Origin of the sequence: Acinetobacter sp. YH12156 (genome assembly GCF_013418235.1) — a bacterium.
GTDB lineage: Bacteria > Pseudomonadota > Gammaproteobacteria > Pseudomonadales > Moraxellaceae > Acinetobacter > Acinetobacter pseudolwoffii.
Map to the genome: position 1 here is coordinate 1 of NZ_VPCL01000009.1, position 94,922 is coordinate 94,922.

The window sequence follows — 94,922 nt, forward strand, 5'->3', positions numbered from 1 at the left end:
AAGCTCTGTTTGTTTTGCTGATTCAGAGGCTGGCAATGCATCAACTAAGCCTTGGGCTATGCCTTTCGCTGTATCAACGGCTGCTTTAAGTGCATCCAATTCTGCTTTGTCGTCAGGATTGATGATGCCGCCTTTGTCTGCAATCGCATCGATAAGATCTTGCTCTGCTTCTTCAGCCGCTTCTACCGCCGCTGTCGCTGCTGCAACGCTGCTGTCGATGGTGCCATCGCTGTCGGTATCGTTCACTTCAGGTACAGTGATGCCAGGGGTTTTAAGATTATTGAGATCGTTTGTGAGTTGATCTTTTTTGTCTTGCACTGACGCTGGTTGATCAGGTAGCGCATTGACTAAATCTTCTGCGTCTTTGATCGCAGCATCGAGCTCTTCTTTAGACTTATCTAAAGCAGCTTTGTCTTCAGGATTGATGATCCCGCCTTTGCCTTCGATCTCTTTTTCTAAAGCATCATATTTGTCTTGGGCATCTTTAACCGCTTGTTCTGCATCGTCGATCGCAGCTTCAACGCTGTCATCAATACCATTACCATCTTGGTCATTCACTTCAGGTACAGTGATGCCAGGGGTTTTAAGATTATTGAGATCTTCTGTGAGTTGATCTTTTTTGTCTTGCACTGACGCTGGTTGATCAGGTAACGCATTGACTAAGTCTTCTGCTTCTTTGATCGCTGCATCGAGCTCTTCTTTAGACTTATCTAAAGCAGCTTTGTCTTCAGGGTTGATGATCCCGCCTTTGCCTTCGATCTCTTTTTCTAAAGCATCATATTTGTCTTGGGCATCTTTAACCGCTTGTTCTGCATCGTCGAGCGCAGCATCAATGTCGTCAGCGATTCCATTTTCATTTTTGTCATTTATAGGGGGTACTTTTAACTCAGGTAGTGCATTTAACTGCTGTTCCAAATCGTTTTTTTGCTCACCATCTGCCAAAGCATTTAACTTGTCATTTGCTTCTTGTTTGGCTTTTTCTGCTTCTGCAATCGCATTTTCAATTTCTGCTTTTTCTGTAGGTGTGATTAAACCATCTTTAAGTGCGGCATCTAATTTATCTTTTGCTTTTTGATATGCATCTACAGCATCTTTAACTGCTTTTTCTGCACTTTCTAGCGTAGTATCGTGTTTATCATTCGAGCTTTTAATAGATTTATCAAAGTTAAGCGCACCTAAAGCAGCTAATGGAGGAATCCAAGCCCAAGCCGGCACTCCATCTTTATAAAGTAATGGTTTTATTTCAGACAGTGGATTATATACAACCTCATTTAAAAATGCACCTGTGTCGTCAGTAAATTGCACCCACAATAATTTATCGCCATCCCCCAATACCAAAGTATTATCTGCAGCAAAAAAATCTTTTATAGTTATCGTTTGACCATCATTTAATTGTACTACAGCATCCAAACCGTCTGCTTTAATACTCGCGATACTCTCTTTTGAAACATTTAAAATAACAACCGATGGCTCAACTAAAGACAACGTGTCTTGAGTTGTCGTTTCGGATAAAACATTATGACTGTCTTTTGAAACAACTTTTATATTAATCATAATAGGCTCTTCTTAAATAAAATGTTTAAAATTAGATATAGATGCACATTTAGGATGTAAAAATGATACTTGGTTTGCAATTTTTTGCAAACATAAATATTAAATGTGTATAATTCGTTCGGCTGTGTATAATTCGTTCGGCACAATAATTTAAACGCGTTAGCAATCTTCTTTTATAATTCGAAAAGGCTTTGTTGCACAAAGTGAACCGTACCGGGTTTGTCGGAGAGTCAATATTCTGAGAGACTATCCCGATGACAAAATTAAAATATACCCCTGAAATCAGAGAAAGAGCGGTTCAATTATTGATTGAATCCGAGAAAGATTATCCATCGAATTGGGCTGCGATCACCGCTATTGCTCCTAAAATTGGCTGTACTCCTGAAACACTACGTGTTTGGTATCAAAAATACTTAGATCAACAAAATCCAGTTAAAGCACAGCAGCTTTCAGACCAAGAACGTATCAAACAACTGGAACGCGAAAATAAAGAACTGCAACGTGCCAATGAAATTCTACGTAAAGCAGCCGCTTTTTTCGCCCAGGCGGAGCTCGACCGCCCACACAAATAATGGTGGATTTTATCCTTAACAATAAAGATCGATATGGTGTTGAGGCGATTTGTAGGATTTTACCGATCGCTGCTTCAACCTATTACCAGACTTTAGATCTCGCGGACAATCCAGAACATCGAGCAAAGCGAGATTTACATGACCTTCATCATGCTGAACAAATTAAACGAATTTGGAAGGAAAGTTCAGGTCGGTATGGTGTGCGTAAGGTCTGGCAACAACTGAAACGTGAAGGCTATGTGATTGCACGTTGTACAGTTGCTCGATTGATGCAAAAGCTAGGTATACAAGGTGTTTGGCGTGGTAAGAATAAACAAACCGCCCGTAACCGAGATGACCAAAAACGGGCAGATGATTTAGTGAAACGTAATTTTAATGCTGATCATCCAAACCAACTATGGGTGGGTGACTTTACGTATATTCAAACTCATTCAGGCTGGGTATATACCGCATTTGTTATTGACGTGTTCTCACGAGCAATTGTTGGATGGAAAGTATCAATACGTATGAATACAGACATGGTCCTGGATGCATTGGAGCAAGCATTGCATGACCGAGGCATGCCAAAGAATGTGATTCATCATTCCGACAGGGGTGTGCAATATCTTTCGATTCGCTATACCAATCGTTTAGAAGCAGCAAATTTACGAGCTTCAGTCGGTACAACGGGTGACTCATACGATAATGCTTTGGCTGAAACGGTGAATGGCTTATACAAAACAGAGGTGATTGAATATTTAAAAGCAGATTGGCAAGGTTTAGCGGATGTACAACTTGCGACACTAAACTGGGTAGATTGGTTCAACAAAAAGCGTGTACACAGTGCACTGGGTTATGTATCGCCTTTTGATTTTGAAGCAATGTACTATGATAAGATTAACCCGTTAGGTCAGGTGGCCTAACTTAAATAAAAAGTCTCCGACAAACCCGGTACGGTTCAGATTCCAACTCAGGAATACTGCTTACCTGATAGTTTCGTGGATGATTAATGATAGTAGAGCGATTCACATATACTCTAATTTCCATATCCACCTCTAACCTGTGACAAATTGTTGTATCTACCACTGCCTGAAGGATTACCCGTTTTACTCGGCCAACCTCCTCCAAAGCGAAACTCCTCAAAGAAAGCTACGGCGTCTTCATAATCAATCTTTGACCATAAAGGATAATCAACGTGTGATTTTCTAATTTGGCGCCAAGCATTGTCCTCAAAAGCACGCCCCATGCTAGGGTTAAAGTTATGCTCAGGACGAATAATAAAACTCCAATCATCCTTTTCTGTACCAATCTCAAGCCCAATGTTTAAAGCTTGAACTGTTCTAAACACATTAACCACACATCCAAGCCCCAATGCATAGATCGGCTGTTTTAAAAGCACAACGGGAGTACCTAAAATATGCTCAAGTTCAGCAACAGTTTTAGGTTCATAAAAATATTTGCCATTTGCCTCAGAGACCAATAATTTAATCTTCATACGATCTCTCATTTAAGTGAAGAATTATTATCACGACCGGTACCTGACGGATTCCCTGTAGTACTTGGCCAGCCAGCGACTTGTGAAATCTCATTAAAGAACTCCACAGCATCTTCATAATCCATTTGTGACCATCTTGGGAAAGTTTCATGACTACGTCTGATTTTCCAAAGTGCCTCATTCTTATAAATTTTCAAAACTGATTTATCAAAAGGCTTATAAGGCAATAACAGAAAATCCCATGAATCATCTTTATCACCAATGTCTAAATGCATATTCAAAGACTGTGCAGTCTTAAAGACATTCACAACACTACCGAGTCCAAATTCTGAACGTGGTTCTTTTAATAGAACAACTTTATGTCCTAACATTGTTTCCAATTCATCAGTTGTTTCAGGTGAAAAAAGTCCAACTCCTTTTGGGCCTGATACTTGCAATCTTAAATGCATTCGTAGCGCTCCCTATTTACGTGGTGGATTATTATCACGACCACCGCCTGAAGGACTCCCTGTTGTACTTGGCCAGCCTGCTTTACTCATCTTTATCTCCTTACATATACGAATGTCACGGCGTTTCTAGACCGATGTAAGAATTATGAAGAAAGAAATTTCTCAATTTTGCCGAAAACCCAACAAATTAGGTTAAAAATTAAACAACCACCATTTTATTTATTTTTCCTATGCCAGCCGATACCAATCACACTCTGCTGCCTGATTAGAATTACAGGCCTTCTTCTTCGCTTTGCAATAGATAGGTAGACCTTCTGTATAGTTATAATTATCACCACTATATTTACACAAAAAACAACTCTTCACAGGTACTTTCTTTTCAACCGCAAGTTTTAACTGTGAAATAAACATATCCCCATGCGCATAACCCATCAGTACATTTGAGTTCTCAAATTCCAAATCAGTTTCAATAATATTGCTATATTCAATTTTATCTTGATACTTCGATAACTTAGCTTTTATATCTGCTAAATATTCCAAACCTAGCCAAGCCTTACCTGAATCCCAAACAAGAAATAAAAAATACCGTTTGTGCATACATTTACAATCAGCATCAACTATGGGAGCACTTTCTTGATTGAATCCCAAAAAGAGAGCATCGCTTGGCTTCAAATCTGCCCTATATATTTTTTCGACATCCTCTTCGCAATCTAATGGTATTTCAATAATTCGTTTGCCTGAGCTTTCTTTTTTCTCACTCAAAAAATGAGTCACAGCAATTTCAATATAAATACAATCTTCGGCATTATTTTGACGGGTTAACAATAGGTCTGGAATAAACTGATCGTGCCTTTTTTCAACTTGTATTTGTGAAAAATAATTTGTGAGATCAAAGCATTTCTCTGTATAACCAAGATCACAATGTTTTCGTATGGTTCTTTTAAATTTTTCACACTTCTTGGGCACGTGAAAGCTAATGTAAAACGGTTCATTTTCAGCTAAACATTTCTGATAAGTGTCAAAAAAAGCCCGTTTACCCAATCGGTGTAAATAGGTTTCACCATTACACTCAAGTACAGTCTTATGAGCGAAATGGGGCTTCTTTATTTTTCCATTTACCTTTGCAATTAAAGGATTGCCACAGCCAAGGCAAATGTATTCAGATTTTTCTTCTTGTCCGACTAAATCAACTGCTTTGACAATTTCACCATATTCATTTTTTGCATATTGATAACGTGCCATGTCTTCCCCTATAAACTTAACCCATCCACATTAAATAATTATTTTCTTTTCCCTGTGCATAAGCCCACTCAGCCACCTTATGCAACCGCTCTTTATCTGTCAAAAAACCAAGTACAGATATCTGATCTACAATAATCAAATCCTGCTCTTCATTCCGCTCGTACCACTTATGCAAAAATTCATAAGATGCCAGTAAATTACTTTTCTTAGAATTACAGCTTGAATCTGCCAATACGAAGTTATGCCCTGTATCTGATGGATACATAGACCATGGAATGAAATGATCAACGGCGTAATTGCCATTGCGCATCGGTTTATTGCAGTAGAAGCATTTACAGTCCTGTAGCTCGACCAACACATTAGCCACAGCATTTAATTGGTTTCGACTCGGCTCAAACATGAATTGTTCAAGATTCGGTAATTTATTCAGAATTGGTGCATTACTGCTGTTCTTCCGGATGTAGTCTATCCAACGTTTCTGACAAAGTTCTTCAATAATTTCACTGAATTGACGTAGGCAGTACATCACTTGGGGTAAAAGAATGAGTTGCTTTCCACACTGATCGAGCTGATATAAAAACTCAAAATTTTGACCGTTGATGTTTTGCAAGTAGCGGACTGGCATGTCTTTTACAGTGCGAGCGACATCTTTAACGAGCTTCAACCACACCAATGAATCTCGTCTTAATAACCCCAAAGAAGAGTAGCTTTGCCGAAGCTGTATAATGCGATTCACAATGGCAGCTTGCTTACCATTGTTCTGATTTAAAATCAGCTGCCCTTCATCATTAAAGGTATAGGGTACTGCTTGCTTCCAATATAGCTCGATAAACTTCTCAGCGATATCCGTATATTCGAGTGATAGACTCTCACCTGAATCTTGCCCTTTTTCAATAGCTAATCGGCTTAGGCTAATCAGCAATGCAAATTTATAGGTGCTACTAAAACTACCCGACTGTAAAATCAGCTGAATATTTTTTAGAAATTTAAGTTGTTCTTGTGCAGTAGGAATAAAGTCAGGCATGTTTTTTCCAAAGTACATTCAGCCATTTTTCTTGTCGATCAGGTCGCTGATCTACTGTAATCCACTGTTTTAATACCCTAACCCCATTCAACTGGTCTAACAATTCCTGAGCCTGCTCTTCATTTAAGTCAGTAAACGCCCTACCGCCTTTTACTCTATCTGCTGTTCCATATTTAAAAGACATATAGCACACACCGCCACGGCGTAATGCAGCATGAATACGTTTTAAAACATCAGGGATGTCTATTACGAGCACAATGTAGTAAAGAGGCACATGCCCATACCCCATCATAAACATCGTGCATATCAAGCTCATAAAAACTTAGCTGCTGAACAGCGATACCAGTCAGTTGGCTCGCTCGTTCGACCAATACTTCAGAATAGTCCGTCGCATCCACTTGATAGCCTTTATTTTTAAAAGCCAAAGTGTCACGCCCTGAGCCACAGCCTAAATCCAGGATGCGTGCAGAATCTGGCAACTCAGCTAAAAATGGTTGGTATAGGCTTTCCATATCCACATACAACGTGGCTTGTAAAAATTGATCTGCGTATTGGTTGTAATAGTCTATTGTTTTCATATTGGTTGCTTAGGCTAAACACTGACCCCAGTCTACTAAAAAACAAAAAGATAAGGGAGCATTTGCTCCCTTATCTTTTTAGTCAAATAAATCTGCTCTTACTTCTTCCAAAGCACGATCTGACTTAAAACGATTACATATCGGGTGAATAATTGCTCCATTTTCTAAAACACCGTAACCACCTTCTGCTTTTGATTCACGATGATCTACTTCAGTCGATTCAAGGTATAGAGCGCTATCACATACTTCGCAATAGCTCCATGTTTTCCTTTCCTCACGTTGATAAAGATTTCTTTTGGTCGCGAGTGAAAAATTTAAAGGTTTTTTCTTCTTTGTTAGTCTTACTGATTTCACAAAGCTCACAACATCATCCACAATGCTCTCATCATAATCACCACCAAAACGGTCAAGGTAAAAATCATTAAAATTAATATAATCAAATGATTGACTCATCGAAAGAATGACGGTGTTCAAACAAACTTCATCTTCAAAATCTAAATCCATATTGAGTCCAATACAGATAAAGGCTTGATACACGTTCTTCAATCGCTCATGTGATCTGATGCCGCTACCAAACTTACCGACAGTTTCTTTGATCGCCACAGGAATTTTTTCAATTAAACTTTCAACACCACGGCGTGCTCGAGTAAATCCAATAAAATCTATCTTTTTATTCTGTATTTCAAAACAGTCTTGTTCAATTTCACAGACGATAGAGAACCAGGCCAAAAAGGATGTCACTTGAAAACGATTATCTTTATAAAAATATAGTTTTGGGTGTAAGCCCAAACTTGGAATCCGAATACTAATTGGTGGTGTAGCGATACGACACAGCACAACTCTAAGTTTTAGCATTAAATTTTCTACACGCTGACCTTGGTCTATATTCACAGTATTCTGACTAGTATCACCAAACATGATATTCAGGAGTTCATTGACCAAGCCGATTTTTTTACCGTGTGTTAAATCCGGCTCTAAAAGTATTATCTTAAAAAGATGATCATGAATCTGCTCACCCAAAGTGATCACTTCATTTATCCGCTCGTAATTCAGTTCAGCCAAGTTAGATTTATTATCGTTTATATAACAACACGCATAAATCACATAAAAAGCATCACTCCCCCTATTTTGTAAATGATATTCTTCATCTGGATCTAATCGTTTCGTATCCGAATTGATTGAACAAAAGGCTTTTCGAGCTTCCTCAGGTGTCCCAATCACTTCAATAAAATTAATTTTGGTTGATTTTAATTTTTGCTGAAACTCAGAATCGCTACATAACTCTTGAAAATCAGCTAATCCACCTAATCGATTACGAATCTGACGAATATCTCGTTTTTGTGGTGCCGTGAATTTTGGGGCTCCTATTACTTGCTCATCAATAAAGTATCTTTTGATCCAAGCATAGATAATTGAAATCCTGTGCCCACCATCAATAATATAAATATTACCAGCAGCATCTTTCCAATAGCGAACGCATAAATTGACATTACGATCATTCAAACAGTTTAGAATAAACTCCTGAATTTCAGCAGGGCTCCAACACTCTGTGGAGCGTTGATTGTCTGCTTTATATAGTTTTTCTAGAATCTCATGGTTGGCGAAGCCATAAAGTGATATTTCAAAGTTATGGTGCAGATTTGAGTGCGACATTTCGTCAGGCACCATCATTTTTCTTTGAATAATATTGGTTAAAAGCTTAGTACGGGCCATTTTATTTTCTCTAGGCAATACTTCTCTATATCTCGTAAGATTACGAAATTAAAAGTAATTAAAATTAAAGTTAGTGATTAATGAATTAAATATTCATTAATTCAGAAGTATCTTTTTGCTAGAGAAAAAACAGATAGAAATAGTATAAAGACGCATTTTAAACCTCGTTGATAGATTGTCGTTTGCCAACATCCTTTCCACGAGATGGAGGCAAACCAAATAGGGTGTGGAAATACCGCTCAACGAAACGGCCAGTCAAAGACTGCCCTACCTGGCTTACCATAAAAGCGCCATGTAGACACAAAAGAGCCACTAAAAGCGACTCTTTAGTTCGTTGAGTAACAGGTTTCCACGCCTGGTCACAGATTTTGCTGTAACATCTTTATCTTATGTGCATAAATTCAATTGGTCAAATTTTATGATCAATATTTGATCAATTGATTCAAAAATAATTACCTATATTTTTAGAGGCTTAAGAATACAGATAAGTATCTTGTAATTTCTACAATATTTAGTTGCTGTAAACTGATCGCAATGAAACTCTATATATTTAAGCAGCGTGATTTAATAAAGGAAGTAGATTGAAACTGCAAATTTTATCGGATACTCACAATTCTAAATATTCAATATCAGAGCAAGCTGATGTCATTATTCACGCTGGCGATTTTTCTAATCGCTTAAGCGGTGCAATTGAGTTTGCCGAAAAATGTAAATCTCTCAATAAAAAATTTATCTTTGTTCTAGGTAATCATGATTACTACAGCTCTAACTACAGTTCAGTCGTGAATTTCTTGAAAGAAAACTACCCAAAAAATGCACTACTTGATGACAACCATATCAAAATTCAAGATAAAATATTTGTAGGTGGCACGCTGTTTACGAACTTTCGCTCCAATTCACCACTTACATCTCCTGAGGTACTTTTACAGTCCCAAAAAGATGCTGAACAATCGATTTATGATTTTGATCAAATCATGATTGACAGTGATCATCGAACGATAACTGCTAATGACTACATAGAATTATTTAAAAAATATCATGAAAATATTATGAAATTTAAGGATCAAGATAATGTGATTGTCATTACTCACTTCCCGCCTCATTTAGCTTGTCTTGATCCATATTGGGGTACGCATCCTGTTGCATCAGCCCTTAACCCCTATTTTATTAATGATTTAGATGTCAAAGGCTTTAAGTTATGGGTTTCAGGACATACGCATACATCAGTGGATACTGTAGTCGATGGATGTAGATTAGTGATCAATCCATTGGGTTATCCGCCAGAGCAAGGTAAAAATGGGTTTAGAGAAAATTTGATCATCGAAGTTTAAGTAGGCATACTCGTGTTGAAGCAATTTAAACCAACTCTAATATCATACATCCTATAGTACTGTTGATTTAGCTTCTAGACCATGAACCATGGCGAAACTCATCTCGAATCCTTTAGACCCAGAAAATGATTGGAAAAATAAAATTGCAGATCAAACACTTGACGATTTAATCGAAATTACCAAGCTTAAAAGCTTAACCAAATTGTATCACCTGTAGATGCGTACATAGCTTCAGCAGTTTCTTTCAACACATCACTATCATCCGTTTCCATTGATAGTTCATCACATGCAGGATACCTACTATCGCTTGTGGAAAATAAGCTAGATTGAGCCGTAGTACTATGCTGTATAAATCTAGTTCTATCTTGCTTTAAAAGCTGCACACCATGGTAGCTAGCACGCATTTGATTTAATACTTGAAGACGTCTTTCATTTGTAGTCATTATTACTTTTCTCGACATCGATTGTCTCCTTGATTTTTATCTGAAATTAAGATTAATAAATTATGACATAAATTAAAATTGAGTAATGATCTAACTATCTCGCAATACCTCATTAAAATCACAGCGATAAAATAAAAACTTAAGTAATGCCTTAAAAATCAATCATCTAGAAACTCCATCTTTTCTTAATCAGTTCTGACGATTTTCGTAGGAAGTTGATCAACTCCGTTTAGTATAGCCTGGATATAATCCTCCTTTATTATTTCATCTTTTTGATTTTTTACTGAGGATTCATCGGCTTTTTTCGCATTATCTTTAGAAACAACCCGATCTACCACAATATCTATCTCACTTTACAAGTTTTTCAAGATCTTGCTCTTTAGCACTCTGATACGAAGACGAACTATTAATTAAAAAATGTGCTCTTCTGAATGCCAGTTCTTGCTTAATTTCTTGATCAGCCATACTGGTCTCACCGTGATTTTTTATGTATTCAGCTCGTTTTTGCATAAATGCTTGCTCTCGCTCTTGAACGCTAGAATTCACCACCGTATGTTCTATTTGACGAGTAGCCACATAATTATAGGCAATTACTCCGCAAAGTACGATTAAAAAGAAACTGAGTTGCCTCTTTACACTTCGACTCACAAATAATCCTTTAATATTCAGTCAATACTGAAGTTATCATGTACTCATGAAGATGAATTTAAAAACTATAAGGGCTGACACTATAAAGTTTCATTACTCGCCCCTAGGGTTAAACTCTTTAAATTCATCAGCATTGCTAGCAAATTCTGTAAAAAAGTTATGCCATGTAAATAATGACTCTAATTCCTGTTGGTTTTGAATCGGCTTAGGCAACTCATATCCAATGATCCAGTATGGTGCTGTACAGCAAACATGCTCAGGTATAAGGACTTGCTGTAAGGCTGTTTCAGCACTTTGAAAATATAAATTATCGTTTAAGTGGACAATACTCCCTTGCAAAGCTTCTTGAATACAATGATCTGCCTCTATATACGTATCCTTCATTTAGTTCGCCTCCATTTTTCAATTAATGGGATTTCTAAATCTGTTAAATTATTTAACGCTGAGATTACTATTTCAATTGCATCACACCATTTGACAACTCTTGTATACTACCTAAAAAATTCAAAAAATTGATTGATTCAAAATTTCAAAATACGTAAGTTGAGTGGAAACGTTATAAACATCAACCTGAATATCAATATCCATGGCGCAAGCTCCACATTAGAATATTGCTACAACCTTCCTAAAAGACACTGCTCACAACAAATAATATCAGGTACTCCCCCCTGGTGATTTACTAAATCACATTTCATCTGAGGAGCACGTTGAATCCTTATATACCGATGGGGAGTCTATGATACGAAATGCTACAGACAAGTCATTTTAGATCGACTGGCACATACTTGTACTCTGCTAAAAAAATATAGAATCACGGAAAGATAAAAAATAGAGATCTTTATAAGTAAATGAATTCTTAAAAACATTCAAACTTCTAGGAAGAACATTCTTAAAAAGTAGTCAGGTGATCATCGCAAAAGTCTGATGGAAACCAAGTTGGGTTGCATCAAATTATTGAAAGAGTTATATCTCTAATTTATATTTTTTAGAGTAATTCCATCTTTCTATTCTTTATGTAACCACAGCACTTAGGTTTTAAACAGCATCCTACTAAATAAATTAAAAGCAAGAATCATCCTTTTAAAAATACCAAAAATTTTCAATCAATTAAAATCAACTCCTAAAATAGATTTTCACAACCATAAAAACTCCATTTACTATAAATTAACACTTAATCCAATTGATCACATTAAAACCAATAAAATACTTTTTTAAAGGAACAATAATTTCGAGATAACTCTATTAACTTTAACAAAGATTAAATATTAAAAAATTTCTCAAAAAGATTTGCATTTCTGTCTAAAACCACTCAAAAAAGCTAATAATAGGGGTGAAATCCCCCCCCTAAACATCCCTATTTTTGAACACCAAAAACAGATTATCTGCTAAGAAATACTAACAAAAACAAATTTGCAAAGTTAAAAAACAATATCCATATGTTTTCAATGTATTTTTTTTGATAAATTTCCGTTCATATGCTCAACCTCAGATAGAACCCTTGAGCACTCTTTTTTGATACTCTCGGCACTCTTTCATCTTGTAAAAGACGCTTTGCAACAGCATCTTTTGAATAAAATTATTATCTTTTTTATTCCATATTTTATATTTTTTTATTTTCACCTCGCCCTTTTTTACATTATTAAATTCACTCGGATTATATTCATCCCATTCAAAATTATCTGAATCTTTTGAATAAAGTTTATTGATAAAATCTAAGAATCTTTGATAGTCAATCAAGTCATTTTCAGATGATGCCTTAAAATTCAAAATAGGACGATCTTTTTCAAGTGAAATTTTATTTTCTAAACAATAAAAAAAATGTTTAAGATCTTTCTGGGTTACATTTTTATTTAAGTTAAAAGGTTTCTCAATCTCATAGTGATTAGACCATGTCACCATTTTCTTCCAAGTAAAACCGATAAGATCCTCATGATTAGCATCATTTTTGACGTGACTTGTATAGAGAGAAAACGGCTGGCTGATCGATTGAATGAATTTCAATACTTCAGGATCGATCGTTGCTTTTTCTTTTTTTTCCCGCCACTTCCGGTATTCGTCTAGAAACGTTTCACGGTATAAAAATACGTCCTGTTGTTGAGGCTGCTTCTGCTTTTTCTTGCTCTTTAATGCAGCAGTTTGAGAATTATTTTCTGTGTGTGAATGAATCTTCTTCATCAATTTTAAAATATCTCTTTCATTCGACTGAAATTTAACCTTGAAATCGCGATGCATCAACTGACTATCGCCTAATAATGCCTTGATCAATTGAGGTGAATATTGACGGTTTGCTTGATAAAACATGTCAGCAATCAGGATATTCAGATGATGCAGATAATGTCTTGCAGTGATCCGAATGTCTTCATGCCCCATCAGATGCGCAAGTCGAGACCAGGCTTGGGCACTACGCGATGAAGCATCCTTCATATTGGGTAAAATGTGCTTTTTAAGCTTACGCCCAAACTCGGAATCATAGTCAGTAAAACAACGTACCAGTGCTATGCTGCCTTTTAAAAGGATAGCCAAATGTGAAGCGGTACTATGCCTGAAAGCGTGAAAGGTATATTGATGATCGTTTGTCCCTAATACAGTATTAAACAGCAACTGGGTAATTTTTGATAAATTTGTACTGGATAAAGGTTGTTCACCCAGCATAAAGAGCTGTTTGATTTTTCTATTGCAGACTGCTGCAGTCGCTTTAGAGCCAGGTAACTGGTTTTGATAAAAGCGACAAAATCCTGTGAACTCGTCCGGTGCTAAAAAATAAGCTAAATCAAACTGACGCGTGGCATTATCACTTTTCAGATCACGCTCAGAATTTAGACGAATCCTAAGGGTGAGATCATCAATATCACCCATTGTTTTTCTCATTTTATGGTGAGATCGATCGTCTTTCTGCTGATCTAAAGCGGATTCAAACACATAATAGAGCTGTCGATTGTCAGGATGTTTTCGTAACTGCGGAGATACAAAATCATCGATACAGATCCCGGCAGCTTCATCAATACGCAAGCCCAGTCTAAATGCCAATGTATAGACCCATTCTAGACAGGTTGCATCCTGCTCAGTCAGACCCAAAGCTTCTGGGTATTCTCTAAGAATCCGTATCATCAATTGAAACATCTGCGGACTAATGAGTCTGGTTTTTAAAAATAAACCGTCACTTTGACGTTCATATAAATATTGCACAATCGGTGCACGATGATTCTTGACTAAGTATTGGTGAAAGGCTTTCAGCCGATCAAAGGCATAACCCGAGGTATTGTATTTTTTATTGTTGTTGGTTTGTGCGGTCGTTTTATGATTTTTCTGATCATTCAGCAGTTTTTCTTCAACAATCGTGCGATACATTTCCTCAAACTGCTCTTCAGTGGCTGTATCTAGATTGATCTGCTGTTCTAGAACATAACAAAGTAGGTCAAGCACAAAACTACTATAGTAACGCTTGATTGTTGAGACTTTAATCGCTGCTTTCCCATGATAAGCAAATTCGTTTTCTAACCACTGACACACGCGTAAATGTGCAATAGCCACTACATAATCTAGGTACTCGCCATTTCCAGCCTCATACGCAGATTTATAGTCCTCAGATTTTTGGATGCTTTCTTGGAGTTGATCCGCAAGCTGTTTGGGTTTGATATCCTGATGAAAAGATAAAAGCCAGGATTTCAGCTCATGACGTTGACCGGTTCGTCGATCATGAAATGTTTTGACTGTAACTGTAGGCATCTCCAAGTCTAAGACTTGAGGCTTTTTTTCAAGATTTTTGATTCTAGCTTGAATAGTTTTCCAGCAATCGGGTTGATCATAGAGCTGTGTATACTGCTCATAGATTAAAGGCGAAGTGATGATCTGATTGTTCAGTACACTGGTACTTAACACATCCAGATTAGGAATCTCTTGCCACAAGACATAATCCATATGCTTAAAAATGGCAAAACCGGTCTTTTCCAAGCCTTTTAAAAATAGCTTCACGTGATTAAGCTGTGTAAATGGCTGCTGATCCTCACGTGCTTTTCTAGAGTCCCCCTCCTCCGCCATATTCAGTACAATGTTTAAATGGATTTTAAGTTTTTCTAGCAGTAAGGCTTCAGGCTGATTCCCCGTTTCAATTTCACTCTGTTCTTTTTCCCAGCACAGCAATGGCGAAGTGCTTTGTAATTGATGCCCTTGCGATCTATTGATTAGCTCCTGAATCCGTCGATAACATAGCATCGCAAAGGCATTGAAATAAATATTTTGGGTTTGCCATAACTCCGCCTCTTCTTCGCCATCCTGACGATAGATGTTGCCATACTTTGTCGAGGGCAACGTGTATGAAAAGACATAAGCTTTTTGAACCTTTTCGTCACCTGAATAGATCGGAAGCAAGCCACTATCCAGGTTCATATGAAAAATCGCATCATGAATGGCTATCAGTCGTTCAGGTTGCATGCATCCCTGATCAAAAATTAATGAAATACACAGACATTCAAACAAGGTATTCACTAATTTTTGTTGCTCTTTAGCCGTAGAGTATAAGAAGATACCTTGAGTTTGTTGTTTGAGATAATCCGCCCAATTCACATACAGTTTTTCTTTTACCTCGACGAGCATAGTACCCTGCTGTAACTTTCGTCCTGAAAAAACGTTGTCTAGACGTTTAGGTGTGTAGACGATCCAATCAGGCAACTTAATCTCATAGCTCTCGGCATAGGAAGGGTAATCCTTTTGCCACTGCTGGTTTTTCTCCTTACAAATCTGTTTCACTTGTTTAAAACAGAATTGAAGGTAATCTGCAGCATTGTCCTTAAATTTGGATATTTGGCAGAGCTGCTCTAAAACTGCTCTATGGATATTGAACTTGTCCAGAATTTGCTGATCAAGCCACTTAAAATCAATTTGAGCAAGGTCAGAATTTACATCTGTGTATGTAGCAGTGATCAGCTGAGAAATTTCCTTAAAAATGTCGGCGATTTCTCTTTTAATGGCATTTTCTAATTGCGTAACGAGTGATGTATCAAGCACAAGATGGTCCTTTAAAGCACTTCAAGCTTTGCGATTTCTAGTTTGTTGAGCAAGCTTTTAACTTGCTGCTGAATGTCGTGTTTGTAGAGATAAGGGCTTAATCCAGAAATGTGACTGAATCCCATGCTCTGCTTATCATGGGTATATAGCGTATTGTGAATGTCACCACTCAAGGCGAGATGATTTTTAGTGAAATGCCTTGGCCAGTTTTTATAAATCTGCACGGTCTCTTTAAGGTAATTCGTGACAAAATCAGCAGACATGGGCTGTAACTCCAAATGCTCCACGACTTCCGCAAGATTCACCTGACCTTTTTGGGACTTGATCCGAGGATGTGAGATGACATAGAGCATAAAACCATCATTTTCCAATTTCACTTTAAAACTAGTTATCCCGAGTGTCTCGATGGTTTGCGTCAGATATTTTCGATATGCATTGAAATGATCCTGCCAGTAGCCTGTAACAGGAACAGGACGTCCTACTTTTCGTGAATCAGTTTTTTTATCATGCACATAAAGCAGTTGTGCCTTAGGATCGTAATGTTTGAGTAACCCCGGCATGCCGACTATTGGACGTACCGTCAGGCAGATTAAGGAAAGATGCCACATCCAAATGCTGTAAGCATTCAGCTTCTCGATCAGATTCGCTTGAGTATTGGCTAATGTGTTTTTGACAAAATGATAAAGCTGATTAAAAAATTCACTCGCGGCCTCTACAGTCCAGCATCGCTGACTACCAATACGTTCCTCACGATGAAAAATATGGCCAGGGTGTTCATTCTCAATCCATGGATCACCTTTTCTACGGTCTAATAGAACATTAATATAGCCTTGAAAATGCTGGTCGATTTGATCGATCTGACGCCCTTCATAGTTCCATTGCACGATATGATGAGTATCTCGATTAGCCAACAAGTGTGCGACTAGGTTATCACCAGTCTCCATCTCCAAATGGAAATAGATTTGTCGCTCTAACATCCCGCAGGTGATTTCACCAATCTGATGCTCTTTAAAGACTTCCCGCAAAAAATTATTGTACTCAATCACACAAAATTCAGGTTCCTCTAAAGCCTCTAAACTGGTGATCCAGGGTGCTGGTATGCGCCATTCTAGGGTTAAGGCCCGATTATAACGCTGTGCTTTATCTTGCATGGCACCGGAATGATTGGCATTCAGCTTGGGATCGATCACCCAATAATAATGGATGACTTTTTTGACTGATTTTTTTTTAATTCTACCAATACCAATCAAATACTTGATCTTTTGAAAGACCGTTGGACTCAGACCGGTCAAGAGACACATCAGACCACACACAGCTAGAGCCGATTGATATGCATCATTTCTCGTATTTTCTTGATAACACTCGTGCAATCGCTGATATACCTCAGTTAATAAACTGGGTTTCAGATAAAGCGGATTAGTTTTACAGGCTAAGTCACGTCGCTGAATTCGCTTAGCTTGCTTTTCAAGCTGTTTCTGTTTGTCATCAGCGAAACTCCCCTTCACCCGCTTGGCGATTTCATCCTGTTCAGGATCAGAAATATTGACGTCTGTATCTTGTCCAGTATCCTCATTCTCTACATCCAACGATGATGTGCCTGAATCAGATTTATAGGTCATACCCTTTTTAATATCGTTAATTAAAGCCTGAACATTAATTACTGTTGAATTTAATCTACTATTGGCAATCTCGTTGAAAACAATAATAAATTGTTGAATATAGCGGCCAAGATTAAGCTGTTCAAAATCATTTTTTATTGTTTTACGCTCTAAAAGAATTTTTAACTCGTTGGCATCAAATTCATCCATAGCTTGGAGTTTTCGTGTAACTTTTTTATACAACAGTTTATTTTTCTCAGTATTCGATAACTGCTTTTGCAAAAGAAGTTTTAAATTATAAGATACTGTATTGATTTTATTGTTGTTTTTACAATTATTTAGAATAACCTTTTTTTCATCCTTTTCATCCCTTGTAATCTGAGGCTCTAACAAGATGATTCCCTTCAGCATTTCGCACAAGACTGCAGTCAAAAGATAGGAATAGATGAATGCTGCTTTTTGTTGGTCGCTTAGTTGTCCTATAGATGCACTTTTAGTCCATTGCGTTAAGCCTGCTAATAATTTCTGTTGTGTCACTATCCGATTATTTTTAATCACCACATGTATTTTGTGAGCAGCAGCATACAGTTCCTGTGCCTGCTGATCTTGCGCAAGGAGCTGATTCAAAATTTGTTTTTTTTCGCTCAGGGACTGATTGACCCATTCTTCCAATAATTTGGTTTCTTCGTCTAACACTGAAGATTTATCATTTTGACTCATAAAATCACCATAATTTTTTAGGGTAAAAATTGAAAATTTGGTTTTGCTCTAACTTGAGGTTCAAGTCTTTATGCAACTTGAAGTATTTTTTATAGGTGCTGGCACTCAATTGAACATGACGCTGCAGATTTGGATCCGATCGCATATGCTGTGATAACCGCAGACCTAAGGCTTCGGACAATTGAGTAAAAAAACAGGTAAACAGCACAGCATGCACATGTTTCTGTTTGTGCTTTGGAATCTGTTCCAAATCTAAAGAAGTTTTATCGACTAACCATTTTAGGACCTCAAATTCATCAACGGCTTTATTCGATTTCGCCCCCGTGTTAAGAATTCTTTTGATGTAAGCATCCAACTTGTTTTTAAGATTCAAGATAAAACCTCGAATAAAGTCTGGTAAATCTAATATCAAAACTGCTCTGAGTTTGATCAGAACTTCAAATGATTTTTTTTGCATGTTGAAACCTAGTAAATAGGTATGAGCAATTAGTCCATACCATCTTCAAAATTAGTCTTCTTTCACCCGGGCAAATTTATAGACTTCTGCCTTACTCCAGCGAAGAGTACGTCCATATCTAATAGGATTAATTGGGCCATTTTCATATAAAGCCCACTTACGTAAAGTTTGTTCTGCATACCCTAAGAGCCTAGCTGTCTCTTTAGTAGTTAGTACAAGTCGATCATCTGTAATCGGCCTATGTTTATGCTTAAATGACATTTTTTTGTGTCCTTGTTGATTTAGAGTCATAACACCACAAATCAATTTGGAATAATACTTTGCAAAATAATGTTTTTCTTTCTAAATTTTCAGTTAAGATAAGTTGTACTTTAGTCAGTCAGAGTGATACATGGGCCGCCCGCGAAGAACTAGGTTAGATTTTGCAAAAACAATAAGTTGGTATGACTTTTTTTATAATCAGTTAGTAAGCTTTGGGAAATATAAAAATGATTATGATATGGAGAAATTTTTTTATGGATACCACAAAGATTACAAGGTACAGAACTTATTTACAAAGTATAAATGTGGGTTATCCACACCACAAAAATACCAGATAAATAATGTTGAATCTAAATGTACTGGCTCATCTAATATTATTAACCATCCTCTATGGAAAATCTTGAAATATCAAACATTTGATGAAGATCTTATATTATCAGTATTAGCTACTTTACCTCGCCATATCGTAGAGTTCATTTCATCCAATGGACGTATTAAAGACTTTGATAAGAGTTGCTTAAAACATATAGCAAGCTATGGCTCACTCGACAGCCTATGTGCATTGTATTTATTGCATCACTGGGGAGTAACCATTAATAGTACCGCTCTTTCTAATGATTGCTGTTCACTCCTCATCAATTCATTAGAGTTATTACTAAAAAGAAATCCTCACTTCCATCGTTCACATGTCTTTTTATTTGATGAATTATGTGATCAGATCTTCCTTATAGAATTAAAAGGATACAGTCGACCACTCAAAATTAAATTAAATTGGCGAGAATACAGAAGGAAAAACTGGTCTAGTGAAGTTAAAGAGATATCTACAAAAGCCGAAGCAGATTTCCGCATTCACCCGAAACTTCAAGACTTCATTCCAAGCACAGATCCAAACCTAGAAGAACTATACAAAAAACTGTTTGTTTAAGTTGATTTCATCTGCTTACCATTTGCTTACTAGCTTGCAAAAACAAAAAAACCACTTACGATTAGTACACGTAAGTGGTTGTTTTATATGGTGGGCCCAGACAGACTTGAACTGTCGACCAACGGATTATGAGTCCGCTGCTCTAACCAACTGAGCTATAGGCCCTACATGCTGAAAACTTTATTTATCAATAAGTTCAAGCGTCATGAATACTAGCTAAGATTTTTTTGAAAGACAAGTACTTTTATAACCACTTGAACACTTAGGCAGCAATCATCATGACTTGATTCGAAAGAAATTCTAGTTCTTTAATACTTCAGTCTAAAGACATGCAGAAAAATGGGTATATACAGATCAATTTAAGGCAGCCTAGCCTGAAATATTGACGTCAACCTCATAGAATAAAGCATACATTTGATAGATTTGACGTCTCAGTATATTTATAAAGTATCAAAAAATATTTGATAAAATATTAAAAATGATGGAAAAGTATATGAGCTGCAGAATAAAGAAAAATTAGAATTGAGACTTCATTTCTTTTTCTTTACGCAAATCCTGCTTAATTTCGATGAAAGACCATACAATTATAAGCACTAAAATCAATAAAGAGACTACAAAGGCTGTCATGTATGTCATAGTTTTCAATCTCAGAGTAGAAAGAACAACAAAATAGAAAGGATTAATACCCCTTCTCTTCTTCGACAAAAGTCTAATAACTAAATCTTGCTCTGGATAGTCATTTTTTCACCATTTTAAGACTTTTTTTATATCTAATAATACTTTTTTAATATCAAAATTTTTTATTTATACATTTTAGCTCTTAATATTTCAGTTTAAAAAGATCAAGAAATTATAGATTTCTACATTATTTACACGTTTTATTTGCCAGCCTATTGACTGAATGGTCGAACAAGAAGAAATTATGCAATTCTCCACATATGGCTTTTACTTAATCTGTGCTTATGCTAAATAAATTCATTGGCGAATCTGCATTTAAACTTGCGGGTTGGCAATATCATGTCGAACCAGATGTACTCGAAGACAAACAGGTCATTATTGGCTTTGAACATACTTCAATGATGGATGCAGTGCTGTCGATTGCCCTCTTCCAGATTTATGATCTTAAAGTTCATACCTTGATCAAAAAAGAACTATTTAAAGGACCTTTCAAACCGCTATTAAAAGCTGTCGGCGGTATTCCTGTTGACCGCAAGGCCAATAAAGATATCGTGACCCAGATGGTGGAGCATTTTCAGAATAATGAAAAGTTTAATCTGGTGATTGCACCAGAAGCGACACGTGCCAAGCAAGGTGAAGCACGTAAACCGATCCGTACCGGCTTCTGGCATATTGCCAAAGCTGCCAATGTGCCGATTGTGTTGCTATATGCCAATTCCAGAACCAAACAAGGTGGCATTTTAGGCAAAATCTATCCAACAGATCTGGCTCAAGATCTGGCCTTAATCAAACAGCTCTATAAAGATAAAGTGGATCTGGATATTGTCATTCCGGAATAAGCTCAGTAACAGTGCTCGACATGAACAGATCCTTTGCTGTTCATGTCCTCCTAAAGCATTTGTATAAATTTGAAAAATAAAATCAAAAACTGCACTATAGCATTCCCCTTTTCTATCAATTTAATACAATTTTTTTGTTTTATCCTGAAATCTCAAATCCAGACACTTTTTTTTAAAAAAAAGCTTATGGTAGAATTTCGGCATTCTGATAGGCATACAGCCAATCTACAAGGAGCAAAGTTCGCATGGCGGGTCATTCCAAGTGGGCCAATATTAAGCATCGTAAAGCAAAACAAGATGCGAGTCGTGGTAAGCTTTTTACCAAATATATTCGTGAATTAACCACTGCGGCAAAACTCGGTGGTCCAGATGCAGGTAGCAACCCTCGTCTGCGTGCGGTGGTTGAAAAAGCATTATCTGTAAATATGACACGTGATGTGATCAACCGTGCCATTCAACGTGGTGCGGGTGGCGAAGATAACGACGACCTGAAAGAAGTGACCTATGAAGGTTATGGTGTAGGGGGTGTTGCTGTTCTGGTAGAGACCATGACAGACAACCTGAATCGTACTGTTCCTGATGTTCGCCATTGCTTCTCAAAAACCAATGGTAACTTAGGTACTGCCGGTTCAGTGGCTTATCTGTTTACCAAACGTGGCGAGATCACTTTTGAAGATGTTTCTTTAGAAGATCAAATCATGGAAGTAGCTTTGGAAGCAGGCGCGGAAGATATTGAAATTGCTGAAGATGAAATTCTGGTAATTACCACGCCTGAAAGCTTTGGTGATGTACAGGATGCGCTCACTGCAGCAGGTCTGAAGTCTGACAATGCTGAAGTGGTGATGAGCCCTTCAACCAAAGCTGAAATTACAGATGTTGATCAAGCCAAAATGATTTTGAAAATGATCGATATGTTTGAAGATTTAGATGATGTTCAAAACGTATATACCAACGTAGAGTTTACTGATGAAGTGATGGCGCAATTAGACGCTTAAGCTTGATCAAAACTAAAAACGCACCCTTGGGTGCGTTTTTTATAGTTGTCTACTACTCTCGCCTAGGATCAAACTTTATTGAGTAGTCCGCTACAGTTAAAGACATTATATTCTTTAATGACAAAGCTCGAATGCAGTGCAACCACATGCTCAATTTTCCCAATACGCTTGAGTAAAATTTCACTATAATTTTCCATATCTCGCGCCACTACTTCGACAATAAAATCCGCAGACTGGCCGGTGACCAAAAAGGCATTAATCACTTCGGGAATACTTTCCAGTTCTTCCAGAAATTTAGCAAAAGTATCACTATCATGTTTACTTAGCGACACCTGTAACAGTACATGCAGCGTGAAACCTAATTTCTGATAATTAATTTCACGCTTTAAGCCACTGATAATATTGTGATCGATCAAGTGTTTGATCCGGCGATGGACTGAACTCACAGATAAATTTACCCGCTCTGACAGTTCATTCAGATTGACATCCTCATGGGTCAATATTTCTAGAATATGTTTATCGAAACGATCCAGTTCCATTTTTATACTCTTTCTTAATAATCAATAAAAATAGCAAAATATTGCACTCTCCCTGTTATACAATATTTATTTATTTTTCACAAAGTTTTCATATTCTGAAAATATTTTCCAAATCTTCTGCCATTTTATAAAGTAACTTTCAATCCTGAACCAGATAACCGTTAATCATATAATTCTAAAAAATGACCAATGTTAATTTCTATTAATTATTTATTTTTTAATAGTTTAAGTTTAATTAGTCCAGTAAAATATAAGCCAGACCTTCAAGTACCCGCACAGTTCAGCCACTTATCTTTTACAAGTGTATAGAAATAGATTAAAACAAAGCCGCACTAAAAATAAAAATAGCATTTTTCAAAAAATATTAAATAAGGAATGCTCATGGCTTCTAAAATTTTAAGTTTGATTAAAACCAAGGTGAGTCCTGTCTTAACGGCTGAAACACAAACTAAAAGCCTGTTAGGTGGCTTATTCGCTGGAACAGCCTCAGGTACGCTTAGCAATCTCATTGGCAGTCTAAACAGCTCTAATTCACAACCTTCCGTGAGCTCATTATTAAACAGCCTTCTCTCTGGACATAGTCTGAACAGCGCAAATCTGAGCAATTTATTAACTCAGTTGTCTGGTTCAAATGCTTCGAAGTTAGATATTCAGAGTCTGATCAGCAGCTTAACCCAATCCAATGGGGGCAGTTTTAATATTGGCCAGATCACCAATTTGTTGAATGGCCTAATGGCGAACAATAGCAGCAATCTGGATATTGGTGCTATTTCCAAACTCGTCGGCGGTCTCATCAGTGGTAATGGCGAGATTGATATTGCACAAATCGTTCAGTTGGTTGGTGGCATAATCGGCGGTTCTGGTGGTTTAGGTAATATCGACATTGCTGCGATTGCAAATCTGGTCAGTAACCTGATCAGTGGTAATGGCGAGATTGATATTGCACAAATCGTTCAGCTGGTTGGTGGTCTGATTGGTGGGTCTGGTGCACTGGGTGATATCGACATCGGCGCGATTGCAGATCTGATCGGCGGTTTAATCGGCGGCAATACAGGCAATGATTTTGATATCGGTGCTATCACAGATTTAATTAGCGGTTTTGTCGGTGAGAATGCAGCGGGGGGTTTTGATCTCGATGGCTTTACCGATTTACTCAGCGGCCTGATCGCGAATGGCTCAAATGGCATAGATTTAGGAGGATTATTGGGTCATCTCAATCTAGATAGTGATCTGGATCTGGGCACTCTGATCGAAGGAATTTCCTCTGCTTCAAACGGGTTTGATCTAGGTAGCATTGCCGGAGGCATTGGGCAATTGATTGATAATAGCTCTTCGATTGAATTACCTGATCTAGGTGATCTGGTCCAAGATGTGGGTGCCACAGATTCCAATATTGACTTGTCTGCTATTCTGCCTGACACTCAAGATACGATTCAGAATATTGGCAGTGGTGGTGGTTCATCCAGCTTTGATTTTGGTTCACTGTTCAATCACTTTAGTAAAAATATTGATATCGACCCAAATAATCCTTGGGGTTAATCATCATCTCATTAAAAACGCGCAAATGCGCGTTTTTAATTTTAGGATTTGCCTTGAAGCTTATACACCACGCCAGTCTACTCGCGCATTGCGTTCGGTTCGGTAAATACGACAAATATATTCACCCAGAGGCAACGCATTTAAATGCTGCTGATAATCACGATATTCTTCGGACAAGGTTTCAAAATTTTCTTTTTCCCATGGCGTCCCCGGAATCGCCAATAATGGAGCAAGCATAGAACAGACAGCAATATCCGCCAGACCTAAACGATTTCCGACAAAATAATGTCCACCTTGACTAACCAGCATCTGATTGAGTTGCTGTACAGTGACATCAATATGCTGTTTGGATTCCGCCACGGTTTCCTCATTCAATGCATAACCCTTGGCGACCATCGCTTTTAATAAAGGTTTAGAAAATTTTTCAAACTGGCGCAAATAGCCCTGCTCACCAATTAAAATATCGAGAGATTCATGATCGGAAGTCAGCGCTTGAGAGAGCATCCAGCGGCGGACATGACGACCCAGCTCCAGAGTAATTTCATTAATTTCTAAGGCTTTATTTCGAAAATGTCCTTCAGCATACAATAAACGATGTTCTGGATAAGTATCATCCAGATAAAGCGAAATCTGGGTTGAATCTGCAATCCATTTGTCCTGATCGCGCAAAATAGGCAGACGATTCTGTCCTGTTTTCAGTCGGGCAAAAGCCCGATGTACGCCGGGAATCAGGTTGTGAGCAACATAGTACAGCTCTTTATGGTCCAGCATCCAACGTGCTTTTTCGCAAAAGTGAGATAAAGGAAACTGGTATAAAGTTCGCATGCATGCTCCATGTTTATCGTTATTGGATCAGGGCGTATAGGCCGCTGTTTTATTCAGATACTTTAGTCACTCACTTTTAGAAAAACAATGTGATTTTTATCCAAAAGTACAATACTGGCTGATTATTCCTCTATATTCGGCGGACTCATAATAAATCCGGGAAAGCTCAGCGGAGCTTTTAAGTTATAAGAAGCATTTGATTGCAATAAACCACAAGTGCATGACCTGACTTTAGCCGTGCTTTCATGTAAAATCGGGGGCAATTTTTATATAACGCTTTTGTGAGTTATTTCATGGGTTTTAATTGCGGTATTGTCGGCTTGCCGAACGTTGGCAAATCTACACTTTTCAATGCTTTAACCAAAGCTGCTATTGCTGCAGAAAACTTCCCGTTCTGTACCATTGAACCAAATACCGGCATCGTGCCTGTTCCTGACCCACGTTTAGACAAATTGACAGCAATTGTTAAACCGCAGCGCGTGATTCCAACGTCTATGGAATTTGTGGACATCGCAGGTCTGGTCGCTGGTGCTTCTAAAGGTGAAGGCTTAGGTAACCAGTTCCTGGCCAACATCCGCGAAACTGATGCAATCGCTCACGTGGTACGTTGTTTTGAAGATGAAAACGTCATTCATGTGAATGGTCGTATTGATCCACTGGATGATATCGCCACGATTAATACAGAACTCGCGCTTGCAGATCTCGACGCGGTGGCGAAAGCGATTACCCGTTTGACTAAATCTGCCAAAGGTGGTGACAAAGAAGCAATTGCTACTAAAGCAGTATTAGAAAAAATCCAGCCTTTACTCGATGAAGGCAAACCGGCTCGCGCAGCGGATCTGGATGATGACGAACGTAAACTGGTACGTGGCTTTGGCTTAATGACGCTTAAACCAACCATGTATATTGCCAACGTTGCTGAAGACGGTTTTGAAAATAACCCGCATTTGGATGCAGTGAGAAAATTGGCTGCTGAAGAAAATGCAATTGTCGTACCTCTTTGCAACCAGATTGAAGCGGAAATTTCATTGCTTGAAGATGAAGACCGTGCTGAATTCCTGGAAGCGATGGGCATGGAAGAACCTGGTTTAAACGTGGTGATTCGTGCAGGTTATTCACTACTTGGCTTACAAACTTACTTCACCGCAGGTGTACAGGAAGTTCGTGCCTGGACTGTGAAAATTGGTGCAACTGCACCGCAAGCCGCTGGTGTAATTCATACCGACTTTGAAAAAGGCTTTATCCGTGCAGAATGTATTGCTTATGATGATTTCGTGCAGTACAACGGCGAAGCGGGTGCAAAAGAAGCCGGTAAATGGCGTCTAGAAGGTAAAACCTATATCGTTCAGGATGGCGACGTTTTACATTTCCGTTTTAACGTCTAAGTATTTACTGTATGAAAAAGCTCCATCTGGGGCTTTTTTATGGCCTAGGAAATAAGATGACCGAGCGTAGAAAACTTACAGGCAACGCATAATTCACACATATTAACAATAATGATAATTATTCTCATATAAAAATATTAAATTCAGGCGTATGTTAAATCTAATGAAAAATAACATGACTTCATTCTAGTAAAGGAATCCTGACCATGAGCTATACCCTGCCTGTACTGCCATATCCCTATGATGCCCTAGAGCCTCATATCGATAGCAAGACCATGGAAATTCATCATAGCAAGCATCATCAAACCTATATTAATAATATCAATGCAGGGATCGCAGGAACCGAATGGGAAGATTTATCGGTCGAAGCCTTAATTAGCAAATTCAATGAAGTACCGCAGCAATTAAAACAGAACGTGATCAATAATGCCGGTGGACATGCCAATCACTCCCTGTTCTGGACAGTCATGAGTCCAGACGGTGGCGGCCATCCAGAAGCTGAAATTGCAAAGGCCATTGAACATGAATTAGGCGGATTCGAGGCATTTAAAGACACCTTTACCCAGGCAGCACTGAGCCATTTTGGTAGCGGTTGGGCCTGGCTGAGTGTTGCGCCAGATAAAACACTTATTGTAGAAAGCAGCGTCAATCAGGACTCTCCACTGATGCATGGCAATATTCCCATTTTAGGTCTGGATGTCTGGGAACATGCCTATTATTTGCACTATCAAAACCGTCGTCCGGAATATATCTCGGCTTTTTTCAATGCCGTGAACTGGCAAGAAGTAAATCGTCGTTATCTGGAAGCATTGAACACGCTTTAGCTTTAAATATTTAAGGAGATCGACCATGTCTACACCTATTCTGATTAAGCGCATAATTGGCAGCACACTCCTGATCTGTGGTGTATTTGTGATTTTATTAGAACATGTGTGGATACCCTCTTTTTAGAGTCTTGCTGTTGTCTCATCCTAAAAAAGCCAGTCTGAATGACTGGCTTTTATGCTTATAACTAAATGGCTAAAGGTTTATTGCATATTAGCAATCGCGGTGCCTTTTTGTTTGGGATCAGTATTTCCCAATTCAGGATTATCAATCGCATTCTGACATTGCAGTTTATCCCGCTCATAATCCGCCTGCTTTTGTTCCAGACTGCTGCCATTGTCGATCACGGTACGCGCCCAGATTTCCAGACTGGTTAAGGCTTTACGACACAGAGCATATTTACCTTCAGTCACCGAATCGGTCATTTTGACATTAATACGCCAGTCTGTGCTCAGCTTACGTGCCGGTTGACGCACCTGGGTTTCCAGCTGATCCACTTCTTTATGATAAACCAGTGGATCGACTTTATTGATCAGTTGCCATGCCGCATTGGCATAGGTGGTCGCATCATTCGTCAGTTTAGGTGCCGGTTTAATTTCTGGCTTATCAGTCGATTGACTGTCATTCCCACACGCTTGTAACAACAATGCAGTGCTCATTAAAGCAGCTGTCAGCATCGTACGTGTCTTGAACATCCACATATCAGGCTCGCCAATTTAAACATTTCGGCACTATGCTATTAAATTCACGTAGAATACACAATCTTCATTTGACCCATCGTTCAACTCTCCTTCAAGGTGTGTCGTGTCTGAACAGAATCAACTCGCTACGCAACCTGCTGGCTTCTGGCAAGGTGCAAAAGATAGCCAAGCGATCATCTTCACTTATTTACCAGTGTCGTTTGCTTTTGGCGTTTCAGCCACTCAGTTTGGCTTTACGGCTTGGGAAGCGCTGTTTCTTTCCTGCTCGATGTATGCAGGTGCCAGCCAGTTCCTTGTGGTCGCACTTTTAGGCAGTGGCACATCTATCTGGATGACGGCATTAACGGTGATTGCCCTAGACATTCGGCATTTGCTCTATGGCCCTGCGCTGCAAAACCTGATTCAAGACCGGCTGAATTTAAAGAAAACCGCGATCTGGTCTTGGGGTCTGACCGATGAGGTTTTTGCTTCCGGCATGATCAAGCTCTCGCAACGGCGTCAGGAATGGTCTGAATCCTGGATGCTGGGTTTAAGCCTGTTTAGCTGGATGTCCTGGGCATTGGGATCTTTTCTCGGTGGTTTATTTGCCGATCAGGTCAGCAATCTGCCGCAATTCTTGCAAGCGGCTCTAGACTTCCTGTTACCTGCGCTGTTCCTGAGTTTCCTATTGGCTGCTTTTGAGAAGAAACATACTTTTGTTGTGGCTGTCACCATTCTGGTTTCTGCTGTGGCCTGTTACTTTATTGATCTGTCTGCCGCGATTTTCATTGGCATCAGTTCTGGTATTTTTGCCGGCCTGTTCAAGCACTATATCTTAAAACAGCCAGATCCTGAACATGCAGGAGATCAAGCATGAATCTAGAGATTATTCTGGTCGGCATTGTCGTCGGGATCGCCAATTTCGTCTCACGCTTCGGGCCTTTTTTTGTGATTCAGAAATTTCAGCAAGGCTCACAAAAACGCGGAGCATTGTGGCTAAAAATTGCCTTGGGTTCAATCGGCATTGCGGCAATCAGCTCCATGCTGGTAGTTGCTACCTTACCGCCATTATTAGCAACACCGAATAAAAGTATTGCGATGCTGGTCGGATTTATCGTACTCACTGCGCTTTACTTTAAATTCAAACGCATCGTGATGGCGACCCTGACCGCAGCACTGACCTATGGTCTGGTTTATACTTATGTGCCGATGACGTTTTAAGCTTGAACTGACTGATCAATCAAGATAAAGACTTATGCTTATGGAATAGTATAGGTCTTTATTATATAAAAATAATTAGCTGATCCCTATTATTTTTCCTGAAAGAAAAAGCTCAAATAAAATCATTTCCGTATTCTTTTATACTTTTTTAATACTCGACCAGTTGTAGATAGAAAAAAGCTATTGCCAAAACAGGATATACCGTCTTCAAATCAGTCTGACAGATCAGTGACATGACAATTACGCCTTACTTACCTCCAGAAAAACTTTATAAATAAAACTGTTGGACAATATCACAATTTTGTATGAATCTTGGCTTAACTGCCGGCTCAGTTCTGCTATGCTAAAAGTCCATAAAATCAAGCATGGATGACACACATGAGCGTGACTATTGGTACTCCCCTGCAAGCTTCTGCCTATAAAGTTCTATTATTGGGTTCTGGTGAACTGGGCAAGGAAGTGGTGATTTCACTACAACGTCTTGGGGTCGAAGTTCATGCTGCTGACCGTTATGAGCATGCACCTGCCATGCAAGTCGCGCATTATTCCTATACCTTGAATATGGCCGATGCTGAAGAATTAAAACAATTGATCCATCAAATCCAGCCGCATTTAATCGTTCCTGAAATTGAAGCCATTGCCACACAAGTACTGATTGACGTTGAAGAACAAAATATTGCGACCGTCATTCCTTCGGCTAAAGCAGTCAATCTGACCATGAACCGCGAAGGCATTCGCCGTCTGGCCGCAGAAGAACTGGGGCTGCCAACTTCAGCGTACCGATTTGCTGACAGTTTAGAGTCCTTCCGTGCTGCCTGTGATGATGTCGGCTATCCAAATTTTGTCAAGCCGGTCATGTCCTCTTCTGGCAAAGGCCAGTCTCGGGTAAAAAGCTTTGCAGAGGTAGACGCGGCTTGGGAATATGCGCAAACTGGTGGACGTGTCAATCAGGGTACAGTGATTGTCGAATCGCAAATTGACTTTGATTTTGAAATTACCTTATTGACTGTTCGTGCAAAAAATCCGGCAACCGGCGAGATCGAAACCTCTTATTGCGATCCGATCGGACATCGTCAGGACTCGGGCGATTATGTCGAAAGCTGGCAACCTCAGCCGATGACTCCGGCAGCGCTAGAGGAATCTAAACGCATTGCCCACAAAGTCACCACAGCACTGGGGGGTTGCGGAATCTTTGGTGTAGAACTCTTTATCAAAGGCGACCAAGTATGGTTTAGTGAGGTTTCTCCTCGTCCACACGATACCGGACTGGTAACACTTGCCTCTCAATTCCAAAGCGAATTTGAATTGCATGCACGTGCGATTTTAGGCCTGCCGGTCAATACCACACGGCATAGTGTGGCTGCCAGCGCGGTGATTTATGCCGGGGTAGATGATCGTAATCTTTCATTTTCTGGCCTGAATCTTGCTTTAGCAGACGGCAATACTGATTTGCGCCTGTTTGGCAAACCTGAAGGCTTCGAACGGCGTCGCATGGGCGTTGCGACTGCACGTGCTGAAAGCATTGAACTGGCACGCGAACTGGCACTTCAGGTCGCAAATCAAGTTAGCATTAATCAAAACTAAGCTGAAATACCAACGGACCACTGTTCATGATCAATACCTTACCTCTGCTGAATTACATTAAAAGTAACCATGACATTAAAGCCATCAATCAATGGCGTAGTGATGTCGAAAATCAGCTACAGGAGAGTTTTGAAAATGGACAGTCGATTCGGGATATTATTCTGGCACGTTCCAATCTGATTGATGAAGCACTGCAATTTCTCTGGAAATATGCCGAACTGGATCAAACCGATTTGGCCCTGTTTGCTGTCGGAGGTTATGGTCGCCGTGAAATGCTGCCTTATTCTGATGTCGACCTCATGATCCTGTCAGAAGACGAGATTAGTCCAGAGCAGGAACAGCTGATTTCTACCTTCATTTCATTACTCTGGGATGTCGGTAATTTCAAACCGGGGATCAGCGTGCGTACCATCAATGATTGTGTCAGTCAGGCCAGTAGTGATCTCACCGTTGCCACTACGCTAATCGAAGCACGCCTGATTATTGGCAATGAGAACCTGTGCAAATGGCCACGGCGCATCGTGTCACGCACCTGGACCGATAAAACCTTCTTTGATGCCAAAATGGATGAGCAGCATAAACGCTATGCTCAGCACAACAATACCGAAAGCAATCTGGAACCGGATATTAAAAATGCACCGGGCGGTATCCGCGACATCAACCAAATCGGCTGGATTGCCAAACGACATTTCCGCGTCAACCGGATTTATGATCTGGTACATCTGGGTTTTATTTCAGAATTTGAACTGGGTGTGCTCGAAGAAGCTGAAAGTTTTCTCTGGGAGATTCGCCATCACCTGCACCGCCTGACCAAGCGTGACGAAAACCGCTTATTGTTCGATTATCAGCGTGATATTGCAGCTAAATTCGGCTATGTGCGTGATGAGGCGCATCATCCGAACTATCCGATCGAACAGTTCATGAAGCGCTATTATCGCAGCGCACAGCAAGTCTCTACACTCAATGAAATGCTGCTGGCCTACTTCAATGAATCTGTGATTACCCCACGTTTACCGCAATATGAACGCCAGATTGAGGAAATTAATGAAAATTTCAAACTGGTCGATGGCAAGTTAGCAGTTCAGCATCACAAGATTTTCTCGGAAAATCCAAGCGCGATTCTGGAAATTTTCTATCTGCTGGCCAATCGTCCTGAAATTCAGGGCATTCGTGCGCGTACCTTACGCCTGCTGACCTTGGCAGGAAAACGCATTGATCAGGATTTTCGTGATAATCCGGTGCATCAGGCGCTGTTTATGGCGATTATCCGCTCACCGCATCGGCTCTACGATACCCTAGTGACGATGAAGCGTTATGGCGTACTGGGTAATTACATCCCGGCCTTTGGGCAGATTCTGGGCCTGATGCAATATGACCTGTTCCATATCTATACGGTCGATGCACATACCTTATTGTTGCTACGCAATTTAAATCGCTTTAAAGCACCTGAATTTGCCAAGGAATTTCCTGTGGTCAGTTCAGTGTTCCAGCGCCTGACCCGTCGTGACATTGTATATCTGGCAGCTCTTTTTCATGATATTGCCAAAGGTCGTGGCGGTGATCATAGTGAGCTTGGAGCAGCCGATGCCATTAAATTCTGCCGTAGCCATGGCTTTACCGAACGCGAAAGTAATCTGGTGGCCTGGCTGATCCAGAATCATCTGGTGATGTCTGTGACTGCGCAGAAAAAAGATATTTCCGACCCGGATGTGGTCAAAGAATTCGCAGAAAAAATGGGCGATATGGAGCATCTGGATTATCTGTATACCCTGACAGTTGCTGATATCAATGCCACCAATCCCAAGCTCTGGAATACCTGGCGCGCATCCTTGATGCGTCAGCTCTATACTCAGGCGCGTGATGTGATCCGTTCTGGTCTCGGCCGTCCGGTCGATTATCAGATGCTGATTGAAGACACCAAGTTTGAAGCCAGTGAACGTCTGGTCGAGCATTTCTCGCTCTATGATGTTGAAAAAGTCTGGCAGGAACTGGGTGATGATTATTTCCTGAAAGAAACCGCGGATGAAATTGCCTGGCATACCCGCGCCATTTTACAACATGGCGATAATCCTGCGCCTTTGGTGCTGATGCGGGCGCATCGAAAATATGCTCAGGATGCGGTACAGATCTTTATTTATACTCAGGATAAACCGAACCTGTTTGCGACCACAGTTGCCATTCTGGATCGTATGAATCTGGATGTTCAAGATGCGCGGATTATTACCGCGACCAAAGCTTTTAGTCTGGATACCTATGTGGTGCTGGATCGCTTTGGTACCTTACTCACCGACCCTGAACGGGAAGCCACCGTCATTGAAGCCCTGAAAGACGCTTTGAGCCATTCAGATGAATATCCGGGTCTGATGCAACGCCGCATTCCGCGTCAACTCCGTCATTTCGATATTGAAAATACAGTCGATATTACGATGAATGCGGCTCTGGATCAGAATATGGTCGAAATTGCGACTCTGGATCATCCTGGTTTACTTGCCAAAATTGGCGGTTTATTTATGATGCAAGGGCTGGATATCCACTCTGCCAAAATTGCCACACTTGGCGAACGTGCTGAAGATATTTTCTTTGTCACCAAAAAAAATGGCATCCCGATGAGCCCGACTGAGTCTCAAGAATTTGCAGCTGCACTCAAAGCTGCCCTGGATGAGGCTTCACATCAGGTCAGCGGTCAACACTAACACTCTGCTCGGTAACACATTTCATGAACTCTAGCTTGTCTTTATTGCACCCTTATCCCTTTGAAAAGTTAAATCGGCTTTTTGCGGATATCCAGCCTGCAAATATGCCATTAATTCCCCTGTCGATTGGCGAACCAAAGCATCCTGCACCGGAGTTTGTGAAACAGGCGATTATTGATAACTTCAAACATTTATCGACTTATCCCAACAGTAAAGGTCTTCCCGAACTACGTGAAAGTATTGCCAACTGGTTAAGCCGCCGCTTTAAGCTGAATAGCATCAGTGCAGACAGCAATATCCTGCCCGTTTCCGGTACACGTGAAGCAATTTTCTCTTTTGTACAAGCCTTGGTGAACCGAGAAGAGGCACCTTATGTGGTGATGCCGAACCCGTTCTACCAGATTTATGAAGGTGCGACGCTGCTCGCAGGTGCCAAACCTTACTTCATCAACTGTACTGAGGAAAATAATTACCTCGGTGACTTTGATGCCGTTCCAGCAGAAGTCTGGGAAAAAACCGCATTATTATTTGTCTGCACGCCGGGCAATCCAACGGGTGCAGTGCTGTCTAAAGAACAGTTTAAAAAGCTGATTGCGCTGTCAGATCAATACAACTTTGTCATTGCTTCAGATGAATGCTATTCGGAATTGTGGTTTGATCAGGCACCCGCGGGTTTACTGGAAGTCTGTGCTGAAATCGGTCGTGATGACTATAAAAACTGTGTGGTATTCCACTCGCTGTCTAAACGTTCCAACCTGCCGGGCATGCGTTCAGGTTTTGTTGCCGGTGATGCCAGCCTGTTAAAACCTTATTTGCAATATCGTACTTACCACGGCGCAGCGATGCCGGTACAACATCAACTGGCTTCAATCGCTGCCTGGGATGATGAAGCGCATGTGGAAGAAAACCGGGTGCAATACCGTGCCAAGTTTGATTTATTTCAACAGGAACTCGGACATTTATTGCCACTCAAAAAACCGGATGCAGGTTTCTATTACTGGTTAAAAGTTGACAATGATGAAGCCTTTGCTAAACGCCTGATGGAAGAAGCACATATTAAAGTACTTCCGGGTCGTTATTTATCCCGCGATACTGAACAGGGTAATCCGGGTGAAAATCATGTACGTCTAGCACTTGTGGCCGATCTGGCGCAATGTGAAGAAGTCATTCAACGCCTGAAAGCCATTCTCTAAGTTTTAATCAAAACTAAAAAACCCACTGGTTTAAAGTGGGTTTTTTACTTGAAATCAGATGAGTTCTATTTTTATCTCATACTGAGAAAATAACACAGAGTCTTACAACACTTTTGCAATTTCATCTTCAAGCTCTTCAGGCTTGGTGGTCGGAGCAAAACGGTTCAATACCTTGCCATCACGGCCGATCAGGAATTTGGTAAAATTCCATTTAATTCCATTGCCTAAAATACCTTTGGAATTATTGGTTAAATAGCGAAAAATGGCGTGCGCTTCAGGGCCTTTGACATCCACCTTGGAAAACATCGGGAAAGATACCCCGTAATTCTTCTGGCAAAATTCACCAATCTGTTCATTGGAACCCGGATCTTGACCACCAAACTGATTGCATGGAAATCCCAAAATTTCCAGACCTTGATCTTTATATTTTTCGTAAAGTTTTTCTAATCCTGAAAACTGTGGGGTAAAACCACACTTACTCGCTGTATTGACGATCAAAAGTACCTTGCCTTCGTAATCTGCAAGTGGCTTGCTTTTGCCATCTAACAATTCAGCTTCAAACTGATAAATGCTGGTCATGGATAGGTTTCCTCATCATTTTTTTCTTGTGTTTCTAAGTCCAAAGAAGCCGAGTTGACACAATAACGTAAGCCCGTCGGCTCTGGACCATCCGGGAAAACATGCCCTAAATGTGCGTCACAATGATGACAAACAATCTCAGTTCTGACCATTCCGTGTGAAGTATCAGGTAATTCTTCTACCACCGAACTGCTGACGGGACGGTAGAAACTTGGCCAGCCACAGCCGCTGTCATACTTGGTCTCAGACGAGAACAGTGGCGTGCCGCAGCAACGGCATACATAGGTGCCATCTTGCTTGGTATTCCAGTATTTTCCAGTAAATGCCGGCTCGGTTCCCTTCTCGCGCGTAATGCGAAACTCCTCAGGTGATAACTCTCTTTGCCATTCCCGGTCTGATTTATTGAGTTTTCCCATGATCACATACCTTTTTATCTTGCTATTTAAAATAGGATAATCCTATATTTACGTGATTCATTTTAAAAATTCTAGTCTTTATTCAACATTTTACAAAAGACATATAATGCCTAAAAAAGCAAAAAGAAAGCAAATATAAAAATAAAAGTAAGCAATTTTTACATTAAATGTTTTTTAGTGAGCAAATTTAATGGTATTCTTAGCTCTAAATTTGCTCAGGATTAAAAAATGTCGCAAAAAAAGAGCGTAATTTTTAAAAATCTGCTGCCTGTGATCAAACAATATCAGCAGCTTGGATTTACGCATGAAAAAATTGTTGCACTACTTCGAGATGAACATGATCTCGATCTAGTCACAACTGAGACATTTAAAAGTTATTTATACCGTTATGCAAAAGTGACCTCCACTCTTTCCGAGAACATCAAAATGCCGAACACTCTCCAAACCCCTCGCGAAATTAAGAAATCGTCTAAGCTCGAGCATGTTTGCTACGACATTCGCGGGCCTGTGTTACGAGCGGCCATCGAGATGGAAGAAGCGGGTCATAAGATTATCAAACTGAACATCGGTAACCCCGCCCCATTCGGTTTTGAAGCGCCGCAAGAAATTATCAACGATGTGGCTTTAAACCTGCCGAATGCGATTGGCTACACGGATTCCAAAGGGATTTTCCCGGCGCGTAAGGCGATCTGTCAGTATTATCAGCAAAAAGGCATTCTGGATATGCACGTCAATGACGTTTATATCGGTAATGGTGTCTCTGAACTGATTGTCATGGCCATGCAGGGCCTATTGGATGATGGCGATGAAATGCTGATTCCAATGCCGGATTATCCGCTTTGGACTGCGGCAGTCAATCTGTCTGGCGGTACGGCGATTCATTATAAATGTGATGAAGAAAATCACTGGTATCCCGACATTGTCGATATGGAAAGTAAAATCACGCCAAATACCCGTGGTATTGTGATTATTAATCCAAACAACCCGACCGGTTCGGTTTATCCGCGTCATGTCTTGCAACAGATCGTGGACTTGGCCAAGAAGTATGACCTGATTTTATTTGCTGACGAAATCTATGACAAAATCATCTATGACGGTATCGAGCATGTCGCTGTAGCTGCCTTGGCAGGTGATCAGATTTGTGTATCATTTAACGGTTTATCAAAGGCTTATCGTATTGCTGGCTTCCGTTCTGGCTGGATGGCCATTACCGGCAATAAAACACGTGCAGCAGACTATATCGAAGGTCTGGACATGCTGGCATCTATGCGCCTGTGTGCCAACCATCAGGCGCAATATGCAATTCAGACTGCACTGGGCGGCTATCAGTCCATTAATGACCTGATTCGTCCGGGTGGCCGTTTGTATGAACAGCGTAATATTGCCTGGGAAATGCTGAACGAGATTCCTGGGGTGTCCTGTGTCAAGCCTGAGGGTGCGATGTACTGCTTCCCGAAACTGGATCCGAACGTTTATCCAATTCAGGACGATGAAAAGCTGATGCTGGACTTGTTACGTGCCGAGAAAGTACTTCTGGTTCAAGGTACAGGCTTTAACTGGCCGACACCGGATCATTTTCGTGTGGTGTTCCTGCCGGCTGAAAATGAACTGCGTGAAGCCCTTACCCGTGTTGGCCGTTTCCTGGCCAAGATGCGTTAACTCCTGAAATAGACAACATAAAAAAAACCGCATTTCTGAATGCGGTTTTTTTATTTCTCTCCATATTCAAAGTTTCGACTTATAACATTTTAAAAAGTACAAAGACTTCCTGAAGCACAAATTCCTGCACTCAACGGTTTCTTATCAAGTGATTTCTCCTTAATCACGAAGATTCATGTTATTTTTTAACCAAATATAAAACTTTATGAGCACACGGATGTCCTCACACACAATTAAACTCAGCCTGTTTCTCTGCCTTAGTATGTGCTTGGGGATTGGCATTCTTCGTTTCTCTTATACTGCGCTGTTACCCGGCACACGAGAAGCCTTTGGCTGGAGTACAGATTTTGCCGGGCTTTTGGGCAGTGCCAATTTACTGGGCTATTTAATTGGTGCCTATACCGCCATGCGTCTGCCTCAAGACCGCAGTATGAGCAGGTATATTCAAATTTCAGCTTTTGCCGGTATGTTCAGTCTGATGTGCTGTGCATTTTCTGGTTTCTCTGAAGTTTGGTATATCGTCTGGCGCGTGATTTCAGGAATCAGCGGCGGGCTGATGATGATCTTATCGCCAAGTGTAGTTGCGCAGTGCTGTGAACTTCAGGATCGTCTTAAAATCAACTTTATCGGTTTTAGCGGAATCGGATTAGGTGTATTAATTGTAACCCTGTTTCTGCCTTATCTGGATCAGATTTCCATACAGACTGCCTGGCTGATCTTATGTGGCTTTGCCCTGCTCATTTGTCTATGTTTAAGTGGACTTATCCAAAAATTTAAGCCTTATTTGTCCGTACAAGCACCTTCGACTACCTCCAAGATATCTTTGAATAGCGTCTTTTATAGCTTACTGGCTGTCTACGCGTGTAGCGCCTTTGCTTATATACCGCATTCGCTCTTCTGGATTGATTATTTAAGCCAGCAGTTGGAATTGAGCTTGTTCTGGATTAACTTCAATTGGATTCTTTATGGATTTGGTAGTGCTTTAGGTGCCTTCAGTGCTTATGCACTGGCCAGAAAATTCGGTAATTTTGCTGCCCTAAAAATTCTTTATAGTCTTTATATTGTGGCTATTTTTATTGCGACTCTAGAGGGCCAAGCATTGCTCACGTTGAGCTCTTCCTTTTTGACCGGCATGCTAAACCCTGCTGTGGTCTTCCTGACCTCTTATACCATTTTGCAACTGTATGGGCTGGTGTATAAAAAACTCTGGAGCATTGCCACCTTGTGTTTCGCCTCTGTTCAGCTGATTGGCGGACTCAGTTTTAGTGCGCTGCAATATTTTGGTTTGAGCTATCATCAACAGTTCATATTAGCTGCATTTGTTCTTTTATTAGGAACATTGCAATTATTCTGGTGTACCCGTCCTGCCAGATTCACTCCTGAAACACAACCCCATCCAGTTTCTGCTCAAGGAGAAGGCACGAAATAAGGATATGGATTGGTCGCCCCTTGCCCGCTCAGATAAATCCCGTAATGTAGATGTGGCGGAGTATTTTTGGCATTTCCAGTATTGCCGACATAGGCAATCACTTCGCCCGCTTCCACCCAGTCGCCTTCCTGAATATGCTCAGCATAATCATTCAGATGCGCATAGTAATGCTGACTCATATCAGGCCCTGTCACCCAGATAACTTTCCCACCCAGATTATTGGTGCCAATTTTACGTACAATCCCTTGGGTGGCACTTAAGACAGGTGTGCCACGTCGAGCAAAAATATCTGTCCCTTCATGTTTACGGCCTGCACTGCGCGCGGCTCCCCACGTATCATTAATTTGACGGACTGTAATACCTTCGACCGGAATCTGTAACGGTGCTTCTAATTGAGTCTTTTTCAGTTGCCAATAAAGATAAGGACTTTTCCATCCTGCTGCTTCACCTGAAGGTGGTGGCTGACAGGCGGTCAAGACAAAGCATACAGATAAAATTAAGCTTAAAATCCGAAAAAATTTCACCAATATTATTCGCATTTATTTTAGAAAGATGGTTTTTATCTTAAGCAGAACAGCACAATTTAAAGTCGTAATCTTGTAATTTTTTGAATGATATTTTTATAAAATCAATGATATAACAACGCCCTTATTTAAGGGCGTTGTTATGGAAGGTAGCTAGGAATTACTTACGTTTTTTTGCACGGGAGGGTTTCGCTGGTTGTTGCTGTTGCTGTTGTTGCTCTTCAGTCTGAGCGCTGTCCTGCTTGTCCTTTTGTTGGACCTGCTTATGTTTCGCTTTAGATTTGGCCATATTATGTACTCCTTCGGAGAAACGTCTCTATCACTGGAAGTTCCATTGATCACTCTAACGTTTTTGGAAAATATGCCAATCATCGAGCTGTATCCAAATACGTCAATGTAATAATAGGTTGGCTAAGTGATTCAACTCAGAACAAATCCTGTTCTGGCTCACTACAATCTTTACGCAAAGTTGCAGCTTGATACTCATTTTAACTTTTGGGCGTTTATCAATCAGAATTTAAGAAAATTTAATCCCCCCTGAGAAACCTGCGATTAATATAGGTTTTAATTAGGAGAATCAGGCTTTAATGAGTTAAGTATATCTGCAATAGTAGGATGATCAAATTCAAAAAAAGCTCGCAGTCTTGCGCTTGACCTCCAGCGCAAGACTGCGTGAATGTTCGCTCTTTGGCTATTTTTATAGCTAAAATCTTCTTTATGATCAGGTCAGGACTTCTTTCTAGTAGTTCATGTTTAACGCACAACTTAGTTCAAGGTGATTCTAGTCATGTCCATTTTTTCTCTTTGATTAACTTGATAACCTTTTTTACTTCTGACAGATTCGATATCTATCTGATCCAAGCATTTGAGGGCTTACTACTCTATGCTTTTAAACTGCAACATCTACCACAGCCTGCATCGTTGGTGTAATATCAGCACCAATTTCATTCCCTTTGATACATGGGACAATTGGATTATTTGCTAGGTTGAGGGACAGGTTTGCATTAACGGTAATTTGGCACCATCCGCAGGTACTACGATCTTTTGATATTCTATTCTTCATATTTTTCCGAATGCTACTGACAAACCTAAAAATAATTGCCAATTAGGCAATACTTTCAACTGTTCTTAACGCATAATATTCTAATCCAGATTCGTTGTTTTTGAGATTTATACGGGAAATAACCAAATTTCCCTTTAAAATAAGCCTCTACATTTTTTAAGTTTATGTAATTATAGAAGTTATTTCCTATGAAAATCGTCATTTTAAACAAACCCTATGACGTCCTCTCCCAATTCCGCCCAGATGAAAAACACCAAACCATGGCTGATTTCATCGACGACAAAGATTTACGTCTTGCTGGTCGTCTGGACATGGACTCAGAAGGTCTGGTTTTTTTAACAGATCACGGTGGTCTGAACCAGTACATCACCAATCCTGCCAATAAAAAGTTTAAAACCTATATGGTGCAGGTTGATGGTGATGTCACCGAAGAAGCACTTGAGCAGCTTCGTAAAGGTGTGGAACTTAAAGATGGCATGACCCTTCCAGCCAAAGCTGAAAAAGTATCTGAACCGGAATGGTTGTGGGAGCGTAATCCTCCTGTACGTTTCCGTGCATCTGTCCCAACGTCTTGGGTTGAGATTTCAATTTGTGAAGGCCGTAACCGTCAGGTTCGTCGTATGACCTCTGCAGTGGGCTTCCCTACACTGCGTTTAATCCGTACTAAAATTGGTGATATTGACCTTGTACGTATGGATATTAAACCGGGTGAAACCAAAGAAATTGAACCTTTACTTTATCCAGATTTCCAGAATGTTCCTGCTGAAGAGCCATACCGTTCACGTTCTTATGTGAAAAAACCGGGTGGTACGGGTGGTAAGCCAATGGTTCGCAAGAACAAAGATGGTTCAGTGAAAAAGTCAGGTACCAAACGTATCTGGCAAATGGACGAAAGCGAAAAGCCGAAACGTCGTACCAATGGTACAACTCGTCCAAATACCAAAGCACCTCGTGGTCGCGGACGCGGTCGTGGTTAAAACCCAGTCTGCTCATCAGGTAGGGACAGGCTAAAGATCACGCCAGACGGTGTATTTTCTACAGTTGTCTGCCCCTGATGGAGCTGCATGATCGACTGTACAATGGCAAGGCCCAGACCACCCGTCTGGGCTTTTTCGTGCCGGCTGTCATCGATCTGATAAAAACGCTCAAATAAATGCGGATGGTGCTGCTCTGCAATCCAGACTTCTGGCGTCAACACTGATATTTTAATCCTGTGGTTGAGTCGCTGTGCAGACACAATAATCTCACTCCCAGGCTGACCATAAGTAATGGCATTGCTGATCAGATTGGCGACTGCGCGCTGTAACAATACGGTGCTGGCTGTCAGACTTAAATCTGGCGGAACATCCACTTTTAAATGCATCTGCTTCTCTTCGGCCAGAAAGCTGAAGTACTCAAGCAATTCTTGCAGCATGTCATTTAGATTGAAATGCTGTTTTTCAATCGCATATCCGCCATGTTCTACCCGGGCGATAAACAGCATACTTTCAATCATCTGGCTCAGGCGTTCGTATTCTTCCAAGTTGGAATAGAGCAGATTTTCCAGTTCAGCAGGTTCGCGCGACCGCGATAACAGAATCTGTGTCTGCCCGATTAAATTGTTTAATGGGGTGCGAAGTTCGTGTGAAATATCCTCAGAAAAACGTGCCAGCTGCTGATACGCAGCCTGAATATTAGCGAGCATATCGTTCATGGCCTGACGCAGCTCTTGAACCTCAAGCGTATTACTCTGAACATCGATGTGCTGATTGGGCTGCTGAATATTGACCTGTGCTGTAGCCAGCATCAACTGGCGCATGGACTTGAGAATATAGCGTCCTGCCAGCCAGGCCATCAAGGTCGAGAGCAGTATGCCAAGCAGACTATAGAGCACCAGTTTTGATAAATAGCTTGCCAGTATCCTTTGTCCCTCTGCCAGCTGCTTACCAGCCACCAGTTGATAACTGCGACCATCAAACTGCACCTGTTTAAAAGCCAGTCGTGTCGAAGGCTGTTCAGCCTGATTATTCTGAAACTGTAAGGCAGAGGTATAGTGCAATGCCGGAATATGAATCTGCAAAGGATTGATTTCAATCAAGCGATTATTCTGATGTTGCAGCAGCAGTAGATTATCTTCTTGCCCCAGCATGTTTTCATATAATTTGGGATGCTGAACCAAAAGCTCGAAACTCTGGGCATCTTCAAGAAATATTTCAATTCGGGAAATACGTGCAGCCAGTGCCTGATCCTGCTGAGCCTGAATCATCTGTTGCATATTTTGATAAGACAGTAACGCCACACTCAAAAAAACCACGCAGGACACCAGTGCAAACGCAATACTCAAGCGTGTTGCCAGCGGTAATAAGATAGGATTGTTCATGGGCATTCATCAAGTTTATAACCCATGCCACGTACGGTATGAATCAGTTTTGGCGTGTAATGATCATCAATTTTGCTCCGCAGCCTGCGAATGGCCACATCCACCACATTGGTATCGGTATTAAAATTGATATTCCAGACCATGGAGGCAATCTGGCTCCGGGTCATCACCTGCCCCTGATGCTCCATCAACAGTTGCAACAGCGCAAATTCTTTCTGGCTTAATTCGATCTTTTGTTCATTACGATATACTTCATGCTTTAGGCGGTTCAATACCAGACCTGCAACCTGATAGGCCTCCTGCTCCAGTCGCGGCACACGGCGCAACAGACTTTTGATCCGGGCCAGTAACTCAATATAGGAAAAAGGTTTGGTCAGATAATCATCGGCGCCAAGCTCCAGGCCTTTCACCCGATCCAGCACATGATCGCGTGCAGTGAGCATCAATACCGGAATCTGGCTAAAAGTTCGCAAGGTTTTCAGCACCTGCCAGCCGTCCAGATCTGGCAGCATTACATCCAGCAGTACCAGATCAAATGACTGTTGCTGCAAACAGGCCAATGCCAACACGCCATTTTCAGCAATGGCCGTGCTATAACCTGACTCACTCAGTCCTTTTGCCAGATATTCAGCAATCTTGACTTCATCTTCTACAATTAAAATATGCATGTCAGTAGTTTAGCTGTTTTTAGCTATGCCTAGATTACAAATTGGTAATCTGATTGTCATGCTGCACTGGCGTATTTCTTTCTACAATAGCAACAGTATTCAATTGCATGAATGACAAGTATGAAAAATTCAATCGCCAAAACAACCCTAGCCTTGTTCAGCAGCTCATTACTACTCAGCTCACTGGCACATGCAGAATTAAAAACAGCACCTGTCATGTCGCTAGAAGCAGCAAAGCTTATGGCCAGCAATGTCATGTTGGCCTGCCAGAAACAGGCCAAGCCCGCAGCAGTCGTGGTTCTGGATCAGGGTGGTAATCTGCTGGCTAGTCAACGCCATGAATCTGTCGGCATTCACAACCTGATCGCAGCAGAACGCAAGGCCTTTACCGCGTATTCAACGAAAACCAGTACGCTGGATTTTATGCGCAATGCCCAGAACAATCCGGACGCACAGAACCTGAATAGTTTGCCTGAACTGCTGTTACTGGGCGGCGGTGTACCTGTTATGTACCAGAATCATATTTTAGGTGCTGTAGGTGTTGCGGGTGCAGGCGGTTCGGAACAGGATCATCAATGTGCCAATAGCGGCATTCAAAGCACTTTAAAACAGCTTTAATCTATTTAAATAAGTCTTATTGGTTTCTTTTATTCAATATTACTTCATCCATCTACTGAGGAATACAACATGAAAAAAATCCTGCTAGCAACCCTTGCGAGCACCGCAGCCACGCTTTCCTTTGCACAGAATCCACTTAGTGTGCATGTTCTGAATCAGGAAACAGGTTTACCTTCCGCAAATATTGCAGTTACTTTGGAAGCACAGCAAGGTGAGAAATGGGTCAAGCTCAATGAAGCTGAAACAGATCAAAATGGCCGTATTAAAGAGCTATATCCAAAAGATACCAATCTGCAAAAGGGTATTTATAAAGTGACCTTTAAAACGGGTGACTGGTTTAAGGCCAATAATCAGCGGACATTCTTCCCTGAAGTACCGGTGGTCTTTATGATTGATGGTGCTTTAGAGCATTATCATATTCCACTGTTATTGAGCTCTTATGGTTATTCGACTTATCGCGGTAACTAAGCTCTTTCACTTAAGGCCCATCTTATTGGGCCTTATTCTTTTACTTGTTATTCTTGTGCTGGAATGCTATTTATGATTCATATAATTTATATTTTAAAATAAAACGTATCTAAAAAGGAGTTTTGCAATGGATCAGCAAGTCAGCCAGATGTTTAATCAGGACCGGTTAATTCAGCATCTTGGTGCTCATCTGGTTTCTTATAACCACAATTATGCAAAGATCGAATTAAAGGTGACTGAACAGCATTTACAGGGTCATCAGACCTGTAACGGCGCAGTGATTTTCGCGCTTGCAGATGCGGCATTTGCCATTGCCTGTAATACAGGTGAACATCCGGCTGTTGGTCAGCATTGTGGAATTCATTACTTAAAACCGGCAGTTCTTGGCGATACATTGACTGCTGTAGCAGAACATAGGGCCAGCAGTGGCCGTAGCGGAATTTACGATATTCAGGTGATAAATCAGCATGATCAAATTGTGGCAGAGTTCCGCGGTACATCTCGACTGATCATCAGATAATTTTCAAAACTTGATGCAATAAAAAACCGATGCCTAAGCATCGGTTTTTAAAGTTTGAAATTTAATTAAGCTTTCAACCACTTTTCAGCTTTAGTCTGATCTTCAATTTTCAGTTCAACTTCGGTCAGTTCAGAACCGCCTGCCTGAACGTCAAAACTCATTAGCTCGTCACGACGAAAAGCATGCATGGTATAAACACCTTCCTGTTTTGCATAACTTTCTATTAACTTCATCGTTGCTTTTAAACCATCAACGGCAATAATCACATCATTGGCAGAAAGGCCAGCTACTACAGCAGTACTATCACGACGCGCCGACTGAACCAGTACACCTTCCGGCTTATCTACCAGTTTTAAACCGAAAGGCAATGACTTGTCATTTTTCAGGTTATAACCGATACCAAACTCAGGCAATAACTGATCCAGTGGCAATTCATCTGTGGTATTAATCAAGTGATTAATCTGCTCTGACCAATCATCACCGGTCAGCTCTTTGCATAATTCAAAGATGGTACGTTCATGCACCTGAACACCCTTTTGTGCATTTTCATACAAACGGCGCATCAAGGCATCCAGACTTGAACCGCGTAAACGCAAACCTAAGTCTAGGCACAATGCAACCAAACAACCTTTGTTGTAATAGCTGGTGCCGGCATTATTCGAATTTTCATCCTGACGGTAGAATTTCACCCAGGCATCAAAACTGGATTCAGACACCGACTGAATCGCACGACCTGGATTCTGCAAGTAACGATCAATCTGCGCTTTTAACAAGCTGATATATGATTCCTGATTAATCACGCCACTGCGTAGCAAAATCAAATCATCATAATAAGAAGTGAAGCCTTCAAAGATCCACAGCAAAGACGTATAGCCTTCACGGTTCAAATCATAATTGACAAAATTTTCAGGGCGAATAAATTTCACCAACCAAGAATGGAAATATTCATGGCTACATAGGCCGAGGAAACGCTGATAATCTTTGGAAGGTTCTTCAGGCTCATTGGCCTTCGGCAAGTCATCGCGCGGTGAAATCAGGCTGGTCGAGTTTGGATGTTCCAGACCACCATAACTATTTCCGGTTGCCATGGTCATAAAAGTATAGTCAGCAAATGGCGCTGAACCGAACATGGAGATTTCTATGCTACAGATTTTCTCAATGTCCTGCTGCATACGTGCTACATTCATCGCATGCTTGCCGGACACCACAAACTCATGCGGAATACCATTCGCTTCAAAACTGAAACGGGTTTGCTCTGCCAGTTCAAACGGTGCATCAATCAATTCAGCATAGTTTTTGGCTTTCAGGGTGAAACGGCCCTTGACCAGACTTTTGGATTGCATACCGGTTGCCAGTTGGAAATGCTTTAACTCATCTGGCAGAAAGATTTCTAATTCAATCTCTTTATTTTCCTGACCTTCTAGCCCCAAGCATGCACAGGCCGGGTTGACATAGAGACGGTTTTGATCCACATATGCACCACGAACAGACAGGTCGTAGGCATAGACATCATATTCAACCGTAATCAGCTCATGATCGGTATTGAATAAACGCCATTTGTTCTTTTCAAATTTCTGGATTTGCAGTTGACGTCCATCTTCATCATAAGCTTTGACCGCCTCAATGTGTTTGGAAAACTCTCGAATCAAATAACTTCCCGGAATCCAGGTCGGTAATGATAAGATCTGCGTCGGGTCTGCCAGAAAGCGAACAGTCACGTGAATAAGGTGCTGACGATAATCGTCAAATTCGATTTGATAATGCAACATAATGGGCGATATAAAATGAAAATAAATGAGGTATAGCTTAGCTTAGCATTTTTTAAGCCAAGATGGTTTAGCTGTCTTATTTGTCTACATTTACGACTAGCTATCTGTATAAAAAAGGCATAGCATGCCTGAAAATTTAATCGTTCAACGCCCGACGGGTTATTAAGGAACACCCTTGAAATACATCATCTCACTGATTGCGGTATTCAGCTTATTTATTTCTGCATTTTCACATGCTGCCTTACTCAACATTCTGCCTGAAAGCGTTGAAGCTGAAGCCTGGACTATTCTGGATTCACAGTCTGGTCAAGTCATTGCAGAACACAATGCCGATGTGCAACGTGCGCCGGCTTCGCTGACCAAAATGATGGTGGCTTATATTGCCTTAAAGGAAATTGAGGCCGGAAAATTAGATAAAAATGAAGTTTTAACTGCCACATCTGTGGTTAAAAATGTCATGTGGGATGAATCACAGATGTATCTGAAAGAAGGTGATCTGATTACAGTCGATCAGCTTCTGGCGGGTTTGATTATCATGTCTGCCAATGATGCAGCGTTGACGCTGGCTGAGAAAATCTCGGGGAGTGTTCCCCAGTTTGTAGAACGGATGAATCAGGAAGCCAAAGCACTGGGCATGCAGCATAGCAATTTCCAGAATCCGGCCGGCATTACCATGCCCGAGCATTATTCGACTGCTGCCGATTTGGCCCGACTCTCTATGGCGGTGGTGAATGAAACCCCGGATTATCTGTATTATTCCAAACAGCCAAGTTTCACTTATAACCAGCATTTTCATCGTGCCACCAACCGTGTACTTCAGGTCGACCCAAGCGTAGATGGTTTAAAAACCGGTTTTACCCGTGCGGCCGGTTATAACCTGGCGCTGACAGCCAATCGTGTTACAGCAGACTTTGAAATGCCGAAGCGCCGTCTGATTGTGGTAGTGCTAGGCACTAAAAGCGCCACAAAGCGCGCTGAGATATCGCATAAACTGATGAATCTGGCTTATACCTATACCCGCAATGAAGTCGCGATCAAAGATCAGCAACTGTTGGCTGAGTTGCCTGTGATTAAATCCACTTTAAAAATGTTTAAAGTGCAAACCAAGCAGCCGCAGATTATCACCACCTCGCTTTATGATCAGAGCTATAGCATTGACCTGAATCAGTTTGATCAGGCCCATCAGCGCGTCATGCTAAATACAGGTGATGACGCTTTAAAAAGTATCGAGCCACTTCAGGAAACCCAGACCCATATCAATGTTGAAATGAAGGCATCTGAACTCATTGCACCCTTAGCCAGCATGATGCCTTTGGCCACGATTCAGATTTATCAAAATAATCAGTTAATTCGCACCATTCAAATTGAAGATCATGTCGAAATTGAAGAAGCCACCCCATTGCAGAAGTTCTTTAGCTGGCTGCAAGGTTTATTCAGTTTCTTTTCAGACTCAACACCCGGCGTAAAACTGTATCCTCTAGATCAATAATCCTCTCAATATCAAGTAATTCTTCAAGCTAGAAGCGCTGATGTAGCCTTCTAGCTGATTCATGATCTATCCCAAATGAGGCACCCCGCCCGAAACGCAGCAATTATTACCCGCTCTCACAGAATTGCTACGTTTTGTAATGTGTATAACAATTTTAATCAAGACGCGATTTAGCACATGCCATAGTATATTTTCTCTCTATTTCTCTTATTTTTATTAAAAAAATAAACAGGTTAAGAACGCATGACAGTACATAAAATCGTGATTGTGGGTGGTGGCGCTGGTGGTCTGGAACTGGCGACACAACTGGGTAATAGCCTGGGTAAAAACGGCAAAGCCCAGATTATTTTGATTGATCAAAAACTGACACATCTCTGGAAACCGCTGCTACATGAAGTCGCCGCAGGTACCTTAAATCCACATCAGCAAGAAACCAATTATTTTGCCCATTCTGCCGCGCATCATTATGAATTTGTTTTGGGGACATTCACCAGTCTGGATCGCGAAGCGAAACAGATCATCGTCGAAACAGAATATTTCTCTAAAAAGAGTGAGCCCAAGAAAAATCAGCGCATTGGCTATGACACACTGGTACTGGCTTTAGGTTCAACCTCAAATGACTTTAATACCGAAGGGGTCAAACAGTTCTGTCATTTTCTCGACAGCCGGCAGCAGGCAGATATCTTTCAGCAGGATCTGCTGCACCTGTATTTAAATGCTCAACATGAGACTTCAAGCCGTGAGCTGAATATTGCTATTATTGGTGCCGGTGCGACTGGGGTAGAACTGGCAGCGGAGCTGGTAGAAGCCAAACAGAATTTCTTTCAATATGGCTTAAACAAGGTCGATCCCAACAAAGTCAAAATCACCTTGATTGAAGCCGCGGATCGTATTCTGACTGCACTCTCGCCTAAAGTTGCTGCAAATACCATGAAACAGTTAGAACAGTTCGGTATTGAAGTCTTGACCAGTCATCGAGTGGCCAAGGTCGATGAAGACAAGATTTATTTTGCCGATGGTTCCAGTCTGGATGCTGAAATCAAAGTCTGGGCCGCAGGGATCAAAGCACCGGAAGTCTTGGCACAACTCGACGATATAGAAAAAGACCATATTCATCGGCTCAAAGTTTATGCCACGCTGCAAACCAAATCTGATCCAAGTATTTTTGCATTTGGTGATTGTGCGCATTGCCAGCCTGCGGCAGATCAACCGGTATTAGGGCCGCGTGCTCAAGTGGCCAGCCAGCAAGCCAGCTTTCTGGCCAATGCTTTAAAAGCCCATGTCAATGGAGATAGCTATTTGCCGATGTTTAAATTTTCTGACAAGGGCTCCCTGATTTCCTTAAGTCAGAATAAAGCTGTGGGGGAATTGCTGGGTCAGGTCAATGTGCAAGGCCTTGTCGCCAAAACAATGTATGTCTCTTTATACCGGATTCATCAGGCGGCCATTCATGGTTATGCTCATGCCGGTATTTTGACTGCAAAAGATTTAGTTACACGAAAAATCTCTCCAAAGCTGAAATTGCATTGAAATTCCAGAATTTGGCCCAATCAATGAAAAAATCGTCAATAAAATTGTCAAATTGCGTTTTTTTGCTAATTTTAGTCTACAAAAATGCAATTTCACTTTATGATGTACCCTTAAAAAATTGAATGGATCAATTCACATGACTGCTATTGCAAATAACCTCGTGGTTTCTTTCCACTACACATTGACTAACGCAGAGGGTGAAACTCTCGACCAATCTCAAGGTGAACCACTTGCCTATTTGCACGGTGCAGGTAACATCATCCCAGGTTTAGAAAACGCGTTAGAAGGCAAAACTGTGGGTGAAAAATTCACTGTTAATGTTCCTGCTGCTGAAGGTTATGGCGAATATAACCCTGACCTCGTACAAGAAGTTCCTGCGCAAATGTTCCAAGGCGTAGACAACATTCAAGCAGGTATGCAGTTCCAAGCTCAAACTGATGACGGCGTGCAAATCGTAACTGTTAAAGCAGTTGAAGGCGACAATGTTGTTGTAGATGCGAACTTCCCGCTTGCTGGTCAAGACCTGACTTTCGAAGTTGAAATTGTATCGATTCGTGAAGCTTCTCAAGAAGAATTAGATCACGGTCATGTACACGGTGCAGGTGGTCACCAGCACTAAGATCTTCTGATCGAGTGTAAAAAAGGCAAAGTGAAAACTTTGCCTTTTTTTATTGCCGCCAAAATATTCATTTTAAAATGGAGAATAAAAAAGCAGGACCATGGCCCTGCTGTTTCAATCCGATCAAGAGACCCCTTTAGAGAATAATCGCTGGATTATTTGCGTTGATTATAAATCTGCATGGCTGCTGGTAACTGTTGACGCATTTGTCCAATACGCTGGCTGTTCGATGGATGCGTAGACAGGAAGGTTGCGCCATTGCTGCCACCGAGTTTGTTCATTTTTTCCCACAAGGTAATCGCTGCATTCGGGTTATAACCTGCACGTGCCATCAGCATCAAGCCACCCTGGTCAGCACGGCTTTCCAGATTACGCGAGTATGGCAGGCCAATCCCGATCTGACTTCCTAATTGCGCTGCTGCTGCGCCACCCTGGCCCACACCAGCTGCATTCAGACCAATGCCTAAAGCCAGGTCGGTGAGCGCCTGGGCACCAATTTTCTGCTTAGAATGCTCTTCTAAGGCATGTACCATTTCATGACCCATAATTGCTGCAATTTCAGCATCGGTCAGATTCAGCTTATTCACAATACCGGTATAAAATACCACTTTACCACCCGGTGCAACAAAGGCATTAACCTGATCGGACTTGAGCACAGCCAATTGCCACTGGAATGCTGTACCAGTCTGGTTCATTTGGTTCGCAATCGGCTTTAAACGGTTAAATACGGTATTAATACGTTTATAGGTCGCTGAACTGGTGTCCAGTTGACCTTTATTTCTGGCATCAGTGACCATGGCATTATAGCTTTGTGTCGCAGATGCATTTAAGGTCGCAGAATCAGCCCCGGCAATATCCGCAATAGTGGTACAACCCGACAATGTCACGACTGTGGCAGCCGCCATACCCAATAAAAATTTATTCTTCATTATAATCAACTCTACCTTAGCCCAAGCTTAATTTACATTGTAAAAATTATAAGTGAAAGCATACAGGAGCTAAACGCTTAATTACTCCATCTTCTTATAAATTCTGTAATTTTTAAGCCAAGTACTGTATCGCCAACCAATAAATCAGACAGATAATGTTCAAGCCCAGATAAACCTGGCTTAAGGGTTTTATTTTTTGTTCCAGAATTTCATCTTTACGTTTAAAAAATAAATAGGCGTTTTGCAATAAAATAACAGGCACCAGCACACAGGCAATAATGACACTCAGGCCGACCAGTGCATTATAAATAATCTCAGGATTTTGAGTTTGCGCGCGAATAATCATCATAGCGATGGTGGGTGCCCCGCCCATGGCGAACAACAATGAATAAAACATGGTCGCCGATATATTTTTTTGCATCCTTTCGCTCATTTTTTCTTTCTTTATATATGGCTATGTTAAAGCACATTTTGTCACAGCACCGATGCAACTTTAGTCTTGAGCCAAATTTATAGTTTTTGGATATAAAAAACCCATCCGGAGATGGGTTTTATCATTCAAGCTTTAATCAAATGAAGATCAAGCATCAAACGGGTGGCGAAGAACGATAGTTTCTTCACGGTCTGGACCGGTTGAAATGATGTCGATTGGACATTCAATCAGTTGCTCAAGACGTTTTACATAGTTCAATGCAGCTTGTGGCAACTGATCCAGCGATTTTGCACCGAAAGTTGACTCAGACCAGCCTGGCATTGTTTCGTAAATTGGTTTTAAAGTTTCGAATGCAAGCGCATCAGAAGAACCGACACAACCAGAATCTGCAGCTTCATAACCGACACAGATTTTCACTTCTTCTAAACCATCAAGAACATCAAGTTTAGTCAGGCAAATACCAGACAGTGAGTTTACATCTACTGAACGACGTAGAATTTCAGCATCGAACCAGCCACAACGACGTTGACGGCCAGTAGAGGCACCAAATTCATTACCAATGGTACCAAGGTGTTTACCAATCGCATCACCTGTGTCATTTGCAGCGTCATACACCAACTCAGTTGGGAATGGGCCTGCACCGACACGAGTAGTATAGGCTTTGGTGATACCCAGTACATAATCAAGGTGCAAAGGACCCAGACCTGAACCTGAGCTTACGCCACCAGCAGTGGTGTTTGAAGATGTCACATACGGGTATGTGCCATGGTCAACGTCAAGAAGTGAACCTTGCGCGCCTTCAAACATGATGTTGTCACCGTTTTTACGGTAGTTATGCAGTTCAGTTGTTACGTCTACAACCAACGGCGCAACAACTTTACGCCATTCGTCGCACAGTGCCAGCACGTCTTCCAGTTTAACTGCTTCAACACCGTAGTATTCAGTCAGCTGGAAGTTATGGTAGTCCAGAAGTTCAGTTAACTGGGCAGTAAGATGTTCACCGCCACGTACCAGATCAGCAACACGAACTGCACGACGCGCCACTTTGTCTTCGTATGCAGGACCGATACCACGACCTGTTGTACCAATCTTCGCATTACCACGTTTTTTCTCACGTGCTTGGTCCAGTGCGATGTGGTTTGGAAGGATCAGTGGACAGTTTGGAGAAATACGTAAACGCTCTTTAACAGGAACGCCTTCTTTTTCAAGAATGTCCATCTCTTTGATGAGCGCTTCAGGAGAAAGAACAACACCGTTACCAATTAAGCACAATACGTTTTCACGTAAAATACCAGATGGAATGAGGTGTAAGACAGTTTTCTTACCACCCACCACCAGAGTGTGACCTGCGTTATGTCCGCCTTGATAACGAACGACCGCTGCCGCTTGATCTGTGAGCAGGTCGACGATTTTACCTTTACCTTCGTCGCCCCATTGGGTACCAAGTACCACAACATTCTTGCCCATAATAGCCTCATTGCATCATGCTGTTAAAGTTGAAAGCCCCGCTCAGTGACATGAACACTGAGCCAAGCAATTTAAATCGTTTTGACTGTCCACTCACCATCTACGTTCACCAGCTGGTGCGTCGCATATGGAATTGAGTTTAAATCATCATTACCGAGTAACTGAATTACACTTAAGCCTTGTGCTCGAATACTCTGAATCGCATTCAGAAGTTCTGCATCGACACCTTTAGGTGCAACTACCACGTGTACAGCGTCAAACTGACCTGCGCTTAACGCATATAAGTCACAAGAGAAACCTGTGGCAGGACGCGCACGACCGAAATGTTCACCAATGCCATCATAACGACCGCCTTGTGCCAGTGCTGCTGCACGATTCGGTGCATAGACTGCATACATCAGACCAGTATGATAATGGTATGAACGCAATTCAACCACATCAATCCCAATACTCAAGTTTGGCCAACGGGCTTGAACCTGATCTTTGGTAATTTGTAAGGCATCAAAAGCTTGCTTGAAGGCTGGATTCGCCAACACTTCAGCACTTAAATTTGCCTGTAATGCGTCTAGATCGCTGGCATAGCGGCCCAGTGCATAAAAGTCCTTACCAAATTTCAGTTCTGCCGTAAATTCTTCCAACTCTGGCAAGGCCTTACGTTGGTATAAATCAGACAGTTTACGTTCAGCAACTTTGTTCAAACCTGCTTGAGCCACCAGACTGCGGAATAAGCCGACATGACCCAAGTCCAGATGGATTCCGTCTGCCAGACCTGTTTCCTGAATCAGACTGATCATTAAATCGACCATTTCTACATCGGCATCGATGCTGTCTGAACCAAACAGTTCGGCGCCTAACTGCAAAGGCGCACGCGAGGTATTAAAACCGCGTGGTTTGGTATGCAGAACGGTACCTGCATAGCAGTAACGCGCCACACCTTCCACTGGATGTACATGTGCATCAATACGCGCCACTTGTGGTGTCATATCGGCACGCACACCAAGCAAACGACCAGAAAGCTGATCGATGACTTTAAAAGTGGCTAAGTCTAAATCTTGATTCGATTCTGAGAGAGAAGAGAGAGATTCGATGTACTCAATGAATGGCGTGTACACCAACTGATAACCTCGAGATGCAAGGAAATCCAGTGATTTACGGCGCAAACTTTCAATGACTTGCGCTTGTTCTGGTAATACATCAGCTACACCATCAGGTAATAACCATGTCTCTGAAATGGGCATGTTGTAAACCTAAATTCTTGTCAGCGCGGAACGAATCCGCATAAAAAAATCGGGAGCACACCCGATTTCTCCTAGTCTAGCACGATAGTTTTGGCTGTGCATCGCAAAATTTTATAATTTTTACTCTCTTATGCAATGAGCCACAATTGCGTCAACTATCAGCGTTTTATCGTGTATGACCAACACGCGCTATAAACAAAAAATCATTTTAGACCAATGGCAATGCGGTGGTACTTTTTACCGTTTGCAATGGAATTTCGGTTTTTACACTTTGGATGCAGGGAATTTGAGTCAAATGATGAATCTGAAATTTACGATAGGCATCCAGATCGGCCACCACAATTCTTAAAAAGAAATCACAATCTCCCGCCATTAACTGGCATTCCACCACTTCCGGCATCTCCTTGATGGCTTCAACAAATTGATCGACCACGGCGGCTTCTTGAGATTTAAGCCAAACCCGTGCAAATACACTCATTGCCAGATTGACTTTTTGCGGATTGAGTAAGGCGACATACTGCTCAATGACCCCATCATCTTCTAGTTGCTTGACTCTTCTTAAACAGGGGGACGGCGACAAGCCAATTAATTGAGCCAGTTCATTATTTTGCAATTTTCCGTTCTTTTGCAGTTCATGCAAAATGCGTTTATCAATTTGATCCATCTTGTTACTTTAGTATTTAAAACCCCTTTAAGCCAATTTAGCGCAATTTAATTCCAAATCAAATTTAAATTGCATGCACTACAACAGCAAATAGCCCGATTATCGCTATAAAATACGGTTCAATATTGAAGTCCTCAGGTCACTGACATGCTTTTGCTCAGACAAAGCAGCACGCCCGCGCTCGCGCATACAGATTTCAGCGAATTTCAGCGCGGTATGAAAGATTCTATTCCTATGCTTTTAGGAATTATTCCCTTTGCTTTGGTGCTAGGTGCGACTGCGATTCAGAAAAATTTCAGTGTGCTGGAAGTGCCTTTGCTGACTAGACTCAATTTTGCCGGCGGTTCTGAATTTGCCATTCTGGAAGTCTGGACCAGTCCACCCAATTTATTCATGCTGCTGTTTATTACCTTTTTGGTGAATAGCCGGCATTTGCTGATGGGTGCAAGCCTAGTCCCGTATTTAAAACATCTCCCGAATCGCAAAGTATTGCCGGCCCTGTTTTTTATGGTTGATGAAAGCTGGGCCTTAAGTCTGGCGGATGCGCAAAGAAAACAGGCGCAGTGGGGTTATCGGGCTGCTTTTAGCATGCCCTACTATGCCGGTTTATGTTTCTGTCTTTATCTGATGTGGGTCGGTTTTACCACACTGGGCGCGATGCTTGGACCTGTTTTAGGCGATATCAACCGCTGGGGCTTTGATATGGCCTTTCCTGCTGTATTTCTGGTGTTGATGCGAAGCATGTGGAAAGGCTTGAGTGCAGCCCGGCCATGGCTAGTAAGCCTGATCTGTGCTGCCCTGGCTTATTTATATTTGCCTGCTGGCTGGTATGTGCCGATAGGTGCCCTAGCCGGCATTGTGTCTGCTTTTTTCTTGATTGGTGAGGAGGAAGCATGATTGAGATGAGTACATTACTGACCATCCTGCTGATTGCGGCAACCACCTATCTGACCCGGATTCTGGGCTATGTCTTATTAAAAAATAAAACGCTGACACAACGTCAGCGTAAAATCATGGACGTTGTGCCCGGCTGTGTCCTGATTTCAGTCATCGCACCGTATTTTGTACGCGACAACCCTGCAGATCTGATCGCTTTGGCTTTAACCCTGTTTGCCGCTACGCGTTTTGGCTTGCTCCCCACAGTTGCCATCAGCATGGTGTCTGCAGCCGTCTTAAGAACTTTTCTTGTCTAGCCCTCAAACAGAATCCTTTATATGATTTCTAAAGGGATTCTGTTTATTTCTGTGGGTCTACGACCTTGGTGAGCAGGCTGACCAGCTCTGCATTTTGCAACTCGACCTGCTGCAGTTTGGTTGTAGTCTGATCCAGCACTTCCTGCTGTACATGCATTTTTTTAGCCAAGTCCTGCATGATTTCCAGGGTCTTTTTTAAATTTTCTTCCAGATGCGCGACTTTCTCTTCTACCGGCACGCCCTCCATGACACCTGAACCATCATTCTGATTGAACTGCAGCCAGATTAGAAAAATCACTGCCAATGTGAGCAGTATAATAAACCCCCAAACCACCATCATATGCTTGCTCTTATTTCATTTTATTGGCTTTATCTTAACGAAAAATCATGCAGATGATGCAAATAATTCAAACACTCGCGCTGCTTTTCGATCAATTACGCGTAAATTCTATTAAAACAACGCATATCAAGAATGTTTAAAGCAAAAAAAGCACCGTATATCGGCACTTTTCAGGCTTAGCAAAGTCAAACTTAATGAAAAGATTCACATAAATCCAGCAAGCGGTTGGCATAACCCCATTCATTGTCATACCAGGCAAAGACCTTGGCCTGTTGCCCCACCACTAGGGTTTGGGTCAGGTCAACGATCAAGGAATAAGGGGAATGATTAAAATCACTCGACACCAAAGGTTCATCCGTTACTGACATGATTTCTGCAAAATCCTGTCGCGCCGCCTTAATTAACACTTCATTCAGTTTGTGATCGGTAATCGGTGACTGGGAAACAAAGGTCAGGTCAATTGCTGCGACATTAATGGTCGGCACCCGAATTGAATAACCGTCAATCCGATCTTCCATTTTTGGCATAACCCGCTTTAATGCACCCAGCGCACTGGATGTGGTGGGAATAATATTGTGTCCTGCTGCCCGTGCACGACGCAGATCGCGATGCGCTTGATCCAGCACAGATTGATCTGCGGTCACCGCATGGATTTCGGTCATTAACGCACTGCTGATGCCAAAAGCATCATCGAGGATTTTGACCAGCGGTACTAGGGCCTGAGTGGTACAGGACACACTGGAAATGATCTGGTCGGTGGCTTTAACTTCATGATGATTGACACCATACACAATCGCAGCATCGACAGTATCAAAGGGTGCTGCTCCAATAATCACCCGTTTCGCCCCTGCCTCAATATGCTGGGTCGCAGCTGCACGGGAACGGAACAGCCCGGTACATTCCAGCACTACATCTACTTCAAGTTTTTGCCAGGGAAGCTGCGCCGGGTTGGCTTCACACAAAACCTGAACTTTTAAGCTGGCATCCTGATAGCTGAGATGCAGATAAATATGTTCGGCATCATAGCTGACGTCTACCTGTCCCGGAAAACGGCCATGGGTTGAGTCATATTTAAACAGATGAATTAAGGTTTCAACATCAGCAATATCGTTAATGGCAACGATTTCAAATTTAAAATCTTTCGGATTTTCAAACCAGGCACGCAATACATTACGTCCAATACGCCCAAATCCATTGATTGCCACTCGTTGCATGACTCAACCTTTTATATGCCTATTTTAAAACTCCTCTATGTTAAAGGATTTCTTGCGCAGTACATGAAAAACTTCAGTGAAAATATTGATTTTCGATTATTTTATTTCTGATACATCGCCCAGTATTCAGATCTTTTAAAATTCTGATGCTGTGTAAATAGATGGATATAACCGAATTGTTCTGAATAGAAAATTCATTTTATGAATTCAGCACTAAACCCGAGTCAATAATTCCTTGGCAATTGGTTTTAAAATGATTGGTGCATACCGCTTTTTCCGTTATAATTTGGCGTTTTAAATTTTTAAGCCCCGCATTGCAGCAGAGCTCTCATGTGCTTGTCAGACTGTGGTGTTTTAGCCAAATCGGAAATTATGGAGTGACTTGGTTGTGAGTACTCGTTTTATGACATCAGCTGAAATTCGTGAAGCATTTTTGCGTTACTTTGAATCGCAAGGGCATACACGTGTCGCGTCGAGTTCACTAGTACCCGCCAATGACCCAACTTTACTGTTCACCAATGCGGGTATGAACCAGTTTAAAGATTGCTTCTTAGGTCTAGAAAAACGCGATTATGTCCGTGCCGTATCATCACAAAAATGCGTACGTGCAGGTGGTAAACACAACGACTTGGATAATGTCGGTTATACCGCGCGTCACCATACCTTCTTTGAAATGTTAGGTAACTTTTCATTTGGTGATTACTTCAAACGTGATGCGATCAAATTTGCCTGGGATTTTTTGACGGGCGATGACTGGTTAGCGCTACCTAAAGATAAGCTTTATGCCACCGTTTATCATACCGATGACGAAGCATTCGACATCTGGAACAAAGAAATCGGCCTAGATGCATCTCGCATTATCCGTATTGGTGACAACAAAGGTGGTCAATACGCATCAGATAACTTCTGGGCGATGGGCGACACAGGTCCTTGCGGCCCATGTTCTGAAATTTTCTTTGACCATGGCGATCACATCTGGGGTGGCCTGCCGGGCACACCTGAAGAAGATGGCGACCGTTTCATTGAAATCTGGAACAACGTTTTCATGCAGTTTAACCGCACGAGTGATGGCGTACTTCATCCGCTTCCAGCGCCTTCTGTAGATACTGGTATGGGTCTTGAGCGTATTTCTGCAGTTTTACAGCATGTCAACTCAAACTACGAAATCGATTTGTTCCAGCACTTACTCAAATCTGCGGCTGAGATCATTGGTCTGGATACTACTGCACTTGAAGCTGAAGCGGCTGAAAAAGGCACACCTGTACAATACCCTGCTTCACTTAAAGTGGTTGCTGACCATGCACGTTCATGTTCATTCCTGATTGCTGATGGCGTAAATCCATCAAATGAAGGTCGTGGTTATGTACTGCGTCGTATCATCCGCCGTGCAGTGCGTCACGGTAACAAACTGGGTGCGACCGGTTCATTCTTCCATAAAATGTTGCAGCCGCTTATTGAAGTGATGGGCGAAGCATATCCAGAACTTGCAGCACAACAAGCACGTATCGAAGCTCAACTGCTCAAAGAAGAAGAACAATTTGCCAAAACACTTGAGCAAGGTTTGAAATTGCTTGAAGGCGAATTGGCACAATTAAAAGGTTCTGTGATTCCGGGTGAAGTGGTTTTCAAACTTTACGACACTTACGGTTTCCCGACGGACTTAACTGCGGATATCGCACGTGAACGTGACTTAAGCATTGACGAAGCTGGCTTTGAAGTTGAAATGGCAGCACAGCGTCAACGTGCGCGTGATGCAGGTAAATTCGCGATCGATTACAACAGTGTTGTCAAAGTTGAAGGCGAAACTCAATTTGATGGTTATGATGCAACTGCAGGCGAAGGCCAAATCATCGCAATCTATAAAGATGGCGAGCAAGTAGATGAAGTCGTTGAAGGCGACGAAGCTTTAATCGTACTCAACCAGACTCCTTTCTATGCAGAAAGCGGTGGTCAAATCGGTGATACAGGTATTTTCAAAAACTATACCGGGATTTTCGAAGTTCAGGACACGAAAAAATCTGGTGGTGCATTTGTGCATCAAGGCATCGTGACCATGGGTAACTTGAAAGTTACTCAAAATGTAGAAGCAACAGTGCAAGCCGAGATTCGTGCAGCAACTGCACGCAACCACTCTGCAACTCACCTACTACATGCTGCGCTGCGTCAAATTCTGGGCTCACATGTACAACAAAAGGGTTCATTGGTCGCATCTGATGTGTTACGTTTTGACTTTGCCAATGATCAACCGGTTAGCTTTGAACAGCTGCAAGAAATTGAACGTCTGGTCAATGCTGAAGTAATTGCCAATACTGCGGTGTCTACTGAACTGCTGGATATTGAATCTGCCAAAGCCAAAGGCGCGATGATGCTGTTCGGCGAAAAATACGGTGACGAAGTCCGTGTATTGTCGATGGGTTCAGTGATTGAAGAGAAAAATTTCTCCATCGAGCTTTGCGGTGGTATTCACGTAAAACGTACCGGTGACATCGGTCTGTTCAAGATCACTTCTGAAGGTGGTGTTGCAGCAGGTATACGTCGTATTGAAGCAGTGACAGGCACGAAAGCAGTTGAAGTTGCACAAAAAGCCGATCGTGACATCAATACGATTAACGGTTTGCTCAAAGCGCAAAAAGATCAGACTTTAGAAAAAGTTGAAGCGTTAGTTGATACTGCATCGAGCTTGCAAAAACAGATCGAACAACTGAATCAGAAACTTGCTAGCCTGCAAGCCGGTGAACTTCTAAGCCAAGTTCAAACCATTGCAGGTCGTGCAACCTTGATTACAACCGTTGAAAATATGGATGCGAAAGCACTACGCAACCTGCATGACGGTGTGAAATCAAAATTAGAAAATGCAGTCATTGTGCTCGCAGGTGTAGAGGGTGACAAGGTGAGCTTGATCGCATCTGTAGCAAAAGACTTTACTGCATCTATAAAAGCGGGTGACATCATCAAACATCTGGCAAATGAGCTGGGTGGTAAAGGTGGTGGTAAACCTGACTTGGCACAAGGTGGCGCGCCACTTAACGAGAAGTTTGCTCCGGTGATGGCAGATTTAACTGCCTGGCTGGCAGCAAAATAAAACTTCAATTTTGTGTAACTGACCCTGATAGGACTATCAGGGTCATGGCTTATATGGAACAACTATGGCACTAATCGTTCAAAAATATGGCGGTACCTCTATGGGTACTCCCGAGCGCATTTTAAATGTTGCTCGTCGTGTGAAACGCTGGCATGACCATGGCCACAAGGTGGTTGTGGTTGTATCAGCGATGAGTGGCGAAACCAATCGTCTGCTTGCTCTCGCGAAAGCCATTACCGAAACCCCTGACCCACGTGAACTAGACCAGATGGTCTCTACGGGTGAGCAGGTTACGATTTCTATGTTAGCGATGGCGCTCAACTCTATTGGCGTTGAAGCAAAATCACTGACAGGTCGCCAGGTTGGCATGAAAACCGACAGCTCATTCAATAAGGCACGTATCGAATCAATTGATACTGAAGTCCTGAACTCGAATCTGGATGCTGGCCGTGTACTTGTAGTTGCAGGTTTCCAGGGTTTTGACGAGCATGGCAATACCACCACTTTAGGCCGCGGCGGTTCTGATACTTCAGGTGTCGCGATTGCTGCTGCACTAAAAGCCGATGAATGCCAGATTTATACAGACGTTGATGGCGTATATACCACTGATCCACGTGTTGCACCCAAAGCCAAGAAAGTTGACCGTATTTCCTTTGAAGAAATGCTTGAAATGGCGTCACTGGGTTCAAAAGTCCTGCAAATTCGTGCAGTTGAATTTGCCGGTAAATATCAAGTACCTTTACGCGTATTATCCAGCTTCGACAATGACAATGATGGCGCATTCGACGAAGAATTTAAGCAAAACGTGGGTACACTTATTACGACTGAATTGGAAGACAATATGGAACAGCCAATTATCTCCGGTATCGCATTTAACCGTGACGAAGCAAAATTAACGATTTTAGGTGTACCTGATGAACCGGGCATCGCCTCTAAAATTTTGTGCCCGATTGGTGATGCCAATGTTGAAGTGGATATGATTATCCAGAACGTTGAAGAAGATGGTACGACTGATTTTACTTTTACAGTCAACCGCAGCGAATTGAACAAGGCCAAAGCCATTCTCGAAGCAACCGCTCAGGAAATTGGTGCACGTGAAGTCGCTACCCGTTCAGATATCGTCAAAGTTTCTATCGTCGGTGTAGGCATGCGTTCACATGCAGGTGTTGCAAGCAAAATGTTTACCGCACTGGCAGCTGAAGGTATTAACATCCTGATGATCTCTACTTCTGAAATCAAAATTTCAGTGATTATTGAAGAAAACTATCTGGAACTTGCAGTTCGTTCACTGCATACCGCCTTCGGTCTAGACCGCGAACAAGGTGAATCAAGCGTACGCGCTTAAGAGGAATGACAAAATATTGTCATTGTTTGACAGTATTCTATAAATCTCTACAAAAATTCAGAGCCACTATAGTTTTTTTTATAGTGGCTCTGTTATATTAAGCCTGAGGATTTTTAAAAAACTGAGATAGATTAAAATCTTTCACCCAGATGACAGAATTTCTATCCAGATTTTATTTTTTAATTTTTGGTTGTGTTTTTGTTTTATATTCAATAGATTGCAGGTTTTGCATTTTGCAAGGAGAGAAACATGCTGATTTTGACTCGACGTGTCGGGGAAACTTTAATGATTGGAGACCAAGTCAGCGTGACTGTGCTTGGTGTAAAAGGTAATCAGGTTCGTATTGGGGTCAATGCTCCGAAAGAAGTCTCTGTGCACCGTGAAGAGATTTACCAGCGTATCCAGCATGAACGTGCAATGCATGAACATCTTCAGCATATCGATCAGGATTTCCAACCTTCGTATGAAGATGAAAACCAAACACAAAATAACTTTAACCGTTAATTTTTGTGTAAATCATAAAGCGGCTTTGAAGCCGCTTTTAATTGATCTATACTTTAATGAATACACATTTCAATATTCAGAACCTTTAAATTAAATAAGAATTAAAGTTCTGCGCCCTGCTGTTCCAGCAATGCTGCAACTACCTTTTTTACCGGCCCAAAACTACGACGGTGCTCATCAATCACCCCATGCAAGGCAATCGCTTCAAAATGTGCTTTGGTTGGATAGCCCTTGTGCTTGGCAAAACCAAATTGTGGATGCTTTAGATCCATCTCAATCATTTGATGATCACGGGTAACTTTGGCCAGAATACTAGCAGCAGAAATTTCTGCATGCAAAGCATCGCCACCAATGATCGCGTCACAGCTCATCGTTAGCCCCTGAGGGACTTTATTGCCATCGACCAGTACATGCTCAGGTTGAATCGCTAAAGCTTCTACAGCACGGCGCATTGCCAGTAAGGATGCCTGCAGAATATTATGCTCATCAATTTCTGCTGCTGACGCCTCAGCAATTGCCCAAGCCAGCGCTTTTTCCTGAATTTCGATAAAAAGTTTTTCACGTTTCTTTTCAGTCAGTTTTTTAGAGTCATTTAAACCTTCAATCGGGTTATTTGGATCTAAAATTACCGCGGCCGCCACCACTGAACCGACCAGCGGTCCACGCCCTGCTTCATCTACACCAGCAATTTTCATGTCATTTCCCATAAAAAATAGGCTGAACCTGTCAGCCTATTTCAATTTAATCTTGGCTTAGTTTACAGCTTCAGCCACACAAGCGTTAATGGTTTTTGCAACCACATTGCCCACGATTGTGGTACGTGCCACCGGATCAATCGCAGCAGTCGCCAAATCAACCGCTGTCACATTTTGCGGTGCTTTTTCGCTGACACAGCCACAAATTTCAGACTGGATATTTTGCTTTTGTGTTGTGGTCATTAAACGTGTTGCCGTTTGCCACGCTAGAATATTATTCAGTTCAGTGGTGCATTTTGCATTGATCGCGATTTTAAGCGCAGTGCCGCCCAGTTGTTGAGTGGTACTTGGCGCCTCAGAAGTGCCTGTCGCTGTACACGCTGATAAAACCAGAGTCAGTGGTGCAAGTACAGCCAATAATTTTTTCACAGATATATTCCTTATTCATTCATAGATGAAGACTGTCGCTATTGTGCCGAAATTCACCTGAATAAGAAATCTAAAAATCACTAAGCATGTTTAATCTACAGCCAACCAATTTAATAGATGTTGCATGAAAGCCACCATAGCGTTGCAGATTTGGAATTGCTGAATTGATTCACCCTTTGCTAAGGTTCGGCCTTATTGAAGAGCAACGGAATATCTAGATGAATAAATCACTGTATTACACACGAACAGCGCAATGGCTGCATTGGATCATGGCGGTTATTTTTATTGCGGCCTGGCTCATCGGTTTTATAGTGGTAATTTTTTAAGTTATGAGGTTGATGGCAGCTTTAAGGGTGATGTGATTTCACTGCATAAAAATATTGCAACCACCATTATTTTCCTGCTCGTTGTTCGAATTTTCTGGCGCTATACCCATCCGGCGCCGTCACTGCCTGAGAGTATGTCATCGCGGATGAAAACGTTGGCACATGCTGGTCATCTGGCGCTGTATTTCATGCTGATTGCCCTACCCCTTACAGGTTGTTTGTATAGTTGGAGTTTGGGTTATCCAGCACCGGTGCTGTATTTATTTAACCTGCCACCCCTCATTGCCGAAAACTCGGCTGTGACCGCTATTGTTAAGCCCTTGCATATCTGGCTTTCCTGGGCAGTCGGCATTCTACTGGTTGGCCATATTACCGCAGCCTTTAAACATCATTTTATCGATAAAGATCATGTATTAAAAAGTATGACCCAACAGGATAAATAGTTAGACTATTAATATGGGCTAAATAATGTTCCCAGTCTGTGCTTGCAGGCTGTTTCATTAAATAAATTCCTTGAGACAACTTCTGAGACTGTTTGCAATCGCTTTTTGCGTCAGTTCTTTTTTGGCTGCTTCATCAACTGTGGCTTTTAACAAAGTTTTGGCAGGCACATCTTTTAACGCATGCTCACCTACACATAAACACACATTTTTCTCAAGTTCAACTTTACTGGTGTCCTGCATTAAGTAGGTCGAAACTTTCCAAACTTTGGAATTTTGCAGCTCTTTACTGCATTGATATTCAATCAAAGGTTTTAAAGTACGTTGTGTCAATGTCATATCCGCACTAGAACAGGCAGAAATCAACAATATGCTGAGGAGCAGAATTAAACTTTTCAATTTCATATTGGCCTATAAAAATGATAAAGGCAGAGCGAACTCTGCCTTTTGTAAAAACTTAAATCAAGGCACGGATCTGGTTGATCCATTTCTCTTTTTCAGCCTCTGGAATAAACGACGCTTCAAAGGAGTGCGTTGCCAACTGCTTTAATTCCTCGTTACTCAAGTCTAGCGCTTCAGCAATGGCAATAAAGTTGTCATTCATATAGCCACCAAAATAGGATGGATCATCTGAGTTGACTGTAACATGGACACCCTGCTGCAAGAGACGACGGATATTATGCTGCTGCATATCCTCGACCACACAAAGCTTCAGATTTGACAGCGGGCACACCGTTAAGGGCATTTTTTCGCGAATCAACCGTTGCATTAACTCAGAATCTTCTTCTGAACGCACCCCATGATCAATACGATTAACTTTCAGTAAATCCAGAGCTTCCCAGACATATTCTGCCGGGCCTTCTTCGCCCGCATGTGCTACGACCAAAAACCCTGCTTCACGCGCTTTGGCAAAGACACGTTCAAATTTAGAAGGTGGATGCCCGACTTCACTTGAATCCAGACCAATCGCAATAATCTGGTCTTTATAGGGCAATGCCTGCTCCAGCGTTTCAAAGGCCGCCTCTTCACTTAAATGACGCAGGAAACACATGATCAAATGTGAGCTGATTCCAAGCTTGGCCTTGGCATCATCGCAGGCTTTTTGCAGGCCATTGATGACGGTCGCAAAAGCAATTCCACGGTCGGTATGCGTTTGCGGATCGAAGAACATTTCTGTATGCACCACATTGTCTTCGGCACATTTTTCAAAATAGGCCCAAGCCAGGTCATAAAAGTCCTGTTCATGGATCAGTACATTGGCCCCGGCATAATAAATATCCAGGAAGGACTGAAGATTATGGAAATTATAAGCCTGCTTAACTTCCTCGACAGATTTATACGGGATGGCAATCTGATTACGCTGAGCGATTGCAAACATTAGCTCAGGCTCAAAAGTGCCTTCAATATGAACATGAAGCTCGGCTTTTGGCAAAGCGCGAATCAACTCAAGACGGTTCATCACTTCTCCTCGTGAAACCTTTAAATAATAAAAAAGGGCGCAAACTCAGTTTACACCCTTTCTGAATGTAGAAAAATTAGCCACCAAACAGTGCGAATTTAAGCGTCCATAGAACGGCAATAATCCAGACCATATACGGTACAGTCGCAGCCTTACCAGTCAACAACTTGATCAGTGCATAGCTGATAAAGCCCATCGCAATACCATCCGCAATCGAATAGGTAAATGGCATAAATACGATGGTTAAAAATGCCGGTACTGCCTCAGTAATATCTTCCCAGTCAATATGGACGATACCCTGAATCATCAACACACCAACAAATAACAATGCTGGCGCAGTGGCAAAACTCGGAACTGATTGTGCAAGCGGTGCCAGGAATAAACAGGCAATAAATAGTAATCCAACCACCACGGCGGTTAGACCGGTACGACCACCTGCTGCCACACCCGCAGAAGATTCAATATAAGGCGTAGTTGAAGAAGTACCCAGTGCCGCACCAGCAACAATCGCTGATGAGTCAGCAAATAAGGCTTTCTTCAAACGTGGTAATTTCCCGTCTTTTAACAGACCTGCACGATGCGAAACACCGACCAACGTCCCGGTAGAGTCAAACAGATCGACCAGGAAGAAAACAAAAATCACCCCAATTAAACTGGCAGTAAAGAGGCCTTCAAAATCCATTTGCATGAATGTTGGAGCCAGCGATGGAATATGACCCACTACACCCTGGAATTCGTTATAACCTAGTGCCGTTGCAATGGCAGTCACCACCAGAATACTGATGATAATCGCACCACGGACTTTAAACTGGTGCATTACCACAACCAACAAAAAGCCAAAAAGTGCTAATAATACAGAAGGTTGTTTCAGATCACCCAAGCCCACCAGTGTGGCTGGATTATCCACAATAATTCCGGCATTTTTCAGTGCAACCAATGCCAGGAACAAGCCAATACCACCACCAATCGCGAGCTTGAGCGACATTGGAATTGCATTGACAATGGCTTCACGTATTTTAAACAGGCTAATGGCAATAAAGACCAGACCTGAAACAAAAACTGCACCCAAGGCGGTTTGCCAAGGCACCCCCATTCCCAGACATACAGAATAGGTAAAGAAGGCATTTAAGCCCATGCCTGGTGCCAGCGCAATTGGATAATTCGCAATCAGGCCCATGACTAAACAGCCAATCGCAGCTGCAAGACAGGTTGCTACAAAGACAGCCCCATGATCCATCCCTGTTTCGGACAAGATCATTGGATTGACAATAATGATGTAACACATGGTTAAGAATGTAGTTACACCAGCCAGAACTTCTGTACGGAAACTGGTTTTGTTTTCACTCAGTTTAAACAGACGTTCAAGCATATTTTCTGAAGATGGATTAGGAGTCGTCATGACCTAGCCCCTATTGAGTAAACTTTATGCTTCAAGCACGCCGTCAAATAAATGAAATTTCACAAAAAATTCATTTATTTTGAGGATGTGTTAGCAACGAATATGCCAGTATAGCCATTTGACGGGTTCAAATGTTTGAACAGCTTACAGCCCCAGGGCTATGCTATAAAAACCCCAAAAAATCTAAACAAAAAAGCTGCATAACTTTTATGCAGCTCTATTTAATGATATAAATCAAATGCTTAGAAAGATGAAGTTTGCTTCATCTTTATAGGTGGCAAATTATAACACATTGATTTCTGATTGCTTCTTTGATTTTATACTTTATTTAAAATCAATCTATTTAATTCGAATATTTTTAATATTTTATTATATTTATTATTGAGTTAATTTTATTAATTACGCTAAATTGAAAAAAAAGAAAATTGATGCATGTGTTAATGTCGATGCCGATTAGAGTCTAACAATTTGCTGGAGTCACGCGCTTCATTCAAGACATGACGGATTTTTTCGTATTTTCTGATTTCTGCCTGTTTATGCACGCAGAATCCTAATACACTGACCATTAACACAAAAACAGGAATAGCATGTATTTTCATTTTTATTATTCTGCTTTGTAACACTGTGCAATTATGCTAACAAAAAACCTAATAAACTTGTGACTTACTTTACATTTAACCCGATAGAATGCACTTCTTGAACCGTTTAGCGATATTTTTCTATCGCTTTATTTATTATTACTTAATTAATTTTTCATTCTTTCTCAAAAATCTATTGCGCCAAATGCTCCCCAAAGTTAATAAATTAAATATTTGAATATTAAATACTTATTTGTTTAAATAAAAATATAAAAATTAATGAAAATTCCCTGATTTAAAATATATTAACTTGAGCTATTTTATTCAGCTTTTCCCAGAAATATCAGTTTCAATTTTCTGTAAAAAACGACTCGATAAATGAGATTTTACGCATTATTTCAATGAGTTCAGCGATAATTCTAATTTTTTATCTAACTTAAAATTTGCGAAAGACGCTAAAAACCACATTTGTACCGAAGTGCAGCCAATCAACTCCCCCGTGACACTCAATATTTAAAAAACGATTAAAGCTGGATAAATAACATTTCAATACTCATAGCTCCCAATACCGCCTAGAAACCAATTATTCTATGCGGTAGCGGAATAACGTTATTTATGCACTGATTTGTTCATCACGTTTAAATACCAATTCACCTTTAAGTGAACTATCGGCATCAAAATAATAGCCATCGGTATTGAATGCTTTGAGTTCTTCGGCACGTTCAATTCTATTTTCAACAATAAAACGTGCTATCAAACCACGTGCTTTTTTAGCATAGAAACTAATCACTTTATATTTGCCATTTTTCTGATCCAGAAATACTGGCTTGATAATCTCTGCCTGAATTTTGCGCTCGTTCACCGATTTATAATATTCATCAGAAGCAATATTCACCAAGATCTCAGACTGGGCTGCGGCTAAATCTTGATTGATCAGATCAGTGATGTGATGTGCCCAGAACTCGTATAAGTTATGCCCGCGAGAATTGGCCAATTTGGTTCCCATTTCCAGACGATATGGCATCATCAGATCCAAGGGACGCAAAAGCCCATATAAACCAGACAACATACGCAAATGCTGTTGTGCAAAGTGCAGATCTTCCTGCTTTAAGCTATAAGCATCCAGACCGGTATAGACATCTCCTTTAAAGGCAAAAATAGCCTGACGTGCATTGGCTAAATTAAAATCTGGTTGCCAGTCCTGGAAACGTGCTGTATTTAAATTGGCAATTTTTTCACTGACACTCATCAAACTGGAAATTTCTGTTGCAGAAAGTGTGCGACAAGCTTTGATCAAATCCTGCGAATGTTCTAATAATCTGGCTTGAGTAAATTGGTCAGTGGGTAATGGGGTATCGTAATCGAGCGTTTTGGCTGGAGAAATTAAAGCGAGCATGGCAACCTGGTCAAAAAATGATTAATCAAACTATATCAGTCTGCTTATTTTAATTCCAATTCATGTTTTTATTCACCATAATCGTTAAAATGCGCGATTCTCCTGTTAATCATCGGTATTTATATGTCCGAGCAAATTTTCCTTCAAGGACCTGCGGGTCAGATTGAAGTTTTTGTGGATTATCCTCAGGGTGAAGTGAAAGGATTCGCGGTAGTTTGTCACCCCCATCCCTTGCAAGGTGGTACGCCCCAACACAAGGTTCCCGTTCTATTGGCACAAATGTATATGGAACGTGGCTGTGTTGTGTATCGTCCGAGTTTTCGCGGTTCTGGTCAAAGTGAAGGTATACACGACGAGGGCTTCGGTGAGACGGATGATGTATTAGAAATCATTCGGTTTGCTCGCAGTCAGCATATTGGGCTGTCTTTTTATGCGGGCGGTTTTAGTTTTGGTGCGCATGTCATGGCAAAGAGCTATGCAGCCTTACCTGTAGAACTGCAACCCAAACAAACTATTTTATGTGGCCTGCCAACTGCAACCGTTGCCGGTATTCGCCATTATGTTACGCCAGCAATTAAAGGTGATATTCTGTTCATTCATGGTGAGGGTGATGAAGTAACCCTGCTGTCAGATATGATTGAATGGGCAAAACCACAGCGTCATTTAGTGACCGTATTGCCTGGTGCCAATCATTTCTTTACCGGCTATTTAAAGCAATTGCGGATTGCAATGACCCGCTACTTAGCGCTTGGCTAAATAATGAAACCCATCAGATGATGGGTTTTTTATGCTTTTCACAGCAGTTTTTCAGCTAAGTGATAAATCACTGCCCGATATTTAGCTTGTTGCACTATATCAACAATCTTTCCACCCAAACGTTCAACGACTTTTCGACTCGCCCAATTTTCTTCGGCTACAGGATAAATCAATCGCTGACGATTTAAGTCATCAAGGGCATAACCAACCAGAGCATCAACCGCTTCACAACCATATTTATGACCATGCGGGCTTTCCTTGATCCAAATTCCAAGCTGTGGCACTTCATCCATTAAACGATCTAAACCACAAAGCCCCATAAATTCCAGACTTTCCGCATGGCTGTCAAAAACACATATTCTTCATGAGCTGCCATATTCTCTAGCCATTTTTGCCATATTGTTGCAAATGCTTGTTCAAATTCTGGCAGATCCCATGTCATAAAGGGCATCAGACTTGGGATAATCGCGGCATAAGCTTCTCATGCATCTGATGCACGAAAATAGCTGAGTATCAGATACTCACTTTGGCATTGAGATCAAATTATAGTGGAGTTATGAATTAGTTCTTCCATTCAAACTCGCTAAAGCTTTCCTGCTCTTTGAGCGAGCTTTCTACTGCTTGTGCAAGCTGATTGAGCAGACTTCGTTCGGCAATACGATCGAGCCAATCTTGTTCTTCTTCAGGATATGAGGCAATTTCACAGACCAGATGCCCCTGCTCATCTCTGGTTTCACAACTCACCGATAAGGGCAATGCATGTTCATCCACACTCACCGCAACCTGAGCACCACTTTGACTTAAGGTCTGAAAGCCATGTTTACCTAATGTTTCGGCAAGAAAATGCGCTACATATTCCTGGGTTTCCTGACCATCCCGGGGTTGCTGGCTTTGTGTATTGGCCATGAATTTTAATTTTCGCATCGCTACATCCTAATGGCTTTTTTCTTGTATGGGTTTAGCATAAGCAATATAAACAAAACAGCCAAGCAAAAGCTTGGCTGTTTCACATAATTTTAAAAATTATTCTGAAACTTGAATAGGCAAACCTGCAATTGAGGTCAGTTCTGTAAAGGTCGGGAAACTGGTGGCTACCGTTTCCGTACCGATAATCTTGATCTGCTCCGAATTACGCAAACCGGCAATCGAAAAACTCATTGCAATGCGATGATCATGATGCGATTCAATTTCACCACCGGTAAAGATTGGCGACCAATCACCTGATTTGCCCTTCCCTTCGATAATAATGCCATCTTCAGTTGGGGTACAGTCAATGCCCATGGTTTGCAGGCCATCTGCCATCACCTGAATACGGTCCGATTCTTTTACGCGAAGCTCGGCAGCACCGGTCAAAATCGTCTGACCTTCGGCACAGGCAGCAGCAATAAACAGCGCCGGGAATTCATCAATCGCCAATGGCACCTGATCTTCAGGCATATGAATGCCTTTAAGCGTACGCGTACCACGAATACGGATATCTGCAATCGGTTCACCGCCAGCAATGCGTTCATTTTCAACGGTAATGTCCGCACCCATCTGTTTCAGGATTTCGATCACGCCAGTACGGGTCGGGTTGATACCAACAGCCTCTAAGGTCACATCCGAATTTTCAGTAATCGCAGCGCCGACCATAAAGAAGGCCGCAGAAGAAATATCACATGGCACATGGATATTGGTTCCGACCAGCTTTCCGCCACCTTGTAATGAAATACAATTGCCTTCGGTTTTCACCTCATAACCAAATGCACGCAGCATACGCTCAGTATGGTCACGGGTTGGTTCAGGTTCAGTTACTGCGGTTTCGCCATTTGCCCATAGGCCCGCCAGCAAGATACCTGATTTTACCTGCGCTGATGCCATTGGCAAATCGTACTGAATGCCTTGTAGTTGCTGGTTGCCTGTAATTGAGACAGGCGGAGTTCCACGTTCACCCGTGGTCTGAATCAGTGCACCCATTTCACGTAAAGGCTTGGCAATACGTTCCATTGGGCGTTTAGATAGGGATGCATCACCGGTCATCACTGAATCAAATTTCTGCGCTGCCAGCATACCGGACAGTAAACGCATTGAAGTACCTGAGTTGCCCATATAAATGGCAGACTGTGGCGCTTTAAGACCATGCATACCGACGCCATGAATGGTGACTTCACCATTTTTAGGGCCTTCGATGCTGACGCCCATGTCACGAAAAGCCTGCAAAGTTGCCAGTGCATCTTCACCTTCAAGGAAACCAGTCACATGTGTTGTACCTTCAGCGATGGCACCAAACATGATCGAGCGATGTGACACAGATTTGTCACCTGGCACGGTAAATTTACCTTGAAATGTCTTGGCACCCGGCTGAATGGTAAATTGTTGTGTCACTTTATTTTTCTCCATGAAAGGTTTCTTGGCGAGCATATGGTTGAAATGCTGGCGAGCTGCCTGCGCATGACCCAATAAGCCCATCAATGCTTGGGAATCTTCATCTTCGATCAATTTGCGAATAATCGCGAGCTGCTGTTCAAAGCCATCTACGGCATTCAGAACTGCTTTTTTGTTGGCAAAAAAGATGTCATGCCACATTTGTGGATCACTGGCGGCAATCCGCGAGAAATCGCGGAAGCCACCGGCAGCATAACGAAATATGTCTAAGTTGTCTTCACGTTTGGCCAGCTGTTCAACCAAGTTGAATGCCATGAGATGCGGAAGATGACTGGTATGTGCCAGCACTTCATCGTGCTTGTCCACATCCATGCAAATCACTTCGGCTTTGGCCGCTTGCCACAGTTGAATCAGCTTCTCCACGGCCCAATCGCTACTGCTTGGCAGTGGCGTCAAAATTACCTTGTGATTGGCAAATAGATCGACTTTTCCTGCATGTACACCGGTATGCTCTGCACCTGCAATCGGATGACCCGGCACAAAACCTGCTGGAAGCTGGTCACCAAAGACCGCTTTAGCCGCATCGACCACATTACCTTTGGTACTTCCCACATCAGTAATAATGACATTTTCCGTCAAATACGGCTGAATCAGCTCAAGTACTTTTTGTGTGGCACGTACCGGCAAAGCCAGAACAATCAGATCTGCACCTTTGACTGCATCTACAGGATCGGCATAGCCTGCAGAAATCAGACCAAGTGCCTTGGCATCTTCCAAAGTCTTGGACGAACGTGTCGATGCCACAATGTCATTGGCCAAGTGCTCGGCTTGAATGACACGCGCCAGACTTGAACCAATCAGTCCAAGCCCAATAAATGCAACTTTTTCAAACAATGGCTGCGACATGAATTAAGCTTTTGCCTCTAAACCCAATACTGTAGCAAGCGCGCTTAAGAATTTCGCGTTTTCTGCTTCAGTACCAATCGATACACGAATGTGGCTGGAAATACCGACCGGACGTACAATCACCCCTTGTTTCAGCAAACCGTTAAAGGTTGCTGCGGGGTCTGCCTGTACATCAACCAGAATAAAGTTAGCACGAGAAGGCACATAGTTCAGACCCAAAGCCTTAAAACCTGCTTCAAGTTGCGCCATACCGGCTTTATTTACTTCGCGAGAACGCGCGATAAAGTCTTCATCTTTCAGTGCAGCCACCGCAGCGACCATGGCCAAATGATTGACGTTAAATGGCTGACGAATACGGTTTAAATAATCGGTCACTTCAACCGATGCCAAGGCAAAACCGACACGCAGTGCAGCCAGACCATAGCACTTCGATAAAGTACGGCTGACAATCAGATTTGGATATTGTTGCAGGAATTTCAGGCTATTGAAATTTTCCGGGAAATATTCCACATACGCTTCGTCTAGCACCACAATTACATTTGCAGGGACTTTTTGCATGAAAGCTTCAAATTCGGCTTCTTCGAACCAGGTTCCGGTCGGATTGTTCGGATTGGCAATGAAGACGAGTTTGGTATTGTCCTGAATTGCTGCTGCCATCGCTTCAAGGTCATGTGAAAAACCTTTGGCAGGTACTTCAATCGCTTGTGCATTAATGGCTTGAGTGACCAGTGCATAAACCGCAAATGCGTGCTGGCTATATACCACAGAATCGCTTGAAGAAACGAAGGCACGGGCAAACATTTCTAGCAAGTCGTTTGAACCATTGCCCAGCGTAATCTGATCATGATTAAAACCAAACTGAGTTTTAATCTGATCTTTCAGGATAAAGCCACCTCCATCTGGATAACGGCCAATTTCAGCAATTTCCGCAGCGACTGCTTCTTTGACTTTATCTGAACAACCCAGCGGGTTTTCATTGGATGCCAGCTTGACGATATCGGTAAGACCCAACTCACGCTCAAGCTCACTGATCGGTTTACCTGGCTGATATGGCTTTAATTTTGAGATGCCTGAATTGGCTGGAACAAACGACATTTTAGACTTCCAATTTTAGGTATAAAACAGTGGTCAGCACCCTCGCCCTGACCACGGATAGCTGACTTAAAGTACAGCTGCAGGATATGAACCGAGCACGCGAACTTCTTTAACTAAAGGACGAATTTCTGCAATTGCAGCTTTGACATGTTCCTGCTCAATATGACCTTCAAGATCAATGAAGAACACATAAGCCCATTTTTCCGGAAGTGCTGGACGCGTTTCAATACTGGTCAAGCTGATATTGTGCTTGGCAAATGGCGCCAGAATTTCCAGCAATGCACCAGCACGGTCATGTGCAGAAATCAGTAATGAGGTTTTATCATTGCCACTTTGAGGCACTTTTTCACGGCCAATCACCAAGAAACGTGTGGTATTTTCCGGATTGTCCTCAATATTGCCATGCATAATTTCAAGATTATAAATACTTGATGCAATTTCAGAAGCAATCGCAGCAGAATGCCATTCATTTTGAATACGGCGCGCAGCCTCAGCATTAGAATTTAAAGCCACACGTTCTACACCCGGATAATGCGCGTCTAGCCATTTACGACATTGCGCCAAAGTCTGCTGATGTGCATAAATCTGTTTAATACTGTCTTTACGGGTATTTTCAGAAATCAGAAATTGATGATGAATCGGCAATTCAACTTCGCCAATCACATTCAGGTTCGAAGTTTTAAAACAGTCCAGGGTATGATTGACTACACCTTCAGAGGAATTTTCCACCGGCACCAAACCATAATGGGCACTGCCCGCCTCGACTTCACGGAAGACTTCATCAATTGTCGGTAAAGGTCGAACCACCGCATCATGACCAAAGTGCTTGAGTACCGCAGAATGGGTATAGGTTCCGACTGGCCCTAGAAACGCAATACTTTGCGGAGCTTCAAGCGCAAGACAAGCGGACATGATTTCACGGAACAGACGTGCCATGGTGGTGTCGGACAATGGCCCTTCATTACGCTCCATGACATTGCGCAACACCTGTGCTTCACGTTCTGGGCGGTAAAACAGCGGACTTTCTTCTGAAGCAAACTTTGCTTTTGCAACTGCTTCAGCCAAACGTGCCCGGCGGTTAATCAATTGCTGGATTTGCTGATCAACAGAATCGATATCCTCACGAATTTTTGCCAAATCAAGAGAAGTCGTGGTGTTTTGATCGTCGTTGATCATTGTTATGTCGCCCTTCATAAACCTTATCTGTTCAGTATAACAATAGTGAGCTTTAAAATGTTACGCAATATGACATTGCTAGATTAAGTCTTAAAAACAGACAGTTGGTTTTAACCACTCATCGCTTTTAGTCATATCTGGTAACATTTAGTTCAGCATTTTGGCTTGATTTACATTATCAAATTGTAAACTTAGCCTGTCCATCTTAACTGATTTTAATGAATATGAAATATCACTATTTCTTAATCTATATAGCGGTTTTAAGCATAAGAAAATTAAAATAATAGCTTTGTACATGTCTTTTTTGACCTATTAAAATCTGAGATATCTTTCACAATAAAATGCACGCTCCTCACGCTCATTCTTCTTATTTAATATTGATTTTCCTAAATTTTTTACATGAAATTACGACTCTGTTACAAAGCAGAGACGTTTTTTCAACCTTTAACAGCTAGTCTAATTTAAATCATGAGTTGGCGGGATCAATCATGCCAAAAAGAATAGCAGTACTTATAACAAATAATTTTGAAGACCAAGAATACCTAGAGCCAGTGGCTGCCTTGCTGGCTGCCCATCATAGCGTCTGCAATATCGAACTTAACGCAGGCAAAGTGGTCTATGGGCTGCATGGCTGTTCTGCCGTGACCATCGACCGTGGCATCGAACAAATCAGTATTGATGACTTTGATGCCTTGCTGATTCCAGGGGGCGAATCTGCGGTTTCTCTCTCTACCGATGTTCGGGTGCTACAGTTCATCCATGCCTTCAATCAGGCCAAAAAAGCTATTTTCAGTTTATGTGATGCATCCTTATTACTGTGTGAAGCAGATGTGCTGAAAAATCGGATTATTACCAGTATCCGGGCGCATGCGAGTCGCGTACAGCATGCGGGTGGAACCTATTATGATGTAGAACTGGTGAATGATAATAACCAGTTGATCTCATCGCGCCTGCCCAACGATTTGCCCATTTTTATTCATGAATGTTTGAATGTCTTAAAATCATAAAATTTAAAACAGAATCACTGTCTCTTTGCTATACTTTGCCTGTAAAAAAAGAGTCCTTAACAGGACTCTTTTTTTTATCAATAAATTAACGTCCTAACAGACCACGCGCTACAATTTCTTTCATGATTTCATTGGTACCACCATAAATCCGTTGAATACGGGCATCGACAAAGAAGCGTGAAATTGGATATTCAGTCATGTAGCCATAACCACCAAAGAGCTGAAGCAGATTGTCAGCAATCTTCATCTGCATATCGGTAGAAAAACTTTTCAATGCCGCTGCAGTTTCGACATCCAGTTTCCCTTGCATATAAAGCTCAAGATTCTGGTTATAAAAAGCTGCGGTCGCCAATTCATCAATTTTCGCTTGTGCCAAAACAAAACGAGTATTCTGGAATTGACCGATGGCCTGACCAAAAGCCTGACGCTCTTTCACATATTGCGTGGTCACATCAATAGAACCACGAATTGCACCCAAGGCTGTTGCTGCGATGGCGGTACGCTCACGCGGTAATTCCTGCATCAAATAAGCAAAACCCTGCCCCGGTTGACCGAGTAACTGGTCTTTCGGCACCTTGACATTGTCAAAGAACAGTTCCGAAGTATCTTGCGCATGCAGGCCAATCTTGTCCAGATTAGTGCCTTTTTTAAAGCCTTCCAGATGCGTGTCGGCCAGTAACAAAGAAACGCCTTTGGCACGCGCTTGCGGATCAGTTTTGACTGCCAGTACCACCAGGTCGGCATGCTGACCATTGGAAATAAAGGTTTTTGAGCCATTTAATACATAGTAATCATCCTGCAAGATGGCACTGGTACGCATGGCTTGCAAGTCTGAGCCGGCACCTGGCTCGGTCATACCAATCGCACCGACCACTTCACCGCTCACCATTTTCGGCAACCAGTGTTTCTTCTGCTCTTCAGTTCCAATATGCAAGATATAGGGTGCAGCAATATCCGAATGACAGGACAACCCTGTAGAAATGGCACTGTATCCGGCACGTGCAGACTCTTCAATCAGCATCAATGAATAATCGGTTGGCACCCCATAGCCGCCATATTCCTCCGGAACATCGACACACAAGAAACCATTTTCACCAAGTGCATTCCAGACTGAACGTGGCATCAGGCCTTCGTGCTCCCATTGTTGATAATACGGTGCGACATGTTCATTCATAAAGCGTTTAAAATTGTCGCGGAATAATTCTAGATCGGCATCGTAGGCAAGCATTCTGTTGTCCTTATACTGTTTATCGTTTTATTTCCTGTTTTACAGACTATCTACTTTCAGCTTTACTGTCATGTACTGGCATCTATCTTTTACTAACTTTGCAGTCAATAAAAAAGGAAGCCGAAGCTTCCTTTTTCTTTCAAACATTAGAATTAATGGGCGTTATTGCCTTCTTGCGCCATTTTTTCATCAATTTCTGATGGATTTGCCAATGCATAGTTCAGCTTGTCCATATCGAGCTGGCCTACCCATTTTGCAACAACCAAAGTCGCCAAAGAGTTACCCACCAGATTGGTCAAGGCACGCGCTTCAGACATGAAACGGTCGATACCGAGAATCAATGCCAGACCTGCAACAGGAATATTACCTACAGCAGCCAAGGTTGCCGCCATCACAATAAAGCCTGAACCAGTCACACCTGCCGCACCCTTAGATGAGATCAGGAGTACCAGAAGCAGCGTAATCTGATGAGATAAATCAAGTTGCGTATTGGTTGCTTGTGCAATGAAGATCGCAGCCATCGTCAAGTAAATCGACGTACCATCGAGGTTAAATGAATAACCAGTTGGAATTACCAGACCTACCACTGATTTTTCAGCACCGGCAAGTTCCAGTTTCTTCAACATACGTGGCAGTACTGACTCTGAAGAAGACGTCCCCAGTACAATCAGAAGTTCTTCGCGAATCAGGCGGATCATCTTCATGATGCTGAAACCAGCAAAACGCGCAATTGAGCCTAATACGATGAAAATAAACAGTACGCAGGTGAGATAGAAACAGATGATCAACTGTGCCAGCTGAGCAAGAGAACCAATACCATATTTACCAATGGTAAATGCCATCGCACCAAATGCACCAATTGGAGCAAGTTTCATGATCATATTCACGATGTTGAAGAACACATGTGAAATCTGGTCGATGAGTTTCAGGACTGGCTTGCCTTGATCACCGAGCTTATGCAGTGCAAAACCAAAAATGATCGCGAACAATAGAACCTGCAGGATTTCGCCTTCCGCAAATGCACCCACAACCGTATTTGGAATAATGTTCATCAGGAAATCGATGGTCGATTGTGACTCACCTGAAGTGACATATTTACTGATGCCACTGGTATCCAGTGAAGCAGGATCAACGTTCATGCCCACACCAGGCTTCACAACGTTAATCACCACCAGACCGATGACCAAAGCAATCGTAGATACGATCTCGAAGTAAAGTAAAGCAACACCACCCGTTTTACCGACTGATTTCATGCTTTCCATACCCGCAATACCGCTCACCACGGTACAGAAAATCACAGGCGCGATGATCATTTTAATCAGACGGATAAATGCATCACCAAGCGGTTTAAGCTGTTCGCCCAAGCCAGGGACATGTTGTTCTACGCCATTGATAATTTGCGTACCACTAGGCGAAAAATGCCCGACCAGAATACCTGCGATAATGGCCACAATCACTTGAAAATACAGTGACTTATAAATTGGTTGTTTCGCCATAATAAATCTACTTGAACGATATCAAAAATAAGAAAGACCATTTTGAGGAATGCACTGACCTATTCATCCCTTCTCAGGGGTGAACTTGATCAACTCTCAATAGGCTCAAGAGAATGTTCAAAAATGATAATCAGCCATGCATTCAATCTGACACTCAAGTATCAGACCAAAGTATTAAATGGGAGAAAGAGATTAAGAAAAATTAAACAGACTCTAAAAATTGCCTAAATTTTACCGAATATTCATACTAAATGTGCATAACTTATTAGGCTGTTGTTTGTGTTTTAATCAGAATGGATTAGACATTAGTCGATAAGCAGATTTAACAGACTGTTTTACGTATACTGAAATGTTATGGATTTTCATCCTCTCCCTTGACATTAATATTTTCTGCAAGCTGTAAAAAGTTATGAATACCAAAAGAAATATTTATAAAGATTTCGAACATCCCTTTGCCCAATATGTACGCATTGTGGGTAAAGGGAAAAATGGCGCCCGCTCCCTCAGCTATGATGAAGCCTATCAAGCCTTTAGCATGATTTTGAAAAATGAAGTGCTCGATGTGCAGCTAGGGGCGTTCTTGATGTTATTGCGGGTCAAAGAAGAGTCTGTAGATGAGTTAGCCGGTTTTGTTCAGGCCACACGCGACCAGCTTGACTTTAAGCAGCTGGATGTCGATCTGGACTGGTCCTCTTATGCAGGCAAGCGCAAGCATTATCCATGGTTTATTCTGGCAGCACTGACGTTGGCCAAGCATGGTTATACTATTGTGATGCATGGTGCCGCTGGTCATACCATGAACCGAGTTTATACCGAACAAGTGTTAACTTGCTTAGGCTATCCAATCTGTCAAAATGATGATGAAGTGGAGCAGCAATTACAGCAACGACATTTTGCCTATATCCCATTAGAGGTGATTTCTCCGATTCTGGCAGATCTGATTGGCCTACGAAATGTAATGGGACTGCGCTCCCCGATTCATACGCTGGCTCGTTTAATTAACCCGTTTAATGCCAAAGCAACGCTGCAAGCAATTTTCCATCCGGCGTATCGGGGTTCGCACCAACAGGCGGCTTTCCGCTTAGGTTATAAAAATAGTGCGGTGATTAAAGGTGAAGGGGGCGAATTTGAGCGTAATCCGGATGCCAAAACTTTGATCTGCGGTATTAAAGATGGCGAACTGTACGAATATGAACTACCGAAACTGACTGACAATCGTAGTCCGGTTGAGGAAGAACTGGATCTGGCCTTATTTAAAGCAGTATGGGATGGTCAGCAAAGCCATGAATATGGCGAGATTGCGGTTACGGAAACCATGGGCATTGCGTTGTATAGCATGGGTGCATGTAAAAGCTATGAAGTTGCGATGCAAAAAGCCAAAGAATTATGGGTGAATCGTCACACCGTTTAAACTTTGAAATGTGTAGAAAAAAAGCATTGTTCCTTCATTGAACAATGCTTTTTTAAATATCTTTCGACTGACTCGACCTCAGTGCTTAGACAAAACGAATTGGCTTGAATTCCGGTTCATTCTTGTGATGATCATCATCACATTCCTCGCCTTCTTCTTTAGTACCGCGATCGATAAAACCGCTGCGCTCATTTTCAGGCAAGTTTTTCATTTCCCAGGCATAGACTGCCTGCATACAAGTCTGGCGTTGTTCCTGAGTTAGGGCTACACCATTTGGCCACTTTCCAATTTCAATTGCTGTTCTTAGGCGTTCAACAATCTCAGGATTGAGTACGGCAAGCATTTGTTCAATATTCATGATTTAATCCTGCTTAAAATAATCAAAGTCCTGATTCCACCCCAGTTTGGTTCGACAGGCATTATAAAAGTCATAGCCCGGTGGATGCAGAAGATTCAGTTTAAAGGGATGCTTGCGAATATGGACGCTATCGCCAACATTCAAAGACACACTGTGTTGTCCATCCGCACTGACCATCGGCAGTACGCGATTTTCACGAATCAGTAATTTAATTTCGCTGTGTCCACCGACCACAATCGGGCGTGAAGACAAGGTATGCGGATGCATCGGCACCAGCGCAATCGCATCCATACTTGGATGGACAATTGGCCCGCCCCCAGAAAGTGCATAAGCCGTAGAGCCGGTCGGCGTCGATACAATCAGGCCATCACTGTGCTGACGATAGACATACTGTCCGTCAATATTCAGTTCAAAATCGATCATATGCACCGATTTTCCTGAATGCAGTACCACATCGTTCAGTGCAATCGCATCGTAAATCACTTCGCCTTTGGAGCGAATTTCGACTTCGAGTAAAAAACGTCGCTCAGTCTGAAAATCACCTTTTAACACCTGATCCAACTTAAAGATGACTTCGGTTGGCTTAATGTCGGTTAAGAATCCCAGACGCCCCCGGTTAACGCCGATCACAGGAGTATTGTACTTGACCAGTGCGCGTGCTGCATGCAAAAGCGAACCATCCCCTCCTACCACAATGACCAGATCAACGACTTCACCAAGTAAAGCACGACTGACAGTTTGGGTATTGTTATATGGAACGAGTTCAGCTGTCGCTGCATCAAAAACAGGATGTAAGCCTAAATTCAGAAGATGATCATGAATAAGACATAAGGTTTCAACCACCGATGATTTATCAGGACGTCCTATTAACCCGATATTTCGAAAGGTTTTATGGGAAATTTGCACCAGTGTCGTCGCTCCGCTACGGATCTTGCATATCATAGCATTAAGCTATACCTGGATGATAATTTATAACAGGATGCTAGCTCGTCGCAAATTATTTGAAATATATTTGAATTAAGGAGAAATTGTGGGCTTTGATTTTAATTTTAAGCGCATTTATTGATTAAATATTGCAAAATGATTAAAAGCTTCGCATGATTAGCACAATTTCACAGGATCTTATAAGTATTTATGAAATCTGAACGTGGCATGGGGTTTTTTGCCTTAATTTTCTCGATTTTAGTCATTTCCATCTTTGTCGTATTTAGTATTTACCTGATTAAATTAGATAATATTGTACGCGAAAAATTTGAAGGTCAACGCTGGGACATTCCGGCGAAAGTCTTCGCACGTCCAATGGAAGTGTACGTCAATGCCCCAGTCAGTCAGCAGGATTTCCAACAAGAATTAAAATTACTCGGTTATAAAAACTCGGATAGTTATGCCAAGTCGGGCAATTTTGTCACTACGGGAAATACTTTATATGTACATACCCGTGGCTTTGATTTTGGTGATCGGGTTGAACCGGAACAAGTTCTGAAAGTGAGTTTTAGTGCTAATCAAGTGACTGAGGTTAGCGCCACCAAGCCATCTTCTAGCGGTATTGCCCGACTGGAACCCTTATTGATTGGTGGAATTTATCCACAGCATAACGAAGACCGGGTACTGATCAAGCTGAATAAAGTGCCTAAACCCTTGATCGAAGCGCTCATTGCAACTGAAGACCGTAAATTCTATGAACACCATGGCGTATCTCCACGCGGTATTGCGCGTGCTGTTGTCAGTAATATTACCGGTGGCAAACGTCAGGGTGGCTCGACTTTAACCCAGCAACTGGTGAAAAATTTCTATTTGACGCCTGAGCGTACCTTAAAGCGTAAAGTCAATGAAGCCTTTATGGCCATGCTGGTTGAATTACATTATGACAAGAATGAAATTCTGGAAGCTTATCTAAATGAAGTGAATCTCGGCCAAAATGGTAACTATTCAATTAATGGTTATGGCTTGGCTTCCCAGTTTTATTTCGGTCTGCCACTGCGTGAACTGAATATTTCCCAGCAGGCTTTTTTAGTCGGTCTGGTACAAGGCCCGAGTCTATATAACCCATGGCGTAATCCTGAAAGTGCGAAAAAACGCCGTGATATCGTCCTGAATAATATGCTGGTGATGGGCTATCTAAGCCAAGAACAATATGAAAAAGAAACCGCACGTCCATTGAATGTGATTTCAAAACCAACCTTGGGCCCTGCACGTTTCCCGGACTTCCTGGATATTGTGCGTCGTCAATTACGCACTGACTATCAGGAAACTGACCTGACCAATCAGGGTCTGCGTATTTTCACCACGCTAGATCCTTTGGCTCAAACCCGAATTCAGGACAGTTTTAAGCAGACAGTCGCACGTTTAACCAAATCTAATCCGGGCCGTTTAAAAGACTTGCAGGGTGCAGTTTTGGTATCGCATCCGGAAAATGGTGAACTGGTTGCAGCAGTCGGCTCGACTCAAGACTTTACCGGCTTTAACCGTACAGTAGATGCCAAACGTCAGGTGGGTTCATTATTAAAGCCTGTAATTTATTTAAGTGCACTGGAGTCGAATCGTTATCATTGGGCGAGTCCAATTGAAGACAGTGAAATCAGCATCAAGAGTGATGGCAAATCCTGGACCCCGAAAAACTATAGTGGACGCGGACATGGTGTCATTCCAATGTCACAGGCGCTGTCGCAATCCTATAACCTGTCTACCGTGCGTTTAGCGCAAGAGTTTGGCCTGTCTACCTTTATTAATCATCTGAAAAAATTTGGTGTGACTTCAGATATTCCATCTTATCCATCGATTTACCTCGGTGCGGTAGATATGTCGCCAATGGAAGTCATGAATATTTATGGTAACTTCGCCACAGGTGGCTTTAAATATCCAACCAAGTCAATTCGTTCTGTGGTCGATGCCAATGGACGGATACTCGACCGTTATAGCTTAAGCGTACAACCAACCATTGACCCGGCTTCAGCCTATGCCCTGAATTATGGCCTGCAACAGGTCATGTCGAGTGGTACAGGCCGCGCAGCTTATAACAGTCTGCCGAGTAATCTGAATCTTGCAGGTAAATCAGGCACCACCAATGATAGCCGTGATTCATGGTTTGCCGGTTATTCAGGTAACTATATGACGGTGGTCTGGCTCGGTCTGGATGACAATAAAGTCACTGGCCTAACCGGTTCCTCGGGTGCTCTTCCGGTCTGGATCAATGTCATGAAACAGCTCCGCCAGAAACCTGTCAATCTGCCACAACCCAATGAAATTCAATGGCATTGGCTGGATCGTTATACCGGTCATTTATCTGCCCAAGGTTGTGAAGGTGCCATGTATATTCCGATTTCGCAGCATTCGCTACCGAATCAGGCCACCCCTTGCGGTCTCTCGCGCTACGTGACGGAACCAGTGACCATCGACTCGGAACCTTCTTCTTCCAATCCGGACGAGATGGATGATATCAGCCGTTATATACAAGAAAGTGAAACAGAAATAGAACGCGATCTTGCCAACGAAACCCGTATTATCTCGAGTGGAAGTTATAGCCATTAATTGAGTCTATGTTTATGTTACAAAAAATCATCCCTGGCCTGCTCATCCTCAGTTTGGTGGGCTGCCAAAGCTTTCCTGAGCCAGAGCCAGCTGCTCCAGCCAAACCTGCAACAGAAAAGCCTAAACCACAGACCCCAGACGGCGTCGTGATTACGCCTTATGACCGTCCTGAAATCAAACGCCAGAAAATTGTAATTCCTGAGCAAAAGCCTAAAAACCAGAAATTTGATGATGGCCGTAATCTGCCTGCTTTCAAGCGTCTTATGCAGCAAACCCAGCAGGCCTATGCCAAGCAGCAATTTTCTCAGGCCGAAGCAGCAGCGGTACAAGCCCAGCGCCTGGCACCTCAAGCATCTGAAACTTATCTGTACCTGGGCATGATTGCGAACCGCAAAAATCAGCCTGCACGTGCAGATGCTTTTGCATTACGTGGCCTGAGCTATGCGCAATCAAATGCCATGAAAAAACAGCTTTGGCAAGTGCGCCTTAAATCTGCTCAGTTGCGGAAAAATGCTAAAGCGATTCAGCAAGCTCAACAGGCACTGAAAAAGCTTTAAAGTCATTCCCTACAGAAACACACTTACTAATAGAAAGCTTATTTTCTAGATATAGCGTTTAGATATAGCGAATGCCGGCAATGCCATAAGCATGCTGGCTTTTTGCATAATCGAGTTCTTCAGCTTTCATTCCGCCCAAAGCAAAAACCGGAATCTGTACCTGCTCTGCCATTTGCTTGAATTGCTCCCAGCCTAGCGCAGGTGTGTCCGGATGCGTTGTAGTCGTCAGTACCGGACTCAGTAAAGCGGCTTCACAACCGATTTGTTCTGCATGCATTAAAGCGCTCAGGTCATGGCAAGCTGCCAGATAGCGATAACCAGATTTCAATTCACCTTGTTTCAGGTTCATCAGTTGATTCTGTTTTAGATGAATCGTGCGAATCGTCTGCTGCTGCAATTCATTCAGTTGGGACCAAAGCTGCTGATTAATGATTAACTTGGAGAGCTGATCTACCGGATATTGCTGTAATTGCATGATCCGCTCAGGCGTCGCTTCCACGCGCCAATACAACATTTGATCTGTATCCAGACTTGATAAGATATCCAGATCTTCAGCAATCTTGATGCGCTGCGGCCATTGTAGCTTTTGAATCATTGACTGATTGGCTTTCGGAAAATTCAGCTGACTAAGTTCTTCCCGGCTGTACCAGCGCCAAGGCTGTTTAATTTCAGCCAATTGAGCAGGCTGTATTGAAGCATGGAAAATATGCAAATTGACGATGAGATCTTCATATTCATGGGAGATAAAATCAGAAGCATGCCAGCGTTCAATATCCACACCGACCTCTTCAATTACTTCACGGCGGCAGGCTTCGACTGGTAATTCGCCCTGTTCAACTTTTCCGCCTGGAAATTCATATTTATTGCCCTGATGCTGCTTGGCTTCACGCCAGCCGACTAGAACCTGATTTTGATAAAATAAAAGCGCAATTGCGACATGAATCGTAGCTTTAGTCATGATGTACAGAACCGTTAAAGTTTTACAGATTGTAAGCAAATTAGAGTTTTTTATAAATTGCTCAATATTTCGTTGACAGACCTATTCGATAATGATTATCATTTAAATCAATCCAAAACACACCACGGAGTCGACGGAATGAACGCCCCATTTAGCCTATTTACTCGTAACAATGATACTCACCATGCCTTGCCAATGCTGCACTCCAACAATCTGTTTGCACTGGGTCGTGAAATCCGGATCATGCATGCCGGTGAAGAATACCGCTTGCGCCTGACCCGCAACAACCGTCTCATTCTGACCAAATAATTAAATCAGTTCTAATAATAACAAACGTGGGAAGCAGCAGTATGAATCAGCGCATACTGCTTTTTAGTTTTTTAATCTCTGATTAGGATTCATGTTTAAAACTCAATGATACTTTAAGCCCCCCAAAATCTGACGGCGCATAATCAATTTTAGCTGCATGCAGTGCCATAATTTTCTGGCAAATGGACAAGCCTAAACCTGAACCCTGAGTTCGCGTACCCAAAGCCCGATAAAAACGTTCACCTAAACGTTCCAGTACATCATTAGCAATCCCCTCTCCTGAGTTTTCAATCAGTAACTGTATCTGATGCTGCTCAACAACCGTTCGGATCTCGACCTGTCCCTGCGGCGGCGTATAACGAATAGCATTGTCGACCAGATTGCGAATACAACTAAAAATCAGTTCTGGATTCGCTTCAATCACAGCACCCTCAAGGTTTAGGTTCCAATGAATATCTTTTTCTTCTGCAAAAGGCTGCAATGCCTGCAAAGCCTCCTGAACCAGATTTTTAAGATTAATCGTTTGCGTTGGTAATTGCTCTGTGCGCTCCGGATCGAGTCGTGCCAGCAAGAGTAAATTTTCCAGCACCTGCGTACCGCGGTTGACATCATTCTGGATCAACTGCAATGCCTGAGGGAGCTGTGCATCATCTTGATATTTGCGTTTTAGAACCTGTAGACGCATTTGAATCGCAGACAGTGGCGAACGCAGCTCATGTGAAGCATCTGCAGTAAAACGCTGTTCGGCAGCCAGTGACTTTTCCAGCCGGCCGAGCATGGCATTCAGTTGACGTACAATCGGTTGCAGTTCAGTGATTTCAGGGTCAGGTGTTTTAATAGGACTTAGATCCTGAGCAGTTTTAGAACCGATTTCCCGGGAAATCTTGTTTAATGGCTGTAACTGGCGTCTGATCGCAACACGCAAAATCAGCCATTGCACTAGCCATAAAATGAATAAGATCCCAGCAAAGCCCAATGTGGTTTGCCAGAGCTCATCGAAGCGTACTGAAAGTGGCTGTACGATTTTGACCTGAAGGTCGTCATCTTCCGCAGTCAGAATACGGATAAAATGGCCATTCTCATAAGCAAACTGGAAGCCGTTGTTCTGTGCTTTTGGAATGGTATTAATTAATTCATCATCAATCGAAGTAGTCAGTACCTGCTGACCCAGCAACAAGGCATACTGGATATCAAACTGTTCACTGAGTTCATCCACCTGGGCATCTTTGGTCTGGGTGACATCGCCAAGCAGCAACTCAGAAATCTGCTCCATTAATTCATCATGCAGCTGACTAGCCTGATAACTTGAAACCCCGAGTAACAGCAACCACGCCAACAATCCTGCCAGCATGGAGCTCAGCATGGCATTCTTGATCAGGCGAGTTTGCAGGGAGACTGGTGCAGACATATTTATGCCTCGGGTTTATGCATGCGATAACCCAAACCACGGATGGTTTTAATCATCTGGCTGCCAATTTTTTTACGTAACTGGTAAATAAACACTTCAATGGCATTACTTTCAATTTCATCACCCCAAGCATACAGCGATTCTTCCAGCTGTTCACGGGTGACAATATGTTCAGGCTGCTGCATCAGCTTATATAGAATTTGAAATTCTTTCGCAGTGAGATTGATCGCTTGACCCGCTTTGGTCAGGTTTTTGGCCTGAGTGTCCAGACTAAGATCCTGCCAGTGCAGGATATGATTCGGTGTTTGCTGCTTCAGCCTGAGCTGGGCACGTACCCGGGCGGAAAGTTCTTCCAAACTAAAGGGTTTCACCAGATAATCATTCGCGCCTAAATCCAGCCCCTCGACCCGATCATCAATACTGTCTTTGGCCGTAATAAAAATCACTGGTGTATCTTGCTGTTGGCTGCGCAAACTTTTCAGAATCTCGTCTCCAGTGGCATTCGGCAGGCCGCGGTCCAGCAGAATACAGTCATATTGATGTTGCTCAATCGCCAGGATCGCATGATCACCGCGCTCTACCCGATCAATCACATAACCATCCATTTCCAGCCAGGTCTGGATACTGTCTGCCTGAGACTGATCATCTTCTGCCAAAAGAATACGCATACTCTGCTCCGTTTGCTTCCTTGTTCTATCTTGCCCTGAAAAAGTTCCAGACTCAAAAAAACCACATGCTTTTTTGTATGATTTGCATGTGGTTTTTTACAGTTTTTGAATCCAGAGCAAGCTTCAGATTCAATTCATCTGCTCATATTAGAATTAGAAACGAAGCTGCTCGACATCAATTTCAACTCGTTTTGCCGGTTTATAGTCAATATCCACTTCACCGATAATGGTCACTGGCGTTTTGGCTGAAATCGGTTTGCCTTGCCACAGTTCATCATCAATTTCTACGGTAATGCTGCCTGTGCTGTCACGGAACTGATATTTTTCATCACCAACCGCTTTAACCACATAGCCTTTAAGCTGAACCTTGCTATCATCTTTCATGCCCAAGGCCTGTTGCACTGTCATCGTTTTCGCAAAAGCAGCCTGATTTACCACGGGTTGATTCACGGCTTCATTACTTGCAACTGCGGCTGTCGCAATTGAACCCATCAGTGCGGCTGCTAAAACTGTATTCATCATCATTTTCATGGCGTATACCTCTTTGTGTATCTGTGCTTTGTTTCGATAATGCTATTAAAACAGCCGAAGATGAATTGAAACTTAAGATTGCTTCATCTTTAAAAATTAATTTAAAGGAACCACTCTCAATACTTCTTCCAGTGTGGTCATTCCTTCTACGACCTTACGCGCACCCGCGATACGCAGCGGTTCTACCCCTTCTTTTTTTGCCTGCTGGCGTAGCTGGTTTAAGTTAGCGTCGGCCCCAATCATCTGCTTGGTTTCCAGACTCAGGGGCATAAATTCGTAAATACCAATCCGGCCTTTATAACCGGTATGACGGCATTCCTCACAACCTACGGCTTTAAAAACAAATTCCGGACGCGGTAAAGGATAGTCTGCCGCCAGATGCTGCCATTCCTGTTCATTCAGGAAGCTTTCCTGCTTGCAGTGTGGGCAGAGTTTACGCACCAGACGCTGCGCCAATACCCCGAGAATGGTGGCTGCGGTCAGAAAAGGTTGCACGCCCAGATCATGCAAACGGGTCAGACTCGACGGCGCATCATTGGTATGTAGGGTAGATAAGACCAGATGCCCGGTGAGTGCCGCCTGGATCGCCATATTGGCAGTATCCTGATCACGAATCTCACCGACCATGATAATGTCCGGATCCTGACGCATCAATGCGCGCACGCCATCAGCAAAACCGAGATCAATGCCATTATTGACCTGCATCTGGTTAAAGCTAGGTTCCAGCATCTCGATCGGGTCTTCAATGGTACAGACATTCACCTGTTCAGTCGCCAGCTGCTTCAAGGTTGAATAAAGCGTCGTAGTTTTACCGGAACCAGTTGGCCCTGTGACTAGAATAATGCCGTGACTATGACTGGTCAGCGTATTCCAGTCATTGAGCAGATGCCCTTCAAAACCGAGTTGCTGGAAACTTCTGACCAGTACTTCCGGATCGAAAATCCGCATTACCAGCTTTTCACCAAATGCCGTCGGCAAGGTCGATAGACGGAGTTCTGTTTCCTGTCCTTTCGGTGTCCGGGTTTTCAGGCGGCCATCCTGTGGTTTACGTTTTTCCGCCACATTCATCCGGCCCAGAATCTTGATTCGGGAAATGACGGCGGTCAATGTATTGGCCGGCATGTTGTAAATCGTATGTAGTACGCCATCAATCCTGAAACGGATCTTGCCCGTATCTTTGCGCGGTTCCATATGAATATCACTGGCACCCTGCTCAAAGGCAAATTGCAGCACCCAGTCCACCAGTTTGACAATATGCTGGTCATTGGCATCCGGATTTTGCGAATCACCCAGTTGCAGCAAGGCTTCGACGCCTTTGTTTTCCCGGTCATAGGCCGAGGATTTTTGTGAGCCACTGACGGCACGGCTGACCTGATAATATTCGACAATATAACGTTGTAACTGTTCCGGATTCAGCAGCACCCGTTGGATTTTTTTCGGGGAAATATTCTGTTCAAGATTAGAGACCCATTCAGTCTTATACGGCTGATCGGTCGCGATCAGAACTTTATCGGCCTGAATCTCAACGGCCAGAATATGGTTACGTAGTGCATATTCCTGTGACATGACATGGGTCAATGCCTGTACATCAGCTTTAAGCGGATCAATGATATAGAACATCAATCCGGTTTTTTCTGCCAGCCATTGACATAAACGGTTCAGGGTCAGCGTTGTTTGAGGATGAGATTGATCGACCAGATTAAAATTGGCAATCCACTGTAAAGGGTGCCATTTTAATTGTTCACGTTGCCGATGAGTGGTTTGTACCAGCATTCGGTCGCGTTCACTGATTTTACCGTCTTTAAAGAGTTGGTCTAGACACCATGCCGTATCAATTTCAAAGTCAAATTTCATTATTATCAGTCCCCAAACTTGCCTCCACTATAACAAGTTTTTGCAGTTTTTCGCATGCTCCCCACCTGTTGAATGTACGTTTCTATTTCAATCTCAAAAAGAAAGTAAATAATGGATTTAATTACTACCGCAACATTTTTGATCTATGCAAACTCTATCTCGTCGCATATATTTTTAAATAATCAACTCTTAGCTTGCTGAGGTCACAGATGGATTTGACTGCGGTTCCCCTGCATGCGCATTCTTTTCATGAACTGCTCACGATACTCACCTCGGCATTAGGCTGCGGCCTATTGATTGGTCTGGAGCGGGAACGGCATAAGCAACGCGAACAGCAACCGAGTTTTGCCGGCTTACGTTCCTTTGCAATCTGTGCTTTATTGGGCGCACTGTGTTTCCTGTTTGGAATCGTGATTGCTGTAATAGGTGCTTTGATCGTGGGTGGTATGGTCATTTTATCCATCAAAAATCAGCCAGATGACCCAGGCATTACCACAGAGCTTGCATTTGTGATGACCTATTTTATTGGCGCCATGTGTTTGTGGAATATTCCTCTGGCAGCCGGTCTTTCTGTGCTCTTAACCGGTATTTTGATGGCCAAACATACCATGCACAATATTGCCGGAAAATGGATCAAAGAAGCCGAGTTCAGGGATGGACTGTTATTACTGGCCTTGATTTTGATTGGTCTGCCGCTTACCCCTGACCGACCTTTTTGGGGCGAAGTGCTTAACCCTTATCTTATTTTAAAATTACTGACCTTAATTTTAGTGGTACAAGCTCTGGCGCATATTGCGAAACGCTTTTTTTCGACTAAAAATGCCCTGATGCTATCCTCCATCGCTTCCGGTTTTGTTTCCAGTACAGCCACCATCGCACAGTTGGGCTTACAGGTCCGTAAAGGTGAAATGGATGCACGATCGAATGCCGGCGCTGCACTGATGTCCTGTATCTCGACTATTGTTTTGCTATTGATTGTGGTCGGGGGCGTATCCTGGAGCTGGCTTAAAATCCTGCTCTTGCCCTCTTTAGTTGCGGTAATCCTTCTGGCAGCCTGTGCATTTTTATTACTGCGCAAGGCAAAACCTGCTCCGAGCATGGAGTCATCAGACAGCCAGATGTTTAGCTTAAAAGAAGCTGTAATTATTGCAGTGACTTTAACACTCATTCAGGCTGGAGTTTACGGACTAGAGGTCTGGCTCGGGGATGCCGGCTTACTGGCCGGGACCTTGCTCGCCTCTCTGTTCGAGATTCATGCCGCGATGGCCAGTGTCGTCGTTCAAGGTGATCCCTCCAATCTCCGTTTGATTTACGCCCTGCTTTTAGGTCTAGGTGCTCATGCCCTGGCCAAGTCAGCCAATGCCGCTTTGACCGGTGGCTGGAAGTTTGTCCTTTATTTTGCGCCTGTGCAGATTTTGCATATGGCGGCGTTGATCGGCTTATTGTGGTGGAACCTATAATCTAGAAAGGAATATGCTGGATAGCAACAATTACCACTTGCTGAGCATAAATTTTGAAATGAATATCAACGTTTGCAAACCTCATCCCATATACCCGTTCTTCATCTTCCTGATACGCTGGTCTTGGATCTAAAGATAAGACAGCTTCTAGTTCCTGAATCGTCTGCACAGAAATTTTTCCATTTCCTAGTAATTGTTGCTTTTGCTGCTCCGCTTCATCACACCAGATGACGGTTTTACGTGATGGTTCATCCTGTGCATAACCGCTTTGTGCTTCGATGATAGCATCCGAATATTGAATATAAGGTTTGATATCCATAATTGGCGTGCCATCCAGCAAATCACTCCCCGTGACATACACCTGAACATGCTTGCCAACCTTTCTCACTTCTTTGAGTTTGACCACAGATAAACCAATCGGTGATGGACGATACATGCTGCGTGTAGCAAACACGCCTATTTTCTTGTTACCGCCCAAACGTGGCGGACGCACTTGTGGACGAAACTGGCTATTGTCCTGGTTTTTATTGTCATGAAATTGCCAGATCAGCCAAAGATGACTAAAAGCCTCAATTCCTTCAAATGCCAGCAAATCATTATAGGGGCCGACCATTTCGATATAACTTTCGACCTGCACCAGATTGGGCTGCCGTGGAATACCAAATTTTTCTTTGTAGGGTGATTGCATATAACCAATAATCGGCAACTTAATTTCAGTCATCATCACTTTTTTTGATAAGCTCAATTAAATATATTCAGTTTATAGAGAATGGATTTAGTTTAGAATAGCAAGTTGTTCTAATTTGATAACTTATTGAGACCTTTAATGGCTGCTTTTAACGTCGAAAAGATTACTCACGTCCACCACTGGAATGATACTTTATTCTCTTTTAAAACGACTCGTGACACTGCTTTACGTTTTAAAAACGGTCAGTTTGTAATGATCGGCCTTGAAGTCAATGGCAAGCCCTTAATGCGTGCATATTCAATTGCAAGTGCCAACTACGAAGAAGAGTTAGAGTTTTTCTCAATTAAAGTGCCGGATGGCCCACTGACTTCCATTCTACAAAAAGTAAAAGTCGGCGATGACATCCTGATTTCTAAAAAACCGACAGGTACTTTGGTGCTAGATGACCTGAACCCAGGCAAAAACTTGTATCTTCTGTCTTCAGGCACTGGCCTTGCACCATTCTTGGCGACCATCCGTGATCCTGAAACTTATGAACGTTTTGAAAAAATCATTATCGTGCATGGTACCCGTTTCATTTCTGAACTGGCTTATCAAGATTTAATTTTGAATGAAGTACCAAATCACGAATTCTTCTCTGAACTCGGCGCGAAAGAAAAATTGGTATACTACCCAACCGTAACCCGTGAAGAATATCCGAACCAAGGTCGCGTTACGACTGCAATTGAAACCGGCGAACTGTTTGAAAAAATTGGTCTGCCACGTTTTAACCCGGAAACGGATCGCGCTATGCTGTGTGGTAGCCCGGCCTTCCTCGACGATGTGGCTGCACTTCTAGACCAACACGGTCTAAAAGAGTCACCTAAAATGGGTGTTCTAGGCGATTACGTGATTGAACGTGCATTCGTGGAAAAATAAAATCTGATTTTAGATGATCAGAATTAAAAAACCGAAGCTTGAAGCTTCGGTTTTTTATTTGAATCGGAGTTAAAAAATTAACGATCACGACCTTCCTGATTGGCAGAACCTGAACAGCCTGCGCCACCACCAATGATAAAACCGCTTTCTGCCTTACATGAACCGATCATACGGCCATGCGAGTCAAATGTAGTCACTGTCGATGCACAGCCTGTTAATACCAGTGCCAGTGCAATAAGTGCTGATAATTTCATGATATTCCCCTGTATTCTTTATGGCTTTAAATTAATAGGACTTACGCATTGACGGATTCAAAAAAGTATTAAAATACTTTATAAAGTATCTGTGATCAGACGAATTAAACATGCTTCTACAGCAACTTGTACATTACCCATTTATATGGGCTTTCTCATGAC

Annotated in this window: 89 protein-coding genes, 1 tRNA gene, 4 pseudogenes and 1 other annotated feature; of the genes and pseudogenes, 37 read left to right on the forward strand and 57 right to left on the reverse strand. The window is 42.1% G+C overall.

What is annotated here, in order from left to right:
* On the reverse strand, positions 1-1,554 hold a 1,554-nt coding region (locus FTU87_RS08660; RefSeq protein WP_180096994.1), incomplete at its 3' end, for a BapA prefix-like domain-containing protein.
* Between the two features lie 254 nt (positions 1,555-1,808).
* Here FTU87_RS08660 and FTU87_RS08665 point away from each other — a divergent pair.
* Positions 1,809-3,028, forward strand: a protein-coding gene (locus FTU87_RS08665; RefSeq protein WP_180096995.1) for an IS3 family transposase whose coding sequence is annotated in 2 segments (ribosomal slippage) — positions 1,809-2,085 and positions 2,085-3,028 — 1,221 coding nt in all. Because the reading frame shifts where the segments join, the coding sequence is not laid out codon by codon here.
* Positions 2,084-2,200, forward strand: a sequence feature (AL1L pseudoknot). Its footprint overlaps the gene before it by 117 nt.
* Before the next feature lie 113 nt (positions 3,029-3,141).
* On the opposite strand, the gene FTU87_RS08670 is transcribed toward FTU87_RS08665, so the two are convergent.
* The 6 genes and pseudogenes from FTU87_RS08670 to FTU87_RS08695 form a co-directional block, all read right to left on the reverse strand.
* Complete coding sequence (locus FTU87_RS08670) at positions 3,142-3,600, reverse strand: hypothetical protein (RefSeq protein WP_180096996.1); 459 nt, start codon at positions 3,598-3,600, stop codon at positions 3,142-3,144.
* An 8-nt stretch (positions 3,601-3,608) separates the two neighbouring features.
* Positions 3,609-4,049 carry a hypothetical protein gene (locus tag FTU87_RS08675; protein WP_180096997.1) on the reverse strand — a complete coding sequence of 147 codons (441 nt, stop codon included), beginning with the start codon at positions 4,047-4,049 and terminating at the stop codon, positions 3,609-3,611.
* A gap of 228 nt (positions 4,050-4,277) precedes the next feature.
* Positions 4,278-5,291, reverse strand: coding sequence for a competence protein CoiA family protein (locus tag FTU87_RS08680; RefSeq protein ID WP_180096998.1), 1,014 nt, complete (start codon positions 5,289-5,291; stop codon positions 4,278-4,280).
* A gap of 16 nt (positions 5,292-5,307) precedes the next feature.
* The gene (locus tag FTU87_RS08685; RefSeq protein ID WP_180096999.1) at positions 5,308-6,315 is read right to left on the reverse strand and encodes an HNH endonuclease domain-containing protein; all 1,008 of its coding nucleotides are present in this window, start codon (positions 6,313-6,315) and stop codon (positions 5,308-5,310) included.
* Positions 6,308-6,893: pseudogene (locus tag FTU87_RS08690) on the reverse strand (class I SAM-dependent methyltransferase). The gene FTU87_RS08685 and the pseudogene FTU87_RS08690 overlap by 8 nt, the downstream one beginning before the upstream one ends.
* Before the next feature lie 78 nt (positions 6,894-6,971).
* The gene (locus FTU87_RS08695) at positions 6,972-8,606 is read right to left on the reverse strand and encodes an HNH endonuclease (protein ID WP_180097000.1); all 1,635 of its coding nucleotides are present in this window, start codon (positions 8,604-8,606) and stop codon (positions 6,972-6,974) included.
* A 581-nt stretch (positions 8,607-9,187) separates the two neighbouring features.
* Between FTU87_RS08695 and FTU87_RS08700 the strand changes: the two genes are divergently transcribed.
* On the forward strand, positions 9,188-9,937 hold the full coding sequence (locus FTU87_RS08700) for a metallophosphoesterase (RefSeq protein ID WP_180097001.1): 750 nt from the start codon (positions 9,188-9,190) through the stop codon (positions 9,935-9,937).
* Between the two features lie 185 nt (positions 9,938-10,122).
* On the opposite strand, the gene FTU87_RS08705 is transcribed toward FTU87_RS08700, so the two are convergent.
* From FTU87_RS08705 to FTU87_RS08715, 3 genes are all read right to left on the reverse strand, one after another.
* Positions 10,123-10,398: a hypothetical protein gene (locus FTU87_RS08705; RefSeq protein ID WP_180097002.1), complete on the reverse strand. Its 276-nt coding sequence runs from the start codon at positions 10,396-10,398 to the stop codon at positions 10,123-10,125.
* 330 nt (positions 10,399-10,728) lie between these two features.
* The gene (locus tag FTU87_RS08710) at positions 10,729-11,028 is read right to left on the reverse strand and encodes a hypothetical protein (protein WP_180097004.1); all 300 of its coding nucleotides are present in this window, start codon (positions 11,026-11,028) and stop codon (positions 10,729-10,731) included.
* A 93-nt stretch (positions 11,029-11,121) separates the two neighbouring features.
* On the reverse strand, positions 11,122-11,412 hold the full coding sequence (locus FTU87_RS08715) for a hypothetical protein (protein ID WP_180097006.1): 291 nt from the start codon (positions 11,410-11,412) through the stop codon (positions 11,122-11,124).
* 161 nt (positions 11,413-11,573) lie between these two features.
* Between FTU87_RS08715 and FTU87_RS15130 the strand changes: the two are divergent.
* A pseudogene (locus tag FTU87_RS15130) lies at positions 11,574-11,985 on the forward strand (IS5/IS1182 family transposase); the annotation flags it as partial.
* Positions 11,986-12,513: 528 nt separating this feature from the next.
* Here the strand turns inward: FTU87_RS15130 and FTU87_RS08720 are convergent.
* The 4 genes from FTU87_RS08720 to FTU87_RS08735 are packed head-to-tail and all read right to left on the reverse strand — an operon-like array spanning position 12,514 to position 19,098.
* Positions 12,514-16,032 carry a hypothetical protein gene (locus FTU87_RS08720; protein ID WP_180097008.1) on the reverse strand — a complete coding sequence of 1,173 codons (3,519 nt, stop codon included), beginning with the start codon at positions 16,030-16,032 and terminating at the stop codon, positions 12,514-12,516.
* A gap of 11 nt (positions 16,033-16,043) precedes the next feature.
* On the reverse strand, positions 16,044-18,350 hold the full coding sequence (locus FTU87_RS08725) for a hypothetical protein (protein ID WP_160243362.1): 2,307 nt from the start codon (positions 18,348-18,350) through the stop codon (positions 16,044-16,046).
* Positions 18,351-18,354: 4 nt separating this feature from the next.
* Positions 18,355-18,807 carry a hypothetical protein gene (locus tag FTU87_RS08730; protein ID WP_004638703.1) on the reverse strand — a complete coding sequence of 151 codons (453 nt, stop codon included), beginning with the start codon at positions 18,805-18,807 and terminating at the stop codon, positions 18,355-18,357.
* 51 nt (positions 18,808-18,858) lie between these two features.
* A complete protein-coding gene (locus FTU87_RS08735; protein ID WP_000174350.1) occupies positions 18,859-19,098 on the reverse strand; it encodes a helix-turn-helix domain-containing protein in 240 nt (79 codons plus the stop codon).
* A gap of 100 nt (positions 19,099-19,198) precedes the next feature.
* Between FTU87_RS08735 and FTU87_RS08740 the strand changes: the two genes are divergently transcribed.
* Complete coding sequence (locus FTU87_RS08740; protein WP_180097010.1) at positions 19,199-19,993, forward strand: hypothetical protein; 795 nt, start codon at positions 19,199-19,201, stop codon at positions 19,991-19,993.
* Between the two features lie 88 nt (positions 19,994-20,081).
* Here the strand turns inward: FTU87_RS08740 and FTU87_RS08745 are convergent.
* Positions 20,082-20,158, reverse strand: a tRNA-Ile gene (locus FTU87_RS08745).
* Positions 20,159-20,955: 797 nt separating this feature from the next.
* Between FTU87_RS08745 and FTU87_RS08750 the strand changes: the two genes are divergently transcribed.
* Entirely contained in the window at positions 20,956-21,510 is a 555-nt protein-coding gene (locus FTU87_RS08750) for a 1-acyl-sn-glycerol-3-phosphate acyltransferase (protein WP_005097390.1), read from the forward strand.
* Positions 21,511-21,755: 245 nt separating this feature from the next.
* Entirely contained in the window at positions 21,756-22,505 is a 750-nt protein-coding gene (locus tag FTU87_RS08755) for a YebC/PmpR family DNA-binding transcriptional regulator (protein WP_005097391.1), read from the forward strand.
* A gap of 68 nt (positions 22,506-22,573) precedes the next feature.
* Here FTU87_RS08755 and FTU87_RS08760 read toward each other — a convergent pair whose 3' ends face one another.
* On the reverse strand, positions 22,574-23,044 hold the full coding sequence (locus FTU87_RS08760) for an Lrp/AsnC family transcriptional regulator (protein WP_005097392.1): 471 nt from the start codon (positions 23,042-23,044) through the stop codon (positions 22,574-22,576).
* Between the two features lie 381 nt (positions 23,045-23,425).
* Between FTU87_RS08760 and FTU87_RS08765 the strand changes: the two genes are divergently transcribed.
* Entirely contained in the window at positions 23,426-24,583 is a 1,158-nt protein-coding gene (locus FTU87_RS08765; RefSeq protein ID WP_180097012.1) for a hypothetical protein, read from the forward strand.
* Positions 24,584-24,643: 60 nt separating this feature from the next.
* Here the strand turns inward: FTU87_RS08765 and FTU87_RS08770 are convergent, their stop codons facing one another.
* A complete protein-coding gene (locus tag FTU87_RS08770) occupies positions 24,644-25,408 on the reverse strand; it encodes a glutathione S-transferase family protein (protein WP_180097014.1) in 765 nt (254 codons plus the stop codon).
* Positions 25,409-25,701: 293 nt separating this feature from the next.
* Between FTU87_RS08770 and ychF the strand changes: the two genes are divergently transcribed.
* Both ychF and FTU87_RS08780 read left to right on the forward strand, forming a co-directional pair.
* On the forward strand, positions 25,702-26,793 hold the full coding sequence (gene ychF, locus FTU87_RS08775; RefSeq protein ID WP_005170292.1) for a redox-regulated ATPase YchF: 1,092 nt from the start codon (positions 25,702-25,704) through the stop codon (positions 26,791-26,793).
* A 206-nt stretch (positions 26,794-26,999) separates the two neighbouring features.
* Positions 27,000-27,617: a superoxide dismutase gene (locus tag FTU87_RS08780; protein ID WP_180097016.1), complete on the forward strand. Its 618-nt coding sequence runs from the start codon at positions 27,000-27,002 to the stop codon at positions 27,615-27,617.
* Between the two features lie 204 nt (positions 27,618-27,821).
* On the opposite strand, the gene FTU87_RS08785 is transcribed toward FTU87_RS08780, so the two are convergent.
* Complete coding sequence (locus tag FTU87_RS08785; protein ID WP_005097400.1) at positions 27,822-28,319, reverse strand: hypothetical protein; 498 nt, start codon at positions 28,317-28,319, stop codon at positions 27,822-27,824.
* 103 nt (positions 28,320-28,422) lie between these two features.
* Between FTU87_RS08785 and FTU87_RS08790 the strand changes: the two genes are divergently transcribed.
* From FTU87_RS08790 to dapC, 5 genes are all read left to right on the forward strand, one after another.
* Positions 28,423-29,175 carry an AzlC family ABC transporter permease gene (locus FTU87_RS08790; RefSeq protein ID WP_159138591.1) on the forward strand — a complete coding sequence of 251 codons (753 nt, stop codon included), beginning with the start codon at positions 28,423-28,425 and terminating at the stop codon, positions 29,173-29,175.
* A complete protein-coding gene (ygaH, locus tag FTU87_RS08795) occupies positions 29,172-29,519 on the forward strand; it encodes an L-valine transporter subunit YgaH (RefSeq protein ID WP_100328993.1) in 348 nt (115 codons plus the stop codon). The genes FTU87_RS08790 and ygaH overlap by 4 nt, the downstream gene beginning before the upstream one ends.
* Positions 29,520-29,888: 369 nt before the next feature.
* Positions 29,889-31,103, forward strand: coding sequence for a formate-dependent phosphoribosylglycinamide formyltransferase (gene purT, locus FTU87_RS08800; protein WP_180097018.1), 1,215 nt, complete (start codon positions 29,889-29,891; stop codon positions 31,101-31,103).
* A 26-nt stretch (positions 31,104-31,129) separates the two neighbouring features.
* On the forward strand, positions 31,130-33,796 hold the full coding sequence (gene glnD / locus FTU87_RS08805; protein WP_005097404.1) for a [protein-PII] uridylyltransferase: 2,667 nt from the start codon (positions 31,130-31,132) through the stop codon (positions 33,794-33,796).
* Positions 33,797-33,819: 23 nt separating this feature from the next.
* Complete coding sequence (gene dapC, locus FTU87_RS08810) at positions 33,820-34,989, forward strand: succinyldiaminopimelate transaminase (protein WP_180097020.1); 1,170 nt, start codon at positions 33,820-33,822, stop codon at positions 34,987-34,989.
* 102 nt (positions 34,990-35,091) lie between these two features.
* Here the strand turns inward: dapC and FTU87_RS08815 are convergent, their stop codons facing one another.
* Both FTU87_RS08815 and msrB read right to left on the reverse strand, forming a co-directional pair.
* Complete coding sequence (locus tag FTU87_RS08815) at positions 35,092-35,568, reverse strand: glutathione peroxidase (protein WP_100328997.1); 477 nt, start codon at positions 35,566-35,568, stop codon at positions 35,092-35,094.
* Positions 35,565-35,984: a peptide-methionine (R)-S-oxide reductase MsrB gene (gene msrB, locus FTU87_RS08820; protein WP_004645533.1), complete on the reverse strand. Its 420-nt coding sequence runs from the start codon at positions 35,982-35,984 to the stop codon at positions 35,565-35,567. The genes FTU87_RS08815 and msrB overlap by 4 nt, the downstream gene beginning before the upstream one ends.
* A 228-nt stretch (positions 35,985-36,212) precedes the next feature.
* Between msrB and FTU87_RS08825 the strand changes: the two genes are divergently transcribed.
* Both FTU87_RS08825 and FTU87_RS08830 read left to right on the forward strand, forming a co-directional pair.
* The gene (locus tag FTU87_RS08825) at positions 36,213-37,643 is read left to right on the forward strand and encodes a pyridoxal phosphate-dependent aminotransferase (protein ID WP_180097022.1); all 1,431 of its coding nucleotides are present in this window, start codon (positions 36,213-36,215) and stop codon (positions 37,641-37,643) included.
* 217 nt (positions 37,644-37,860) lie between these two features.
* Positions 37,861-39,072, forward strand: a complete 1,212-nt coding sequence (locus FTU87_RS08830) for a YbfB/YjiJ family MFS transporter (protein ID WP_180097024.1) — start codon at positions 37,861-37,863, stop codon at positions 39,070-39,072.
* Here FTU87_RS08830 and FTU87_RS08835 read toward each other — a convergent pair.
* The 3 genes and pseudogenes from FTU87_RS08835 to FTU87_RS15140 all read right to left on the reverse strand — a co-directional run.
* Positions 39,051-39,611 (reverse strand): M23 family metallopeptidase, encoded by a 561-nt coding sequence (locus FTU87_RS08835; RefSeq protein ID WP_074383288.1) that lies wholly within the window; start codon positions 39,609-39,611, stop codon positions 39,051-39,053. The genes FTU87_RS08830 and FTU87_RS08835 overlap by 22 nt on opposite strands.
* 145 nt (positions 39,612-39,756) lie before the next feature.
* On the reverse strand, positions 39,757-39,885 hold the full coding sequence (locus tag FTU87_RS15135) for a hypothetical protein (RefSeq protein ID WP_005097413.1): 129 nt from the start codon (positions 39,883-39,885) through the stop codon (positions 39,757-39,759).
* A 603-nt stretch (positions 39,886-40,488) separates the two neighbouring features.
* Positions 40,489-40,652: pseudogene (locus FTU87_RS15140) on the reverse strand (NADP-dependent isocitrate dehydrogenase); the annotation flags it as partial.
* Positions 40,653-40,847: 195 nt separating this feature from the next.
* On the opposite strand from FTU87_RS15140, the gene FTU87_RS08840 reads away from it, so the two are divergent.
* Positions 40,848-41,636 (forward strand): rRNA large subunit pseudouridine synthase E, encoded by a 789-nt coding sequence (locus FTU87_RS08840; protein WP_005170277.1) that lies wholly within the window; start codon positions 40,848-40,850, stop codon positions 41,634-41,636.
* Here the strand turns inward: FTU87_RS08840 and FTU87_RS08845 are convergent.
* Both FTU87_RS08845 and FTU87_RS08850 read right to left on the reverse strand, forming a co-directional pair.
* Positions 41,633-43,018 (reverse strand): heavy metal sensor histidine kinase, encoded by a 1,386-nt coding sequence (locus FTU87_RS08845; protein WP_100534789.1) that lies wholly within the window; start codon positions 43,016-43,018, stop codon positions 41,633-41,635. The genes FTU87_RS08840 and FTU87_RS08845 overlap by 4 nt on opposite strands.
* Positions 43,015-43,686, reverse strand: a complete 672-nt coding sequence (locus tag FTU87_RS08850) for a heavy metal response regulator transcription factor (protein WP_180097026.1) — start codon at positions 43,684-43,686, stop codon at positions 43,015-43,017. The genes FTU87_RS08845 and FTU87_RS08850 overlap by 4 nt, the downstream gene beginning before the upstream one ends.
* Before the next feature lie 120 nt (positions 43,687-43,806).
* Between FTU87_RS08850 and FTU87_RS08855 the strand changes: the two genes are divergently transcribed.
* The 3 genes from FTU87_RS08855 to paaI all read left to right on the forward strand — a co-directional run bounded on the left by FTU87_RS08855 (position 43,807) and on the right by paaI (position 45,292).
* The gene (locus tag FTU87_RS08855) at positions 43,807-44,304 is read left to right on the forward strand and encodes a heme-binding protein (RefSeq protein WP_100355845.1); all 498 of its coding nucleotides are present in this window, start codon (positions 43,807-43,809) and stop codon (positions 44,302-44,304) included.
* A 69-nt stretch (positions 44,305-44,373) separates the two neighbouring features.
* Positions 44,374-44,772: a hydroxyisourate hydrolase gene (uraH, locus tag FTU87_RS08860; protein WP_100355846.1), complete on the forward strand. Its 399-nt coding sequence runs from the start codon at positions 44,374-44,376 to the stop codon at positions 44,770-44,772.
* A 127-nt stretch (positions 44,773-44,899) separates the two neighbouring features.
* Positions 44,900-45,292 (forward strand): hydroxyphenylacetyl-CoA thioesterase PaaI, encoded by a 393-nt coding sequence (gene paaI / locus FTU87_RS08865; protein ID WP_180040825.1) that lies wholly within the window; start codon positions 44,900-44,902, stop codon positions 45,290-45,292.
* A gap of 65 nt (positions 45,293-45,357) precedes the next feature.
* Here the strand turns inward: paaI and FTU87_RS08870 are convergent, their stop codons facing one another.
* Positions 45,358-47,061: a M61 family metallopeptidase gene (locus FTU87_RS08870; RefSeq protein ID WP_180097028.1), complete on the reverse strand. Its 1,704-nt coding sequence runs from the start codon at positions 47,059-47,061 to the stop codon at positions 45,358-45,360.
* 175 nt (positions 47,062-47,236) lie between these two features.
* Here FTU87_RS08870 and FTU87_RS08875 point away from each other — a divergent pair, with 175 nt between their 5' ends.
* The 3 genes from FTU87_RS08875 to slyD all read left to right on the forward strand — a co-directional run bounded on the left by FTU87_RS08875 (position 47,237) and on the right by slyD (position 50,699).
* Positions 47,237-48,550, forward strand: coding sequence for a D-alanyl-D-alanine carboxypeptidase PBP6B (locus FTU87_RS08875; protein WP_180097030.1), 1,314 nt, complete (start codon positions 47,237-47,239; stop codon positions 48,548-48,550).
* A gap of 243 nt (positions 48,551-48,793) precedes the next feature.
* On the forward strand, positions 48,794-50,080 hold the full coding sequence (locus FTU87_RS08880; protein ID WP_180097032.1) for an NAD(P)/FAD-dependent oxidoreductase: 1,287 nt from the start codon (positions 48,794-48,796) through the stop codon (positions 50,078-50,080).
* 136 nt (positions 50,081-50,216) lie between these two features.
* A complete protein-coding gene (slyD, locus tag FTU87_RS08885; protein ID WP_005097432.1) occupies positions 50,217-50,699 on the forward strand; it encodes a peptidylprolyl isomerase in 483 nt (160 codons plus the stop codon).
* Between the two features lie 155 nt (positions 50,700-50,854).
* Here the strand turns inward: slyD and FTU87_RS08890 are convergent, their stop codons facing one another.
* The 5 genes from FTU87_RS08890 to FTU87_RS08910 all read right to left on the reverse strand — a co-directional run bounded on the left by FTU87_RS08890 (position 50,855) and on the right by FTU87_RS08910 (position 55,430).
* The gene (locus FTU87_RS08890) at positions 50,855-51,628 is read right to left on the reverse strand and encodes a M48 family metallopeptidase (protein ID WP_005170263.1); all 774 of its coding nucleotides are present in this window, start codon (positions 51,626-51,628) and stop codon (positions 50,855-50,857) included.
* A 112-nt stretch (positions 51,629-51,740) separates the two neighbouring features.
* On the reverse strand, positions 51,741-52,049 hold the full coding sequence (locus FTU87_RS08895) for a hypothetical protein (protein ID WP_074383295.1): 309 nt from the start codon (positions 52,047-52,049) through the stop codon (positions 51,741-51,743).
* Between the two features lie 159 nt (positions 52,050-52,208).
* Entirely contained in the window at positions 52,209-53,528 is a 1,320-nt protein-coding gene (locus FTU87_RS08900) for an adenylosuccinate synthase (RefSeq protein ID WP_100534791.1), read from the reverse strand.
* A 71-nt stretch (positions 53,529-53,599) separates the two neighbouring features.
* The gene (locus tag FTU87_RS08905; protein ID WP_180097034.1) at positions 53,600-54,766 is read right to left on the reverse strand and encodes an ATP phosphoribosyltransferase regulatory subunit; all 1,167 of its coding nucleotides are present in this window, start codon (positions 54,764-54,766) and stop codon (positions 53,600-53,602) included.
* A 208-nt stretch (positions 54,767-54,974) separates the two neighbouring features.
* Positions 54,975-55,430 carry an Lrp/AsnC family transcriptional regulator gene (locus FTU87_RS08910; protein ID WP_004645552.1) on the reverse strand — a complete coding sequence of 152 codons (456 nt, stop codon included), beginning with the start codon at positions 55,428-55,430 and terminating at the stop codon, positions 54,975-54,977.
* A gap of 147 nt (positions 55,431-55,577) precedes the next feature.
* Between FTU87_RS08910 and FTU87_RS08915 the strand changes: the two genes are divergently transcribed.
* Positions 55,578-56,327, forward strand: a complete 750-nt coding sequence (locus tag FTU87_RS08915; protein WP_180097036.1) for an AzlC family ABC transporter permease — start codon at positions 55,578-55,580, stop codon at positions 56,325-56,327.
* On the forward strand, positions 56,324-56,623 hold the full coding sequence (locus tag FTU87_RS08920; protein ID WP_180097038.1) for an AzlD family protein: 300 nt from the start codon (positions 56,324-56,326) through the stop codon (positions 56,621-56,623). The genes FTU87_RS08915 and FTU87_RS08920 overlap by 4 nt, the downstream gene beginning before the upstream one ends.
* A 43-nt stretch (positions 56,624-56,666) precedes the next feature.
* Here FTU87_RS08920 and FTU87_RS08925 read toward each other — a convergent pair whose 3' ends face one another.
* Together FTU87_RS08925 and gap are read right to left on the reverse strand one after the other, a co-directional pair.
* Positions 56,667-56,963: a hypothetical protein gene (locus tag FTU87_RS08925; RefSeq protein ID WP_159138600.1), complete on the reverse strand. Its 297-nt coding sequence runs from the start codon at positions 56,961-56,963 to the stop codon at positions 56,667-56,669.
* 191 nt (positions 56,964-57,154) lie between these two features.
* Positions 57,155-58,177 carry a type I glyceraldehyde-3-phosphate dehydrogenase gene (gene gap, locus FTU87_RS08930; protein ID WP_180097040.1) on the reverse strand — a complete coding sequence of 341 codons (1,023 nt, stop codon included), beginning with the start codon at positions 58,175-58,177 and terminating at the stop codon, positions 57,155-57,157.
* Positions 58,178-58,565: 388 nt separating this feature from the next.
* On the opposite strand from gap, the gene alaS reads away from it, so the two are divergent.
* The 3 genes from alaS (at position 58,566) to csrA (ending at position 63,108) form a co-directional block, all read left to right on the forward strand.
* Positions 58,566-61,259, forward strand: coding sequence for an alanine--tRNA ligase (gene alaS, locus FTU87_RS08935; RefSeq protein WP_180097042.1), 2,694 nt, complete (start codon positions 58,566-58,568; stop codon positions 61,257-61,259).
* A 64-nt stretch (positions 61,260-61,323) separates the two neighbouring features.
* Positions 61,324-62,604 (forward strand): aspartate kinase, encoded by a 1,281-nt coding sequence (locus FTU87_RS08940; protein WP_005097443.1) that lies wholly within the window; start codon positions 61,324-61,326, stop codon positions 62,602-62,604.
* A gap of 249 nt (positions 62,605-62,853) precedes the next feature.
* Positions 62,854-63,108, forward strand: coding sequence for a carbon storage regulator CsrA (csrA, locus tag FTU87_RS08945; RefSeq protein WP_005097444.1), 255 nt, complete (start codon positions 62,854-62,856; stop codon positions 63,106-63,108).
* Between the two features lie 101 nt (positions 63,109-63,209).
* Here csrA and rnhB read toward each other — a convergent pair whose 3' ends face one another.
* Both rnhB and FTU87_RS08955 read right to left on the reverse strand, forming a co-directional pair.
* On the reverse strand, positions 63,210-63,803 hold the full coding sequence (rnhB, locus tag FTU87_RS08950) for a ribonuclease HII (RefSeq protein WP_005170243.1): 594 nt from the start codon (positions 63,801-63,803) through the stop codon (positions 63,210-63,212).
* Between the two features lie 57 nt (positions 63,804-63,860).
* Positions 63,861-64,232 carry a hypothetical protein gene (locus FTU87_RS08955; RefSeq protein ID WP_100329010.1) on the reverse strand — a complete coding sequence of 124 codons (372 nt, stop codon included), beginning with the start codon at positions 64,230-64,232 and terminating at the stop codon, positions 63,861-63,863.
* A 218-nt stretch (positions 64,233-64,450) separates the two neighbouring features.
* Between FTU87_RS08955 and FTU87_RS08960 the strand changes: the two are divergent.
* Positions 64,451-65,001 (forward strand): annotated as a pseudogene (locus FTU87_RS08960) (cytochrome b).
* Between the two features lie 57 nt (positions 65,002-65,058).
* On the opposite strand, the gene FTU87_RS08965 reads toward FTU87_RS08960, so the two are convergent.
* From FTU87_RS08965 to yaaA, 5 genes are all read right to left on the reverse strand, one after another.
* Entirely contained in the window at positions 65,059-65,403 is a 345-nt protein-coding gene (locus tag FTU87_RS08965; protein WP_180097044.1) for a hypothetical protein, read from the reverse strand.
* A 52-nt stretch (positions 65,404-65,455) separates the two neighbouring features.
* Positions 65,456-66,457, reverse strand: a complete 1,002-nt coding sequence (locus FTU87_RS08970; protein WP_100329011.1) for an adenosine deaminase — start codon at positions 66,455-66,457, stop codon at positions 65,456-65,458.
* A 76-nt stretch (positions 66,458-66,533) separates the two neighbouring features.
* Positions 66,534-67,856 carry an NCS2 family permease gene (locus FTU87_RS08975; RefSeq protein ID WP_005097450.1) on the reverse strand — a complete coding sequence of 441 codons (1,323 nt, stop codon included), beginning with the start codon at positions 67,854-67,856 and terminating at the stop codon, positions 66,534-66,536.
* A 437-nt stretch (positions 67,857-68,293) separates the two neighbouring features.
* On the reverse strand, positions 68,294-68,455 hold the full coding sequence (locus FTU87_RS08980) for a hypothetical protein (protein WP_005097451.1): 162 nt from the start codon (positions 68,453-68,455) through the stop codon (positions 68,294-68,296).
* A gap of 592 nt (positions 68,456-69,047) precedes the next feature.
* Positions 69,048-69,830: a peroxide stress protein YaaA gene (yaaA, locus tag FTU87_RS08985; protein ID WP_180097046.1), complete on the reverse strand. Its 783-nt coding sequence runs from the start codon at positions 69,828-69,830 to the stop codon at positions 69,048-69,050.
* A gap of 123 nt (positions 69,831-69,953) precedes the next feature.
* Between yaaA and FTU87_RS08990 the strand changes: the two genes are divergently transcribed.
* Entirely contained in the window at positions 69,954-70,586 is a 633-nt protein-coding gene (locus tag FTU87_RS08990) for an alpha/beta hydrolase (RefSeq protein WP_005097454.1), read from the forward strand.
* A 38-nt stretch (positions 70,587-70,624) separates the two neighbouring features.
* On the opposite strand, the gene FTU87_RS15145 is transcribed toward FTU87_RS08990, so the two are convergent.
* The 6 genes from FTU87_RS15145 to pheA form a co-directional block, all read right to left on the reverse strand.
* Positions 70,625-70,879 (reverse strand): GNAT family N-acetyltransferase, encoded by a 255-nt coding sequence (locus FTU87_RS15145; protein WP_257220470.1) that lies wholly within the window; start codon positions 70,877-70,879, stop codon positions 70,625-70,627.
* 8 nt (positions 70,880-70,887) lie between these two features.
* The gene (locus FTU87_RS15150) at positions 70,888-71,028 is read right to left on the reverse strand and encodes a hypothetical protein (protein WP_257220471.1); all 141 of its coding nucleotides are present in this window, start codon (positions 71,026-71,028) and stop codon (positions 70,888-70,890) included.
* Between the two features lie 119 nt (positions 71,029-71,147).
* Positions 71,148-71,510 (reverse strand): hypothetical protein, encoded by a 363-nt coding sequence (locus tag FTU87_RS09000; protein WP_100534798.1) that lies wholly within the window; start codon positions 71,508-71,510, stop codon positions 71,148-71,150.
* Positions 71,511-71,609: 99 nt separating this feature from the next.
* Entirely contained in the window at positions 71,610-73,856 is a 2,247-nt protein-coding gene (locus FTU87_RS09005; protein WP_180097048.1) for a bifunctional prephenate dehydrogenase/3-phosphoshikimate 1-carboxyvinyltransferase, read from the reverse strand.
* A 3-nt stretch (positions 73,857-73,859) separates the two neighbouring features.
* Positions 73,860-74,951 (reverse strand): histidinol-phosphate transaminase, encoded by a 1,092-nt coding sequence (hisC, locus tag FTU87_RS09010; protein WP_005170231.1) that lies wholly within the window; start codon positions 74,949-74,951, stop codon positions 73,860-73,862.
* A gap of 66 nt (positions 74,952-75,017) precedes the next feature.
* On the reverse strand, positions 75,018-76,127 hold the full coding sequence (gene pheA / locus FTU87_RS09015; protein ID WP_005170229.1) for a prephenate dehydratase: 1,110 nt from the start codon (positions 76,125-76,127) through the stop codon (positions 75,018-75,020).
* Positions 76,128-76,615: 488 nt separating this feature from the next.
* On the opposite strand from pheA, the gene FTU87_RS09020 reads away from it, so the two are divergent.
* Entirely contained in the window at positions 76,616-77,134 is a 519-nt protein-coding gene (locus FTU87_RS09020) for a DJ-1/PfpI family protein (protein WP_005097462.1), read from the forward strand.
* A gap of 85 nt (positions 77,135-77,219) precedes the next feature.
* On the opposite strand, the gene FTU87_RS09025 is transcribed toward FTU87_RS09020, so the two are convergent.
* Both FTU87_RS09025 and FTU87_RS09030 read right to left on the reverse strand, forming a co-directional pair.
* A complete protein-coding gene (locus tag FTU87_RS09025) occupies positions 77,220-78,362 on the reverse strand; it encodes an acyl-CoA dehydrogenase family protein (protein ID WP_180001318.1) in 1,143 nt (380 codons plus the stop codon).
* A gap of 152 nt (positions 78,363-78,514) precedes the next feature.
* Positions 78,515-79,858, reverse strand: a complete 1,344-nt coding sequence (locus FTU87_RS09030; RefSeq protein ID WP_180097050.1) for a dicarboxylate/amino acid:cation symporter — start codon at positions 79,856-79,858, stop codon at positions 78,515-78,517.
* Between the two features lie 409 nt (positions 79,859-80,267).
* Here FTU87_RS09030 and FTU87_RS09035 point away from each other — a divergent pair, with 409 nt between their 5' ends.
* Complete coding sequence (locus FTU87_RS09035) at positions 80,268-81,269, forward strand: glycosyl transferase family protein (protein ID WP_180097052.1); 1,002 nt, start codon at positions 80,268-80,270, stop codon at positions 81,267-81,269.
* 85 nt (positions 81,270-81,354) lie between these two features.
* Here the strand turns inward: FTU87_RS09035 and FTU87_RS09040 are convergent, their stop codons facing one another.
* Together FTU87_RS09040 and FTU87_RS09045 are read right to left on the reverse strand one after the other, a co-directional pair.
* Positions 81,355-81,627: a YeaC family protein gene (locus FTU87_RS09040; RefSeq protein ID WP_005097466.1), complete on the reverse strand. Its 273-nt coding sequence runs from the start codon at positions 81,625-81,627 to the stop codon at positions 81,355-81,357.
* Positions 81,628-81,630: 3 nt separating this feature from the next.
* Positions 81,631-82,569, reverse strand: coding sequence for an NAD(+) kinase (locus FTU87_RS09045; protein WP_005097467.1), 939 nt, complete (start codon positions 82,567-82,569; stop codon positions 81,631-81,633).
* Between the two features lie 192 nt (positions 82,570-82,761).
* Between FTU87_RS09045 and mrcB the strand changes: the two genes are divergently transcribed.
* Positions 82,762-85,155, forward strand: a complete 2,394-nt coding sequence (gene mrcB / locus FTU87_RS09050) for a penicillin-binding protein 1B (protein WP_180097054.1) — start codon at positions 82,762-82,764, stop codon at positions 85,153-85,155.
* Between the two features lie 14 nt (positions 85,156-85,169).
* Positions 85,170-85,712 carry a tetratricopeptide repeat protein gene (locus FTU87_RS09055; protein WP_180097056.1) on the forward strand — a complete coding sequence of 181 codons (543 nt, stop codon included), beginning with the start codon at positions 85,170-85,172 and terminating at the stop codon, positions 85,710-85,712.
* Between the two features lie 58 nt (positions 85,713-85,770).
* Here the strand turns inward: FTU87_RS09055 and FTU87_RS09060 are convergent, their stop codons facing one another.
* Entirely contained in the window at positions 85,771-86,670 is a 900-nt protein-coding gene (locus FTU87_RS09060; protein ID WP_100534807.1) for an NUDIX domain-containing protein, read from the reverse strand.
* A gap of 138 nt (positions 86,671-86,808) precedes the next feature.
* On the opposite strand from FTU87_RS09060, the gene hemP reads away from it, so the two are divergent.
* Positions 86,809-86,979: a hemin uptake protein HemP gene (hemP, locus tag FTU87_RS09065; protein WP_004645578.1), complete on the forward strand. Its 171-nt coding sequence runs from the start codon at positions 86,809-86,811 to the stop codon at positions 86,977-86,979.
* Positions 86,980-87,061: 82 nt separating this feature from the next.
* On the opposite strand, the gene FTU87_RS09070 is transcribed toward hemP, so the two are convergent.
* From FTU87_RS09070 to FTU87_RS09085, 4 genes are all read right to left on the reverse strand, one after another.
* Positions 87,062-88,387 carry a HAMP domain-containing sensor histidine kinase gene (locus tag FTU87_RS09070; RefSeq protein WP_180097058.1) on the reverse strand — a complete coding sequence of 442 codons (1,326 nt, stop codon included), beginning with the start codon at positions 88,385-88,387 and terminating at the stop codon, positions 87,062-87,064.
* A 2-nt stretch (positions 88,388-88,389) separates the two neighbouring features.
* A complete protein-coding gene (locus tag FTU87_RS09075) occupies positions 88,390-89,055 on the reverse strand; it encodes a response regulator transcription factor (RefSeq protein ID WP_180097060.1) in 666 nt (221 codons plus the stop codon).
* 153 nt (positions 89,056-89,208) lie between these two features.
* Complete coding sequence (locus FTU87_RS09080; RefSeq protein ID WP_005170210.1) at positions 89,209-89,586, reverse strand: NirD/YgiW/YdeI family stress tolerance protein; 378 nt, start codon at positions 89,584-89,586, stop codon at positions 89,209-89,211.
* 96 nt (positions 89,587-89,682) lie between these two features.
* Positions 89,683-91,440, reverse strand: coding sequence for a GspE/PulE family protein (locus tag FTU87_RS09085; RefSeq protein WP_180097062.1), 1,758 nt, complete (start codon positions 91,438-91,440; stop codon positions 89,683-89,685).
* A 209-nt stretch (positions 91,441-91,649) separates the two neighbouring features.
* On the opposite strand from FTU87_RS09085, the gene FTU87_RS09090 reads away from it, so the two are divergent.
* On the forward strand, positions 91,650-92,900 hold the full coding sequence (locus FTU87_RS09090) for an MgtC/SapB family protein (protein WP_180086337.1): 1,251 nt from the start codon (positions 91,650-91,652) through the stop codon (positions 92,898-92,900).
* Position 92,901: 1 nt separating this feature from the next.
* Here FTU87_RS09090 and tsaA read toward each other — a convergent pair whose 3' ends face one another.
* Entirely contained in the window at positions 92,902-93,621 is a 720-nt protein-coding gene (tsaA, locus tag FTU87_RS09095; RefSeq protein ID WP_180001325.1) for a tRNA (N6-threonylcarbamoyladenosine(37)-N6)-methyltransferase TrmO, read from the reverse strand.
* A 105-nt stretch (positions 93,622-93,726) separates the two neighbouring features.
* Between tsaA and FTU87_RS09100 the strand changes: the two genes are divergently transcribed.
* Positions 93,727-94,506 (forward strand): ferredoxin--NADP reductase, encoded by a 780-nt coding sequence (locus FTU87_RS09100; protein WP_005097483.1) that lies wholly within the window; start codon positions 93,727-93,729, stop codon positions 94,504-94,506.
* Positions 94,507-94,583: 77 nt separating this feature from the next.
* Here the strand turns inward: FTU87_RS09100 and FTU87_RS09105 are convergent, their stop codons facing one another.
* Complete coding sequence (locus FTU87_RS09105) at positions 94,584-94,760, reverse strand: hypothetical protein (protein WP_005097486.1); 177 nt, start codon at positions 94,758-94,760, stop codon at positions 94,584-94,586.
* Between the last annotated feature and the right edge of the window lie 162 nt (positions 94,761-94,922).

What these genes read in the sequence shown, in the direction of transcription:
- FTU87_RS08670 (WP_180096996.1), bottom strand. Translation starts at nt 3,600, where the DNA reads ATGAAGATTAAATTATTGGTCTCTGAGGCAAATGGCAAATATTTTTAT.
- FTU87_RS08675 (WP_180096997.1), bottom strand. Translation starts at nt 4,049, where the DNA reads ATGCATTTAAGATTGCAAGTATCAGGCCCAAAAGGAGTTGGACTTTTT.
- FTU87_RS08680 (WP_180096998.1), bottom strand. Translation starts at nt 5,291, where the DNA reads ATGGCACGTTATCAATATGCAAAAAATGAATATGGTGAAATTGTCAAA.
- FTU87_RS08685 (WP_180096999.1), bottom strand. Translation starts at nt 6,315, where the DNA reads ATGCCTGACTTTATTCCTACTGCACAAGAACAACTTAAATTTCTAAAA.
- FTU87_RS08695 (WP_180097000.1), bottom strand. Translation starts at nt 8,606, where the DNA reads ATGGCCCGTACTAAGCTTTTAACCAATATTATTCAAAGAAAAATGATG.
- FTU87_RS08705 (WP_180097002.1), bottom strand. Translation starts at nt 10,398, where the DNA reads ATGTCGAGAAAAGTAATAATGACTACAAATGAAAGACGTCTTCAAGTA.
- FTU87_RS08715 (WP_180097006.1), bottom strand. Translation starts at nt 11,412, where the DNA reads ATGAAGGATACGTATATAGAGGCAGATCATTGTATTCAAGAAGCTTTG.
- FTU87_RS08725 (WP_160243362.1), bottom strand. Translation starts at nt 18,350, where the DNA reads ATGAGTCAAAATGATAAATCTTCAGTGTTAGACGAAGAAACCAAATTA.
- FTU87_RS08730 (WP_004638703.1), bottom strand. Translation starts at nt 18,807, where the DNA reads ATGCAAAAAAAATCATTTGAAGTTCTGATCAAACTCAGAGCAGTTTTG.
- FTU87_RS08735 (WP_000174350.1), bottom strand. Translation starts at nt 19,098, where the DNA reads ATGACTCTAAATCAACAAGGACACAAAAAAATGTCATTTAAGCATAAA.
- FTU87_RS08740 (WP_180097010.1), top strand. Translation starts at nt 19,199, where the DNA reads ATGGGCCGCCCGCGAAGAACTAGGTTAGATTTTGCAAAAACAATAAGT.
- FTU87_RS08750 (WP_005097390.1), top strand. Translation starts at nt 20,956, where the DNA reads ATGCTAAATAAATTCATTGGCGAATCTGCATTTAAACTTGCGGGTTGG.
- FTU87_RS08755 (WP_005097391.1), top strand. Translation starts at nt 21,756, where the DNA reads ATGGCGGGTCATTCCAAGTGGGCCAATATTAAGCATCGTAAAGCAAAA.
- FTU87_RS08760 (WP_005097392.1), bottom strand. Translation starts at nt 23,044, where the DNA reads ATGGAACTGGATCGTTTCGATAAACATATTCTAGAAATATTGACCCAT.
- FTU87_RS08765 (WP_180097012.1), top strand. Translation starts at nt 23,426, where the DNA reads ATGGCTTCTAAAATTTTAAGTTTGATTAAAACCAAGGTGAGTCCTGTC.
- FTU87_RS08770 (WP_180097014.1), bottom strand. Translation starts at nt 25,408, where the DNA reads ATGCGAACTTTATACCAGTTTCCTTTATCTCACTTTTGCGAAAAAGCA.
- ychF (WP_005170292.1), top strand. Translation starts at nt 25,702, where the DNA reads ATGGGTTTTAATTGCGGTATTGTCGGCTTGCCGAACGTTGGCAAATCT.
- FTU87_RS08780 (WP_180097016.1), top strand. Translation starts at nt 27,000, where the DNA reads ATGAGCTATACCCTGCCTGTACTGCCATATCCCTATGATGCCCTAGAG.
- FTU87_RS08785 (WP_005097400.1), bottom strand. Translation starts at nt 28,319, where the DNA reads ATGTGGATGTTCAAGACACGTACGATGCTGACAGCTGCTTTAATGAGC.
- ygaH (WP_100328993.1), top strand. Translation starts at nt 29,172, where the DNA reads ATGAATCTAGAGATTATTCTGGTCGGCATTGTCGTCGGGATCGCCAAT.
- purT (WP_180097018.1), top strand. Translation starts at nt 29,889, where the DNA reads ATGACACACATGAGCGTGACTATTGGTACTCCCCTGCAAGCTTCTGCC.
- glnD (WP_005097404.1), top strand. Translation starts at nt 31,130, where the DNA reads ATGATCAATACCTTACCTCTGCTGAATTACATTAAAAGTAACCATGAC.
- dapC (WP_180097020.1), top strand. Translation starts at nt 33,820, where the DNA reads ATGAACTCTAGCTTGTCTTTATTGCACCCTTATCCCTTTGAAAAGTTA.
- FTU87_RS08815 (WP_100328997.1), bottom strand. Translation starts at nt 35,568, where the DNA reads ATGACCAGCATTTATCAGTTTGAAGCTGAATTGTTAGATGGCAAAAGC.
- msrB (WP_004645533.1), bottom strand. Translation starts at nt 35,984, where the DNA reads ATGGGAAAACTCAATAAATCAGACCGGGAATGGCAAAGAGAGTTATCA.
- FTU87_RS08825 (WP_180097022.1), top strand. Translation starts at nt 36,213, where the DNA reads ATGTCGCAAAAAAAGAGCGTAATTTTTAAAAATCTGCTGCCTGTGATC.
- FTU87_RS08830 (WP_180097024.1), top strand. Translation starts at nt 37,861, where the DNA reads ATGTCCTCACACACAATTAAACTCAGCCTGTTTCTCTGCCTTAGTATG.
- FTU87_RS08835 (WP_074383288.1), bottom strand. Translation starts at nt 39,611, where the DNA reads ATGCGAATAATATTGGTGAAATTTTTTCGGATTTTAAGCTTAATTTTA.
- FTU87_RS15135 (WP_005097413.1), bottom strand. Translation starts at nt 39,885, where the DNA reads ATGGCCAAATCTAAAGCGAAACATAAGCAGGTCCAACAAAAGGACAAG.
- FTU87_RS08840 (WP_005170277.1), top strand. Translation starts at nt 40,848, where the DNA reads ATGAAAATCGTCATTTTAAACAAACCCTATGACGTCCTCTCCCAATTC.
- FTU87_RS08845 (WP_100534789.1), bottom strand. Translation starts at nt 43,018, where the DNA reads ATGAACAATCCTATCTTATTACCGCTGGCAACACGCTTGAGTATTGCG.
- FTU87_RS08850 (WP_180097026.1), bottom strand. Translation starts at nt 43,686, where the DNA reads ATGCATATTTTAATTGTAGAAGATGAAGTCAAGATTGCTGAATATCTG.
- FTU87_RS08855 (WP_100355845.1), top strand. Translation starts at nt 43,807, where the DNA reads ATGAAAAATTCAATCGCCAAAACAACCCTAGCCTTGTTCAGCAGCTCA.
- uraH (WP_100355846.1), top strand. Translation starts at nt 44,374, where the DNA reads ATGAAAAAAATCCTGCTAGCAACCCTTGCGAGCACCGCAGCCACGCTT.
- paaI (WP_180040825.1), top strand. Translation starts at nt 44,900, where the DNA reads ATGGATCAGCAAGTCAGCCAGATGTTTAATCAGGACCGGTTAATTCAG.
- FTU87_RS08870 (WP_180097028.1), bottom strand. Translation starts at nt 47,061, where the DNA reads ATGTTGCATTATCAAATCGAATTTGACGATTATCGTCAGCACCTTATT.
- FTU87_RS08880 (WP_180097032.1), top strand. Translation starts at nt 48,794, where the DNA reads ATGACAGTACATAAAATCGTGATTGTGGGTGGTGGCGCTGGTGGTCTG.
- slyD (WP_005097432.1), top strand. Translation starts at nt 50,217, where the DNA reads ATGACTGCTATTGCAAATAACCTCGTGGTTTCTTTCCACTACACATTG.
- FTU87_RS08890 (WP_005170263.1), bottom strand. Translation starts at nt 51,628, where the DNA reads ATGAAGAATAAATTTTTATTGGGTATGGCGGCTGCCACAGTCGTGACA.
- FTU87_RS08895 (WP_074383295.1), bottom strand. Translation starts at nt 52,049, where the DNA reads ATGCAAAAAAATATATCGGCGACCATGTTTTATTCATTGTTGTTCGCC.
- FTU87_RS08900 (WP_100534791.1), bottom strand. Translation starts at nt 53,528, where the DNA reads ATGGGCAAGAATGTTGTGGTACTTGGTACCCAATGGGGCGACGAAGGT.
- FTU87_RS08905 (WP_180097034.1), bottom strand. Translation starts at nt 54,766, where the DNA reads ATGCCCATTTCAGAGACATGGTTATTACCTGATGGTGTAGCTGATGTA.
- FTU87_RS08910 (WP_004645552.1), bottom strand. Translation starts at nt 55,430, where the DNA reads ATGGATCAAATTGATAAACGCATTTTGCATGAACTGCAAAAGAACGGA.
- FTU87_RS08915 (WP_180097036.1), top strand. Translation starts at nt 55,578, where the DNA reads ATGCTTTTGCTCAGACAAAGCAGCACGCCCGCGCTCGCGCATACAGAT.
- FTU87_RS08920 (WP_180097038.1), top strand. Translation starts at nt 56,324, where the DNA reads ATGATTGAGATGAGTACATTACTGACCATCCTGCTGATTGCGGCAACC.
- FTU87_RS08925 (WP_159138600.1), bottom strand. Translation starts at nt 56,963, where the DNA reads ATGATGGTGGTTTGGGGGTTTATTATACTGCTCACATTGGCAGTGATT.
- gap (WP_180097040.1), bottom strand. Translation starts at nt 58,177, where the DNA reads ATGCAACGAGTGGCAATCAATGGATTTGGGCGTATTGGACGTAATGTA.
- FTU87_RS08940 (WP_005097443.1), top strand. Translation starts at nt 61,324, where the DNA reads ATGGCACTAATCGTTCAAAAATATGGCGGTACCTCTATGGGTACTCCC.
- csrA (WP_005097444.1), top strand. Translation starts at nt 62,854, where the DNA reads ATGCTGATTTTGACTCGACGTGTCGGGGAAACTTTAATGATTGGAGAC.
- rnhB (WP_005170243.1), bottom strand. Translation starts at nt 63,803, where the DNA reads ATGAAAATTGCTGGTGTAGATGAAGCAGGGCGTGGACCGCTGGTCGGT.
- FTU87_RS08965 (WP_180097044.1), bottom strand. Translation starts at nt 65,403, where the DNA reads ATGAAATTGAAAAGTTTAATTCTGCTCCTCAGCATATTGTTGATTTCT.
- FTU87_RS08970 (WP_100329011.1), bottom strand. Translation starts at nt 66,457, where the DNA reads ATGAACCGTCTTGAGTTGATTCGCGCTTTGCCAAAAGCCGAGCTTCAT.
- FTU87_RS08975 (WP_005097450.1), bottom strand. Translation starts at nt 67,856, where the DNA reads ATGACGACTCCTAATCCATCTTCAGAAAATATGCTTGAACGTCTGTTT.
- FTU87_RS08980 (WP_005097451.1), bottom strand. Translation starts at nt 68,455, where the DNA reads ATGAAAATACATGCTATTCCTGTTTTTGTGTTAATGGTCAGTGTATTA.
- yaaA (WP_180097046.1), bottom strand. Translation starts at nt 69,830, where the DNA reads ATGCTCGCTTTAATTTCTCCAGCCAAAACGCTCGATTACGATACCCCA.
- FTU87_RS08990 (WP_005097454.1), top strand. Translation starts at nt 69,954, where the DNA reads ATGTCCGAGCAAATTTTCCTTCAAGGACCTGCGGGTCAGATTGAAGTT.
- FTU87_RS15145 (WP_257220470.1), bottom strand. Translation starts at nt 70,879, where the DNA reads ATGGATGAAGTGCCACAGCTTGGAATTTGGATCAAGGAAAGCCCGCAT.
- FTU87_RS15150 (WP_257220471.1), bottom strand. Translation starts at nt 71,028, where the DNA reads ATGACATGGGATCTGCCAGAATTTGAACAAGCATTTGCAACAATATGG.
- FTU87_RS09000 (WP_100534798.1), bottom strand. Translation starts at nt 71,510, where the DNA reads ATGCGAAAATTAAAATTCATGGCCAATACACAAAGCCAGCAACCCCGG.
- FTU87_RS09005 (WP_180097048.1), bottom strand. Translation starts at nt 73,856, where the DNA reads ATGTCGCAGCCATTGTTTGAAAAAGTTGCATTTATTGGGCTTGGACTG.
- hisC (WP_005170231.1), bottom strand. Translation starts at nt 74,951, where the DNA reads ATGTCGTTTGTTCCAGCCAATTCAGGCATCTCAAAATTAAAGCCATAT.
- pheA (WP_005170229.1), bottom strand. Translation starts at nt 76,127, where the DNA reads ATGATCAACGACGATCAAAACACCACGACTTCTCTTGATTTGGCAAAA.
- FTU87_RS09020 (WP_005097462.1), top strand. Translation starts at nt 76,616, where the DNA reads ATGCCAAAAAGAATAGCAGTACTTATAACAAATAATTTTGAAGACCAA.
- FTU87_RS09025 (WP_180001318.1), bottom strand. Translation starts at nt 78,362, where the DNA reads ATGCTTGCCTACGATGCCGATCTAGAATTATTCCGCGACAATTTTAAA.
- FTU87_RS09030 (WP_180097050.1), bottom strand. Translation starts at nt 79,858, where the DNA reads ATGGCGAAACAACCAATTTATAAGTCACTGTATTTTCAAGTGATTGTG.
- FTU87_RS09035 (WP_180097052.1), top strand. Translation starts at nt 80,268, where the DNA reads ATGAATACCAAAAGAAATATTTATAAAGATTTCGAACATCCCTTTGCC.
- FTU87_RS09040 (WP_005097466.1), bottom strand. Translation starts at nt 81,627, where the DNA reads ATGAATATTGAACAAATGCTTGCCGTACTCAATCCTGAGATTGTTGAA.
- FTU87_RS09045 (WP_005097467.1), bottom strand. Translation starts at nt 82,569, where the DNA reads ATGATATGCAAGATCCGTAGCGGAGCGACGACACTGGTGCAAATTTCC.
- mrcB (WP_180097054.1), top strand. Translation starts at nt 82,762, where the DNA reads ATGAAATCTGAACGTGGCATGGGGTTTTTTGCCTTAATTTTCTCGATT.
- FTU87_RS09055 (WP_180097056.1), top strand. Translation starts at nt 85,170, where the DNA reads ATGTTACAAAAAATCATCCCTGGCCTGCTCATCCTCAGTTTGGTGGGC.
- FTU87_RS09060 (WP_100534807.1), bottom strand. Translation starts at nt 86,670, where the DNA reads ATGACTAAAGCTACGATTCATGTCGCAATTGCGCTTTTATTTTATCAA.
- hemP (WP_004645578.1), top strand. Translation starts at nt 86,809, where the DNA reads ATGAACGCCCCATTTAGCCTATTTACTCGTAACAATGATACTCACCAT.
- FTU87_RS09070 (WP_180097058.1), bottom strand. Translation starts at nt 88,387, where the DNA reads ATGTCTGCACCAGTCTCCCTGCAAACTCGCCTGATCAAGAATGCCATG.
- FTU87_RS09075 (WP_180097060.1), bottom strand. Translation starts at nt 89,055, where the DNA reads ATGCGTATTCTTTTGGCAGAAGATGATCAGTCTCAGGCAGACAGTATC.
- FTU87_RS09080 (WP_005170210.1), bottom strand. Translation starts at nt 89,586, where the DNA reads ATGAAAATGATGATGAATACAGTTTTAGCAGCCGCACTGATGGGTTCA.
- FTU87_RS09085 (WP_180097062.1), bottom strand. Translation starts at nt 91,440, where the DNA reads ATGAAATTTGACTTTGAAATTGATACGGCATGGTGTCTAGACCAACTC.
- FTU87_RS09090 (WP_180086337.1), top strand. Translation starts at nt 91,650, where the DNA reads ATGGATTTGACTGCGGTTCCCCTGCATGCGCATTCTTTTCATGAACTG.
- tsaA (WP_180001325.1), bottom strand. Translation starts at nt 93,621, where the DNA reads ATGACTGAAATTAAGTTGCCGATTATTGGTTATATGCAATCACCCTAC.
- FTU87_RS09100 (WP_005097483.1), top strand. Translation starts at nt 93,727, where the DNA reads ATGGCTGCTTTTAACGTCGAAAAGATTACTCACGTCCACCACTGGAAT.
- FTU87_RS09105 (WP_005097486.1), bottom strand. Translation starts at nt 94,760, where the DNA reads ATGAAATTATCAGCACTTATTGCACTGGCACTGGTATTAACAGGCTGT.